106 protein-coding genes and 1 pseudogene (2 of these 107 cut by a window edge) are annotated in these 113,070 nt (G+C 59.2%); 37 read left to right on the top strand and 70 right to left on the bottom strand.

Translation table 11 applies throughout. The features are described 5' to 3' along the window. Positions 1-629, top strand: partial view of a CaiB/BaiF CoA transferase family protein gene (locus CLM58_RS01610; protein WP_233132957.1) — the 3' portion only. It extends 583 nt beyond the left edge of the window; the window shows 629 of its 1,212 coding nt (coding positions 584-1,212); the start codon falls outside the window, past its left edge; its stop codon occupies positions 627-629. A 14-nt stretch (positions 630-643) separates the two neighbouring features. Here CLM58_RS01610 and CLM58_RS01605 read toward each other — a convergent pair whose 3' ends face one another. Next, a complete protein-coding gene (locus tag CLM58_RS01605) occupies positions 644-1,543 on the bottom strand; it encodes a LysR family transcriptional regulator (RefSeq protein ID WP_095594162.1) in 900 nt (299 codons plus the stop codon). Between the two features lie 122 nt (positions 1,544-1,665). Between CLM58_RS01605 and CLM58_RS01600 the strand changes: the two genes are divergently transcribed. Together CLM58_RS01600 and ygiD are read left to right on the top strand one after the other, a co-directional pair. Further along, complete coding sequence (locus CLM58_RS01600) at positions 1,666-2,100, top strand: DoxX family protein (RefSeq protein WP_095594161.1); 435 nt, start codon at positions 1,666-1,668, stop codon at positions 2,098-2,100. A 54-nt stretch (positions 2,101-2,154) separates the two neighbouring features. Continuing rightward, a complete protein-coding gene (gene ygiD, locus CLM58_RS01595; RefSeq protein ID WP_095594160.1) occupies positions 2,155-2,976 on the top strand; it encodes a 4,5-DOPA-extradiol-dioxygenase in 822 nt (273 codons plus the stop codon). Between the two features lie 12 nt (positions 2,977-2,988). Here ygiD and CLM58_RS01590 read toward each other — a convergent pair whose 3' ends face one another. The 4 genes from CLM58_RS01590 to CLM58_RS01575 all read right to left on the bottom strand — a co-directional run bounded on the left by CLM58_RS01590 (position 2,989) and on the right by CLM58_RS01575 (position 8,443). Continuing rightward, positions 2,989-5,349: an aldehyde dehydrogenase family protein gene (locus CLM58_RS01590; protein ID WP_095594159.1), complete on the bottom strand. Its 2,361-nt coding sequence runs from the start codon at positions 5,347-5,349 to the stop codon at positions 2,989-2,991. 9 nt (positions 5,350-5,358) lie between these two features. Further along, positions 5,359-6,321: a deoxyribose-phosphate aldolase gene (gene deoC, locus CLM58_RS01585; RefSeq protein ID WP_095594158.1), complete on the bottom strand. Its 963-nt coding sequence runs from the start codon at positions 6,319-6,321 to the stop codon at positions 5,359-5,361. A gap of 156 nt (positions 6,322-6,477) precedes the next feature. Then, positions 6,478-6,858, bottom strand: a complete 381-nt coding sequence (locus CLM58_RS01580; protein WP_095594157.1) for an HIT domain-containing protein — start codon at positions 6,856-6,858, stop codon at positions 6,478-6,480. 7 nt (positions 6,859-6,865) lie between these two features. After that, positions 6,866-8,443: a DUF5928 domain-containing protein gene (locus tag CLM58_RS01575; protein ID WP_095594156.1), complete on the bottom strand. Its 1,578-nt coding sequence runs from the start codon at positions 8,441-8,443 to the stop codon at positions 6,866-6,868. 138 nt (positions 8,444-8,581) lie between these two features. Between CLM58_RS01575 and CLM58_RS01570 the strand changes: the two genes are divergently transcribed. From CLM58_RS01570 to CLM58_RS01560, 3 genes are all read left to right on the top strand, one after another. Continuing rightward, complete coding sequence (locus CLM58_RS01570; protein WP_095594155.1) at positions 8,582-9,400, top strand: sulfotransferase family protein; 819 nt, start codon at positions 8,582-8,584, stop codon at positions 9,398-9,400. Positions 9,401-9,411: 11 nt separating this feature from the next. Continuing rightward, the gene (locus tag CLM58_RS01565) at positions 9,412-10,224 is read left to right on the top strand and encodes a heme-dependent oxidative N-demethylase family protein (RefSeq protein WP_229666171.1); all 813 of its coding nucleotides are present in this window, start codon (positions 9,412-9,414) and stop codon (positions 10,222-10,224) included. A gap of 76 nt (positions 10,225-10,300) precedes the next feature. Beyond that, on the top strand, positions 10,301-10,723 hold the full coding sequence (locus CLM58_RS01560) for an OsmC family protein (RefSeq protein WP_095594154.1): 423 nt from the start codon (positions 10,301-10,303) through the stop codon (positions 10,721-10,723). A 3-nt stretch (positions 10,724-10,726) separates the two neighbouring features. On the opposite strand, the gene CLM58_RS01555 is transcribed toward CLM58_RS01560, so the two are convergent. Further along, on the bottom strand, positions 10,727-11,719 hold the full coding sequence (locus CLM58_RS01555) for an adenosine kinase (RefSeq protein ID WP_229666170.1): 993 nt from the start codon (positions 11,717-11,719) through the stop codon (positions 10,727-10,729). Further along, positions 11,716-12,360, bottom strand: coding sequence for an endonuclease III (nth, locus tag CLM58_RS01550; RefSeq protein ID WP_095594153.1), 645 nt, complete (start codon positions 12,358-12,360; stop codon positions 11,716-11,718). The genes CLM58_RS01555 and nth overlap by 4 nt, the downstream gene beginning before the upstream one ends. 113 nt (positions 12,361-12,473) lie before the next feature. Here nth and CLM58_RS01545 point away from each other — a divergent pair, with 113 nt between their 5' ends. The 4 genes from CLM58_RS01545 to CLM58_RS01530 all read left to right on the top strand — a co-directional run bounded on the left by CLM58_RS01545 (position 12,474) and on the right by CLM58_RS01530 (position 15,533). Beyond that, positions 12,474-13,325: a bifunctional helix-turn-helix domain-containing protein/methylated-DNA--[protein]-cysteine S-methyltransferase gene (locus CLM58_RS01545; RefSeq protein ID WP_095594152.1), complete on the top strand. Its 852-nt coding sequence runs from the start codon at positions 12,474-12,476 to the stop codon at positions 13,323-13,325. Between the two features lie 89 nt (positions 13,326-13,414). Beyond that, positions 13,415-14,077: an OmpA family protein gene (locus tag CLM58_RS01540; RefSeq protein WP_095594151.1), complete on the top strand. Its 663-nt coding sequence runs from the start codon at positions 13,415-13,417 to the stop codon at positions 14,075-14,077. Between the two features lie 91 nt (positions 14,078-14,168). Continuing rightward, positions 14,169-14,939 carry a FadR/GntR family transcriptional regulator gene (locus tag CLM58_RS01535; RefSeq protein ID WP_095594150.1) on the top strand — a complete coding sequence of 257 codons (771 nt, stop codon included), beginning with the start codon at positions 14,169-14,171 and terminating at the stop codon, positions 14,937-14,939. A gap of 141 nt (positions 14,940-15,080) precedes the next feature. Beyond that, positions 15,081-15,533 (top strand): hypothetical protein, encoded by a 453-nt coding sequence (locus tag CLM58_RS01530; protein ID WP_095594149.1) that lies wholly within the window; start codon positions 15,081-15,083, stop codon positions 15,531-15,533. 93 nt (positions 15,534-15,626) lie between these two features. On the opposite strand, the gene CLM58_RS01525 is transcribed toward CLM58_RS01530, so the two are convergent. Genes CLM58_RS01525 through CLM58_RS01505 form a run of 5 tightly spaced genes read right to left on the bottom strand, consistent with a single transcriptional unit; the run spans position 15,627 to position 21,998 of the window. Continuing rightward, a complete protein-coding gene (locus CLM58_RS01525; RefSeq protein WP_095594148.1) occupies positions 15,627-16,934 on the bottom strand; it encodes a DUF3131 domain-containing protein in 1,308 nt (435 codons plus the stop codon). A gap of 19 nt (positions 16,935-16,953) precedes the next feature. Then, positions 16,954-18,687: a glycosyltransferase family 2 protein gene (locus CLM58_RS01520; RefSeq protein WP_095594147.1), complete on the bottom strand. Its 1,734-nt coding sequence runs from the start codon at positions 18,685-18,687 to the stop codon at positions 16,954-16,956. 8 nt (positions 18,688-18,695) lie between these two features. Beyond that, a complete protein-coding gene (locus CLM58_RS01515; protein WP_095594146.1) occupies positions 18,696-19,481 on the bottom strand; it encodes a hypothetical protein in 786 nt (261 codons plus the stop codon). After that, a complete protein-coding gene (locus CLM58_RS01510) occupies positions 19,478-20,866 on the bottom strand; it encodes an STAS domain-containing protein (protein WP_095594145.1) in 1,389 nt (462 codons plus the stop codon). Before CLM58_RS01510 ends, CLM58_RS01515 begins: the two co-directional genes overlap by 4 nt. Continuing rightward, positions 20,856-21,998, bottom strand: a complete 1,143-nt coding sequence (locus CLM58_RS01505) for an acyltransferase (protein ID WP_095594144.1) — start codon at positions 21,996-21,998, stop codon at positions 20,856-20,858. Before CLM58_RS01505 ends, CLM58_RS01510 begins: the two co-directional genes overlap by 11 nt. 142 nt (positions 21,999-22,140) lie before the next feature. On the opposite strand from CLM58_RS01505, the gene CLM58_RS01500 reads away from it, so the two are divergent. Then, positions 22,141-22,734 (top strand): OmpA family protein, encoded by a 594-nt coding sequence (locus tag CLM58_RS01500; RefSeq protein WP_095594143.1) that lies wholly within the window; start codon positions 22,141-22,143, stop codon positions 22,732-22,734. A gap of 57 nt (positions 22,735-22,791) precedes the next feature. Here the strand turns inward: CLM58_RS01500 and CLM58_RS01495 are convergent, their stop codons facing one another. The 3 genes from CLM58_RS01495 to CLM58_RS01485 all read right to left on the bottom strand — a co-directional run bounded on the left by CLM58_RS01495 (position 22,792) and on the right by CLM58_RS01485 (position 24,039). After that, a complete protein-coding gene (locus tag CLM58_RS01495; RefSeq protein ID WP_095594142.1) occupies positions 22,792-22,959 on the bottom strand; it encodes a YdcH family protein in 168 nt (55 codons plus the stop codon). Between the two features lie 95 nt (positions 22,960-23,054). Continuing rightward, positions 23,055-23,828, bottom strand: coding sequence for a tRNA1(Val) (adenine(37)-N6)-methyltransferase (locus tag CLM58_RS01490; RefSeq protein WP_095594141.1), 774 nt, complete (start codon positions 23,826-23,828; stop codon positions 23,055-23,057). Next, complete coding sequence (locus CLM58_RS01485) at positions 23,821-24,039, bottom strand: putative signal transducing protein (protein WP_095594780.1); 219 nt, start codon at positions 24,037-24,039, stop codon at positions 23,821-23,823. Before CLM58_RS01485 ends, CLM58_RS01490 begins: the two co-directional genes overlap by 8 nt. A 56-nt stretch (positions 24,040-24,095) precedes the next feature. On the opposite strand from CLM58_RS01485, the gene CLM58_RS01480 reads away from it, so the two are divergent. Further along, entirely contained in the window at positions 24,096-25,097 is a 1,002-nt protein-coding gene (locus tag CLM58_RS01480; protein ID WP_095594140.1) for a polyprenyl synthetase family protein, read from the top strand. Here the strand turns inward: CLM58_RS01480 and CLM58_RS01475 are convergent. The 3 genes from CLM58_RS01475 to CLM58_RS01465 all read right to left on the bottom strand — a co-directional run bounded on the left by CLM58_RS01475 (position 25,090) and on the right by CLM58_RS01465 (position 29,468). After that, positions 25,090-26,001 (bottom strand): 4-(cytidine 5'-diphospho)-2-C-methyl-D-erythritol kinase, encoded by a 912-nt coding sequence (locus CLM58_RS01475; protein WP_095594139.1) that lies wholly within the window; start codon positions 25,999-26,001, stop codon positions 25,090-25,092. The two genes, CLM58_RS01480 and CLM58_RS01475, sit on opposite strands and share 8 nt — an antisense overlap. 12 nt (positions 26,002-26,013) lie before the next feature. Then, complete coding sequence (locus CLM58_RS01470) at positions 26,014-27,726, bottom strand: tetratricopeptide repeat protein (RefSeq protein ID WP_095594138.1); 1,713 nt, start codon at positions 27,724-27,726, stop codon at positions 26,014-26,016. Between the two features lie 95 nt (positions 27,727-27,821). Further along, positions 27,822-29,468, bottom strand: coding sequence for an electron transfer flavoprotein-ubiquinone oxidoreductase (locus CLM58_RS01465; protein WP_095594137.1), 1,647 nt, complete (start codon positions 29,466-29,468; stop codon positions 27,822-27,824). A gap of 235 nt (positions 29,469-29,703) precedes the next feature. Between CLM58_RS01465 and greA the strand changes: the two genes are divergently transcribed. From greA to CLM58_RS01445, 4 genes are read left to right on the top strand one after another with little or no spacing between them, the layout of a single operon-like run. Beyond that, positions 29,704-30,174, top strand: a complete 471-nt coding sequence (greA, locus tag CLM58_RS01460; protein WP_095594136.1) for a transcription elongation factor GreA — start codon at positions 29,704-29,706, stop codon at positions 30,172-30,174. Continuing rightward, a complete protein-coding gene (locus CLM58_RS01455) occupies positions 30,167-31,186 on the top strand; it encodes a hypothetical protein (RefSeq protein WP_229666169.1) in 1,020 nt (339 codons plus the stop codon). Before greA ends, CLM58_RS01455 begins: the two co-directional genes overlap by 8 nt. 4 nt (positions 31,187-31,190) lie before the next feature. Continuing rightward, entirely contained in the window at positions 31,191-31,904 is a 714-nt protein-coding gene (locus CLM58_RS01450; protein WP_095594135.1) for an AzlC family ABC transporter permease, read from the top strand. Beyond that, the gene (locus CLM58_RS01445; RefSeq protein ID WP_095594134.1) at positions 31,901-32,230 is read left to right on the top strand and encodes an AzlD domain-containing protein; all 330 of its coding nucleotides are present in this window, start codon (positions 31,901-31,903) and stop codon (positions 32,228-32,230) included. Before CLM58_RS01450 ends, CLM58_RS01445 begins: the two co-directional genes overlap by 4 nt. Before the next feature lie 9 nt (positions 32,231-32,239). Here the strand turns inward: CLM58_RS01445 and CLM58_RS01440 are convergent, their stop codons facing one another. The 5 genes from CLM58_RS01440 to CLM58_RS01420 form a co-directional block, all read right to left on the bottom strand. Further along, positions 32,240-32,845: a hypothetical protein gene (locus CLM58_RS01440; RefSeq protein WP_095594133.1), complete on the bottom strand. Its 606-nt coding sequence runs from the start codon at positions 32,843-32,845 to the stop codon at positions 32,240-32,242. A gap of 46 nt (positions 32,846-32,891) precedes the next feature. Continuing rightward, a complete protein-coding gene (locus CLM58_RS01435; RefSeq protein WP_095594132.1) occupies positions 32,892-33,026 on the bottom strand; it encodes an aa3-type cytochrome c oxidase subunit IV in 135 nt (44 codons plus the stop codon). 71 nt (positions 33,027-33,097) lie between these two features. Beyond that, positions 33,098-33,577 carry a DUF6173 family protein gene (locus CLM58_RS01430; protein WP_095594131.1) on the bottom strand — a complete coding sequence of 160 codons (480 nt, stop codon included), beginning with the start codon at positions 33,575-33,577 and terminating at the stop codon, positions 33,098-33,100. Then, positions 33,570-34,607: an MBL fold metallo-hydrolase gene (locus tag CLM58_RS01425; RefSeq protein WP_095594130.1), complete on the bottom strand. Its 1,038-nt coding sequence runs from the start codon at positions 34,605-34,607 to the stop codon at positions 33,570-33,572. The genes CLM58_RS01430 and CLM58_RS01425 overlap by 8 nt, the downstream gene beginning before the upstream one ends. 10 nt (positions 34,608-34,617) lie before the next feature. Then, positions 34,618-36,327 carry an acyl-CoA dehydrogenase gene (locus CLM58_RS01420; RefSeq protein WP_095594778.1) on the bottom strand — a complete coding sequence of 570 codons (1,710 nt, stop codon included), beginning with the start codon at positions 36,325-36,327 and terminating at the stop codon, positions 34,618-34,620. 127 nt (positions 36,328-36,454) lie between these two features. Here CLM58_RS01420 and CLM58_RS01415 point away from each other — a divergent pair, with 127 nt between their 5' ends. Further along, complete coding sequence (locus CLM58_RS01415; RefSeq protein WP_095594129.1) at positions 36,455-37,405, top strand: L-threonylcarbamoyladenylate synthase; 951 nt, start codon at positions 36,455-36,457, stop codon at positions 37,403-37,405. On the opposite strand, the gene CLM58_RS01410 is transcribed toward CLM58_RS01415, so the two are convergent. Beyond that, positions 37,402-37,956, bottom strand: a complete 555-nt coding sequence (locus CLM58_RS01410; protein WP_095594128.1) for a YqgE/AlgH family protein — start codon at positions 37,954-37,956, stop codon at positions 37,402-37,404. The genes CLM58_RS01415 and CLM58_RS01410 overlap by 4 nt on opposite strands. Before the next feature lie 115 nt (positions 37,957-38,071). Here CLM58_RS01410 and CLM58_RS01405 point away from each other — a divergent pair, with 115 nt between their 5' ends. Further along, positions 38,072-38,872, top strand: coding sequence for a protein-disulfide reductase DsbD domain-containing protein (locus tag CLM58_RS01405; protein WP_095594127.1), 801 nt, complete (start codon positions 38,072-38,074; stop codon positions 38,870-38,872). On the opposite strand, the gene CLM58_RS01400 is transcribed toward CLM58_RS01405, so the two are convergent. The 24 genes and pseudogenes from CLM58_RS01400 to tssA form a co-directional block, all read right to left on the bottom strand. Then, positions 38,869-42,252, bottom strand: a complete 3,384-nt coding sequence (locus CLM58_RS01400; protein ID WP_095594126.1) for an efflux RND transporter permease subunit — start codon at positions 42,250-42,252, stop codon at positions 38,869-38,871. The genes CLM58_RS01405 and CLM58_RS01400 overlap by 4 nt on opposite strands. Before the next feature lie 3 nt (positions 42,253-42,255). Further along, positions 42,256-43,713 carry an efflux RND transporter periplasmic adaptor subunit gene (locus tag CLM58_RS01395; RefSeq protein WP_095594125.1) on the bottom strand — a complete coding sequence of 486 codons (1,458 nt, stop codon included), beginning with the start codon at positions 43,711-43,713 and terminating at the stop codon, positions 42,256-42,258. Between the two features lie 117 nt (positions 43,714-43,830). Further along, the gene (locus CLM58_RS01390) at positions 43,831-44,547 is read right to left on the bottom strand and encodes a PP2C family protein-serine/threonine phosphatase (RefSeq protein ID WP_095594124.1); all 717 of its coding nucleotides are present in this window, start codon (positions 44,545-44,547) and stop codon (positions 43,831-43,833) included. After that, positions 44,544-45,221, bottom strand: a complete 678-nt coding sequence (gene tagF, locus CLM58_RS01385; protein ID WP_095594123.1) for a type VI secretion system-associated protein TagF — start codon at positions 45,219-45,221, stop codon at positions 44,544-44,546. The genes CLM58_RS01390 and tagF overlap by 4 nt, the downstream gene beginning before the upstream one ends. After that, entirely contained in the window at positions 45,221-48,784 is a 3,564-nt protein-coding gene (gene tssM, locus CLM58_RS01380; RefSeq protein ID WP_095594122.1) for a type VI secretion system membrane subunit TssM, read from the bottom strand. Before tssM ends, tagF begins: the two co-directional genes overlap by 1 nt. Continuing rightward, on the bottom strand, positions 48,781-50,184 hold the full coding sequence (tssL, locus tag CLM58_RS01375) for a type VI secretion system protein TssL, long form (protein ID WP_095594121.1): 1,404 nt from the start codon (positions 50,182-50,184) through the stop codon (positions 48,781-48,783). Before tssL ends, tssM begins: the two co-directional genes overlap by 4 nt. An 18-nt stretch (positions 50,185-50,202) precedes the next feature. Further along, positions 50,203-51,543 carry a type VI secretion system baseplate subunit TssK gene (gene tssK, locus CLM58_RS01370; protein WP_095594120.1) on the bottom strand — a complete coding sequence of 447 codons (1,341 nt, stop codon included), beginning with the start codon at positions 51,541-51,543 and terminating at the stop codon, positions 50,203-50,205. A gap of 51 nt (positions 51,544-51,594) precedes the next feature. Beyond that, entirely contained in the window at positions 51,595-53,019 is a 1,425-nt protein-coding gene (tagH, locus tag CLM58_RS01365) for a type VI secretion system-associated FHA domain protein TagH (protein ID WP_095594119.1), read from the bottom strand. A gap of 7 nt (positions 53,020-53,026) precedes the next feature. Beyond that, positions 53,027-53,302, bottom strand: a complete 276-nt coding sequence (locus tag CLM58_RS01360) for a PAAR domain-containing protein (RefSeq protein ID WP_229666210.1) — start codon at positions 53,300-53,302, stop codon at positions 53,027-53,029. Between the two features lie 26 nt (positions 53,303-53,328). After that, positions 53,329-53,940, bottom strand: coding sequence for a DUF6931 family protein (locus CLM58_RS01355; protein ID WP_095594117.1), 612 nt, complete (start codon positions 53,938-53,940; stop codon positions 53,329-53,331). A gap of 11 nt (positions 53,941-53,951) precedes the next feature. Next, a complete protein-coding gene (locus CLM58_RS01350; RefSeq protein WP_095594116.1) occupies positions 53,952-56,108 on the bottom strand; it encodes a type VI secretion system Vgr family protein in 2,157 nt (718 codons plus the stop codon). Between the two features lie 247 nt (positions 56,109-56,355). After that, positions 56,356-59,721: a type VI secretion system contractile sheath domain-containing protein gene (locus CLM58_RS17455; RefSeq protein WP_373286810.1), complete on the bottom strand. Its 3,366-nt coding sequence runs from the start codon at positions 59,719-59,721 to the stop codon at positions 56,356-56,358. A gap of 666 nt (positions 59,722-60,387) precedes the next feature. Next, positions 60,388-60,894 (bottom strand): annotated as a pseudogene (gene tssB, locus CLM58_RS17305) (type VI secretion system contractile sheath small subunit); the annotation flags it as partial. Next, complete coding sequence (locus CLM58_RS01340) at positions 60,887-61,750, bottom strand: ion transporter (protein WP_095594114.1); 864 nt, start codon at positions 61,748-61,750, stop codon at positions 60,887-60,889. The gene CLM58_RS01340 and the pseudogene tssB (CLM58_RS17305), both read right to left, overlap by 8 nt. A gap of 29 nt (positions 61,751-61,779) precedes the next feature. Then, complete coding sequence (locus CLM58_RS01335; RefSeq protein WP_095594113.1) at positions 61,780-62,874, bottom strand: hypothetical protein; 1,095 nt, start codon at positions 62,872-62,874, stop codon at positions 61,780-61,782. A 10-nt stretch (positions 62,875-62,884) separates the two neighbouring features. Continuing rightward, a complete protein-coding gene (tssH, locus tag CLM58_RS01330; protein WP_095594112.1) occupies positions 62,885-65,590 on the bottom strand; it encodes a type VI secretion system ATPase TssH in 2,706 nt (901 codons plus the stop codon). Positions 65,591-65,615: 25 nt separating this feature from the next. Beyond that, positions 65,616-66,659 carry a type VI secretion system baseplate subunit TssG gene (tssG, locus tag CLM58_RS01325; RefSeq protein WP_095594111.1) on the bottom strand — a complete coding sequence of 348 codons (1,044 nt, stop codon included), beginning with the start codon at positions 66,657-66,659 and terminating at the stop codon, positions 65,616-65,618. Next, positions 66,623-68,494, bottom strand: a complete 1,872-nt coding sequence (gene tssF, locus CLM58_RS01320; RefSeq protein ID WP_095594110.1) for a type VI secretion system baseplate subunit TssF — start codon at positions 68,492-68,494, stop codon at positions 66,623-66,625. Before tssF ends, tssG begins: the two co-directional genes overlap by 37 nt. Then, positions 68,495-68,992, bottom strand: a complete 498-nt coding sequence (gene tssE, locus CLM58_RS01315) for a type VI secretion system baseplate subunit TssE (RefSeq protein ID WP_095594109.1) — start codon at positions 68,990-68,992, stop codon at positions 68,495-68,497. After that, the gene (locus CLM58_RS01310; protein ID WP_095594108.1) at positions 68,985-69,791 is read right to left on the bottom strand and encodes a type VI secretion system accessory protein TagJ; all 807 of its coding nucleotides are present in this window, start codon (positions 69,789-69,791) and stop codon (positions 68,985-68,987) included. The genes tssE and CLM58_RS01310 overlap by 8 nt, the downstream gene beginning before the upstream one ends. A 71-nt stretch (positions 69,792-69,862) precedes the next feature. Beyond that, positions 69,863-70,351 carry an Hcp family type VI secretion system effector gene (locus CLM58_RS01305; RefSeq protein WP_095594777.1) on the bottom strand — a complete coding sequence of 163 codons (489 nt, stop codon included), beginning with the start codon at positions 70,349-70,351 and terminating at the stop codon, positions 69,863-69,865. A 77-nt stretch (positions 70,352-70,428) separates the two neighbouring features. Next, positions 70,429-71,925 carry a type VI secretion system contractile sheath large subunit gene (gene tssC, locus CLM58_RS01300; RefSeq protein ID WP_095594107.1) on the bottom strand — a complete coding sequence of 499 codons (1,497 nt, stop codon included), beginning with the start codon at positions 71,923-71,925 and terminating at the stop codon, positions 70,429-70,431. A 3-nt stretch (positions 71,926-71,928) separates the two neighbouring features. Beyond that, positions 71,929-72,441: a type VI secretion system contractile sheath small subunit gene (gene tssB, locus CLM58_RS01295; RefSeq protein WP_095594106.1), complete on the bottom strand. Its 513-nt coding sequence runs from the start codon at positions 72,439-72,441 to the stop codon at positions 71,929-71,931. A 56-nt stretch (positions 72,442-72,497) separates the two neighbouring features. After that, positions 72,498-73,526 carry a type VI secretion system protein TssA gene (gene tssA / locus CLM58_RS01290; RefSeq protein WP_095594105.1) on the bottom strand — a complete coding sequence of 343 codons (1,029 nt, stop codon included), beginning with the start codon at positions 73,524-73,526 and terminating at the stop codon, positions 72,498-72,500. Between the two features lie 411 nt (positions 73,527-73,937). Here tssA and nadA point away from each other — a divergent pair, with 411 nt between their 5' ends. Genes nadA through nadC form a run of 3 tightly spaced genes read left to right on the top strand, consistent with a single transcriptional unit; the run spans position 73,938 to position 77,441 of the window. Next, positions 73,938-75,023, top strand: coding sequence for a quinolinate synthase NadA (gene nadA, locus CLM58_RS01285; protein WP_373286809.1), 1,086 nt, complete (start codon positions 73,938-73,940; stop codon positions 75,021-75,023). Positions 75,024-75,077: 54 nt separating this feature from the next. After that, the gene (locus tag CLM58_RS01280; protein ID WP_229666208.1) at positions 75,078-76,592 is read left to right on the top strand and encodes an L-aspartate oxidase; all 1,515 of its coding nucleotides are present in this window, start codon (positions 75,078-75,080) and stop codon (positions 76,590-76,592) included. A 3-nt stretch (positions 76,593-76,595) separates the two neighbouring features. Further along, positions 76,596-77,441, top strand: a complete 846-nt coding sequence (gene nadC / locus CLM58_RS01275; protein ID WP_095594103.1) for a carboxylating nicotinate-nucleotide diphosphorylase — start codon at positions 76,596-76,598, stop codon at positions 77,439-77,441. Between the two features lie 5 nt (positions 77,442-77,446). On the opposite strand, the gene CLM58_RS01270 is transcribed toward nadC, so the two are convergent. The 4 genes from CLM58_RS01270 to mutL all read right to left on the bottom strand — a co-directional run bounded on the left by CLM58_RS01270 (position 77,447) and on the right by mutL (position 81,444). Next, positions 77,447-77,764 carry a DUF3775 domain-containing protein gene (locus tag CLM58_RS01270; RefSeq protein ID WP_095594102.1) on the bottom strand — a complete coding sequence of 106 codons (318 nt, stop codon included), beginning with the start codon at positions 77,762-77,764 and terminating at the stop codon, positions 77,447-77,449. A 169-nt stretch (positions 77,765-77,933) separates the two neighbouring features. Beyond that, on the bottom strand, positions 77,934-78,320 hold the full coding sequence (locus tag CLM58_RS01265; protein WP_095594101.1) for a nuclear transport factor 2 family protein: 387 nt from the start codon (positions 78,318-78,320) through the stop codon (positions 77,934-77,936). 119 nt (positions 78,321-78,439) lie between these two features. Continuing rightward, positions 78,440-79,597, bottom strand: a complete 1,158-nt coding sequence (locus tag CLM58_RS01260) for a DNA recombination protein RmuC (protein ID WP_095594100.1) — start codon at positions 79,595-79,597, stop codon at positions 78,440-78,442. Then, positions 79,594-81,444, bottom strand: coding sequence for a DNA mismatch repair endonuclease MutL (mutL, locus tag CLM58_RS01255; protein ID WP_095594099.1), 1,851 nt, complete (start codon positions 81,442-81,444; stop codon positions 79,594-79,596). The genes CLM58_RS01260 and mutL overlap by 4 nt, the downstream gene beginning before the upstream one ends. 160 nt (positions 81,445-81,604) lie before the next feature. On the opposite strand from mutL, the gene yghX reads away from it, so the two are divergent. Both yghX and CLM58_RS01245 read left to right on the top strand, forming a co-directional pair. Beyond that, on the top strand, positions 81,605-82,492 hold the full coding sequence (gene yghX / locus CLM58_RS01250; RefSeq protein WP_095594098.1) for a YghX family hydrolase: 888 nt from the start codon (positions 81,605-81,607) through the stop codon (positions 82,490-82,492). Positions 82,493-82,786: 294 nt separating this feature from the next. Next, on the top strand, positions 82,787-83,185 hold the full coding sequence (locus CLM58_RS01245) for a c-type cytochrome (RefSeq protein WP_229666167.1): 399 nt from the start codon (positions 82,787-82,789) through the stop codon (positions 83,183-83,185). Between the two features lie 68 nt (positions 83,186-83,253). On the opposite strand, the gene CLM58_RS01240 is transcribed toward CLM58_RS01245, so the two are convergent. From CLM58_RS01240 to CLM58_RS01210, 7 genes are all read right to left on the bottom strand, one after another. Beyond that, entirely contained in the window at positions 83,254-84,564 is a 1,311-nt protein-coding gene (locus CLM58_RS01240; protein ID WP_095594096.1) for a M16 family metallopeptidase, read from the bottom strand. Beyond that, positions 84,561-85,892, bottom strand: coding sequence for a M16 family metallopeptidase (locus CLM58_RS01235; protein ID WP_095594095.1), 1,332 nt, complete (start codon positions 85,890-85,892; stop codon positions 84,561-84,563). The genes CLM58_RS01240 and CLM58_RS01235 overlap by 4 nt, the downstream gene beginning before the upstream one ends. 85 nt (positions 85,893-85,977) lie before the next feature. Beyond that, the gene (locus tag CLM58_RS01230; RefSeq protein ID WP_095594094.1) at positions 85,978-86,532 is read right to left on the bottom strand and encodes a DUF3035 domain-containing protein; all 555 of its coding nucleotides are present in this window, start codon (positions 86,530-86,532) and stop codon (positions 85,978-85,980) included. A gap of 52 nt (positions 86,533-86,584) precedes the next feature. After that, entirely contained in the window at positions 86,585-87,055 is a 471-nt protein-coding gene (lspA, locus tag CLM58_RS01225; protein WP_095594093.1) for a signal peptidase II, read from the bottom strand. A gap of 4 nt (positions 87,056-87,059) precedes the next feature. After that, entirely contained in the window at positions 87,060-88,649 is a 1,590-nt protein-coding gene (gene purH / locus CLM58_RS01220; RefSeq protein ID WP_095594092.1) for a bifunctional phosphoribosylaminoimidazolecarboxamide formyltransferase/IMP cyclohydrolase, read from the bottom strand. Positions 88,650-88,670: 21 nt separating this feature from the next. Beyond that, positions 88,671-90,398: a heparinase II/III family protein gene (locus tag CLM58_RS01215; protein WP_143226493.1), complete on the bottom strand. Its 1,728-nt coding sequence runs from the start codon at positions 90,396-90,398 to the stop codon at positions 88,671-88,673. Positions 90,399-90,480: 82 nt separating this feature from the next. Then, positions 90,481-91,755, bottom strand: coding sequence for an RsmB/NOP family class I SAM-dependent RNA methyltransferase (locus CLM58_RS01210; protein WP_095594090.1), 1,275 nt, complete (start codon positions 91,753-91,755; stop codon positions 90,481-90,483). Positions 91,756-91,826: 71 nt separating this feature from the next. Here CLM58_RS01210 and CLM58_RS01205 point away from each other — a divergent pair, with 71 nt between their 5' ends. Together CLM58_RS01205 and CLM58_RS01200 are read left to right on the top strand one after the other, a co-directional pair. Then, positions 91,827-92,006 (top strand): DUF1674 domain-containing protein, encoded by a 180-nt coding sequence (locus CLM58_RS01205; RefSeq protein ID WP_095594089.1) that lies wholly within the window; start codon positions 91,827-91,829, stop codon positions 92,004-92,006. Positions 92,007-92,240: 234 nt separating this feature from the next. After that, positions 92,241-94,265 carry an Ig-like domain-containing protein gene (locus tag CLM58_RS01200; RefSeq protein WP_095594088.1) on the top strand — a complete coding sequence of 675 codons (2,025 nt, stop codon included), beginning with the start codon at positions 92,241-92,243 and terminating at the stop codon, positions 94,263-94,265. A 7-nt stretch (positions 94,266-94,272) separates the two neighbouring features. Here CLM58_RS01200 and CLM58_RS01195 read toward each other — a convergent pair whose 3' ends face one another. Beyond that, positions 94,273-94,614, bottom strand: coding sequence for a dihydrodipicolinate reductase (locus tag CLM58_RS01195; RefSeq protein WP_095594087.1), 342 nt, complete (start codon positions 94,612-94,614; stop codon positions 94,273-94,275). 142 nt (positions 94,615-94,756) lie between these two features. Continuing rightward, positions 94,757-95,566: a 4-hydroxy-tetrahydrodipicolinate reductase gene (gene dapB, locus CLM58_RS01190; protein ID WP_095594775.1), complete on the bottom strand. Its 810-nt coding sequence runs from the start codon at positions 95,564-95,566 to the stop codon at positions 94,757-94,759. Between the two features lie 81 nt (positions 95,567-95,647). Between dapB and rbfA the strand changes: the two genes are divergently transcribed. From rbfA to CLM58_RS01160, 6 genes are all read left to right on the top strand, one after another. After that, the gene (gene rbfA / locus CLM58_RS01185) at positions 95,648-96,058 is read left to right on the top strand and encodes a 30S ribosome-binding factor RbfA (RefSeq protein WP_095594086.1); all 411 of its coding nucleotides are present in this window, start codon (positions 95,648-95,650) and stop codon (positions 96,056-96,058) included. Continuing rightward, the gene (locus CLM58_RS01180) at positions 96,045-96,800 is read left to right on the top strand and encodes a phosphodiester glycosidase family protein (RefSeq protein ID WP_095594085.1); all 756 of its coding nucleotides are present in this window, start codon (positions 96,045-96,047) and stop codon (positions 96,798-96,800) included. The genes rbfA and CLM58_RS01180 overlap by 14 nt, the downstream gene beginning before the upstream one ends. A gap of 36 nt (positions 96,801-96,836) precedes the next feature. Then, positions 96,837-97,748: a tRNA pseudouridine(55) synthase TruB gene (truB, locus tag CLM58_RS01175; protein ID WP_095594084.1), complete on the top strand. Its 912-nt coding sequence runs from the start codon at positions 96,837-96,839 to the stop codon at positions 97,746-97,748. Positions 97,749-98,376: 628 nt separating this feature from the next. Further along, positions 98,377-98,904: a DUF1643 domain-containing protein gene (locus CLM58_RS01170; protein WP_095594083.1), complete on the top strand. Its 528-nt coding sequence runs from the start codon at positions 98,377-98,379 to the stop codon at positions 98,902-98,904. A gap of 85 nt (positions 98,905-98,989) precedes the next feature. Next, positions 98,990-99,916, top strand: coding sequence for a calcium-binding protein (locus CLM58_RS01165; protein WP_095594082.1), 927 nt, complete (start codon positions 98,990-98,992; stop codon positions 99,914-99,916). 50 nt (positions 99,917-99,966) lie between these two features. Beyond that, positions 99,967-100,266: a DUF5665 domain-containing protein gene (locus CLM58_RS01160; protein WP_095594081.1), complete on the top strand. Its 300-nt coding sequence runs from the start codon at positions 99,967-99,969 to the stop codon at positions 100,264-100,266. A gap of 374 nt (positions 100,267-100,640) precedes the next feature. On the opposite strand, the gene CLM58_RS01155 is transcribed toward CLM58_RS01160, so the two are convergent. Further along, the gene (locus CLM58_RS01155; protein ID WP_095594080.1) at positions 100,641-101,054 is read right to left on the bottom strand and encodes a hypothetical protein; all 414 of its coding nucleotides are present in this window, start codon (positions 101,052-101,054) and stop codon (positions 100,641-100,643) included. Beyond that, on the bottom strand, positions 101,051-101,317 hold the full coding sequence (locus CLM58_RS01150; protein WP_095594079.1) for a hypothetical protein: 267 nt from the start codon (positions 101,315-101,317) through the stop codon (positions 101,051-101,053). Before CLM58_RS01150 ends, CLM58_RS01155 begins: the two co-directional genes overlap by 4 nt. A 326-nt stretch (positions 101,318-101,643) precedes the next feature. Between CLM58_RS01150 and rpsO the strand changes: the two genes are divergently transcribed. Both rpsO and CLM58_RS01140 read left to right on the top strand, forming a co-directional pair. Next, on the top strand, positions 101,644-101,913 hold the full coding sequence (gene rpsO / locus CLM58_RS01145) for a 30S ribosomal protein S15 (protein ID WP_095594774.1): 270 nt from the start codon (positions 101,644-101,646) through the stop codon (positions 101,911-101,913). Positions 101,914-102,008: 95 nt separating this feature from the next. After that, positions 102,009-102,836 carry a class I SAM-dependent methyltransferase gene (locus CLM58_RS01140; protein ID WP_095594078.1) on the top strand — a complete coding sequence of 276 codons (828 nt, stop codon included), beginning with the start codon at positions 102,009-102,011 and terminating at the stop codon, positions 102,834-102,836. A 134-nt stretch (positions 102,837-102,970) separates the two neighbouring features. Here CLM58_RS01140 and CLM58_RS01135 read toward each other — a convergent pair whose 3' ends face one another. Together CLM58_RS01135 and CLM58_RS01130 are read right to left on the bottom strand one after the other, a co-directional pair. Beyond that, positions 102,971-103,303, bottom strand: a complete 333-nt coding sequence (locus CLM58_RS01135) for a YegP family protein (RefSeq protein ID WP_095594077.1) — start codon at positions 103,301-103,303, stop codon at positions 102,971-102,973. Positions 103,304-103,413: 110 nt separating this feature from the next. Beyond that, the gene (locus tag CLM58_RS01130; protein ID WP_095594076.1) at positions 103,414-104,520 is read right to left on the bottom strand and encodes a YncE family protein; all 1,107 of its coding nucleotides are present in this window, start codon (positions 104,518-104,520) and stop codon (positions 103,414-103,416) included. Between the two features lie 227 nt (positions 104,521-104,747). Here CLM58_RS01130 and pnp point away from each other — a divergent pair, with 227 nt between their 5' ends. Beyond that, positions 104,748-106,880, top strand: coding sequence for a polyribonucleotide nucleotidyltransferase (gene pnp / locus CLM58_RS01125; RefSeq protein WP_095594075.1), 2,133 nt, complete (start codon positions 104,748-104,750; stop codon positions 106,878-106,880). Positions 106,881-106,937: 57 nt separating this feature from the next. Here pnp and CLM58_RS01120 read toward each other — a convergent pair whose 3' ends face one another. The 3 genes from CLM58_RS01120 to CLM58_RS01110 all read right to left on the bottom strand — a co-directional run bounded on the left by CLM58_RS01120 (position 106,938) and on the right by CLM58_RS01110 (position 110,545). Next, a complete protein-coding gene (locus CLM58_RS01120; protein ID WP_095594074.1) occupies positions 106,938-109,235 on the bottom strand; it encodes a choice-of-anchor F family protein in 2,298 nt (765 codons plus the stop codon). Positions 109,236-109,411: 176 nt separating this feature from the next. Next, positions 109,412-110,059, bottom strand: a complete 648-nt coding sequence (locus CLM58_RS01115; RefSeq protein WP_095594073.1) for an RluA family pseudouridine synthase — start codon at positions 110,057-110,059, stop codon at positions 109,412-109,414. 9 nt (positions 110,060-110,068) lie between these two features. Further along, entirely contained in the window at positions 110,069-110,545 is a 477-nt protein-coding gene (locus tag CLM58_RS01110; protein WP_095594773.1) for a GAF domain-containing protein, read from the bottom strand. Between the two features lie 89 nt (positions 110,546-110,634). Between CLM58_RS01110 and CLM58_RS01105 the strand changes: the two genes are divergently transcribed. Together CLM58_RS01105 and CLM58_RS01100 are read left to right on the top strand one after the other, a co-directional pair. Further along, positions 110,635-110,979, top strand: a complete 345-nt coding sequence (locus tag CLM58_RS01105) for an STAS domain-containing protein (RefSeq protein WP_095594072.1) — start codon at positions 110,635-110,637, stop codon at positions 110,977-110,979. Between the two features lie 15 nt (positions 110,980-110,994). Beyond that, on the top strand, positions 110,995-111,486 hold the full coding sequence (locus tag CLM58_RS01100; RefSeq protein ID WP_095594071.1) for an ATP-binding protein: 492 nt from the start codon (positions 110,995-110,997) through the stop codon (positions 111,484-111,486). A gap of 6 nt (positions 111,487-111,492) precedes the next feature. Here CLM58_RS01100 and hspQ read toward each other — a convergent pair whose 3' ends face one another. Further along, positions 111,493-111,819 carry a heat shock protein HspQ gene (gene hspQ, locus CLM58_RS01095; RefSeq protein WP_095594070.1) on the bottom strand — a complete coding sequence of 109 codons (327 nt, stop codon included), beginning with the start codon at positions 111,817-111,819 and terminating at the stop codon, positions 111,493-111,495. A 232-nt stretch (positions 111,820-112,051) separates the two neighbouring features. On the opposite strand from hspQ, the gene CLM58_RS01090 reads away from it, so the two are divergent. Then, positions 112,052-112,630 carry a transglycosylase SLT domain-containing protein gene (locus tag CLM58_RS01090; RefSeq protein WP_095594069.1) on the top strand — a complete coding sequence of 193 codons (579 nt, stop codon included), beginning with the start codon at positions 112,052-112,054 and terminating at the stop codon, positions 112,628-112,630. Here the strand turns inward: CLM58_RS01090 and CLM58_RS01085 are convergent. Then, on the bottom strand, positions 112,627-113,070 hold the 3' portion of the coding sequence (locus CLM58_RS01085) for a LolA family protein (RefSeq protein WP_095594068.1). 165 nt of this gene lie beyond the right edge of the window; 444 of the gene's 609 nt are visible here — the last part of the coding sequence; its start codon lies off the right edge, out of view; its stop codon occupies positions 112,627-112,629. The two genes, CLM58_RS01090 and CLM58_RS01085, sit on opposite strands and share 4 nt — an antisense overlap.

Raw genomic sequence — 113,070 nt, 5'->3', positions numbered from 1 at the left:
CGTTGAACGCCAACCCGCGTGGCACCTTTCTGGATATCTCGATGACCGAGGCTGTGATCTCGACCATGGGTTGGGTGGTTTCGAACCACCTGATTGGTGGCGTGCCCCCGGCGGCCCACGGGAATGAAAACACCACCTCGGCCCCGTCAGGCACGTTCCAAACCGCCGATAACCCGATCAACATTGCGGCCAATCGTGATGAACAATGGCAGGCATTGGCGCGGCATCTGGGACGGGACGATCTGTTGGAACACCCGGATTACACCACCCGAGAGCATCGCAAACGCAATCGCCACGCCTTGCGGGACGAGCTGGAAAAGACGCTGAGATTGCGACCTGCCGCCGATTGGGTGGCAGAGCTGAACGCAATCAGTGTACCAACCGGTCCGGTTCTTGGGCTTCCAGAAGCTTTGGACGATCCTCAAATCGCAGGCCGGGGACTGATCGACACGATCCAGATGGGAGAGGAACAGCTTCGTCTCTCCGGCAGCCCGATTATCACCGACGGATCCCGGCCCAAGGCGAAAACCGCGCCACCGGCACTGGGCGCCGACAACACCTCTGTATGGTCCGAAATTGGCCTGACAGAACAAGAGATCGACAGCCTGACACAACAGGGGATCATCTAAGCGAAGGCTTCAGGTCAGAATTCAGCGGAACGGGCCCTGAAGTCTGTGACGGCAAAGTCGATCAAAGCACGCGTTTTGCGGGGCAGGTCATGGCCTTCCAGATATACCGCATTCACGCGGATGGTTTCGCTGGCGTAATCGGTCAGAAGTTCCGTCAGCCTGCCCGCGGCCAAGTGGTCCTGCAATGCAAACGCGGGCGAGAACACGACCCCGTGTCCGGCTACGGCCAGTTCGCTGGCGGCTCTTGCAGAGTTCACGCTGAACCGCCCCGACAGGCTGATCCGGTCTTCCTTGTCGTCCTTCCAGAAGGACAGCTTGCGCAGGTCCCGGCGATTGTTGTCGATAATCCCAGCATGTTTGGCCAAGTCGTTTGGGGTTACCGGTGCGCCGTGTTTGGCAAGGTAATCGGGGCTGGCCGCCACGACCGAACGCACCTCTCCAAGCTTACGGGATTTCAGGGACAAGACATCTGATCGGCCCAGTCGAAACGCGACGTCGATCCCGCCCGCAGCCAGATCGACATATCGGTCGTCCAATTGCAGATCGATGGTCAGATCTGGATGAGAGGCCGCAAACCGTCCCAACATGCCGGTGATATAAAGCTCACCAAAGGTAACGGGCGCCGACACGCGCAAAACGCCCGAGAACCCGCGGGATTCTTCCGTCATGTCGGCCAGAATGTCGTCGAGTGAATCCAACAGTGCGGGGGCCCTTGCCAAAAGGCTCTCTCCTGCCGGCGTCAGACCAACCTTGCGCGTGGTACGCTGAAACAGGCGCGTGCCAAGGCGAACCTCTAGCTCTCCGACGTATTTGGACGTCAGCCGGTTAGAGATGCCCAGTTGGCTGGCAGCTTCCGTGAAAGACCCGGTTTGCGCTGTGGCGACAAAGGCGCGAAGCCCGTCAATCAGATCCATGTGACGCTTCCATTAAGAACAATATGGCGAAAGTCATTCAATACCTTCGCCATTTTGTTCCGTCGTTGCAAGTCCTAGGTTCCTTGCAGAATAGGAACGACACCCGTTGATGGAGACGACAAATGACCGATCAAACGACTCATAATACCTCTGCTGATTACGCAGCGCTTGTTCTGCGCGTGACCAGTGGTTCGCTGATGATTGCCCACGGCCTGCTGAAGGTGAACGTGTTCACCATTGCTGGCACCGTTGGCTACTTTGAAAGCCTCGGCCTGCCGGGCCTCTTTGCATACCTGACCATTCTGGCCGAACTGGCTGGTGGCGCCGCGCTTATCCTTGGCGTTGCTGTTCGCCCTGTGGCCCTTGCACTGCTTCCGATTTTGATCGGAGCCACTTGGGTGCATGCAGGCAATGGCTGGCTGTTCTCGGCAGAGGGCGGTGGCTGGGAATTCCCACTTTTCTGGGTAGCGGCGCATGTTGCGATTGCCCTGTTGGGTCGTGGCGCGTTTGCCCTGAAGCTGCCGGTTCTTGACCGAACCCTTGGTCAATTCGCCTGAACCCTGCACACTGGGGTCGCCTAGGGCGGCCCCTTTTCTATTCGGAGACCTGCGATGAGCGTTACCCAATCCCTGCAGAATCTGCGTGACAGCCTGAACCCAAGCGCGCGCATGCCGTTGGTGTTTCTTGGCCATGGCAGCCCGATGAATGTCCTTGAAGACAATGCCTACAGCCGGGCCTGGACTGAACTTGGGCAGGCCTTGCCACGCCCCAAGGCGATCCTTGTGGTCTCCGCGCATTGGATGACCAAAGGTTCGACGCTGGTGGATGTCTCTGCCGCGCCGCGCACGATCCACGACTTCTATGGGTTCCCCCAGCCCTTGTACGAGATGACCTATCCTGCTCCCGGCGACCCAACGCTTGCCCGAGAAGTTGTGTCGCTGCTTGCCAGCCATCACGCCGAAGAGGACGAACAATGGGGTCTGGACCACGGCGCATGGGCAGTGCTGAAATACCTCTACCCCGAAGCTGATGTTCCGGTGTTCCAGCTGTCAATCGACATGACCAAGGACCTGGACTGGCATCTGGAGATTGGCAAGACGCTCTCGCAACTTCGCGATCGGGGTGTCCTGATCTTGGCGTCAGGCAACGTGGTGCATAATCTACGCGCGATGCAACCCGGCGGCACGCCGCACGATTTCGCGGTCGAGTTCGACCAGCTGTTCAAAAACCGTCTGGAAGAACGCGATTTCGCAGCCCTAACCGACCGTGCCGCACTTGGCAGCCTGTTGCGGATGGCCCATCCCACCGTGGACCACTATTTGCCGGCACTGACAGTGGCCGGTGCCTCGGATGCTCGTGACCAATTGACCTTCATGACAGACCAGATCGACCTTGGATCGGTCTCTATGCGGTCCTTCGTCTATCACAGCTAAAGCTCTGGGCGCCTACTCTCCGTAGGGCACCCAGATGTTTTTGACCTGCGTTGCCTTCTGCAAGAAGGCCCGCCCCTGACCATCCGGGCCGGTGAAGTCACGCAACCCGGCCACTTCGGCCCATGTCTGCTTCAGGTTTCCGGCGCTTTCAGCTTCGACCATCGCGCAGCCCTGTGGGGTGCCAAAGAACCACATGGCCGCCACGTCATCATGCGCGGCCAGTGTCTTGGCCAGCTCGTCGCGGGGACCGGTGACGATGTTGACGACCCCGGCAGGAACGTCTGACGTCTCCAGCACCTGATACAGGTCCGTGACAGACAAGGGATGGCTTTGCGAGGGGATCGCGACCACGGAATTGCCCATGGCAATGGCGGGCAGCACCAACGAGGCGAACCCAAGCAGCGGCAAGCGATCCGGGCAGGCAACCCCGACGACCCCGATAGGCTCGTGCATGGCAAGGGTGACATAGGACGACTGGGTTGAATGCACGGCCCCGTCGAACTTGTCCGCCTGCGCGGCGTACCAGAAGCAGCGGCGCAGGGTCAGGTCGACCTCTTGCTCTGCCTGTTCGGCTGGCATCTTGAAGCTGTGCAGCCGTTCGATGAATTCGGTGCGGCGGGCAGAAAGGTTCTCGGCCAGATAGTACAGAACCTGTGCCCGGTTGTGGCCGGTGGCCTTTCCCCAGCCCGATGCTTTATGCGCCGCTTCCACCGCGTTCCGGATGTCTTTGCGGCTGCCAAGTCCTGCCAGACCTTTGGCCCCGTGCGAGCCATGAACCGGGTAGACATAGCCGCTGTCAGGCCGCGCCTGTTTGCCACCGATATACATCTTGGCGGTACGGTCGATGGTGGTGGCCGACATCTGCGTTCCCGGCGCCGCCTCGGGCGCTTTGGCTTCGGGTTCGGGCTCGCCAAGCTGTTTCAGCGGTGATTTGAGGTAAGCCCCCATGCCTTCGCGCCCACCTTCGCGGCCAAAGCCGCTTTCGCGGTAGCCGCCAAAGCCGGCGGCGGCGTCGAACAGGTTCGTTGCGTTCACCCAGACGACGCCTGCCTGAACCTTGGCCGCGATATCCAGCGCAAGGTTCACATTCTCTGACCAGACCGACGCGGCCAGCCCATAGGCGGTGCTGTTGGCCAGTGCCACAGCGTCTTCCGGAGTGCGGAAGGTGGTCAGCGTCACGACAGGGCCAAAGACCTCTTCGGTGGCAAGGGTCGAGGCGGGCTCTACCCCTTCGGCGATGGTCGGCGGGAAGAAACAGCCCTCGGGCGCAGTGCCTTGGGTCAGCGTTGCGCCCTCTTCGACGCCTTTGCCCACAAGGTCGCGAATGCGGTCCAGCTGAACCGGATGCACAATCGCCCCCATGTCGATGGACTTGTCCAGCGGGTTGCCGACACGCAGTTTTTGCATGCGGGCTTTCAGTAATTCGGTGAAACGCGGTGCCACGGCCTCGGCCACCAAGATACGAGAGCCCGCGCAGCAAACCTGACCTTGGTTGAACCAGATGGCGTCCACCACGCCTTCGACGGCAGCGTCCAGATCGGCATCAGCGAAGACGATGAAGGGGGACTTTCCGCCCAGTTCCAGCGTCAGGGGAATGCCGCGTCCGGCGGTTTGCTTGCGGATCACGCGGCCCACTTCGGTAGAGCCCGTAAAGGCGACCTTGTCGATACCGGAATGGCCGACAAGCTCTGCCCCGGTTTCGCCGTCGCCGGTCAGGATATTTAAAACACCCTTCGGCAGGCCAACCTCTTGTGCGATTTTGCCAAAGGCCAGTGCGGTCATCGGCGTGTATTCTGCGGCTTTCAGAACAACAGTATTCCCCGCCGCCAGTGCCGGGGCCACTTTCCAAGCCAGCATCAACAGCGGGAAGTTCCACGGGATAATCTGCGCGCAGACCCCATGCGGTTGCTGGCCGGGAAATTCATCTTCCAGCAGCTCGGCCCACCCGGCGTGATGATAGAAATGACGGGCCACCAGCGGCACGTCGATATCCCGCGTCTCGCGGATCGGCTTGCCGTTGTCCAACGTCTCTAGCACGGCAAGGAAACGGGCGTGCTGCTGCACGTGGCGCGCAATCGCGTAAAGGTACTTGGCCCGTTCGTGGCCCGACAGCGCGGCCCAACCGGTTTGCGCGGCTCGTGCGGACTCGATCGCCGTCTTCACGGCCTCGGGGTCGCCTTGGCTGACCTTGGCAATGACCTTGCCAGTGGCCGGGCTTTCCACGTCGAACAGGTCCTCGGGTGCGGTAAAAGCCCCGTTGATGAAATGCCCGAAGCCTGCGCTGTTCTCAGCCAGCCAGCTTTCCACGACCCGGGCGTCCTCGGCCGCGGGCCCATAGTCCAGATTGTCCAGAATGTCGGATACAGACGGCATGATCGCTCCTTAAGCCAAAGCGTGGCGATGGGCGGCGGCATAGCGCCCGGTGACGTGATGTTCGAGCTGGCGTTCCACATCACCCAGCATCGACGAGGCCCCAAGCCTGAACAGGTCCGGTTGCAGCCAGCGGTTGCCCATTTCCTCTTTCATGAGGATCTGCCAGGCGATTGCGTCCTTGGCGGTCTTCATGCCGCCAGCGGGTTTGAAGCCCACCATGTGGCCCGTCGCATCGCCGTAGTCGCGCAGGGCGCGAACCATGGTCAGCGACACGGGCAGGGTCGCATTGACGCCTTCCTTGCCGGTCGAGGTCTTGATGAAATCAGAGCCCGCCTGCATGGCCACCATCGAGGCCGCGTAGACATTGCGCAGCGTTTGCAGGTCGCCGGTGGCGAGAATGGCCTTCAGATGCGCGTCGCCACAGGCCTCGCGCATGGCGGCGACCTCGTCATAGAGCGCCTGCCAGTTCTGGGTCAGCACGTGTTCGCGGGTGATGACGATGTCGATTTCGGTTGCGCCTTGGGCAACGGCCCAACGGATTTCCTCTAGCCGCAGGTTCAGGGGCATCAGCCCCGCCGGGAACCCCGTGGCAACAGAGGCGACAGGAATATTCGTCCCCTCCAGCGCCTTTACCGCGTGGGGAACCATCGTGGGATAGACGCAGACCGCGCCGGTATGCAGGCTGTCCAGACCAAGCCCGTCCAGAATATGCGAGGCAATCGGTTGGCGTGCTTTGGCGCACAGACGGCGAACCCGACCCGCAGTGTCGTCGCCAGCCAAAGTCGTCAGGTCAATGCAGCGGATCGCATTGACCAGCCATGCGGCCTGAAACTCTTTCTTCACCGTCCTGCGCGTGGTCAGCTGCGCCGCGCGACGCGCGGCTGCGGTGCGGTTGACCGGATGGCCTTCGAACATCGCTGTGTCCAAAGCCATGCCCGGATTTCGCGGAAAACTATTGTGCCCTGGGGCCATGTCATGTGCTCCTTCAACCGCGCCAGGATAATCGCGGTGCGACTCTCAGGTTACGCAAAACGCGTCAGGAGATCATGCACTAACTGCACGCCCTGCGCCACCTGCCGTGACGTTCTTGGACTTAGAATTGCTGCAGGGGCCGCGCCCCTTGGCGGATCAGGCCTTCTTTAGCATCGGGCCCAGATTGCGCCCTGCACAGATGTGGACATGCAAATGGAACACATCCTGGATCGCATCATTGCCCGCGTTGGCCAGCAGACGATACCCGTTTCCACCTTCACCCGGCTCCACGCCCAGCATTTTGCAGATCTTTCCGATCGCGCGCGTATAGTCGATGATCTCGGCGTCCGAGGCTTCGTTCGCAAAGTGGTCATAGTTCACATAGGCGCCCTTGGGGATCACCAGAACATGTTCGGGTGCTTGCGGTGCGATATCGCGAAAGGCCAGAGTGTGCTCTGTCTCTAGCACGGTAGAGTTTGGAATCTCTCCGCGCAGGATTTTCGCGAAAATATTCTGGTCGTCGTAGGAATAGGCCATGGGTCCCTCAGTCGGCATAAATGTGATCGGCACTCGCGATCTTTCGGGCGGTATCCTGCGGTAAGGTCAGGAAGGCAGCAAGCGCATTTGTGTTCTCTTCTGGCGAGACCCACTCGCGGATGCGATATGCGTTGGGAAAGTCGGCCTCTTTCAGGCGTTCGCTTTCATAAACCACGTCATAGCGGATGGTGGGCATCAGGCGGTCGATGGATTCATCGGGGGTCTTTGGTGCGATCAGCCCGACGCGACGCGCATGACCCATCAGGTATTCGTCGGTGAAGTTACACTCGATCTCCAAAAGGCGCGTGGTGCACCGGTCGGAATAGAAATCCTGAATCAGATCAAGGTTCTTTGGGTCCAGACAGATCAACAGACGGTCGGTGTCATAGTGATCCATCAGCATCCGCACCAAGGCGCGACGGTGGCGGGTACGCTTGGCAAGGGTCGACTCCACACCGCCCAGATCGGGCATCGCGGTGTCTTCTTCGTCAAACAGGTATTCGACCATCGGCAGGTTCATTTGCGGTGCGATCTGATGCAGCAACCGCTTGGCCACGTGCCATTTCTTGCAGGTCACGATCAGCAACTCGCGAGAGCGGCCAAGGCTGGATTCGGCCTCCCAGAACCGTTGCGCATAGCGCCGGCCGATCCGCCCACGTCCGGTCAGGAACGCGTGCATCCGCGGCCCCTCGTTCGAGATCGCGAACTGTGCCTCGTCGTCGGAATAAAGCGCACCAAGCTTGCCCTTCAGCTTTGTTGCCTCGGGCGAGATCTTGCGGGCAAACAGGCTGTCCTGCGCCATAAGCATCTCGTACTGGTCGTCATAGAAATTCACCGGCATGCCGTAGTCGGTGAACAGCAGAAAGGTCAGGGTCCGGCATTCGATCTGCGGCTCGGGGATCAGGTGCCAAACAAGGGTCTGGAAAAAGGTCTCGTCCGGGATCCAAGTAGTTTTGAAGAATTTCTTGATATCCGGCCGTTCGCGAACGAAGTCCAGCAAGGCCTCGACCGTGCGGCGGCGCAGGCACCACCACTGGCTGCCGATGCGCACGCGGATATCCTTGGGTACTTCGCGCGACAGGCCCAGACGGCGTTGCCATTCCAAAGACTGATAGAACAACCACTTCTGGCCGCGTTCGTTGAAGAAATGCCGGTAATGCAGCCGGTCTTCTTTCATGCCGGTCTTGATCCAGTCCGAAGAAAAGAAGTCATGCCCTTCGACAAAATCCTTGTCGTTCCGGTCTAGAAAATCGTGGATATAGACCGAGGATTTGATCGGCATGCAGTCGCCCGACAGCATGTAGAAATGCGTCGCATCATGGAACTTGGCTTCAGCAGCCTCTACCGCGTAAAGCGAGGCCTGCACCAGCGACCATTCCCCCCATCCGCAGCTGATCCGGCGGCGGGCGAAAACCACGTTCGGGTTGTCACCCAAAGCGGCCTGAATTGCCCTGAAGTCTTCTGCACGTGCACTGGAATCGAAATGGATCGCGATATAATCGCCTGTCGCCGTAAGCCGCTCTGCCTGAGCGATGATGGCTTTGGGGTCCTTGTGGCACAGCAAGATGTAGGCAATTTTCGCCATAAGGTGCGTCGGGCCTCATTTTTTCGCGTTTCAAATTGCTGCTTACGCGAACATGCGTTGATAAAACAGCCGTTTTTTGTTTCTTTACGCCACAACAGTTACGACAAATTCATATTGAGTGCATCAGGAGTAGGCTAAATGGGTTTCCCCGGAACTTGGATGACCGAGAGCGAAAGCGTCGTCTATCGCGTCGTTCCGAAATGTGCCTGCTCAACGATCGGACAGATCATGTACTACTCCGATCATGGAGAGTTCTTTGACGGGGACATTCATGACGCCAAGGGTGGCATGCACAAATGGGCCATCGAAGACAGCCAAAAGCTGATAGAGGCTAACGTTCAGGCGCATAAGTCCTATGCCTTCACCTGCGTTCGAAACCCCTACACCCGCATCCTGTCATCCTTCTTCGACAAGATTTGCGGCATTCAGCGTAACGGCAAGCGGTATCGTGGTAACCTTGTCCCGCTTTTGATCCAGAAATACGGGATCGAGGTCGGCGACCCTGATAACGGGTTCGAGTTCGACCAGATCCAGTCCTTCCGCCGCTTTCTGCTGTTTGCGCGCGACACCATCCGCTGGCGCAGGCCCATGGACCCGGACATTCACTGGTCGGCCATGTCGGGCCATGTTTCGACCTTCATCGTAAACGGTGGGCGTTACGACAACATCTTCTTCACCGAGAAGTTTAACGAAGGGATGCAAAGCGTCCTTGATGCGATCAAGACGCCCAAGCCCGTCGATCTGGCCTCTGTCCCGCGCTTCAACGAATCCGAAGGCCACGGCCCAAAGCGGGCGCATCCGGTCGAAGACTATTTCGACGACCTGTCGATGCACCTTGTGTGGGAGATGTATCACCGTGACTTCAAGCTGTTCCAATACGACTTTGAGAACCCAGGTAACAAGATGCCCTTGGGCGAGGTCGATCTGGACGAAGTGCACGCGAAACTCGGGGATTAGAAATAGGTCACGTGCCGCAATCTGAAGACATCTCTGCCCTGGCGCCAAGGCCGGACCGCTCTGCCTTGATCAACCAACCTTTGGCCACTGCACCGTGGGAGAAGCCGCGCTTCAGCTCGATCCCCGGCACCGAAGCCATTGGTCCCGATGACTGGCTGCACATCAGCGATACCTACGCCGGGCAGATGCAGGAAAGGTTGCATCTGATCCAAGCGAACAGGGATGCCGTTATCGGACAAACCGAAGAGGCCGGCCCCGCGATCGCAGAGCTGCTCGAGCGGGTGCTGGATATCTTGCGCACCAATCCACAATACCGGTTCCAAGGGGATTTCGTTACCTGCCCCGATGGCCGCGAGGTTCAGCTTGGCGATCCGCTGACCACTTTGGCGCAGCTGGTGCAGGAAGATCTCTGCCTGCTGGAAAGCCGCGGCGATGAATACCAGCTTGTCGCCGCCGTTCTTTGCTTTCCATCGGGTTGGACCCTTGCCGAGAAACTGGGTCGCTCCATGATCCGCATTCACGCGCCGGTTTCTGTCTATGACGAGATGGCCGCGAAACGGGTTGGCCGGCTGATGAACGGTGTTCAACCGGACCGGCCGATCATGCGGTGGAACGGGAATTTCAAATCGGACGCCGAGCTATTCACACCGGAAACCGAGGCCGATCACCACAGGCCGAGGCAAAAAGAGACACCGGAATATTTCAGGTCGGAACGCCAATGTCTGGTGCGCCTGCCAGAAACGCGGGCGATCCTGTTTTCGATCCACACCTATCAATGGCGGCTTGATGACTTGCCGGTGTCGCCGCCACAAACGCTGGATTGACGCATAAAATCTGGCTTCAATCCCCGTAAAAACCCCGTCATACAGGCTGAAATCCAATCTCTCAGAGGGTCAAACCATGAAAGCACGCATCAAATGGGCCGAGAACCGGACCTTCATCGGCACCTCAGGCACTGGCCACTCCATTGTGCTGGGCACCAAACATGGCGACAGCGATGCCACCCCGGGCCCGTCCCCGATGGAACTGGTGCTTCTGGGGACCGGCGGCTGCTCTGCCTATGACGTCGTGTCGATCCTAGAGAAAAGCCGTCAAAACATCGAAGACGTTCAGGTTGAAATGACCGCTGAGCGGGCCGAGACGGACCCCAAGGTTTTCGTGAAGGTCCATCTGCACTTCATCGTCATCGGTCGCGGTGTCGATCAAAAGCGGGTTGAGCGCGCGATTGCCCTGTCGGTAGACAAGTACTGCTCTGCCTCGGCGATGGTCGCTAAGTCCGCCGAGGTCACGCATGATTTCGAAGTCATTGAAGCGGGCGAGTAAGCCTTAGCTCAGTCCCTGCTCTGCAAAGACGACCTTCAGGGGGCGTTTGGGGCGGGGGCCAATGTGGCCGATCACCTCGGATGCCGCCGCGACACCCATCTTGCCGCTGGTTTCAAGGTCTTTGCCCGAAGCCAGACCATAGATGAAACCGGCGGCGAACTGGTCGCCTGCGCCGGTCGCGTCGACGGGTGTCGTCTCTTTCACCGGAACGTGGATCTCTTGGTCGTCGGCGCGGATTACCACCGGGTCGCCCGAGCGGGTGCAGACCACCAGCGGGCAGACCATGGCGACCTCTTGCATCGCAGTGGCCAGATCGTCGGTCTCGTAAAGCGATTTCCACTCATGTTCGTTACCGATGACGAAATCCATCTCGTCCTCAATCAGCTGCTTGAAGCTTTCGCGGTGACGATCCACGCAGAACGGGTCTGACAGGGACAGCCCCGCCTGACCACCGGCGTGACGGCAGGCTGCGGCTGCAGCGCGGAAGGCGGATTTTCCCTTGTCCTTGTCGAACAGGTACCCTTCCAAGAACAGGAACCGCGCCTCTTCCATGACCGCCGGGTCCACATCGTCGTCAGAGAACTCTGCGCCCGCCCCCAGATAGGTGTTCATCGAGCGTTCGCCATCGGGGCTGACAAAAATCATCGATCGCGACGTCGGGTTCGCGTCATCATCGGTCGGCGGGTTCGGGAAGGCGGTGCCTTCTTCGATCATCTGTTCTTCGTAGAACTGGCCCAGAGGGTCGTTCTTCACCCGGCCCACAAAGGCCGTCGACAGGCCAAGCGACCCGATACCAGCCAGCGTGTTCCCAACGGACCCACCCGGTGCCTGAACCCGGTTTTGCATGGCGGCGTACAACAGCTCTGCCCGCTCGCGTTCAACCAACTGCATGATGCCCTTGCTGATCCCCATATTGGCGAGGAACTGATCGTCAGATTGAGAGATCACGTCCACGATCGCATTGCCGATGCCGACGACGTCATATTTCTTGGTCACAGGGTCTTCTCCTCGAACGGGCACAGGTCCCGGATGATGCAATTGGTGCAGACGGGCTTGCGCGCCTTGCAGGTATAGCGGCCGTGCAGGATCAGCCAGTGATGGGCGTGCTGCTGAAACTCGGCCGGGATGTTGTCTTCGATGGCGCGTTCGACCGCGTCCACGTTTTTGCCGACGGCGATACCGGTGCGGTTGCCGACGCGGAAGATATGGGTGTCGACCGCTTGCGCGGGCTGTTTGAACCACATGTTCAGAACCACGTTGGCGGTCTTGCGGCCCACACCCGGCAGCGATTGCAGCGCCGCGCGGGACGAGGGCACTTCGCCATCGTATTCCTCGACCAGAATGCGGCTTAGCTTGATGACGTTCTTCGCCTTCTGGCGGAACAGTCCGATGGTCTTGATATGCTCGATCAGGCCTTCTTCGCCCAGATCCAGCATCTTCTGCGGCGTGTCCGCCACCTTGAACAGCTCTTTTGTCGCCTTGTTCACCCCTGCGTCCGTGGCCTGCGCCGACAGGGCGACAGCCACGACCAACGTATAGACGTTGACGTGATCCAGCTCTCCTTTCGGCTCGGGGTCGAGTTCGCGGAAGCGGGTAAAGATCTCGTGGATCTGGTGATATCCAAGCTGCTTGGCCATGGGCCGGATATGCACCGTCTGAACCAATGCGGCAAGCCCTCTGGCACGATTGCACAAGTTCCGGGTCGCTTACGCCACGGCCTTTGCTATCTTGATGGTGAAGAGAGGACCCAATGCCCAACGACCACAGCCCAGAATTCGGTTATCACTATGCCACCATGCGTCGCGCGATCGAACGGATTGATGGCGCCGACGCGCCTTTGTCGCTAGAGGATCTGGCCGCCGAGATGAACATGTCCCCGGCCCATTTCCAAAAGACCTTCACGGCATGGGTGGGTGTCTCGCCGAAACGGTTTCAGCAGTACCTGACCCTTGGCCACGCCAAATCGCTGCTGCGCGAGCGGTTCACCACTTTGGAAGCCGCCGATGCCGTTGGCCTGTCAGGCTCTGGCCGGTTGCACGACCTGTTCCTGCGTTGGGAAGCGATGAGCCCCGGCGACTATGCCAAGGGCGGCGCGGGTTTGACCATCCGCTACGGGTTCTTCGACAGCCCGTTCGGAGAGGCATTGGTGATGGCGACCGGCAAGGGCCTTTGCGGCTTGGCCTTTACAGCTGAATGCGGACGAGAGGCGGCAATGGAAGACATGACGGCGCGCTGGCCCGCGGCGACATTCACCGAAGACCCCTCATTGGACGCGCTGGCCGATGCGATTTTTACCTGTAGTGGCGAAGCGACGCTTCACCTGATCGGGCGCCCCCTTCAGATCAAGGTTTGGGAGGCATTGCTGTCGATCCCATCGGGGCAGGTTTCGACCTATTCCGAGATCGCACAAGCCATCGGGTCTCCTAAAGCTGTCCGTGCCGTGGGCACGGCTGTTGGCCAAAATCCGATCTGCTTCCTGATCCCTTGTCACCGCGCCCTGCGAAAATCAGGCGGTTTGGGGGGCTATCACTGGGGTTTGCCCGTCAAAAGGGCCATGTTGGCGTGGGAAGCCGCCCGTGCAGATGCGGGGAAAATTGCCTGATTGACCTCAGATATGAGGAGGCCTCTTAGCACGGTCAATCAAAACCCTTATATTAGGGTCAGACTGTTTAAGAGTAGAGAGAGGTCACCATGGCCCGTACTAAATCCCTGATCCTTCTAGCCACCGCTGGAACCATGGCGCTTGCCGCCTGTACCCCGGTCGAACAACCCACGGAAGACCCGAACCGCCGGACCAAGGAGGGCGCCATGATCGGTGCTGCCGCAGGTGCTGCGATTGGCATCCTGACAGGCGACAGCGCGAGCGAACGCCGCCGAGGCGCCGTATTGGGTGCTGCCGTTGGCGGGATCGCCGGTGCTGCGATCGGCAATAACCTGGACAAACAGGCAGCCGAGCTGAACCGCGATCTGTCCAACAATGTCGAGGTTATCAACACCGGCAAAGAGCTGATCGTCGTCATGCCGCAGGATATCCTGTTCGACTTCAACAGCGCCGCCCTGCGTCCGGAACTGCGTTCTGACCTTGCTGTTCTTGCCTCTAGCCTGAACGATTATCCTGACACCACTGTCGACGTGATCGGCCACACCGACAACATCGGTGACGCGGGCTATAACCAAGACCTGTCGGCACGCCGTGCCCAGTCGGTCACGCGCGTTCTGTCCGCTAACGGTGTTGCGCTTTACCGTTTGCGTGCCATCGGTCGCGGCGAATCCGAGCCCGTCGCCACCAACCAGACGGAAGCGGGCCGTGCCCAGAACCGTCGCGTCGAAATCATCATCCGACCGACCAAATAAGACACAGGCCGGGGCTGGTACTTTACCAGCCCCGCTTGCTCTGCGCGACTGCCGGTCATATGGTTTGACCAATTCAAAATGGGGACGCGCAATGCCCTTCGAGAAAATTCAACCAGAGAAGCTCTCGGCTGCTGTGGTGCGCCAGATTGAGCTTTTAATCCTTCGCGGCATTCTGCGTCCCGGCGAGCGTCTGCCTGCTGAGCGTGAGCTTTCCGACAAGCTGGGTGTCTCGCGCCCCTCTTTGCGTGAAGCCATTGCCGACCTGCAAGACCGGAACCTGCTGGAAACCCGCGCCGGTGCCGGGGTCTTTGTAACCGACCATCTGGGTTGGGGGTTTTCCGACGCTTTGGCCACGCTGTTTGCCCGCCATGACGAGGCCGTCTTCGATTATGTCGCCTTTCGTCGCGACATGGAGGGGCTTGCCGCCGAACGCGCAGCCGAGGCCGGATCTGACACAGATCTTGCTGTTGTTGCAGAGATCTATGCCAAGATGGAAGAGGCCCACTCCAAGCGGAACCCCGCGGATGAGGCTCGTCTGGACGCCGATTTCCACCTTGCGATAATCGAGGCCAGCCACAACGTGATCATGCTGCATATGATGCGAGCCATGTACCGGCTGCTGCGCGAAGGCGTGTTCTATAACCGCAAAATCCTGTTCCGCCAGCGTACGACCCGAGACCGGCTGCTAGAGCAGCACCGCGTGATTAACGACGCGCTTCAGGCTCGCGACGGCCCCGGGGCCCGCACCGCGGTCAAAGACCATCTGGATTTTGTCGAAAAGGCCCTGTCAGATCACCTTTTGGCCGAGCGGCACGAGGCGATCGCCAAGCAGCGGCTGGATCAGGAAAAAGAACGCGGTTAACGGCTGGTTTACCATCGCGCCGGTTTCAGTCCGGTTGGGATTGGCAATTGGTTAGTATCACAGCCAATCTTGCTTTTGGTTTGAACTTTGCGTCGCCGATTAGTCGCTCTTCTATTTTCACTTTTTACCGGAACGGCCGTTATGGCCGAGGATCTGTGGACGCATACCTGTGGGCCGGGCACATTTCCCTGCCGTGTTACGGCCGGGCCAATCGTCATTTGGCGGGACTATATGGGGCACCTTCAAGGGCAGTTACAGCACCCAGATACGGTTCGGGCCTTTCTGCGAAACGGCAACCAACGAAGAGCTTTGGGAGAAGGTCGGCATTTGGGTCTGACCGAGTTCCATCTGGCGCTTCTGGCCAGCCCCCGCGCGCGGATCGAGTTAGAATTCTCGGACAAAAAGATTCTGGTCCTGTCAGGGCCGTCACTCGTGCGCGCCATTCAGGCACTACCAGCACCCGACACGTCACCGATCCCCGGCCCATTGTCGAAATTCGCGGCCGAGGCCGACCAACGCATCGCTGCCCCGGGTTTTCTGGTGCCCTCCACCAAGCCGCAGGTAGAGTTCTCTATCCGCTCGCAGGGAGGGTAATCAATCTTTTCGGAAACTGGCCGTTAGCCAATGGCGTCAAAGAAACCGGGGATATCAGCGGGGATACTGTCTAAGGAACTTGGCTTCCGAGTGTCAGCTTTGCCATAGAGGCCCAAACGCAATGTTGTGAATCGCCTCCAGAACGATGGCATTCGTGTTCAGGCTGTAGGCCTCGTTCACAGCGCCGGAGGTTTCATAGATACCCGCAGGCCAGCCTTTTTCTGGATCCCCAAGGTCGTTGATATGGGTGCGTAAAAGCGCGGTGTATTCAGTCTGGTACAGCGCATCCCACGCAAAGATAGACTTCACGCTAAGCGTTCTAAGCTCGTCATAGCGTTTGCCGTTTTCATTTACGACGGCCCAGGCATCCCCGTTAGAGTGAACTGCGGAATACAGAAAATATGGGTCCTGATCGACGTGGTCCTCGGACACCATGGTCAGGGTGCCAGTCGCCAGATATCGCGCTTCTTGCGCCCGATATACGCGAGACGCCAGAAGCGCGGTCTCGCTGTCCAGACCAAGTTCTAGCCCTTGCAAGATGAACGGTTCACTCAAAATGGGCGTAATGGCCCGAAAGATGGAATGATCGCGCTTGTCGACGGGAACCTGCACCTCTAGCACGTCTTCCCATTTCAGCACCGGTCGCGCCGATATCACACCCAAAACATCTAGCCCCCAAAGCGCCGAGGCGCGCGCCGCATATTGTTCGTACCCGATCCGACCCTCTTGCGGATAGGTGACCTCATCCCCTTCTTTCAACGCACCGACCAACTGGCCGCCCTTGGTCATGGCGTCCAATTGCCAGCGTCCCAGCAGTTGTCGAATCTGCGGGCCGTACTTTGGTTCGATCCGTTCAACTGCACGCAAAGCAGAGAGAATGCGCGCAACGTCCAGTGCGGACCAGCCGATCCCGTCTTCCACCGCATTGTTCTGATAGTCCACCATGGCCAAAGTCTCTGTGTGATACACTTTGTTCGGCAGTTTCCCGTCAAAAAGTGGAAGCCGTTCGAACGTGTTCAGAAACTGTTCCAGTCTGAAGTCAAGTTCGGCGCGATTGATCAGGCCAATCCGATACGCGGACAGCATTGCCAGCACGTAAGAGCCCTGATCCCACAGCGTGGTAGACGGAAAGCCCGCCACAGAATCCACCAGACCGGTTTCAGGACGCGTGTTCGCCTGTATATAGGTCCAGGCGATCGTGGCCGCCGTTAGGTCGTCAGGGGTCAGGGCGCGTCTAGGCGCGACAGCCAGCTCTTCCTTCGCACTTTGAAGCGAGGCAAGTGTTTGTGCTTGAGACAGCAGTCGCCCACCCTGATCCAACCCCACAGAGGCACCGGCTGCGACAAGAAGACCCGTCATAAACACCAGACCCGAACGGCTTTCCGATAGTTTAAATGGCATCAGCTTTTACTCCTTCGGGCTAGGTGGCGCGGACGGCTTGCAGCTCGGCTTCGGGTGACCACCAGTAAAGGCGAACGACCATCCACACGGCGAAGGCATTCCAGCTGCACCAGAAGATATTCACGATCGTTTTGCTTGGGGTGTATCCGGGAAGCTCTAAAAGCGTTGCGATGATCCCGAACACCGCTGCGGCTGCCATGATCGCAAGAACTATGAAATTGGGGATAAGGCGCTTGGCGGCGCCTGCAAGCCCGGGCACCTTTGGTGTTGGCGGAAACCGAGGTTTGCGCCCCCGCAGAACCAACCACAACGCTTTCCACTGCAGAGGTAGGCAGCCAATCGTAACAAGCCGACCAGCGGTCGTATTATAGCCCTTGCAGCCAACCATGGTCGCGACTTCCGCCATGATCAGCGGTGGTAGCAGGTGCAGGAAGAAGTCCAGAGAGTACGCATTCACAGGCGCAACCCCTGTGAACAACGACAGGACCGGGGCCATCAGCAAGACCGACAGCCAGAGAATAGACAGGTAAGACCAGAACGTCGCCGCATAGTGCAACTTTGTCTTTAGCGGCATGCCCTTTCGCCACAGCGGGTTGGCGTTAAGCATGATGTCAAAAGTGCCACCTGCGTATTTCAGGCGTTGAGAGGTCCAGGCCTCGACCGACCATGGCGAAAGCATCCGTGCCTCGGCTTGTGGATGATAGACCGACTTCCAACCGGACTGGGGATCGCTATGCATCAGAATGGATGTGAAGATGTCTTCAGAGACATGAAAGCGAAATGGCTGCGCGGGGGTCGCGCGCAAGGAAGCTTTGGCCCTATCCTTCGTTTCAGGCAGAAACTTTTGATACGCGTCCATGTCCTTTCCAAGCTGCCGAAGGGCATCATGGAAAATCGCCTCTCTTCGGTGAATTGACCCCGCCCCGCAGCAAAACGATGCATGGTCCCGATTGCGACGACGCTGAATCACGTCGAAGAAGACATTCGGGTTGGCCATGAACGGGTCTTTAAGTTTGCTTCCCTTGGTTTCGCCCGGCACGTCGTAGAACCAATGAGGTGTCTGCACCCAAGCGACCTTGGGATCCCGGAAATACCCGAGTGTATTTTCAAGCATCGTGGGAAGAACCCGCGTATCCGCGTCAAGGATAACGACGAAATCCCCGTTCGTTTTGAAAAGGGCATTTCGCAGATTACCGGCTTTGAAGCCTATGTTGTTCTTTCGGGTCAGATATTCCACGCCATGGGATTGGGCCAACTGTGCGATCTCTGCCCGATTGCCGTCATCCAACAGGTATGTGTGAAGTTGCATATTGCGCGGAACCCGCAGCGTTTTCAGAGCCTGAATAGATGCCTCTAACAGAGCGGCGGATTCATCGCAGGTGGTCAGGAAAACATCTATATGGATCGGGCCGTCGCCCTCTAGCCCGGCGTCTTGTCGCGTTGCTGGCGGCTCTTTTCGCGGAGTATCGCCTTCCTTCCAGATGTCGAAGAAAAACAAGACAAGGCCAAGGAAGGCGAGGGTTTCGGCGCCGACTATGAGAACCGAGAAAGCCATGGCATCGGGATTGAGCGAACTTGTCCAGCGCCAGTGCAGGTACCATACGCCCAAGCCGATGCAGAGGCCTGCCAGCAAGTGCCACAAAGACTCTTGCCAGTCTTTCATGGCGGGAAAATGCGGAGGCATTCGATTGTCGAAGTGACGAAAATAGGTCTCTGTGGTGACCTTTGTCGCGGGATCTTTGGTTGTGTCCATACGCTAGGTTAGTTCCCATTTCCGGGCGCATTCGCCTCTTTGAAGTCTTCTAGAAATGCATCGGCCGCGCGCAGGATTGCATCATATTCGGTCAGCGTTTCCCCATGTTTGGGCTTCGTTGAAAAGGACCAGACCCCGACGGACAGCTTTGTCCTTAGATCACGGGACAACAAAGCGGTTTGGCTGAGGCTGGCGAAAACTGAAAACGTATATTCGCAGGTGCTGTCGTCATCGGAGAATGAGAAGAACAGGTTGAACTTCGGTTGGCCGGGCAGTCGAGCGGATTCATCCGGGCTAACCACAATCAAGCCGGCATCGCGAAACTTGCGCGTAAAGGCCTCGTGAAGGCGTTGGCCGAACACATTGCTTTCCCCCGGGGGCGGCTTCAGTTTCCGAAGGTCCAATCCGACCCCAACCAGCCCCCGAAGGGCGTCCAGCCTATCGGACAAAAGCTGTAATTCGGGGTTGGTTTCCAGATAGGCCACCGCTCCGTGTTGCTGGCAGACGTGCGGTGCATCCTTGGCCGGACCAAGGCGGCCGCGTTCATAGACGCCTTGGTCTTGTTGGAACAATTTTTGAAGTTGAGGGGTAACTTTGTCGGATAGAAGCGTTGCGCGATAGTCGCGGCTGAACACACAGGCCGCCCCTTTTGGGCAGCCTGTACCGCTAAGCCCTTCTTTCTCCCAAAGGATCCAGAAGCGATCCTCTACCTGTGGGAAGGATTGAGCGGTCGCAACTGCGGGCATTGCGGCGATAACGGCCGAGATCGCCAAGGCTTTGAAAGTAGACGTCATGCCAATTTCTCCTGTGGTTCTTGCAGGACGTCCAATTCTGGAATTTCATGAGGTATCGTCAGCAGATGGCGCGGCGCTGCCGGCGCAGATAGCGAGAGTTGACGGTCGTTCAGGACAAGCTTGCCATCCACCAGCGCGCCCGTTTCCAGCGTCTGATCTGAAAGTATGATTGAATTCCGCACAAGCGTTCTTGATGGGATTTTGACGCCAGCACCGATAACCACCGGGCCGATCAAACGGACATTGCGCGGCACTTCAGCGCCATCACCGATGAACACCGGGCCAGTGATCTTCGCCCGGGCAGAGACACGGCTGCCTGCCCCGTGCCAGATACCTGCTTCAGCGGCGGTGCCAAATGGCAAGACACCGTCAATCGGACTGGTCATCAAGCTGGTCAGAACGTGTTGATATGATGTGACGCTATTGACGTGCAGCAGGCGCGCGCCCGCGCGGTAGACCGCAACTTTGCGCTTCTTGCGACGGAGGAAGCAGGCAAGTTCCGACAATGATTGGCAGCCATCGGTAGGAAGATGGGGGATAAGTTCCGGACGGATCATAATCCCGCTTGGTTCCCACAGGTCCATGTCCTGATCCGAAGGCGCGCCATTGGTGCCTTCTTCGGTGACCATCACGCTAAGATCAGCCCGGCTGTCTTTGTGGTGTTCGACAAATGCGCCTAGATCAGCCGTGTTCAGTTGGTCACCCGGTAAGATCAGTAGATCGTCCTGTCCGGAAATCTGACTGTCCACAAGGTGGCGCAACAGCGATCCTAATTCTTCCGACGCAGCGCCCATTTCAGCGCCAAGCAAGAACTGTGATTGCCCGATCACCTGTTCACCAGACAAGTAAGAGGCCAGCCGCCGCGCATTTCGACCCGGTTTCAGATAGGTAATCGAGCAACCATAGTCTGCCAACCCATCCAGCACCCTGTGGATAAGGGGTTTGCCCAACACATCCAGCATCTCTGAGGGTCCGGCTTGGTCCAGAATGCCGCGAGATTGAGAACTGCAGAAGACCACGCAGCGCAGACCGCGCAAATGGCAGCGCTTGAATTGAGAGGAGCGAAGCGCATTTGGCAGGTCCTTATAGATCGGTAACCCCCGATAAAGGCCCAGTTGCTCTATCAGTCGCAGCAGCTTTTCAGGGGGGCTGCATATCCCGATTTCCTGATCACGGCGAAGGCTGACCAATTCAACCAGTGCGGCAAGCCCGCCCGCCGACACACGGCGCAAGCCCGACAGTTCCAAAATGATCCCGATTTTGCCTTGGCGTTGCATCACGTCGCAAAGCTCTTCCAGGCGCTCAAGGCTATTGGCATGCAATTCGCCCCCTGTTGCGTGGAATATGGCAATTCCATTGCCCTGGAATTTGACATCAAGCAGCATTCTGACGCTCCTGTTCGTTGGTGGAGACGCGGCGTAGTGTGGGAAGTGGGCCAAGGCCCACGACCCAGGCAAAGAGCACTGATCGCGAGAGCATAATGACCAGAAATGTCGTTGCTGGCAGGGCGAAACTCAGCTTTACCAAAACCTGCATTACCGGCGCCCATCCCACATCGCGCAACGCGACCTCTGCCAGATCCAGAAAGATCGGGTGGCACAGGTAAATCCCAAATGAATAGGGGGCGATCCGTGAGATAACGGCGGGCCAACGCCAGTGCCCGCAGCACATACAAAAAAGAAACAAGAGCGCAGGCATCAGGAAGTCGGCCCAGAACCCGGCGGTATAGGAATGTGGCCATGCCCCAAGTTGTACGGTTTTCCACGCACCCACGGATTTTACGAGGATCAGCAGCGTGGCTGCGAAGCCCAGTATCGGAAGCCATGCCTCTCGTTGCTTCGTGCTGGATTTTTCCAAAATACCAAGCGCGGCACCAGCGATCAGGCCGTAGCCCACATAGGTCAGGATTTTGACGGCGCGCACCAGATAAGGCAGCGCTTGCGTGTCTACGAAAGCAGACCACAGGAACCCATCCAACTCTCGCTTGACCAAGAGGCATACCAGAACGCCGAAGCCAATCGCGGGCCAGCGCCGCGCACATTTGAAAAGTGGGAAAAACAGCACCAATCCAAAGAGCGTTGGCAGGAAATGCATGTGGTATTTGATGTCACCCAGCACGAAAAACCCAACCCACTCCATCGGGTTGGAGAGTTGCCCTAGCAACGCCGGGGTATATCCAAAGGCATCCGCCTTGATCAGGTTGTATCCGGCGTAAAAAACGACCCAGAACGCAAAGGGCAGCAAAAGACGCCGCATCTGCTGGCGAACCGTCTGCCCATAACTGCGGGGGCGATGTTCCAATGCGAGTAGTAGAAGGAAGGCCGAAATGATCAGGAAAAGCTCTGTCCGGGCGGAATAGATGATGGTGCGAATGACGATCGGCCCGACCCTGTCGGCGGGCGGATAGTTGACCCACGGCTGCCCGTTGGGATCGGCGGTCGCATGCAGAACGACCATCGATACACCGGCGGTCAACCGCAGCGCATCCAGCCATACCATTCGTTGCGAAGTGTCCATCCATCTCTCCGATTCAGGGCATGGGCAGCATGCGAACGGAGTCCGAACAAAGCGTAAATCTTATAGAAAAATCAGATAGGTGCGCGTTCACTCTTTATTAGCGCCTGACGCCTATTCCGGGTGTCATGGAAGGAGAGTCACCATGATGCGACTGCGTCGATGCTTTGCTGTGTTCGGGGGTATGATCTGGGTGGCGACCCCGGTCCATGCGCAGGCCCTGACAGAGGCCGATTGTAAGGAAATTCTGGTTCAATACGGTGTCGTGGCGCCTGGGTGTTCCCCCGCGCCGGTTACTGTGGCCGCCGTTGTTTTACCGCCCAAACTGCCCGCGCCCGCCGCCAGTACTGCGGCATTCGCACCGCAACCCGCCGGGCCCCTTACGGATCGTCTGCGGGAAAGCCATATCTTTTTTTCTGAAGGTGGCGTGTCCCTGCGCGCAGAGGCTCAACTCCAGTTACAGAAACTGGCCCGTGTTTTGGAAACCGAACCTTTGGCTGACGCCTGTCTGAAATTGGTGGGCCATTCGGATTCGGTCGGGGCAGAGGCCGCCAACCTGATCCTGTCTCGTCAACGGGCACAGGCTGTTGGCCGCTATCTGGCGACCCATTTGCAAGACCCGGCACGCATCGAACAAATGGTCGGGCTTGGAGAGGGGCAGCCGCTTCCGGGGTTGGCGACCACCGCACGGGAAAACAGGCGTGTAGAAATACTGGCCCGGCAGTGCCCGGCCTCTTAAACTGCGTAGAAATAGCGTGAAAATGAAAAGCCCGAGGCGTTGCCTCGGGCTTTTGGGTTAAACGGTCTCTAGCCGTTCGATTTCGTCTTTAATCCGGAGCTTTTGTTTCTTGAGTTCAGCGATTGTGAGATCATCGGATCCTGGACTGCGCTGTACTCGTTCAACGCGCTCTGACAGGGATTGATGTTTCTTACGGAGTTCTTGCAAGTGTGAACTCAGGCTCATGGACCAACTCCTTTTCTATTTTGTGTAAGATAAGTCGATCACAGAATCTGAGTCGTGTCACGCTGCTGTTGCAAAATACCTAGGCGGAAAAGTGCTTAGGTTTTTAACGAACCTGTCGGCCAAGGGAATTCGCGGCCATTGCGCAAAACATCGGCGATTGCGGAAGCGTAATCATCTTTGTCTGTCAGATGGGTTTCGCCGTCGTGCAGGGTGACCGGCGGCAGCAAAGCAAAGGGCGCGCGCCCCCCCTTGATCGCGCGGATCAGAACCAGCTTGGCGCGCCGGCCCACGCGCGGGGCCAGCGGCAGGATTTCGACGCTGCCCAAGCGATCATCCATCGCGGCGAGCAGATCTGCCAGTCTTTCGGTCCGCAGGATCATTGTCAGATGACCGCGGGCGGCAAGGCGCCGGGTGGCCGCATCCACCCATTTCGACAGCGGGGTGGCCTCACCAAAGGCAGTTTCGCGGCCCGGGTCCTTGGCCGGATGGCTTTTGTTGCGATCAAAGTAGGGAGGGTTTGCAATTACGTGGTCAAAACTTTGCTGCCGAACCTCGGACGGAAGCTTGGCCAGATCGGCCTCAAACACAGCTAAAGGAAGGCTGTTTTCTTCGGCATTTCTGCGCGCCAACCCGCTGTATTCTGCCTGAAGTTCAATTCCGGTGATTTGCAGGTCTGGCACTCGCGCAGCAAGGCACAGGCTCGCCACGCCCACACCGCAGCCCAATTCCAAAACTCGCTGCCCCGGTTTGGCGGGGACGGCCGAGGCCAGAAAAACCGCGTCCACCCCGGCGCGGTAGCCGGTTTTGGGTTGCCAGACCTGAAGCCGTCCGCCCAGAAACTTGTCGCGTGTGAGCGTGTCGTCAGCCATTGTCTAATTGCACGTCATTGTCGCGCAAAACAGCGCTGGCGCGGAAGTGATCCTTGTCGCGCACCATGATCCGACGCGGCAATATGCCGATGCTGCCCTCAAGGACGCTCATGTGGACATCCATCGGGAAGCAGTCTATCTCTTCGCCGCGAAGAAGGGCGGTGACGAAGGCCACCAGGGTGGGGTCGTTTGTACGCAAAAGCTCTTTCATATTCATGGACATAAGGGCATCTACCCCGATTTGTCGAGCAAGGTGACGAGAGCGTGATGGGTCTGGACAGCGCAGCAATCAAACCGCACGAGCGGCTAGGCAAGTATCTGGCGTCGGATATGGCGGCAGTGAATGAGCTGATCCGGGACCGAATGGCCTCGAAACACGCGCCCCGCATCCCAGAGGTCACAGCCCATCTGGTCGAAGCCGGTGGCAAGCGCCTGCGCCCGATGCTGACCTTGGCATCCGCCCGTTTGTGCGGGTACGACGGGCCGTTTCACGTACATCTGGCTGCGACGGTCGAGTTCATTCACACCGCGACCCTGTTGCACGACGACGTTGTCGACGAAAGCGCGCAGCGTCGGGGGCGACCGACCGCTAACCTGTTGTGGGACAACAAATCTTCGGTTCTGGTGGGGGATTACCTGTTCTCGCGCTCGTTCCAGTTGATGGTCGAAACCGGGTCGATCCGGGTGCTGGATATTCTGGCCAATGCCTCTGCCACGATCGCCGAGGGCGAGGTTCTGCAACTGACCGCCGCACAGGATTTGGCGACCACCGAAGAGATCTATCTGCAAGTGGTGCGCGGCAAGACAGCGGCACTGTTTTCGGCAGCGACGCAGGTTGGCGGCGTGATTGCCAAGGTTGATCCGGCGGTTGAGCAGGCGCTTTATGACTATGGTGACGCGCTTGGGATTTGCTTCCAGATCGTGGACGACCTGCTGGACTATGGCGGAGATACGAAGGCGACGGGCAAGAATGTTGGCGATGATTTCCGCGAGCGTAAGCTGACCCTGCCCGTGATCAAAGCTGTTGCGCGCGCCGATGCGGCAGAGCGCGACTTCTGGAAGCGCACCATTGAGAAGGGCAAACAGGAAGACGGCGACCTAGAGCACGCCTTGGACCTGCTGGCCAAACATAACGCGATGGAAGATGCGCGGGCGGATGCGTTGGGATGGGCCGCGACGGCGAAAGCCGCGTTGGAAAACCTGCCCGAGCATGAGTTGCGCGAAATGCTACGCGATCTGGCAGATTACGTGGTCGCGCGGATCAGCTGACCTTCGGCAGAGAAAGCTCAAACTGATCGCCTAGGAACCCACCTGCGACCCACCAGTCGGGATGGTCGGTGTAAAGGCGTTCGGTCGCGGCGTAACAGCTGTCTTTGTTGGGGAAAATTCCGAAACATGTGGCGCCAGAGCCTGACATGCGGGCCAGCATGCAGTCTGGCTCTGCTTCCAGCGCGTTCAAGACCTTTCCGATTTCGGGGGCAAGCGCCAATGCGGGCTCTTGCAGATCGTTTCGTTGATCCGTCAGCCACGGAACGAAATCCTGAACGCCCTTAAAAGCGGGCAACGTTTCAGGCATCGGTGGGTTGGTTTTGCTTTTCAAAGCGCGGAACACGGCGGGCGTACTGACCTCGACGCGCGGGTTGATCAGGATTGCGGGGATCGGCCCGAGAGGCGAGATATACTCGATCTCATCGCCGATGCCGCTGACGCGAGCTGGCCGGTTAAGCAGGCACATGGGAATGTCTGCCCCCAAAGCCGCAAGCTTTTGACCTACCGCGTCGGCCAGTTCCGGATCATCCCAATCCTTCGCAAGGCCCCAGAAAACCATCAGGCCCCGCACAATCGCGGCAGCGTCTGCAGACCCCCCGCCAATGCCAGAGGCTGACGGCAGGTTCTTGGTCAGCGTAATCGCGGCCCCGCGATCGTCGGCAAACATTGCCGCCGCTTTCAGGACGAGGTTATCCATGTCGGCGGGCACACCTGCGCCTTCGGGGCCTTCGACGGTCAACGACAACGTGTTGCCGTGCGAGATGTCCAAGCGGTCATGTACGGGGGCAAAGGCCACCAGACTGTCCAGCAGGTGATAGCCATCGTCGCGCTGGCCGGTCACATGCAAGCTCAGGTTCACCTTCGCCGGAGCGAGAACCGAAACGGCGTTGGATCGGGATGCCATGGGGTCTTTGTCTTAGTCTTGCGCGACGGTCAGAGGATCAGCGCCTTCTTCTTCCAGCACTTTGTCGAGGCCAATCTCTAGTTTGCGGCGGATGCGGTCAGGACTAAGCTCGACCGGAACATCGTCGGGGTCGATGAAGGACAGGGCGCGTTTCCACTGGAATTCGGCCTCGATCTTGCGGCCAACGGCCCAAAGGACGTCACCTAGGTGGTCATTCACGATCGGATCGATCGGTTCCAGCTCGACCGCGCGCTCCATGTGGACAACGGCTTCGTCATAGCGGCCAAGGCGGTACAGGCCCCAGCCCAGACTGTCAGTGATATAGCCGTCATTCGGGCGTGACGCGACCGCCCGTTTGATCATATCCAGCGCCTCGTCCAGCTTTTCGCGCTTTTCGACCAGCGAGTAGCCAAGATAGTTCAGAACCTGCGGCTGGTCCGGGCGCAGCTCTAGCGCCTTGCGAAAATCAGCCTCTGCCATTGGCCAGCGACCTTCGCGTTCATGGGTCACTCCACGGGCATAATAGATGAACCAGTGGTCCTCATCGACCTCGTCGTAAAGGCCAAGCGCCGTGTCATAGGCCTTGGTCGCGGCATCATATGTTTCTTGCCGGCGCAACAGATCACCAAGATTGACATGAACGATGGGGATCATGCCGTGGGTTTTGGCCAGCTGGCTTAGGACCTCAATCGCGGCGTCGATCTTGTCCTGCTGTTCCAGGGCGCTGGCCCGTCCTAGTTCGGCCTGATAGAACAGCGGGCTTTCAGTTGGAACGCGGGAATAGGCCTGGCTGGCCAGATCGAGCTGTTCCAGCCCTTCCAGAAGGGTGGCCGTCATCAGCATCGCGTCGACGTGGCCCGGGCGCAGAAACTCTGCAAGCCGTGAATAGATCAGGGTATAGCTTTCAGCCGCCTCGCCATTCAGCGCCGAGGCTGTGGTATAGAACACCTCTGCAGCGCCGTCCTTGGGGTTGGTGATGGTCTCGAACGGCAGCGTTTCGCCAGCTTCCAGACGCTCGACAAGCGAGGTGAGGGCAGGGTCCAGCGTAGTGCCGAAGAGGTCGTTAATAACTGCGACGGCGTCGTTGTTGCGTTCCAGCTGGCTTAAGATTTCGACATGGGCCAACACCATGCGGCGGTCGCCATAAAGGGGCTGGTCACCGCCTGTGAAGATCGCGTCCGCGCCTTCGAAATCACCTACCAGCGCAAGGGCCAGTGCCCGGTGATAATCGGCAAACATCATAAAGCCGGTGTCTTCGCCGGTCTCTTCGAACGCGTCCAGCGCATCGGTGACCTGACCATTGCCGAAAAGGGCCCAAGCCCCCAGCATTCCGTCGACCAGTGGCCCGACAGACAACCCAGCTTCCTGATCAGCGAGGACAACATCAAAATCGCCGCGCTCTAGCTCGGCCGCGACAAGGATCATGCGCGATGCCTGACTGTCGGCGCCCAGATCGACGATGCGGCGGGCGATGGGTACCGCCCGTTCAACGCGGCCCAGACCCAGATAGGCCAGCATCGCGTTTTCCAGCAGCAGAACGTTTGACGGGTCAAGCGCCAGTGCGCGTGTGAAATACTGCGAGGCAGCTTCGAAATCGCTGTAGAACCCCGCGTGGCGCGCGGCCAGATAGGACCCTGATAGGCTATTTTGCGCAAAGACAGGGGAAGCGACGCCAATGGTGGCGCACAGGGCAAGGGCGATACGGCGAATGGTTTGGGTCGGCAAAACGGCTCTCCGGCGACTAACATATGAAAGGTAGTCACCCTTCGCCCCGAAGGCAATGAGGCCCCGCCAATTTGGGGGGCCTCATGTCGTAACTGTTACATGTTGGGATAGTTTGGCCCGTCACCGCCCTGTGGGGTGACCCAGTTGATATTCTGGCTGGGATCCTTGATGTCGCAGGTTTTACAGTGGACGCAGTTCTGGAAGTTGATCTGGAACTTGGGTCCAAAGTCACCCTCGATCACCTCGTACACACCGGCCGGGCAATAGCGCTGCGCGGGCTCGGCGAATTTCGACAGGTTGACCGAGATTGGAATCTCGGGGTCTTTCAGCTGCAGGTGGCAGGGCTGCTCTTCCTCGTGGTTGGTGAACGAGTAGGACACGTTGGTCAGACGGTCGAAGGACAGGGTGCCGTCGGGCTTGGGATAGTCGATCGGCTTGAAGCGCATCGCGCCCTTGGTTGCCGCGGCGTCCGTCTTGCCGTGGCTCAAGGTGCCCAAGGGGTTCTTGCCAAAGATGCTGGCCACCCACATGTCGAAGCCGCCGCCAACCAGCGAGGTCAGCATGCCGTATTTCGACCACAGCGGCTTTACGTTGCGCACCTTCTTCAGGTCCTTGGCGACCGGACCCGATTTCAAGGCCTTGTCATAGGTTCCCAGAAGGTCGCTTTCACGGCCTTCGCCAAGGGCTTTCACAACGGCCTCGGCCGCGTGCATGCCGGAATACATTGCGTTGTGGTTACCCTTGATCCGCGGCACGTTCACCAGACCGGCGGAACAGCCCAACAGCGCGCCACCAGGGAATTCGACCTGCGGGATCGACTGCCAGCCACCTTCGGAAATCGCACGGGCGCCATAGGCGACACGCTTGCCACCTTTCAGCAGCTCGGCAACCATCGGGTGGTGCTTGAAGCGTTGGAATTCCATGTATGGGAACAGGTAGGGGTTTTCATAGTTCAGGTGAACAACGAAGCCCACGTACACTTGGTTGTTGTCCAGGTGATAGATGAACGACCCGCCACCGGCGTTCGAGCCCAAGGGCCAGCCCATCGTGTGGGTCACGGTGCCTTCCTTGTGCTTCTCCGGGTCGATCTCCCAGATCTCTTTCATGCCGATGCCGAATTTCTGGGGATCGCTGTTCGCGCCCAGATCGTATTTCGCCATGACCTCTTTCGACAGAGAGCCGCGGACGCCTTCGCCCAGAAGCACGTATTTGCCGTAAAGGATCATGCCCGGCTCGTAGCCATCGCCGGGGGTGCCATCGGGGTTTTTGCCGAACTCACCGGCAACCACACCTTTGACCTCACCGTTCTCACCATAAACCAGTTCCGAGCAGGACATGCCCGGGAAAATCTCGACGCCCAGTTCTTCGGCCTGTTCGGCCATCCAGCGGCAGACATTACCCATCGAGACGATGTAGTTGCCGTGATTGTTCATCAGGGGCGGCATGGGGAAGTTCGGGATGCGCATCGCACCGCCCTTGCCAAGGACATAGAAGTTGTCCTTTTTCACCGGAACGGTGATCGGCGCGCCTTTGGCTTTCCAGTCGGGGATCAGCTTGTTCAGGGCGCAAGGGTCCAGAACTGCGCCGGACAGGATGTGGGCGCCAACTTCAGAGCCCTTTTCCAGCACTACGACGCTTAGGTCTTCGTTCAGCTGTTTCAGGCGGATCGCCGCAGACAGGCCCGCCGGACCCGCCCCCACGATCACAACATCGTATTCCATCGACTCGCGTTCGACCGTCATTTTGCGCGCCTCTTCCCTTACGTTAATCTTTGTGTCGAACGAGCGTTATCCTACGCACCCCCGCGTGGTCAATTGTGACGCTGCATCACAGCATGGGAATTCAGCTGGTTTAGCGATAACGGGTAATAATCTACCCCACCCCCTTGCATTCCTTTGGCCAGTCAGGTTGGTTGGTGCGACAAAGAGAATGACGGCGACAGATTTCAAATTCGCCACAAGACGTCCGAAGAGTACGATGGAAAAGATACCGATGACCCGCGCGGGCCATACCGCGCTTGATGCAGAATTGAAGCAGCTCAAAACCGAAGAGCGTCCCGCCATCATCAAGGCGATCGCCGATGCGCGCGAGCATGGTGACCTGTCGGAAAACGCCGAATATCATTCGGCGCGCGAAAAACAGAGCTTCATCGAAGGCCGCATCAAAGAGCTGGAGGGGATGATCTCTTTGGCGGATGTCATCGACCCGAAATCTCTGTCTGGTTCGATCAAGTTTGGCGCGACGGTGACCATCGTCGATGAAGAGACCGACGAAGAGAAGACCTATCAGATCGTGGGTGAGGCCGAGGCCGACATCGAACGCGGTCTGCTGAACATCAAATCTCCGCTTGCCCGTGCCCTGATCGGCAAGGACGAAGGCGACAGTGTAGAGGTCCGCACCCCCGGCGGTGTGAAAGACTACGAGGTTCTGAACATCGAATATGTCTGACGAGGCTGACACGACGGTCGATGACACCAAGGACGCCCCGTTCCGCATGGGGATCTTCGGAGACCATCCTGACCGTCGCATGTTTTCCGCAGCAGACCTGATCGCCCTGGTGCTCAGCGTGTTCTGGGCAGGGGTCTGCCTGCTGTTTTTCCTGATGGTCGGGTTCGAGGGCGAAGCGACGCCCCTGACCTATTTCCTGACAACCGTTGGTGTTGCCATGCCCATCGGCATGTTCTGGCTTGCGGCTTCGGCTGCCAATAGTGCGCAGCGTGTGCGCGAGGAATCTGACCGCATTCACGAAGCCATCGACGCGATCCGGCACGTTTATATCGAGCAACAGCAAGAACACACCAGCGCGGGCCTGCCCCCTGCCGTGGAAAAGCGTCTGGCCGAGATCGAGGCACTGGCCACCAATGCGCAGCGTTCGATCGCGTCCATGCCGCACCCAGATGCGGTCGCAGCCACCCCGGCACCGGCACAAGAACCGCAAGAGCCACAGCCGGAACTTGCGCTGGACGCACCAGTCGAGCCCGAACCAGTGGTGCTTGGGATCCCCGATATTATCCGGGCGTTGAACTTCCCCGAAGACGGCTCTGACAAGGCGGGTTTCAGCGCCATGCGTGCCGCCTATGAAGATCATCGCACCTCTGGGCTGATGCGGGCGGCACAGGATCTGCTGACCATGCTCAGCGAAGAGGGCATCTATATGGATGACCTGCGCCCCGACCGAACCCGGCCCGAGCTTTGGCGCCGCTTTGCAGAAGGGGAGCGTGGGGCTGCAATCGCCGGGCTTGGCGCCATTCGGGATCGTTCCAGCCTGTCACTGACCTCTGCCCGAATGCGGCAGGACACGGTGTTCCGTGACACTGCGCATCACTTTCTAAACAGGTTCGATCGGGTTTTGACCGAACTCGCACCGCAGGCCAGCGACGAAGAGTTGGTGCGCCTGTCGGATACCCGCACGGCACGCGCTTTCATGCTGCTCAGCCGGGTCAGCGGCACCTTTGGGTAGGCACATGTCAAAGCAAGGCAAGCGTAATCAGTTCTGGTCAGGGATGATCGACGGGTCTCCGTTCCTTTTGGTCCTCGTGCCCTTTGGGATGCTGTTCGGTGTTGTTGGGACAGAGGCGGGTCTGAACCTTGCCCAGGTGATGGGCTTTACCGCACTCGTCATCGCAGGCGCGGCCCAGTTCGCCACCGTTCAGTTGTTGGTGGATGATGCGCCAACGATCATCGCGATCCTGACCGGGTTGGCTGTAAATGTGCGCATGGCAATGTATTCGGCCTCTCTGGCCCCTTATCTGGGGAACGCGCCGCTTTGGAAGCGGGCGCTTGCCGGGTACCTGATGGTCGATCAGGTGTTCGCCTTAACCGTTCCGAAATACGAGGCCGAGCCTGAACTGACGATCAACCAGCGGTATCGCTATTACTTCGGTACCATGGTTTTGGTTGCCCCGGCTTGGTACGCGGCGACACTTTTTGGCGCGGTTCTGGGGCAGACGATTCCGCCCGAATATGCGCTGGATTTCGCCCTGCCGATTACCTTCCTCGCCTTAGTTGCACCTGCTCTGAAGACGCTGGCCCACGTGGCGGCGGCGGTGACCTCTGTCATCGTGGCGCTGGCCTTGGCGTCTTTGCCGTTCAACATCGGTCTGTTGATCGCTGCCTTTGCGGCGATGATCGTCGGAGCCCGGGTAGAGCTTGCTTTGCAAGGAAGGGCAGCGTCATGAGCCAAAGCAGCACGGAAATCTGGATGGCAATCGCGGCCCTTGGGCTGGGTACTTTCCTGTTACGCTTCTCGTTTCTAGGGATACTGGGCAAGCGGGAATTGCCAGACTGGGTCCTGCGGCACTTGCGGTATACGCCCGTGGCTGTTCTGCCGGGGTTGATCGCCCCGCTTGTTCTGTGGCCCGCCGCAACCGACGGCCAACCGGACCCTGCGCGCCTATTGGCGGCGGGCGTTACCCTGCTGATCGGTGTGCTGACCCATAACGCTGTCATCGCGATTTGCAGTGGTGCGGCAACGCTTTACTCGGCGCTGTATTTGCTGGGCTGACAGGTTCGCCTATAGCTGGTTCTGCGCTTCCAGCACCGACTGGTTATCATCGCTGTCATCGTCATAGATCACCCGGGTGCTGACCCCGGGCAGTTTGGCGAAACCTTCTTCCAGTTTGCCCGGATAGAACGTCTGAGGCAGCGAGGAAAACCCGGGCAGCTCTCTTAACACCTTGCTGGTCGCATTGGCGCAATGGGCCTTGGGGACCGCGCCGTAGTTCTGTACCAGAAGCAAAGCCTGCTCGGCCACATAGCGCGAGACTTTGATCGTCTGCAGTTCAGCACGAAAAGTCTCACGCGCGTGATAGTCAATGTAATAGGACCAGACCTGATCGGTGATGCCGTGATGCACATCATTGCGTTCGGGGGCGGCGCGGTGGTGCCAAGTGCCCGCCGGGTCAAAGACCACCCGCTCGCTGGCGTTGATCAAAAGCGCACTGTGGGCACCCTGATCTGATCTGTTGGAATAAATGGTGACCAAGGTGATAGAGCTTGGTCCGTCGTGGACATATGCGGCGCGGGCCACGTCTTGGTCGGGGGCCCATCTGGGTTCGGCCGTGCTGCAGGCGGCCAAAGCGGCCGACGCGCAAACTGCCAAAAGAACCCGACGCAACATTAGATGTCTGAAAAAGAAAAAGGCGGCCATCGGGCCGCCTGATTGCTTAGCTGTTTACCATGGCCATGAAGACCAGAACCAGCAGGATGATGACCGTGGCCCAGATGGTGAATTTGACGAAGCCCGCGAAGGTCTTCTCTTGTTCTTCGATGTTCATCGAGCCGGGTTTGAAATCGCCCATGTTACCTGTCCTTGTTTCCACAGTTTGAAACCCGTTACCTGATTTCGCAGGCGGTGTCACGTGTCAGATGGTCACGTGTCTTCGGATTCTGTCTCTTCGGCCAGATCGGCAGCTAGACGAAAGCCGATGCGGTTCGGCTCTTCCCGGCCGTTCTCTTTCGGCATGGCCTGAAGCATGACGTTCAGCTGGCTGACGTGCTGGATCATCTGTGACCGGGATCCATCTGGCTGCGTGCCGTAGAAGGTGATGATGTCGGGATCGAAATAGCCCATCCCCTCGATCCGCATGATGCCAACACTGCCGCCGGTGAAGCCCATGGCGACTTCTTCGTCGCTGTCCAGCTGCTCTTCAAAGTTCTGGATATAGAGGATCAGCCTTTGATAGGCCCATTCTGCAGGGCTTTTGGTCTCGACCGGCTTGCGTTTCACCGAATCCGGAAGAGGCTTTTGTTCAGAGCTTGCTGGCGCGTTGGGATCAGCATGGACCACATGCGCGCGGGGCAGTTGCGCGTCCTCGGCCAGTTCGGCGCTTGTCTTGATCTCATTATCCATCTTGTGGCTCCTTCAACTGCCAGAGCCAAGCGCCGTCTTCGCGCAGGGTCCGCGTCAGTTCACCTGCCTGATGCAGGTGATTTACGTGGGCCACTGCTTCGACAAGGGCAAGACCGTATTCTCCTGCGCTTATCTTGCGCTTGAAGAGCGGCAGAAAGCAATCACCCGCGGTGCCGGGTTCACGCAGATGTTGGCGAAGTCGATCCAGCGCACCGTGGTGATTCTCGATCAACTGGCGCAGGCGGGTGGGCAGACCAGTATAGGGCAGCTTGTGGCCGGGCAGAACCAGCTGGTCCTCCCGCACATGGGGTTTGAAGCTTTCACAGCTGTCCAGCCACTGGGCGACCGGGTCGGCCTCTGGCTCTGTCGCATAGACGCCAAGGTTCGAGGAAATAGAGGGCAGCAACTGGTCACCGGCGATCACAAGATTGTCGTCCTGCGACCAAAGCGTGACGTGGTCGGGGGCATGGCCATTGCCAAGCCGTACAGTCCAGTTGCGCTGACCGGCGCGGATGGTCTGGCCTTCTTGCACGCGACGAAACCCAAGCGGCATGGGGTCTACGCAGTCGGCATAGTTGAAAGGCCGCTCATTGGCCCGTTGGTTCAGGATATCGGGGTCCATCCCGGCCCGACGCCAAAAGGTCAGTTGTTCTTCGGTCGGGCGGTCTTGCTCATCCAGCAGCAACATCCGCGAGAACAACCACGCCGTACGGGTGGTCACAAGTTCAGCGCCATGGGCGGTCTGAAACCAACCCGCAAGCCCGACATGGTCAGGATGGTGATGCGTCACAAGAATTCGCCGGATCGGTCGACCCTGCAGGGGGCCGTCCAGAATCTTGCGCCAAATCGCCTTGGTCCCTCGTGAAGCAAATCCGCTGTCGATGATCGTCCAGCCGTCGCCATCGTCCAGCGCATAGACATTTACATGGTCCAACGCCATCGGCAGGGGAAGGCGCATCCACAACACGCCATCTGCCACTTCTACTGCTTCGCCCTCGGGCGGTATGTTTTCAAAAGGATACCGGATCATGACCGGCCTTTTAGACCGCCAGATCTTCGGGGGTAAGGGCCATTACATCATCATGACTGGCCCGAACCTGCGACAAAAGCGAAACATGCTCTGGCAGCATCCGCGCCATGTAGAATCGCGCCAGTTTGGTGCGCGGACCATTGCCGCCTTCGGCAACTGCTGCAGTCAGGTGGAAATGCCCGCCCAGAACGCGTGCAAAGGCGCGCAGATACGGCACCGCGACCGAGCCGCGCTCTGCCATCGACACAGAGACAAGGTACTCTGTGGTCTCGCGCAGTGTTTCTGTCGCCTGCCAAACGGCCTCGGCCATGATGGGGTTGCTGGCGCGTGCGGCTTCGGCCCCGGTCTCGATTTCTTCGAATATGCGATAAGCGGCCTCTCCGCCGTCCATCAGCTTGCGGCCCACAAGGTCAAGCGACTGGATGCCGTTGGTACCTTCGTAGATCGAGGTCACGCGAACGTCGCGCGCAAACTGTGCAGCGCCGGTTTCTTCGATGAAGCCCATGCCGCCGTGAACCTGAATGCCAAGCTGGGAAACCTCGTTCCCGATATCCGTTCCAAAGGCCTTGGCGATTGGGGTCAGCAGGGCGGCACGCGCCTTCCAGTCAGCGTCGTCGGTCGCGTTGCCCATATCGATGGCCACGGCACAAGCCAGCGCGATCGAGCGCGAGGCAAACACATCCGCCTTCATCGTCGCCAGCATCCGGCGCACATCGGCATGGTCAAAGATCATCCCGGTGTCACCGCCGGTTTTGCCCTGCTTGCGGTCCAGAGAGTAAGACAGCGCCTGCTGATACGCGGCCTCGGCCACGCCCACGCCTTGCACGCCCACACCTAGACGGGCGTTGTTCATCATGGTGAACATCGCAGCCATGCCGCCATGCTCTTCGCCGACCAGCCAGCCGGTGGCGTCGTTATATTCCATCACTGCAGTCGGGGATCCGTGCAGGCCAAGCTTATGCTCTAGGCTTACAACACCCAAAGAGTTGCGCTGTCCGGGCTCTCCGTTTTCATCGGGCAGGAATTTCGGCACGACGAACAGGCTGATGCCCTTGGTGCCCGGCACGCCATCGGGCAGGCGGGCCAGCACGAGGTGACAGATGTTCTTAGAGAAATCATTGTCGCCCCAAGTGATAAAGATCTTCTGGCCCGAGATCGCATAGGTCCCGTCGCCGTTGCGCTCTGCCTTGGCGGCCAGTGCACCAACGTCAGAGCCTGCGCCGGCTTCGGTCAGGTTCATGGTCCCGCACCACTCGCCCGAGATCAGCTTGGGGATATAGAGGTCCTTCAGCGCGTCGCTCGCGTGGTGTTCCAGCGCCTCGATCTGGCCCAGGGTCATCAGCGGGTTCAATGCCAGCGAAAGGCAGGCGCCGCTCATCATGTCGTTCATCGCTGTGGCAACCGTGGTGGGCAGGCCCATTCCGCTGTTGTCGGCATCCGCGGAAATACCCAGCCAGCCACCTTCGGCGATCTGTGCGAAGGCGTCAGCAAACCCGGGAGAGGTGCGGACCACGCCATTTTCAAGATAGGCCGGGTTCAGGTCACCATTGCGCTGAACCGGTGCCATCACTTCATCTGCGACTTTACCAGCTTCGGCCAGGATTGCGGTGACCATATCTTCGGTTGCTTCAGCGAATTTCTCAGTCTCTGCGACTTGGGAGAAGCCGACAACATTGTCGAAGATGAACTGGAAATCTGAAACAGGTGATTGATATGGCATGCGAGTCCCCCGATTGAACCTTGTGACCACAAGGTCGCGCGCGTAATAGTCTTTCATTGTCGCAAGGCACATTAGAACATTCCCTTACGGCAACAAGTGAAACGCCACGTCACAAGAACCGGGAAAAATGACCGATCACCTGACTGCCTCTGACACGGATATCGACCGCGCTGCCTCGCTCTTACGTGAGGGTAAGTTGGTCGCCTTTCCGACCGAGACCGTCTATGGGCTTGGCGCGGATGCGACCAACGATCAGGCTGTGGCGCAGATTTTCGCGGCCAAGGGACGACCGCATTTCAACCCGCTGATCGCCCATGTCGCAGATCTGGAAACTGCCTGGACTATTGCAGTTTTCGACGATCAGGCAGAGCGTTTGGCCAGCGCCTTCTGGCCCGGTCCTTTGACGTTGGTTCTGCCGCTGCGGGACGACGCCGGGATCGCGCCACTGGTCACCGCCGGGCTGGACACGATCGCGCTGCGCGTTCCCGACCTGCCGTTGGCGCAAGACCTTCTTCGGGCGGTCGGTGGTCCGGTCGCCGCCCCATCGGCAAACCCGTCGGGCAAGATCAGCCCGACCAGTGCCGAGCACGTGATCGAAGGCTTGTCCAGCAAGATTGCTGCGGTGCTTGATGGGGGGTCCTGCTCTGTCGGTTTGGAATCCACCATCGTCGGGTTTGAAGGTGGTCCGACCTTGCTGCGCCCCGGGGGGCTGCCAGCAGAAGCGATCGAGGCTTGCCTTGGTGCGCCGCTTCGGTCCCACACGATGGGTGCCGCCCCAACCGCACCGGGGCAGCTAAGCTCTCATTACGCACCCGGCGCAGCGGTGCGCCTGAACGTAAGCAAGCCGGAAGACACAGAGCTTTGGTTGGGCTTTGGCCCAGACTGTAAAGAGGCCACGCTGAACCTGTCCCCGTCTGGCGATCTGGTCGAAGCTGCGGCGAACCTGTTCGGATATCTCAGGAAGCTGGATTATCTTGCGACAGAAGGCCAGTCGATCGCAGTTGCGCCGATCCCGGCTCATGGGCTTGGAGTGGCCATCCTTGACCGCTTGACCCGCGCCGCGGCCCCGCGCCCCTAGGCGCGCCCGGCGTCAGCGGACAAGAGCCGCGCATCGACACCCATCGAGGCCAACGCCTGCGCCCATTTGTCCCCGTCTTCCTCGCCAAAGACCAGATCGGGACTGGCGTCGCAGGTCAGCCAACCGTTTGCCTGAATCTCATCTTCCAGCTGACCGGGCCCCCATCCGGCATAGCCAAGGGCCAGCAGGCTTTTCTTCGGACCCTGGCCATAGGCAAGGTCTTCCAAAATCGCGAGGGTCGCGGTCATGCCAAAGCTGTCATCCACATGCAGCGTTGCCGGGGGAACGTCGTAATCACCGGAATGCAGGACAAACCCCCGCGCATGATCCACAGGACCACCGAAATAGACGTGAATTCCATCGTCTTCGGATTGTCTGGGGATGCCAAGCTGCTCTAGCAGATCCTTGAAGGAAACCTGATCGGCGGGTTTGTTCACGATCAACCCCATCGCGCCGTCATCGGAATGTGCGCACATGAAGACCACGCTTTGGTCAAAGCGCGGATCGCCCATCCCGGGCATGGCAATCAAGAGTTTTCCGGTCAGATCCATATAAGGATATGGTGGGGGCACGAAGCACGTCGTGCAAGCCCATCCCAAGAAATAGTTACGAGACCGTCGCTTAAACGTGACTTCCACATCGCGCCAAACTGCCTATTTTGACCTCATGAGCAGACGCATATCGAAAATTTTGGGCCTGATGATGGCCTTGGTCCCGCTTGGGGCCGCGGCGCAAGACTTCAGCGAAGTCGCGCAGGTGGAATACCTGTCGGGCTGGACCACCAAGTCGGGCAGCCACATGGCGGCCCTGTCGATCACACTGGAACCGGGCTGGAAAACCTACTGGCGCAAACCCGGAGAGGCGGGCATTCCCCCGGTGTTCGACTGGGGTGGGTCGAAAAACCTGCAATCGGTCGCGCTGCATTGGCCCACACCAAAAGTGTTCAAGCAGGATATCTTCTATTCGGTTGGCTACGCAGAGCAGCTGATCCTGCCGATAGAGCTTTACCCCTCGCAGCCCGGAAAACCGGTATCAGTCAAAGGCTCGCTGCAAATCGGGGTTTGCAAGGATGTCTGCGTGCCGGTTGAGCTGGAGTTCACCCAAACGGGCGCTATCGACAATACACCCGCGATCCGCGCAGCTTTGGCGGATCAGCCGGTGAGCGGCAAGAAGGCCGGTATCGGGAAGGTCGTATGCCAGATTGCACCGATCTCGGACGGTTTGCAGATGACTCTTCGGATGAAGGCACCGCAGCTAGGTGGAAAGGACTATGTCATTGTTGAGCTGGCCGATCCCACCATCTGGGTGTCCGAGGCAAAGATGCAGCACGAGGGCGGTCAGATTGTTGCAACGGTCGACATGGTGCCTGCGAACGCGGCCCCGTTTTCGCTTAACCGATCCGATGTGCGCATTACGGTTTTGGGAGATAAGGCCGGGATTGATATTCAGGGTTGCAGCGGCAGCTAAGCAGCGCGCCGGCGTATCATCACCGCCCCAAGCACATAGGTGACCAGCGCTATAGCGGCTGCTCCTATCAGGAACAGCATCAGTGCGCCCGACAAGGGGCTGCCGGTTGCTGCCATAGGCAACAGCGTTAGCCAGAAATCGGGCAGGGTGCCGGTTACCAGAACCGCCCCCATCGTCGATGCCAAGACAGCCGCCATTGCCAGACCAGCCAATCCCACCGGAACCATCGCCCCTTTTGCGCGAAGCGCCCGACGGGCAGAGCGTACGTTCATCGCGACATCCTGCTGCGCCGCCAACAGTGCAGGCACGACCAAAAGCACCAGCACCATCCCAAACCCAAGACCATAGACCAGAGTAATCACCGTGGGCTTCAGGAACTGCGCTTGCGAGGACTTCTCGAACAGCAATGGGGCCAGCCCAAGAACCGTGGTGAGCGTGGTCAGCAGTACAGGGCGTAAACGGTCCGCGGCCCCGTCGATGATCGCGGGAATCAGCCCACGTTTCTCGGCGTATTCGTCGATGGTTGTGACCAGAACGATCGAGTCGTTGATGATGATACCGCTCATGCCGATCAGCCCAACGACGCTGAACATCGACAGTGGTACCTCCCACTGCGCGTGACCATAGATCGTGCCGACCAGCCCGAATGGCACGATGGCCAGAACCACCAAGGGTCGCGTCCAGCTAGAGAATATCCATGCCAGGGTAAGGTAAATCCCGATCATGCACAGGCCAAACCCGACCAGCGCGTCGTTCAGGAACCGGTTTTCCTGCTCGGCCAGACCTGCCAGTACCCACCTGACCGAATGATCGGATTCGATCTTGGGAAGGATCTCATTCTCCAGCGTGGCCATGATTTCTTCGGCACGGGCAGGATCGTCTTCCGAGATATCCCCCGTCACCGACACAACGCGCAGCCCGTTTTCACGCACCACGCGCGAGAAGCCGATCGAGCGCGAGACAGTCACGATATCGGCCAGTGGCAGGTACTCTCCGCTGGCAGAGCGCAGCATGACGCGGTCAAGAAAGTCGGCGCGCAATTCGCCTTCGGGCAATTGCACCTTGATCGAGGCAGAGCGACGTCCGACGGGATAGGTTGCGGCCTCGATCCCGTTCAAGCGGTTGCGCAACACGCGCGACAGGTCATCAACAGTGAAGCCCACTGCGGCACCCTGCGGTGTAAGCTCTAGCAGCAGTTCTTCCTTGTCATAGGCAAGGCTGTCTTCAACGGCAGAAACCTCGGGGAATTGCGCGACGGCGGTTTTCAACGCTTCGGCGGCATTCTTAAGAACCTGCGCCTCGGCCCCGTAGAACTCTACATCCAGCGAGTCCCCTCCAGGGCCAGAGCGCCAGCCGCGGAAGCTGACGACCTCGGCCAGCGGATGCTGGCGAACTTCGTCCTGAAGATCACCTAAGAACTGGAACGATGAGTAAGGGCGCAGGTCGGCATCGATCAACTCGATGGCAAGGCTGCCCAGAAGATCGGTGCTTTTGGTGTCCACACCGGAAAGGCCCCGGCCGGTATTCCCGCCAACCTCTGCCACAACATAGTCCAGCGGGTTGGTGCCATGCTCTGCCTCGTAGCGGTCGGCCACGGCATTGGCTGCGCGCTGCATCTCACGCATCATCTCCAGCGTATCGGCGCGGGTCGCGCCTTCGACCATCGCGAAGTTGCCAGAGATCGATCCGCGTTCCGGCGCGTTGAAGAACCGCCACTGCACATCGCCGCGCATGAAGACGGCCAGTTGCGAGACCAAAACCACGATCACCAGCGCCATCACCGGATAGCGCGCGACGATCACCCCTGCGATCAGGCGGCGGAAGATGTGACGACGGACCCAGTTGAACCCCTTGTTGACCGTCCGGGAGGGCCAGTCGTACCAATGTTCCTTCGCTGTATGGGTCAGGGCGTGGGACATGTGGTTGGGCAGGATCAGGAAGCATTCCACCAATGACGCCGTCAGAACGACGATCACGGTGAACGGGATGTCCTGAATCAGGTCGCCGAAGCGCCCGCTAATGGCAGTCAGCCCGAAGAAGGCGATGATGGTCGTGATCGTGGCCGAAAACACTGGTGCCGCCATGCGACGCGCGGCGTTTTCAGCGGCTTCTGTCGGGCTTTCCTTAAGTCGTCGGGCGCGGAAATCTGCATGTTCGCCCACGACAATCGCGTCATCCACGACGATCCCAAGTGTGATGATCAAGGCAAACAAAGAGATCATGTTGATCGTCAGCCCGGCCACATACATCAATGCAATCGTCGCCAGCATCGCCACAGGGATGCCTGCAGCGACCCAAAACGCGGTGCGGGCATTCAGGAACAGGAACAGCAGCGTCACCACCAGCGCCAGACCCGTCAGCCCGTTGCTGGTCAGGATGTTCAGGCGGCCACTGATCGCCTCGGCGCGGGTTCGGATCAGATCGATCGAGGTGCCCTGTGGCAGCGAAAGCTGCATCTCGTCTGCGACCTCTTGCACCTTCGCCTGAATGCGGATCGCATCACCCTGCGCTGACCGGTCTACCCGAACCGAAATTGCCGGGTTTTCTCCGACGAAATAGGCGCGGTCGCGGTCGACACCTTCGACCAGAACCCGTGCGACGTCGCCGACGAGCAGGTTCGATCCGTCCTCATTCGCGCGCAGAACGATGCCTTCGATCTGATCAGCGCTACGCTTTTCCTGACCGGTCCGGACACGGGCGTTCGCGCCGGTCACGTCACCGGCAGGGTCCGTGTCGACCTCTGCCGCGATGGCGCTGGCAATCTGGGCCATGGTCACATCGTGGCGGATCAACGAGGCAGACGGAACCTCGACAATGGTTTCGGGTGCGGCCACTCCGCGGATCGTGGTGCGGGCCACACCCACGGCAAACAACCGTTCCACGAATTCATCGGCAAACCGGCCCAACTGGTCGACCCCGACCGGGCCGGTGATCACCACGTCGGTGACCCGGTCGCGCCACGCCCCGCGCGAGACCTCGGGTTCTTCCGCGTCTTCGGGCAGATCGGTCACCGTATCCACGGCGGCCTGCACATCCTCGGCGGCGCGCGCCATGTCCCAATCCGGCTCGAATTCCAGGTGGATCGACGCGAACCCTTCGCGGGCTGTCGATGTCGCCTCTGCCACCCCTTCGACCGAAATCAGCGCCGGTTCCAACGGCTGGATGATCGCGGTGTCGATGTCTTCGGCCCCCGCACCGTTCCACGCAACCGAGACGGACACGTTGTCGATAATCACATCGGGGAAGAACTGCGCCCGCATCCGAGGAAGCGCAGCAAGCCCAAGCGCAATCAGGATGACAAGCAGCAGGTTCGCCGCCGTCCGATGGCGTGTGAAGTAAGACAGGAGGCCGCCAGCCCCGGAAGAGATGCGCCCGGACATGCCCTAGCCCCCAGTGCGGCGCTCTAGGCGCTCTATCATGGCGGCGGGAACCTGTTCCTTGGCAAGCTGTGCCAGAATACGGTCGCGCGCCTGTTGCGGCATGCGTTTGTTGTTTTCCACTGCGGCAATCAGCTTGGCACGGCGTTCTGGCGTCAGAGTGACCATCTCGGGTTCCTCGACCACCGGCGCGGCGCCCTTGCGCAGCGGGTTGATCTTGATGCCTGCGCCCAGAACAGGGGTGCGCTCGGCCACAATTTCGCGCCCTTCCAACGCGCTCGCGCGGACGATGACGTTGTCACCTTGTCTGCGCAGGACCCGGACTTCGGCCGTTTCAAGGCGGTCGTCTTCGCCCAGAACCAACACGGTCCCGGCCGCGTCTACCGCAGACGCAGGCAAGAGGGTTACGTTTGCCAGTTCTGGCTCTTTCACACGAACGGTCACGAAATCCCCGGGGCGGAAGCCCGGCGCATCCTCTAACCGCGCAAACAAAAGCCGTCCGGTCTGGCCCTCTGCCACAGCCGCGCTCTCGCGGGTGATCCGACCCGAGGCGGTCAGTTCAGCCCCCAGCACCTCTAGCGCGACGGTCACATCCGCATTCTGAAGCCGCCCATCACCGTCCAGCAGCCGCGCGTATTGCGCGGTAGAGACCCGGAAGGTCACTTCCAGCAGTTCGGGGTCGATCAGTTGCGCGACCTGTTCATTGGCCGTCACCAGACCACCGGCCACCAGAGACACATTGCTAAGCGCGCCGTCAAACGCCGCGTAAAGGGTGGTGTCCGCCAGATCACGTTCGGCCTCGGCAACCAGCAGGGATTGGCGCGACAGGGTGGCCCGCGCCAATTCCAGCTGTGTTTCACTATTGGCCAAAGCCCGACGCTCTGACAGCAGGGCAGAACGCGCTGCCGCCTCTGCCAACGCAGCGGTTTCGACAGCGGCATCCGTCCCGACGCCGCGCTGACGCAGATCCTGTTGACGCGCCAAAGCTTGGCTGCGCAGGTCCATCTGGGCCTCGGCCGCTGCAAGCTCGTCGCGGGCCAGTTCCAACCCACGTTCCGCGTCACGCAGTTCCGCCTGCGCATCGGCCTGATCGGCCAAGCTGCGATCCAGAGCGCTTTGGGCATCAGCAGGATCGACCTGCAGCAAAAGCGCACCGGCCTCTACCACGCCACCTTCTTCGAAATTCTCATGCAGGGTGACGACGGTCCCGCCCGTCTTGGTGCGCAAATCCAGCGTCCGGCGGCTACGTAGTTCGCCGTGAGTTTCCAGAACCGGGGTGATTTCTTGGGCTGTGACCGTCAGCACATTGGCCGAGAAGACACGCTCGCGAGCGCCGGGGCGGCGATTGTCTTCGGCCATCCGGTCTTGCAACGCGCCATAGAAATTCGAGCCGGCAAAGACCAAAAGCCCCACCGTCACCGCCAAAAGAAACAGGCCGACCAGACTGCGGCGCAGGAAACGCATGTGAATTCCTTTTTGATTCCAAGGGCAAAACACCCCTGCCATTTAAGATAGGGCCAAGGGTCCAAGCCGCCAAGCTTAAGGCTTATACGTCGAGCTTTCGGGTTTCCGTCACTTTTTTCAAAGAATATCGACGACGATGATCGAAATGTTATCCGCGCCACCGCCAGCAAGCGCGATTTGCATCAGCTTGTCGGTCACCGTTTCGATCGGCGTATTCGACAGCGCGTTTTTCAAAATGTCGAACGTAGCGTATTTCGTCAGCCCGTCAGAGCACAAAAGGAATCTGTCGCCGGACCGAAGCTCACCGCGCACCTTGTCCAGTTCCAGTTCACCACCAACGCCGACAGCGCGTGTGATGGCATTGGATTGGGGGTGATGCTCTGCCTCGTCCCATGTCATCTGGCCAGCTTCGACCAATGAGGCGACCACGGAGTGGTCTGTCGTCAGCATCTCGATTTGGCGATCCCGCAGTAGATAGGCGCGGCTGTCGCCTGCCCAGAAGATCATGAAATGCCCGTCCGAAATCATCAGCGAAACAACCGTTGCGCCAATCGTTCCGCCACCGCGGGCTGCGGCCTCTGCCTTGATGGCGTCGTGAGATCGGTGGATGGAATCCCGTAGCGCATGCATCCGTTCCGCAGGGCCAAGCCCGACCGGGATCATGGCTACCGTATCGGTGATCAGCTGACTGGCAAAATCCCCCGCCGCGTGACCCCCCATTCCGTCGCTGACAACCCAAAGTTTCTGCTCCGGCAAGGAAATCACCGAGTCTTCGTTGACCTTACGCTTTAGGCCAACATGGCTTTGGGCTGAGAAACGGAACTGGGTTGTCATGGAGATTGGGCCTCTTTCCAGATGGGGGAGGTCAGATCGAATAGAGCCACCTGTTCGGCACCTTGCGGCAGGCCCTCACATATCAGGCTGCGGCGACCTTCGTTCAGGACGGCGGTCCAGATGCTGGGCGCGTGATAGCGTTGATCGGCCAAGCCCACTGACAGAGGAGCGGCCAAATCGCCTTCTGATTGAGCTTCGGTCAGCGATAGTGTTACGCCCGTTGTTTGCAGGTTGGGAGCAGCGGCAGAGGTTGGTGCTTCAATCGACGCCAGCCGGTCGATCAATACATCGCGGGTCATGTCGTCCCCAAGCGCATCCAAGGCGATGTCTTCCAGCGCCTCGAATGTCGTTGTGGCAGTCAGGTGCGATTGCATGGCCGGGGCCGAGACCGGGCACATCAGTGTCAGTGGAAAACGCCGTCCGACCCGGTCGACCGAAGGCATCAGCACGCCGATCGCCGCCTCTTTGCCTGCCAGCCCGGCTGACAAGGAAAACCGCCAGATCGGCGCGCTCATATAGCTGTCGTCCCAAGTTGGCCCAAGCGCGCCTGCAGCGGCCAGCATGCCTTGCTGCAGCCATGCGTCCCACGACTGTACAAAGCCAGCAGGAGCATCAATGCGGAAGAAATCCCCGACCGAGGGCATCTTACCGAATGCGCCGACCTTTCCTGCCATCAGAACGACTTCGGGCAGCTGAACTTGGTCAGGGCGGGCAGGGCGAAGGGGTTAATCACGGATCCAGACTGTAGCTGGAAGATCGCGATCCGGCCCCCAACGTTGAAGATCACCCGCTTGCGGTCCGATACATTGGTGCGGCGCACCTCGGCCGCGTCCAGCAACCGGAACCATGCCCATGGCCCGTCCTTGCGCATCGTGCTTTCGCTGTTGCGTGACGAAGGTTCAAACGACACCTGTGCGAAACCCACGTTGCCCGGCCAAGTGACTGGCACCGGATTGGTGCTGCCCCCGCGATGCTTGAAGCCAACTTCCTGCCCGTCGATCTGCAACGAGACGGACTTGGCCTTGGGATCCAGCGCTTCAGGCGTAATCTGGAACGCGACAGCCGGGGCGGCACCATTGGCAAAGAACGCCTCTCGGATCTCTGCTGCATATTGCATCTGCTGGATCGAGGTCGGTGACAGGCCCAGATCAACCCCGTTTACCCGCTTCGACGTCCACGGACGCGATCGCGTGTCGAGGTTGCGGATCAGGTGTTGATTGACGAAACCGTCAATCAGGCCACCGGGAGAAAACAGCTTCTGGAAGTCTTGCATCGCCACATCAGCCCCGGCCGAGCGTTTGAACGGATAGCGGTTCGCCAGCGCCTGTTCACAGAAGGGCAGGATATTGGCCTGCCACGCGGCATTGATTGAAGACCGTGTGCCATCGGCGGCAATCCCCGAGGACCCGGTCGTGATCTGTGACGCCCACCGTTGCATCGGCCCTTGAACGCGTGAGGACATTTCCTGGAACTGCAGCAGGGCTGCACCTTGCTGACCGCCGGAAGAGGACCCGCTGAACGACATCTTATTCAGCTCTTGATAAACTTGCGTCAGCGCACCGATTAGCCCGTCCAGCTGCGAAGGTTGCTCTTCCGGGCGTTCCACCAACTGGTGCAGCCAGTCAAAGCGATCTGCGACATAGGCCCCGGGTGGTTTCGGTGGAGTGCCATCAGCCGTGGCGGTCGACTGAAGCGCTTCCATCAGGATCTGCCCTTGGATCGACAGGTTCGACCGTGCCTCAAGCGCGGCAACTGCGCCGACGCCGTCAGACAGAGCGCCAGTTCCAAGAAGGCTCCGATCCTCTGTCAGCTTGGTTTCGTTCGAGATCTCGGTCAGGATGTTCACGATGGGAGAGGTTGGCCCCGACAGTACATTTGTAACTTCGACCGCGTGGCTCAGGCTTTCCATCGGAACGATGTCGATATCCGCAAGGATCGCATCATAGCGCGAGATGTAATCGTTGTAATACAGGTCCAGCACGTCCCGGCTAAGCAGCGCCAGCGCCTGATCGGTCTGTTCCGCCTCGCCTCGCGGGCCCAGAACCCAGCTTTCGCGTTGGATACGTGTGGCGACGCCAAGCGCCTCGGACAGGAAGACATTGTTGAACCCGTCATAGGTGAAGATGCCCTCAATCCCTTCGTTCAGAGGTTTGCCAGAGGACCGCACCAAGACGCGGCTAACGGCAGGGCCGCCCGCGTCGGTCAAACGCCATTTCGGCAGGGCCGTTGCCTGTGCCGAGTTGATGATCCCGTTATAGACCCGTTGAGCCAAAGGCAGTTCAGACAGGATACCCTGCACCTGCTCGACCAGCGGGCCGTTCAGGGCGATTTCCTGCATGGGCATGTCTAGCATGGCGGTCATGTGGTCGGTCAGGTCCGAACGGAACTGCGCCCGCCCCGGTCCTGCAAAGGCCAGAGACCAATCCAGCTGCATCCATTCCATAACCAGATCGCGGTTCATCGGACCTTGCGAGCCCAGCATCAGGTAAACCTTCAGCGCCTCGTACAGCAGATCGGGATTGTTCATGTTGCCGCTGATCTGTTCTTCCAGACGAAGCAGAAGACGGGGCAGTAACCGCTGGTTCAGGGCCGCACGATAAGTCTGCGCGGCCTGCGTGCCGATGACCTCGCCCTGATAAAGCCCCCAGGTCAGTTTGCGTTCTGGGTCTGGATCGGACAGGGCCGGGTTGGCCGGCATATCGCGCAGGCTATTCAGTGCGGTGACAACAGGCACCAAGTCAGTGTCGCCAATCGGACTGGTGGGCAGGGTAACCGCGGCGGTCTGATAGGCTTCTACGCTTTCGGCGGCCTCGGCGATCATCGCCTCGTTGCCCAAATAGCTGCGCACCCAGATTGCGCCCATGCCGATGGCCGCAAGAATGGTCGCGGCAATGGCCGCCCGCTTGGTCCAGCGGTAGCGGCGTTCCACCTTGTCATCGGCCGAGACCAGTCCGGCTTCGTTGAAAATGACCTGTTCGAAAAGACGGGTCAGGAAATAGGACCGGCCAGACCCTTGCCCCGTACCAATCACCTGACGGCCAATGCCGAAAGTCCGGGCCATTCCCATCATCAGACGGTCGATCGGTGTGCCTTCCTGCGTGCCGGAAGTAAAATACACCCCGCGCAACATCTGTCGGTTCTGGTAGCGGTTGTCCTGAAACACCTCTTCCAAGAACTCTTTCGCCACCTGCCGGACCGAAGCCACTTGCGACGGGAAACCTGCGATCAGGGCGCGTCGCTGATGGTCGACCTCTTGCTGCATCCGCTCCAGTGACTGTGCGTTCAGCTGCGACAGAAGCATGCCGAATTCTTCGTCAAAATGGGCAACCGGCGACTGGTCGCCCTTGGTTGAATCCACGGGCAGGGTGAAACCCCAGACCTGTTCGCGGTCTTCTTTACCTAGATTGTCGTGGAATTCGGTGAAGCCTGCGATCAGGTCGGCCTTGGTGAACAGCACATAAACCGGGAAGCGGACACCAAGCTTTTCGCGCAACTCGTTCAGGCGCAGGCGAACCGCCTTGGCGTGGTTTTTCTGCGTGAGCTCGTCCTGCATGGACAGATCTGACAGGCTGATCGCAATCATCGCCCCGTTTATCGGCTGGCGTTTGCGATATTTCTTCAGCAGACCAAGAAAGCCCAGCCACGCGGCATTGTCCGCCTCGGCATCGCTTTCCTGAGTTGTATAGCGGCCTGCCGTGTCGATCAGGACGGCTTCATTCGTGAACCACCAGTCGCAGTTGCGAGTCCCGCCCACGCCGCCAATCGCGGTCTTACCCATTTCGTCAGCCAGGGGGAATTGCAGGCCAGAGTTTACGATAGCGGTCGTCTTACCCGCGCCCGGTGGGCCGATCATGACGTACCAAGGCAGTTCGTTCAGATGCTTGCGCCCGTTCTTCGATTTGCGCAGTTCCGCCATAGCGGTTTTTAACTTGCCACGCAGTTCTTTCACTTCATTGGCGATCATGTCGTCGCTGGTATCCACCGATTCAACGATCTCTTCGGTCATCGCCTTCTCACGCTTGCGACGGATCAGGAAGATCGTCAGCAGGATCGCCAGCGTGATGAACCACAGAACCCCAATCGCGATCCAACGGTTTGTCGCGCCATCAAACGGGCGCCACGTGTCCGAGCCGACAAAACTGCCAAAGAACCAGATCAGGCACGAGAAGATCGCGGCCATAAATATCAGGGCCGTGTAGATCGAGCGGAAGAGGGGAAGGATATAACGTCTAATCATGACTCGTTCTCCTGCACGAGCAGGATTTCAATTCGGCGGTTGCGCGCACGACCTTCGCGGGTGGCGTTGTCTGCAATCGGTTGCTTGTCGGCCCGACCCTCGGCGCTAAGGCGCGAGGGATCGTTCAGGTTCGCGGCAATCGAATTCATCACCGATTTCGCACGCGCCAGCGACAGGTGCATGTTGGACGGGAAACGAGACGAGCGTATCGGCACATTGTCCGAGTGGCCTGCAATAATCACAGGCCCTGGCTGGTCGTTCAGCGCAGTAGCGACGCGCTGGATCGGACCTTTGAATTTATCCTGAAGCTCGTCCGAGCCGGACCCGAACATGCCAGACCCCACCAGACGAATGGTCAGGGTGTTGCCCTGCTGGAAGACCTCGACCAGCCCTTCGTTGATCTCGGGCTGAAGGAAATTCGTCACGGTTTCGATTTGCGGCGGTGGCGGTGGTGGCGGCGGCGGGGGAGCCCGTCGCTGAAGTTCTGCCGGGGTGCCAGCGTCGATAACTGAGAGCTGGCCGATCAGGCGCTCGGTCGAGGTCGACAGCGCATAGCTGAGGCCGGTGAACTGCAGCGCAAGGATCGCCCCGGTCACGGCAATCGAAATCCAGACAATGCGCCAAGCTGACAATTTCCGGAAGGGTTTCATCACCCCTTCCCAGTTGGGCGACAGGTCGCGTTCCACGGGGCCGCGCTGTGCCCGGATGATCCGAGCCAGACCGTTGCGGATTTGCAGGTGTTTGTCCGCGCCACCCTGTTCCACGCGCAAGCGCCCCTCAAACCCAAGGGACAGGCACATGTACAGGAACTCCAGCATGTCGATGTTGTTCGCAGGCTCTTTTTCCAGCCGTGCCAGCAAGTCGTAGAAGCGGTCACCGCCCACGGTTTCACGGTGGAATGTGCCGACCATCGACTGAAGGCCCCAGCTAGATTGCCCGCCCCAAGGCGTGTTGAGCACCACGTCATCAAGGGTCGCGCAAAGCGCGTAGCGCGCGACCTTGACGGTCTGTGCGGGAATGCCTGCTTGAAGCGCACGATTTTCAAAACCGCGCACTTCGGCCACCACGTTCTTGCGCAAGGTGTCGGGGTCCATGTGCTGGGCGCGGTTGCGGATACGGCTGATCAGTGAAAACAGCGTGGTCGCGCAGGCGTTCAGACGATTCATGCCGGTCTGAGAGGCCTGCATGTCGCCTCCACCCGATGGCTGTCGCGTCGACGCCGGTGCCTGCTGTTGAGGAACGCCATATGCGTCACCTGCTGGTGTGGCCGGGTATTCTGGCGCAGGCATCGGTGCTGCCGCAGGTTGCTGCGGGGCCATACCGCGACGACCGCCCGGATTGGGGCGGATCACCGTTTTGTCGGTATCATCGGGTTCTGCAAACGGATCGTCACCATGCATGGGACTGTTCCTTCAAAATCAACTGTTCCGGATTGCCCAGAGTTCCATTTTCAGGCCGGGATATTCCCCCGACACGTGTACGGCGATGCCACCCGAGGTTGTCATCTTGCGCCAATAGGGGCTGTCGCCATCCATTTCAAAATATACGACCCCCGCGTGATACGGGATCTGGCGCGGGGCGACCGGCAAGGGTCTCAGTGTGATGCCCGGCAGCGCCGAGTTCACAAGCTGGCGAATTTCCTCGACCGGGCCGATCTTGCACTGACCGGCGAAATGACGGCGCACATCCTCGGCGGGGATATCGGCGTTGACGGCCAGCACAAAGCCCGCGTTGCCCAAAAGCTTGCGGTCGGCAATAACGCCCACGCTGATGCCGTACTTCCGTGGCTCGAGTGCGATGGAAATCGCAGTCTGCTCCAGCACCGAACTAAGATACTGGCGCAGGGCGCGGATCACCGGGGCGTAGGTCTCGGTCAGCTCATCATGTGCATAGGGCGGAAATTCGGGCGTCGCCTTGTCGTCGCTCATGAACGTCGCAAGCTCACCTGCGAGCGAGACACAGGCCTTGTAAACGGCCTCGGGATGGGCGTTCTCGATTTGCGCGAGATGCCGGAAGAGCGGCAGCGACTTGTTCACGCACATCAGCAACAGGAAGTCTTGAATCTCTGCCGCGCCCTTGCTGGGGCCGCTTTCAGACAGACGACCGGACAGGGCAGTCATACGGTGGGCCAGAAGCCCCTCCAGTTCATTCACAAACCCGGCCAGCGGCTGCGCGGCGCGGATGTCCAGACAGCTTGGGACAAAGCCACGATCAAGCACGATCTCTTTGTCGGGACGTACTTCGATCACTTTGGCGATCGGAATGGCCAGTTTGTCGGCCAGATCATCCACCGCCAATGCGAACTGCAAGCGCATCTTACCGACACCAATAGTGACCGGCTTTTGCTCTTTGCCCATCGTGTCGGTGATTTCCTGTTCAGACGGGCGCAGTCGGCTGGCTGACATTTCGGCGCCTGACATGTCGACCTCTGTCGCACCCTGACGACGTTGCGGAACGGTCAGGTAGACCACGCAATCCTTAATCGTGGTCGGCACCTCTAGCGCGGGCGGGTGGTCGTCGGTTTGCGGTACGCGGAACACAGTTCCGTCGTGGGTCAGACCCGAGGCGGACTTGATCGCAAACTGTCCGATCTTCAACGCTTCGTCGTCGATCTCTAACTCGTTCACTCCCCAGGCATAGGGGCTGATACGCCGCGCCAGACCGGCGACCAGCGCCTCTGTATAGCGGTCGGCCTGCTGAAAATGGTGGGGCTGTAGAAACAAACCCTCGGTCCAAAGCACCTTGCTGTCCCAGGACACGTAATACCCTCCTGCTGGCGCCTAACGGCGCTGATCGACCTTGTTGGCCGCTTATTTCAGTTTATCCAGTTGCTCTTTATACGCACGCGCAAATTCGCGGCTGAAGAGCTCGTGGAAATCGTTTTCTGCCTGATCCGAAATCTCGGCATACATCTTTTCGTAAACTTCCCAGTACCGGGCTTTCTTGCCTTTCAAGAGGCCGCCTAACCCGCCACCTGATTCCAGCTTTTCCTCCAAAGCTGCTGGATCAAGTTTGGACAGGACACCTTTCAGGGCGGCCTCCATCCCTGTGACCATCGCGACCTCATGCGCCTTGATGTCATTCAAGGCCTGTTCAGTCGCGGTTTCTGCACCAAGGTAGCCCTTGGTCGCGGGCTTCACCAATGCTTCGATCGCCTGTTCGGGACTGATCGAGAACTTCAGCGGGTTGTTTCCGCCTGCGCTGATCATGGTCTGCTCAATGCGGAATTCCGACTTGATCGAGGTGCGCGTCATAAGGATTTCGCGCAGGCCTGTGATCATAGCCTTCATCACCCGGCCCATGCGGGCCATCGTGGTTTGCAGGTCGTCGTCACTGATTGCGATCTCGTCATCCGAGACGGATTTGAGGAACGCCCTCGCCGCCGATTGGTCGCCGGACATCAGGGCTGGTGTGACCTCTGTCTTCTCGCTTTCCGCCAGGGGTTCGGCGGGCGGGGCCGGGGCTACTGGGGGTTCGGGGGTTGGCGCGGCGACAGGCGGAGCGGGAGTCGCAGGGGGCGGTGCGGGCGGATCTTCCGGCGTATCAGGGGCCAGAAGATCGTCCCAGTCGTCCGGGATCATGTTGCTCGACGCCCCGCCGGACGCGAAGGAATCCGTCACCGAAGGGTTATGATGCGGAGCACTGGCGCCTTGCCCATCATTTCCGTCTGCGGGTTTTTGAAAGAACGGGTCTTCCTCTTCCCCAACAGGCGGCAGAAGCTCGTTGATCGGATCGGTGTAATCCAGTTGCGAGGGTCCTTTTGGCCCCTCAGGAGCGCCCAGTAGATCGTCCAGAAAATCGCCTTCGGGTCCAGAGTCATCCAGCAAAGACATCGGATCCGGCGCGTTTTGCGCGACGCCGGGAGAGACCATATCCTGGCCTAGCGGATCCAGCATCTGCCCGCCCACATCGGCCAGTTCGTCTAAAATTTCGACCACCATTTCATAACCGCCAACGCTGAGGATGTCGCCGTTGTTCAGGGGGGTCGGGGTCTTGCCCAAGGGGATCTTGGAATAGTTCAGGAATGTCCCGTTGGTCGACAGGTCGACGATCATGACATTGCCGTTGTGATCCTCGATCACAAAGTGGTTCTTTGACAGTGTTCGGTCAGGGTCGGGCAGAACAAGATCGTTGGTGGGACCGCGGCCTACGGTCAGGCTACCGCCCCTCATCTTCAGCGGGCGGGCATCGCCGGGGACAAGCCCCGTAGACTGGAATTTCAGCGTTACTGGCATACGACGTTTAACCGCCCGTCAGGACGGTGAATTCTCCTTTAATAATGAACCCACCACAAGCACAGTTATCCATCAAGCGCGCAGCTGGCAATTTGCCAATCAACACAGTTCCGGAACCCTTGATGATAGGATGTGGCGGTGCGGCTGTAGCCAGGTCTGTCATTCTGGCCGCAGGCAACTTGCCGACAAGAACGGTCACCTCGCAAGGTGGAAGAATTGGCGCAGGTGCACCCGGCGGAGGTAAGGGCGGGCCGGGTGTCGCGGGCAGCAAACACCCGTGCATGTCTGTGACTCTGGCCTGTGGAAACGTCATGCGTTTTCGTCCTTCTGTTCAGAGGAAGGCTCTACCCGGCCATTGCCTCCGCGCGCGATGTCCAGCGCCCGGTCGATCAAAAGCTGGCCATGCTCTTCAAATCTATCAGACAATTCGCCCAAGGCTACCACGTTCATTGCGAATGCCGCCACTTCCGCGGCGCCAGCTGGGGCCGGATGTTGCGCAAGATCGCCAGTACCCAAAGTCCCATCGGAATAAAGTACGCTGATGGCACAGTTGACCGTGTCGTCATCCACGTCGGCAAGGTCGATGGTGGCCCGGGCTGCATCACGGCTTTCATCCGAAGGTTTGAACACCCAGGCCTCGGCCGCCACCAGCGGGGGTGGGTCATTTTCGGACTTTGGCCCGATATAGTCCCGTGCCGCCAAACAGGCCCACCAAACGCGTTCCCGAGCGGGCAGCATGATCGACAGAAGCCGCAGCATATCGATCATCGCGCCCTGAGATTCCAGCTCGGCCAGCACAACGTCCGGGGCCGCGCTGGCCGGCGCCTTGATTGGCGTCGCAAGTCGGGTGTTGGCATTTGCCAGAAGTCGCGCCGCTGGTTCGCGGGGGACTTTGGTCAGGTTTGCAAATCGTTCGCTCATCACCCGACCCCTTAGTTGATCATCGTCAGGCTGCCCTTCAGGGTCAGCATGCCGTCAGCTTTAACAGTGGTCAGCGGGCTCTTCATTTCTGCCATGGCGTCGCCCTGGATCTTGACCATCGGCCCCTTGATCGTGATGCCAGACGGGTCGATCTTTATCGACGAGCCGCCGACCTTCAGCTCGATCTTCTGGGCGGCTGTCATCTCGATTTTGCCAGCACTTACATTGACCGTCATGTTCCCGGTCTTGACTGTGGTGGCATCGTTTCCGGTGATTGTTTTGGTGTGCTTACCTTCGATCGTCTGGGTTTTGTCCTTCTTGATTTCGATGGTCTGACTGCCAGTCTCGATGGAAAAGGTCTGGTCCCCTTTACCAATTGTTGTTGTCTGGTTGCCTTCTTCAATCAAAAGAGTCTGGTTACCTTTGTTGATCGTGTAGGTCTCATCCCCCTTTTCAACCGTAAACGTATGGCTCCCTTCTAGCAGGGTTTCAGTTTTGTGATTGTGGATTGTCTGGGTGAGATTGCCCTCAGCCTTCTTTTCAAGACCGATTGTGATGTCGGCATTATTCTTGATGATGCCCAAATAATCTTTCTCGGCCTGAAAGCGGACAAGCTCTTCGTCTTTCTTGTCCTCGAACATCAACTCGTTGAAACCACCGCCCCCCTTGGAGCTGTTGGTCTTGATCCCAGACTGGGTTTGGTTGGCTGGCAACGTGTAGGGTGGCATCGTGTCCTTGTTGTACAGCATCCCGGTACAGATAGGTCGATCCGGGTTGCCATCTTCGAATTGGATCACAACCTCTTGCCCGATGCGCGGTATGTGGATCATGCCCCAGTTCTTGCCAGACCACGGGGTAACCACCCGCACCCAGCATGAAGACTTGTCGTTCTTCTTGCCGTCGCGATCCCAGTGGAATTGAACTTTGATACGACCGTGTTCGTCAGTGTGGATCTCTTCACCTGACGGGCCGACAACCAACGCTGTCTGCAGGCCCGGAATCTCTGGCCACGGAATTGTGCGTTCGTTGCGGAACGGGTTGGTCTTCAGAACGGCTCCGAAAGTGCAGTTGTAAACATCCCCCGCCATCTCTTCCGGGAAGGGGTCAGGGCCCAGATCAAGGTCTCTGCGCTTTGAATCTTGCTTGTAGTCCGATTCCGTCTGCAAGTAGTGCACGGCCTCAGAGATCAGGTATTCCTTGTTATAGGCACTCGCTTCGTGATCGGTTAGTTTGAAGGTCTGCCCGGTCGCGATCCGCGGCACGTTGCCGGCCCCGCGGTATTGCATGGCCTCGGTATCCTTGGCGTCCTGTCGGGCCTGGGCAAATTTCGTGCCCATACCAGTATCGGCAGCATCCCCCTTGCGATAGCGACCGGGCACGTCATAGGCCTCATAGGATTTGTGTTTATGCTTGGCTGTCGTTCCCTCCTGAGCTTTGACCTCAAGCTTCGCCTTAGGGGTGACAAATTGATAGTCGTCCAAAGAGATTTTGCCCGTTCGCACGGCGCGTTGTTGCGTGAACTCAGCGATATATTCACCAGTCACACTGTCACTTCTTGGACGATACTCGATGTCAGCGCCACCTTCGACCGGCGTCATGCTGCTGCCATCGTCCATGATGACCATTTTCGCCTTTGAGTCCTTGTAGTTGAACCAATAGGTCATGCCCTCTTCTTGCATAAGGCGGCTGATGAAATCGAAGTCGGTCTCGTTGTACTGAACGCAATAATTCCGTTTGTTCGTGATGGCATTCGCGCGCCATTCGTAGTCACTGAAACCGTGATCACCGAAGACTTCAGTAATAATTTCTTTGGTGGTTTTTTCCTGAAAGATGCGGTTGTCACGCACCTGAGTCAGGAACCATGGCCACGGACGCACTTCAGCAACCAGCTGCATGTACCCATCAAAAAGCCCAAGGTTTTCGACAGATACGCAATGGCCACTAAATTTGCGCTCGATCTCCGAGGTCGTGTCGAGGTGCAGCGTCATGGTCTGCCCCAACAGATCTTCAATATCGACCTTGGTGTCGGAGGATTGGAACTCGATCCGGATATCGGTCAGCGTTCCAAGCTTCTCTTTCACGATGGCCCTTCGGACCTGCAGTTTTTTGACAGAGTAGCTTCCGGACATCCAGAAGATGACCTTGTCATGCTCTTTGCTTTCTACCATGGTTCATCCTTTCGCGCGTTGGTGACCCTGTCACCCCGCGAGCTTGATGGCCGAACGGGCGGCAATTGCCCCTGCACCGTAATTGGTGCGCCGGGCCCAGCCCGGTTCGGCCCGCAGACACCGGCGCCATCGAAATGAACGGCGATTGCCCGGTCCTGCGTGGGTTCATCAAAATGTTCTGCGCAGAAGAATATGCGCGACCTCCGGTAATAGGAGGATAAATTGGTACCGGCGGGCAGGTGTCCCATTAGAGGCCCTCCAGCAAAGCGGCCAGTTCTGCGTCCATATCATCATCGTCCGCATCATCAGCGTCATCATCGTCCCCGAAGCCGGCGAGCAGATCATCCAGATCTCCCAAATCGCCATCGTCATCCGAACCAAGGTCCAGATCATCAAGGTCGAGATCCTCTGCAGCCTCGTCAGCCGCAGCAGGTTTCGGTTTGGGTGGCGAGGGCGGGGGCGGTTCCACCCCGGTCCACGGCCCAAGAATTTCTGACCCGCCAAGCGACTGGAACGAGGCAAGGCGCACCTCGTCCCGACCCTTCATCGACACGACGGGCATATAACCCCGCACCATGACCTTCTCGGTGGTCTCCAACGTCAGGTTGCGCTCGGTACAGGGCAGTTGCACCTGATCGCCGAAGCGATCGGTGACAAAGTGATAGGGCATCTCGCCCATCGACATGATCTTGCCAAGCTGCATCGCCTTGCCGTGGGTCTTGAACGACTTGGCAAGAAGGATCGCGATCAGAACAACGGGATTCGCCCAAAGCATTCCCGACAGGCCTTCCTGAGGGGTAAACTCTTCGAAGTCGAATTCGTAGATCGGCTCTGTCTTCTGGCCATAAGGGCGGCGCAGCAGGAACCGGGGGCTGACGACGCCCAGATGTCCGGCTTCTGGCATGCCGCGCAGGGTGTCCCAGGCCTCGGCCACCAGCGGGTGACGGTCTTCTTTGGCGGTGTCCAGAAAGGCAGGGGTAATCGCGCTGAAGAAGGGCGCGTCCAAATGGGCAGCCACCCGGCCAATCCGGCCAAGGATTTCTGCGTGTGGCGGCGTTTCCTCGAACGTGTACATGCCGATCAGGGCCGAGAAACCGCCGCGCCCGTTTTCCTCGTCCAGCGGGTCTTCGGTCAGTAGGCGCATTACGCCGCTCTCAGTCAGGTCGGTGGCGGTTGCTAGATCGGCGGCGATTTCCTCGGCCGAAATGTCATATAGCACCACGTCCAGCGTATCGTCGGTTTCGATATTGCGCGCGATCATATCAAGCGATCGCCACTGTGCCTCAATCGACTGGAATTCGGGGTGATGCAACACCAGCCGCATAGCGGAGGACAAGGCCTCGTCCACGGCCCCCTGCATCGCCATCTGGTCTGCTGACGGGATCGCCTTGATGTGGGGCCCGACGACACGGGCAATCAGATCATCCACGGGCGAGGCTTCTTGGGCGCGCGGTTTTGTGTCCCCGATCAGTGTCTGGAAATCACTAAGGCGCAGGTCGGCTGGCACGGCATTTCCGCCGGACCGAGATTTGGGTGGTTTCACCTTCTGCCCAAAGGTTTCACCCCACTCGGTCAATTGCTTTGCGGCATTCGCCGCCGTCGCTCCGCTGGTCAGTTGGCTTTTCAACGAATTCAGTGCGTCGAACAACTCGACCTTCTCATACAGTTCGTCGGGATGTAGGTCGTCCAGCTCTTTCAGCGTGACCTCGATCCCCGCTTCGTCCTTGCCGATGGGCAGAACCAGCGTGGTCGCAAAGCTTTCGATCACGTCCTCGACCGTATCCACGTCCAGCATCACACCTTTTCGTGCGGCCAGTGCATCCCCGGTCTCGATCAACCCGCGCGCCGAACGGCCCGAGAAATCACCCATCAGCGCGATCCTGAACCGTTTCCGGTTCAGCTTGGCTGCATCAGGCCGGTCAGCACTAAGTGTCCCGAAGGCAAACTCGGGCTCATCGGTCATCGTGGCTTTTCCGGTCTCGCTCATATCCGCCTCGGCTGCGTCGCTCGGGTCATCGCCGTCCAGATCCGCAAGCAGTGCGTCCAGATCTCCGTCGTCATCTGCTTCGTCGTCGTCATCGCCCAACGAGGCTAATAGTGCATCAAGATCATCACCATCCTCCTCGGCCGGCTCTTCCTCTGGCTCTTCGTCCAGAAGATCGTCAAGAAGATCATCGACTTCGTCCATATCCTCATCGTCGTCCGACGCGTCACCCACAAGGTCCCCCAGAAGGTCATCCAGATCGCTGTCTTCTTCTTCCTGATCTTCGGCGTCTTCTTCACCCATCGCCAGAAGTTCCGAAAGATCCGGGTCATCCTCGGCCGAAAGGTCTGCCAGCAGATCATCAAGCGGATCATCTTCGGCCTCTGCTTCTGCAGGGGCTTCAAGACTGGCGAGGATGTTGTCAGTCGCGTCCTCGGCTGCGGGATCGTCCAGATCGCTGGCGCCAAGATCAGCCAGCAGGTCATCCAGCCCGTCGTCCTCAGACGCAGTCTCTGCGTCGTCGGTCAGATCAGCGAGGATATCGCCCAAATCATCTTCTTCCGGTTCCGCCACATCGACGGCTCCGAGGTCGGCTAAGATGTCATCTACCCCGTCCTCTGGCGTGTCTTCCGACGCCTCCTGTGTCAGGTCGGCAAGGATATCGTCCAGACCGTCGTCATCCTGCTCAGCCTCAAGTTCTGTCGCGCCCAGGTCCGACAGGATGTCATCCAGCCCATCGTCTGCCTCGGCCGCTTCGGGCGCAGATTCAGCCAGTCCCGCCAAAGCGTCTTCGACAGAAGAATCTTCCTCGTCGTTGGGTAGGTCCGAGGCTAATAAGTCATCGAGAATGTCACCCGTTTCGTCCGCCGCCTCTTCGTCGGTCGGCGCCGCGTCCGCCAAGTCGCCCAGAGCATCATCCAGTGCGGTGTCTTCAGTGTCCTCCTCTAGATCGAGATCGGCCAGTCCCGCAAGGATATCGTCGGCGTCATCTTCTTCTGCAGTCTCTTCCGGGACCGCGTCCGCCAGCCCTGCAAGGATGTCATCTGCATCATCTTCGGCTTCCTCTTCGATACCAAGATCTGCAAGCCCGGCGAGAATGTCGTCGGAATTGTCGTCAATCTCTTCCTCGGGGGCTGCTTCTGCCAATCCTGCAAGTGCATCGTCGAGCGCGGTGTCTTCCACTACCGGAATTTCTGGCGCGTCAGCCGCAAGATCGCTCAGAACATCTGCAGCGGTATCGACGTCTTCCGCGGTATCAGGGGCGGCTTCGGCGAGCTCAGAGAGAATATCTTCAGCGGAGTCTTCCGCTGCTACCTCTTCTGGAGCAGCATCCGCTAGACCCGACAGGGCGTCATCGACACTGGTATCCTCGATTTCTTCCTCAAAACCGGCTTCAGCCAGTTCCGCCAAAACATCTGTTGTGGTGTTGTCCTCTGGAACCTCTTGCGGGGCGTCCGCCGACAAATCAGCAAGGATATCTGCAGAGGTATCGGTTTCGGGGGTGTCTTCTGGCGCAGCTTCGGAAAGGCCCGCCAGCGCATCCTCGACCGCCGTATCCGGTTCGGCGTCTTCTGGCGCGATATCCGCAAGTTCGGCCAGAATGTCACCGGCTTCGTCCTGTTCATCCACCTCTTCCGGTGCAGCGTCGGCCAAGGCACCAAGTGCATCGTCAACACTGGTATCATGGGTGTCCTCAACCGGGGCAGTCTCGGCCAAGCCCGCCAGAACATCAGACGTCGTGTCATCTGCGGCCTCTTCGTGCGGGGCATCAAGAGCGAGATCGGCAAGCACATCGGCAGCGGTGTCTGCCTCTGGAATGTCGTCGGGGGCGGCTTCGGCGAGGCCAGCCAGAGCGTCTTCGACCGCCGTATCCGGGTCCTCATCGTCGGGAGCTTGTTCGGCCAGGCCTGCAAGAACACCCGCGGCCTTATCTTCTTCGATGGACTCTTCTGGGGCGCTTTCAGCCAAACCGGCTAGAACATCCCCTGCTGTATCTTCCGCAACATTCTCCTCTGGGGCCGTTGCTGCGAGGTCAGCCAAGACGTCTGCTGCTGCGTCTTGTTCTGGAGTGTCTTCCGGCGCGTCCGCGGCCAGCTCGGCCAAAATATCCCCAGCCGTGTCTTTTTCGGGGACATCCTGAGGCGTTGTCTCGGCAAGCCCTGCTAAGACATCCGCCGCCTCGTCTGCTACGGGTTCGTCGTCTGGGGCCTTGGCGGCAAGATCGGACAACACATCGCCGGTGGTGTCCTTTTCCTCTTCCGCGACCGGGGCGGCGTCGCGCAGGCTGTCGAGGGCGGCATCACTGGTGTCTGCTGGTGCGGCAACCCCGCCCACGATGGCCGCTAGCGCAGCTTTGTCGTTCAAAATCTTTTCGATCAGATCCTCGGCCCCGGCCTTGCCGTCCATGTAGGCCATGAGGTTCTGCAACTGTGTTCGCGCCTCCAGAAGTGGGCGCAGGGGCTCGACCTTGGCCGCAATGGCCGCGGGCGAGAAATCCTTCATGCTTTCAAAGGTGATATCGACGGGCATGTTGCCTTCGCCGGTCAGCGTATTGGGAACGCTGAAGGCCACGCGCGGCGCCATTGCCTTCATTCGGCTGTCGAAATTATCGACGTCGATCTCAAGAAAGTCGCGGTCACTGACCGAAGGCTGTTTGACTTTGGACTTGCCTGCCAGATCGCTCATCACGCCCATGACGAATGGCAACTGTACCTTCTTCTCGGCCCCGTAGACCTCAACATCATATTCGATCTGGACGCGAGGGGCGCGGTTGCGCGCGATGAACTTCTGAGAGTCAGACATCACCACCGCCTTTCAAAGAAGCGATCTCAGACCTCAGGCTGCGGATCTCGTCACGCAGTTCAAGAACGTGTTCATCGACAATATCTGTTTCGCTTCGCACCAGTTCCTGAAGCTTTGCCATTTCAGCCTCTGCCTCTTCTTCCACTGCTGATTGCATGGTGGTGACAAGCAGGCCGATGAACAGGTTCAGGACCGAGAATGCTGTGATGATGATGAACGGCACAAAGAACAACCACGCCATCGGGTGTTCATCCATCACCGGGCGCACGATGCCCATAGACCAGCTTTCCAGTGTCATGATCTGGAACAGCGAATACAGCGACGCGCCAAGCGTGCCGAACCATTCTGGGAAAGTTCCACCGTACATCAGCGTGGCCATGACGGCGAAGACATAGAAAACGATCGATATCATTACGATTACGGCACCCATGCCAGGCAGCGCATCAAGAAGCGCCTGAACCACCGCGCGCATTTGCGGGATCACCGAGAGCAGGCGCAAAGCCCGAATAACGCGCAGGCCCCGCAACGCCGATAGGCCCGCGCCCTGAGGCAATAGTCCGACGCCAACCACGAAGAAGTCGAATACGTTCCACGCGCTAGAGAAGAAGCGCAACCCGTAGCCATAGAACTTTAGCAATAGCTCTATGACGAAAATGGTCAGAACGATGTCATCCAAAAACGTGATTAGCCCGCCAGCCGAAGCCATAACAGAATTAGATGTGGACAGTCCCAGCATCACAGCATTGAAAATGATGATCGTCAGAATTGTATTCCGAACTATCGCAGTTTCGACGAAATCGCGCACCTGATCCCGCTTCGTGGGTTGAGATTCGGATTCTGGGGTTTCTGTGTCCATTTTCTTTTCCTGGCTCGCTCTTTACCTCGTCAGACTGCGGATACTGCCTTGTCTGCAAGGTCGGCCACCTGATCCAACGCGTCGAGAATCTTGCCGGTTGTGTCTTTCACTTGCTTAGGCGTGGCCTTGTCAGCCTTTTGAATCGCGGCACGCGCAGCTTTCAGCTGAGCCATAACCTCGGATGGTTGCGAGCCGATGCCCGTGGCCAGCTTTTCCAACTCAGATCGGGCGGATTCGATCTTTTTCTTTGCTTCGGCGATCTTCTTGTTGTTCTTTTCAGAGCCTAGCTTTTCTTCCATCTCGGCAATATTGCCTTGGGCAGTCGCGATCTTCAGTTTCAGCGATTGATAGACCGACTCTGCGGCCTCCATCGTCTTGTAGGCTTTTTCGATCGCAGCCACGGCGTCGTCGATATCAGCATTGGCCTTGTCTGAGACCTTATTCCACTGTTTCACATATTCGGCGACATCCTTGATCGCGCCGACCCCGGTAGAAATGCCCTTGATGACCAGCGCGGTCAGCGCCGCAACACCCGCCGCAGTGGCAACCGCAGCCCCAACCGGGCCAAGTGCGACTGCTGCCAGAACAATGGCCGCGACCACCACGACAAACTTTACTGTAGCCCAGGCAAAAGCGCCGTGCTTTTTCTTTAGAGCACCACCCGCGTTGCCAAGTTTCTTGATAACGGCGTCATGGGCTTTCTTGGATAAAGACGGCAGTAGCTCTTCGAATTTCTTCTGGATATCTTTCTGGGCGTCTTTGACCCAGGTCGATTGTGCGGCTTCGATCTTTTTTTTGGCCTCTTCCAACTGCTTGGCAGAGGGGACGACCTTCTTGAACTTTTTCTCGACCGCCGCTTCGGCCGCCATGATCTTTTTCTCGACGCCGTTGATCTTGTCCTGAGCGAACTTTTCCCAGGCTTTGATCGTCTTCTTGTAGTGGCTCCAGAACTCTTGGCCGACAAGCGCGAAGTATTTGTCGAGCGTTCCCTTATCGACGCCCTTCAGACCCTTGTTGTTCCAGGAGTAGGCGATATCCCCATCCATCTTGATGTACTTTTTCGTGCTCTCAAGACGATAGAGCTCTTTGATTGTGTAGCCGTCGGCACTTGGGGAAAACTGCATCGTCTATTCCTCACTCAAAGCTATAGGTGAATTGACCGCCGGTCACATCTATGGCGACCTTCTCGACCTCTTTGCCTTCCATCATCCGACGGAGGAATTCGTTCGAGATATCGGGCAGCATCGTATTGGTGACAATAGCGTCGATCATGCGGCCACCACTGTCGAGTTCCTGACACCGCTCGACAATTGTATCGACAACGGCATCGGAATATTCGAAGGGCACGTTGTGTGTGCTTTCGACGCGCTTCTTGATCCGGCCCAATTGCAGCTTGGTGATCTCGGCGATCATGTAGGGCGACAGTGGGTAATACGGGATCGTGACCATCCGGCCCAACAGCGCGGGCGGGAAGACCTTCAGCAATGGTTCGCGCAGCGCCTTGGCCAGACCCTCGGGATCAGGCAGAAGTTCGGGGTCGGAGCACATATCCATCACCAGTTCGGAACCTGCGTTCGTGGTCAGCAAGATTAGCGTGTTCTTGAAGTCGATCACACGGCCCTCGCCGTCTTCCATGACGCCTTTGTCGAAGACCTGAAAGAAGATCTCGTGCACGTCTGGGTGGGCCTTTTCGACCTCGTCCAGCAGCACCACCGAATACGGCTTGCGGCGCACGGCTTCGGTCAGAACACCACCCTCGCCATAACCCACATAGCCCGGAGGCGCCCCTTTCAGCGAGCTGACGGTATGGGCCTCTTGGTATTCCGACATGTTGATGGTGATTACGTTCTGCTCACCACCATACATGACCTCTGCGAGTGCCAGCGCGGTTTCCGTCTTACCAACGCCCGAGGTACCGGCCAGCATGAAGACACCGATGGGCTTGTTGGGGTTGTCCAGACCCGCGCGGCTGGTCTGAATGCGCTTGGCGATCATCTTCATCGCGTGGTCTTGGCCGATCACGCGTTTGGCCAGATGTTCTTCCAGAGACAGGATGGTTTCCAGCTCGTCCTTGACCATGCGGCCAACCGGGATGCCGGTCCAGTCGCCAACGACCGAGGCCACGGCCTGATGGTCCACAATCGGCAGGATCAGCGGGCTGTCACCTTGCAGCGTGGTCAGTTCATCGTTCTTGGCCTTCAGTTCATCCATCAGCTTGGCGCGATCTTCGTCCGACAGCGGGCTGTCAGTTTCTTCGCCCTCGGCTGGGGCTTCATCCACAGGCGCACCGCCTTCACGCAGCTTGGATCGCAGATCCAGAATGGACTCAACAACGGCCTTTTCGGCATCCCACCGTTCGGTCAGGCCTTTCAGACGTTCTTCTTCCGCCTCTTTCGCCGCAGTCACCGCTTCGCGGCGGTCGGTCACATCGTAACCGGCGGTTTCATCACGGCCGATGATTTCCAGCTCTGTGGTCAGGGCTTCGATCCGGCGCTGGCTGTCGTCGACTTCGGCCGGCACGGCATGCTGGCTGACGGCCACGCGGGCACAGGCAGTGTCCAGCAGGCTGACCGATTTGTCCGGCAGCTGACGCGCCGGGATATACCGGGCCGACAGGCTGACGGCGGCTTCAATGCCTTCGTCCAGCACCTGCACACGATGGTGTTTTTCCAGCATAGAGGCGATGCCGCGCATCATCAGGACGGCTTTCGGGATATCCGGTTCATCCACCTGCACCACTTGGAAGCGGCGGGTCAGCGCGGGGTCTTTTTCGATGTATTTCTTGTATTCGGCCCATGTGGTCGCACCGATGGTCCGCAGCGTGCCGCGCGCCAGCGCTGGCTTCAGCAGGTTCGCCGCGTCGCCCGTACCAGCCGCACCGCCAGCACCCACCAGCGTATGGGTTTCGTCTACGAACATCACGATGGGATCGGGGCTGGCCTGAACCTCATCAATCACCTGACGCAGGCGGTTTTCAAATTCACCCTTCATCGAGGCCCCGGCCTGCAGCAGACCCACGTCCAGCATCATCAGGCGTACGTCTTTCAGGGCAGGCGGCACGTCGCCTCGCGCAATGCGCAAAGCAAAACCTTCGACCACGGCGGTCTTACCCACGCCCGCTTCACCGGTCAGGATCGGATTGTTTTGGCGGCGGCGCATCAGCACGTCGACGATCTGGCGAATTTCCTCATCGCGACCTACGATCGGGTCGATCTCACCGTTCCGCGCCTGCTCGGTCATATCAGTGCAGAATTGTTCCAGCGCCTCGCCTTTGCCCATGGCGCCCGGAGACATCGCGCCAGAGGCTTCACCGGGCTCAGCCCCTCCACCGACCTGAGTACCATCCTGCGCGGACAGAGTTGCTTCGGGCGAGCCATCGGTGGCTTCATCAAAGCTGTCGGCTAGATCATCGGGCCCGATGCTGCCCAGCTCGGGCGACATGGTTTTCAACACATTCCGCAGCGCAGGCGTTTTCAGCATACCCAACAGCAGGTGACCCGTGCGCACATGGCTCGAGGAGTAGAGAAGTGAGCCCCAGACCCAGCCCCGCTCCATCGCGTCCATCAGGTGATCCGACAGGTCCGATACGGCCGAGGCGCCACGGGGCAGCGCATCCAGTGCGCGGGTCAGTTCGGCGGCGATTTTGCCGGGGTCCAGATCATAGTGCTGAATGATGCGATGCAGGTCGCTATCCTGCCCATTAAGGATCTGGTGCATCCAGTGGGACACCTCGACATACGGGTTCCCGCGCATCTTGCAGAAGACGGTCGCGCCTTCGACGGCTTTGTACCCCAGAGCGTTTAGCTTGCCGAATAAGGCAACACGGCTGATCTCTGTCATAATCTACTTCTCCCTCTTGGGCTGTTCACAGCCGCATCATTCCTATCTGCGCGTTTGGATATAGGTACAGGTCCTCGGCATCCGGGCGCTCTTCATCAAAATCTTTTCGTAATTCGGTCCAACTGGTCTGACCCAGGCGGGTGGTTCCCCCAAGGCTGGCGCGCGGCACGTCTTCGCCGCGTAGGATCAGGTTCACATCCCAATCCAGACTATCGCCCACATAGTTGCGGACCAAGGCACGCAGCCGATCCAACGACTCGCCCCCTGGCAGCATGCGTTCGTAATCCTTGATTGGCAGAGGGCCTATCCTGATCCGAAACTTCGACGACCGCGACCAAACCTTTTCCCCGATCGAGGTCGCCTGACCCAGCCCCGCACGCTGGCCCAATTGCCAACGGTCATCGGGTTCAAGATCCAGCCATGTACCGACGAATTGTTCAATTTTCACAGGCACATTGAAGAAGGCGGTGATCAACGATTCCAGCCCCTCGGCAGACCGAGAGCCCGCAGACATGTGCCCGGCGAAATGGCGTTTCGCCAGATCGGGCATCTCGTCGCGCGCGTGGAAGTTTTCTCCGTGATAGCCCGCCAGCGCAGCGACGCGGCGCTCGACCGGGTCGTCGCCGCGATCGAAGCTTGGCGCAGGCTGACCGGCGGCCCAAGCGCGGTAAAACAGGCTCATCAACCGGTGGGTCAGCATATTCGCGAAAGCCACGAATGTGCCATCGCGATGGTTGCGCTGACGGTCGCGGGCGTATTCGGTCAGGTGCAAGGGCAGAGGTCCTTGCGGACCAAAAAAGCCAAAGAACCGATTGGTCAGGCGCGCGGGGGCATCTTTCGACCCGGGCTTGAAATCCGCGATGGTCGAAGGTGGGAAGGCAAGTTCGGCCTCTTGGCCCAAGCGCACGCGGTCTTCGCGCGGGCGGCGGCTTTCACCAAGGCGCGGCGCATCCGGGTTCGCGGCTTCGATCACGCGCAGGGCGTGGAAGATATGATGCTCTTGCGGCGCCTCCTGCAGGCGCGCGAGATGCTTCAGATGAGCTGGGCGAGGCCCGCCTCCGGTCTCCATCTCTTAATTTCTCCACGCCTGTCGGTCGTCAGAACCGTTTCGGTAAATGAATTCAGTGTCACGTATTTGCGGAAGAACCGCTCTAGTACGGCGCCAAGCAGATAGACGCTGGTGCCTTCAAAGAAACTTTCGTCGAAACCAAGCTTGATCTCGAGCCCGCGCACTGCGGTCGACAGCACCTCATCGCTCATCCGCCGTACGATCGGGCGGCTGGACACAGATCGGATGCCTTCAAGCTGTTTCTCGATCACCCGGTCGCCAAGCGGGGCATAAATGCCCACTAGCTCGCGTAGCGCCTCGGCGCCCGCGTCTTCGCCGGTGATCGACAGATAATTCAGGCTGAGGTGGCTGATCAGCCGCCAGGCCGTGTCGCCCTGAGCCAGCGTCGGATGCGGGCGGGTGGGCGTGACCGGGGTGCGGATCGTTTTGACCGGACCACCCTCGGGCAAGTGAAATACATCATCCTCGCCTGCGGTCAAAAGCATCGGCAGATCGCGGTTTGTGCACAGCGCCTGCACAGCTAGCTGATCGATGTCAGAGCCATAGGGCGCTTGATCGCGGTCTACCAGCGTCACATAGGCTTCGGACCCCAGATAAGATGTGCGAACCCCGCGCAGACGTTCCTTTTCGCTGCGTGTCCGCATTCGGCGGCGGAGCGTGTAATAAGCCGGGTGCATCTCACCAGCGGCTGTGAAGTCGGTGGCAGAATAGAATGGACGAAATAGCACGTCGTCTTCGCCATCGCCGCTGATGCCGGTCACACTGATCAGCGAGTAGATCTCGTAATCAAGCGAGGCGGTGCGGCTTGGGATGATGTGCTGTTCTGTATCACGGGCCGAGATATGGACACGGTCGCATCGGCGCGGGAACAGGTTCACCGCAGGTACGGCATTCAGTGTGAAAGCGTCCTTGGTGATACCCGGCGCAATCTCCTTATTGCCGTCCTTCAGCAGGATATAGATGTCAACATCCTGCCCCTCGGACCGCTTAAGTGCAGGGGCCAAGCCTTGCAGTTCCACGAACAGGAACCGCTCTGGCATTGCGAAATATTCCTGCAGCAGGCGGTATCCGTCGAAGGACCGGCGCGGGGTGGGCAGCAGAGCCTCGTCGGGCTCAAACCCTTTGGCCGCCAGCGCGCCGTCTTCCAGAAATTCGGTCCAGTCCGCTCGGCGGTCGGTGGAGCGTCCGGTCAGGCCTACAGCTTCGGTACACAAAAGTTCGTGCAACTGCCAAGAGTTGCCGCCCTCGGGGTCGACGAACAAGGTCAGCTTGTCCAGGCCAAGATCGCGGATCGGTTCGCCATCGGTACGGTGTAGGCGAATACGGATGCCCGCACGGGCGGGGGTGTCTCGGGTGACGCCTGCTGCCACCAGTCCGCCGCGCCCGTCGATATATTCCACCTCGGAAATCTCGACCGGCCACATGGTCATGTCGGCGGCCGTACGGAATTCGCAAGGGGTGGTTTCACCCTCTAACAAGCGACTGCGCAGGATGGTCTGGCGCGGCAAGACAAAGCCATCCGCCAGCGCGGCGTTTTCCACGTCCGGGTCGAATTGAGCGATCATCATGGACGGCGTCGGCGCCAGATACTGCGGATAGACAATTTCCAGCAGGTTTGAGCTGAAGGCAGGGAACTGAAGCTCTAGTTCCAGCTGGACGCGGGCAGACAGGAACGCCGCACCTTCCAACAAGCGCTCGACATAGGGATCAAGAACCTCGATCCCTTCCATTCCCAGACGCGAGGCAATCTTGGGATAGGCGGCGGCAAACTCTGCCCCCATGTCGCGCATGAAGGCGAGCTCATTTTCGTAATGTTTTAGAAGCCGCGTATCCATCTATCGGCTCCTTTCCAGCGAAACTTCGCCACTGGTCAGATCGACATTGCTCCGCAGATACAATTCCAATGGCACCGGCTGCGCCCACATATCGGCGCGAATGTCGAAGCTGATCGTCATTTCCCCGGACTCTTCCTCTGTCCGTAGCTCCACATCGGCAGAGCCTGGAACGATACGCGGTTCATGCTGTTCGATCGCGCGCCGGATCGAGCGCCGGATCTTCTCGGCCCGCTCGGTGGTTGAATATTCACCCGATACCTCGGCCACGCCAAAGTTCAGGACAGAGCTCACCACGTTTGGCAGGGCCTCGCGGTCAATCATGCTTTCGATATTGTTGGTGTTCAAAAGCCAGGACAGATCGCGCTGAATGATGTCGCGCAGGCGCACGATGTCGATCACGCGCGAGTCGCGGTGTTCTTTTAGCTGCGTCGGTTCATCGTCGGTGAGACGATCCAGCAGCGAAGGCTGCAAGCGTTCTTCAAGCAGCTTGTCAGCCATCGGTGCCCTCGACAGCGTTGATCTTGAGACTGCGCAGGTCCATCAGGGCATAATCGGCCTTATCAGTGGTTAGAAGACGTTGGCCAAGACCAACGTAGGTATCAGAGCCCCCGTCGATCCACTGTGTCGCGCGCGCCAGCTTGGCCGCGTCATCACCCTGTTCGGTGGTTGCCGCATAGCGCGTGGGGACCAGAGCCACGATCTCGCCGCCGTTTGGCAGGGTCAGAGTGCCAGCGGTCCAGACCGCATCGCGTAGATCGGTGGGCTCTTCGATTTCCAGCGAAGAAATTTTGTTGAACGGCAGCCAGAAATATTTGCCGTTCACGATCACTTCCAGAACTGGGCCAAGACGCATGTCCGCGTCTGCAATCCATTCAAAGGCCTCGCCGTTGATAGTGCCAGAGGTGGTCGGTGCTTGCTCAAAAGCCTTTTCGCGCAGCTCTGCCGCCTCAGCCACTTTGCCCTGACCAAACTGCTTCTGCGCCTCGATCAACAGGCCAAGCCATTCTTGCGGCTCGCCAAAGACCAGTGGTTCTTTTTCACCAGCGAAGACCTTTTCGCGATAGACCTCACAGATGATCGCCTCGCGATAGGTCTTTGCCATCATCTCGGCTGTTGGGTCCATCTCGGCGCTGACTTTCAGCTGGTTGATGGCGCGCTTCCAGTCGCCCAGAACGCACAGCAGCTGAAAAAGAAAAACGCGAAGGCTGGGGTTTGCAGGATCTGCCCGTACCTTGTCTTGCAATGTGGCCAGCGTGGCTGCCAGGTCGCCTGATTTGAGATGTTCTTCCGGCGTCATGCGGCCTACCCCCAGTTAATGCAAAACAAAAAGACCCCCGGCCGGCGGACCGGCCGAGGGCATGAATAAACTTAGCTGACGTCGCCGGTTTGAACGTTCCATTTGAAGGTGTTCTCGGTCTTCAGCTTCGCGGTCTTCTGGTCGGTCGACTTGTACTCGTGCTCGATGGCGATGTAGGCGAGCGCCCAGTTTTCCTCCGGAATGCCGTCTTCCGAACCCGATACTTCGTACTTGTCGATGATCACGTCTTTCAGCTTCCAGATCGAATAAGCTTCCAGACCCGCCGAGGCGCTTTCACCCGAACGGCACATGTGCAGGATGATTTCCGGGCGGACGGTGCCGTTCGCAACCGAGGTCGCGATCTTGTTCGACGCGATGCCCATTTCAGAAGTCACTTCGACCTTGTTGAAGTTCGAGTTGGCGTGACCACGCTGGGTCGACCCCAGATCGGTCATTTCGACGGCACGCTCCAAACCCCAAGACAAAGACTTAAGCACGATCCACTTGATGTGGTTCTTCTCGGTCGCGTCGCCGGGGATGTCAGAGATTTGACAAAACATGGTTGCCATAAGATTTTCCTTTCAAGGTGTTTCGTTGTTTGAGTGTCAAAGATTTGATGCTGAAATGTTTTTGCTGCTTAGGACCCTTTCTCCGAAGGCAGTTTCGAGACAAGGCGAAGCGAAACCGACAGTCCTTCCAGCTGGTAATGCGGACGTAGGAAAAATTTCGAAGAGTAATAGCCGGGGTTGCCCTCGACATCTTCGACAACAACCTCCGCCGATGCCAAAGGCTTACGAGCTTTCTCGGCCTCCGACGAAATGTCCGCGTTAAAGTCGACGTAGTTGTTGATCCAGTCTTGCAGCCAGGCTTCCATATCTGTGCGGCTTTTGAACGAGCCGACCTTATCGCGGACCATGCACTTCAGGTAATGCGCGAAGCGGCAGGTTGCGAAGAGGTATGGCAGGCGGGCTGCGAGATTTGCGTTTGCGGTGGCATCAGGGTCATCATATTCCGCAGGCTTGTGCAGCGACTGTGCCCCGATAAAGGCCGCCAGATCCGAATTCTTGCGGTGGATCAGTGGCATCATACCGTTCTTGGCCAGTTCGGCCTCGCGACGGTCCGAGATCGCGATCTCGGTCGGACATTTCTGGTCCACGCCACCATCGTCGGTCGGGAAGGTGTGCGAGGGCAAGTTCTGCACCACACCACCACTTTCCACACCGCGAATACGCGAGCACCAGCCGAACTCTTTGAACGAGCGGTTGATGTTCACAGCCATACCGTAGGCCGCGTTCACCCAGCCGTATTTGCTGTGATCTGAACCGTCGGTGTCCTCTTCAAAAGCGAACTCTTCGATCGGATCGGTTTTTGAACCATAGGGCAGGCGGCCAAGGAAGCGCGGCATTGCCAGACCGACGTACTTGGAATCTTCGCTTTCACGAAGCGAGCGCCACGAGGCATATTCCGGGGTCTGGAAGATCTTGGTCAGGTCACGCGGGTTGGCAAGCTCCGACCAGCTGTCCATCTGGAACAGGGTTGGCTTGGCACCGGTGATCAGCGGAGCATGCGCGGCCGCTGCGATCTTGGACATTTCGCCCAGAAGTTCGACGTCGGGCGGCGAATGGTCGAAGTGATAGTCAGCAACCAGCGTACCGTAAGGCTCGCCACCGAACTGACCGAATTCTTCTTCGTAAAGCTTCTTAAAGATCGGCGACTGGTCCCAGGCGGTGCCTTTGAACTTGCGCAGGGTCTTGTGCATATCCTTCTTCGAGATGTTCATGACCCGGATCTTCAGCATCTCGTCGGTTTCGGTGTTGTTGACGAGGTAATGCAGGCCGCGCCACGCGCTTTCCATTTGCTGGAACTCTTCGTGGTGCAGGATCAGGTTGACCTGTTCGGTCAGCTTCTTGTCGATGGTGGCAACGATGCTTTCGATCGACTTGAGCGCATCGTCTGAGATCAGCGCCGTGTTCGACAGCGCCTGTTCGGCCAGCGTTTTTACCGCGTTTTCCACTGCGGTTTTCGCCTGATCCGACTTGGGACGGAATTCTTTCTGCAGCAGGTCCGCGAATTCGCTGGAACCAAACGCTGTGGCTTCTGCGCCACCTGCGGCCTGGGCTTCTTGTTCAGCCATGATTTACTCCTCGCCTTCGTCTGCTTTCGGGGCCGGTTGCGCGGCCAGAGTTTTCAGCAGGGTCGGGTCCTGCATGATGCGGCTGATGAGGTCTTCGGCACCGGTTTTACCGTCCATGTAGGTCATCAGGTTCGACAGTTGCGTGCGCGCGTCCAGAAGCTCTTTCAGCGGCTCGACTTTCGCGGCGATCGCAGCGGGCGAAAAGTCGTCCATGCTTTCAAAGGTGATGTCGACGGCCATGTTGCCTTCGCCGGTCAGCGTGTTGGGTACGGTAAAGGCGGCGCGGGGCGCCATCGACTTCATGCGCTCGTCGAAGTTGTCGACGTCAATCTCAAGGAATTTGCGGTCTGCAACGGCGGGCTGCTCGACCTCGGACTTACCAGCCAGATCGCTCATTACGCCCATGACGAAGGGAAGTTGCACCTTCTTTTCGGCGCCATAAAGCTCGACATCATATTCGATCTGAACGCGGGGCGCGCGGTTCCGCGCTATGAATTTCTGTGAACTGCCAGACATGGAGTGCTCCTTAGTTCTTCAAAAGCAAAGCGCCGCAATGAAAGCGGCGCCGGTGTTTAATATTCGTCGTCTTCAATGCCGCCGATCAGATTCACGTTGTCCACGCCTTGGGGGGCCATGTCTTTCATGATCGTCAGGAAGTCTGCATTAACCAGGCGCTTGGCCCGTTGCAGCATCAGCGGAACCGGACTCGACGGCTCGTTTCGTTCGTAATAACTGATGATCCGGTCGATGGCGTTGGACACATCGGTCGGAGAGTTGATCGCACCCGGTGCGCTGACCGGTGCGGGACCTCCACCACCGACCGCCGCCGGTGCTGCGTCACCTTCTGCCGTTTCCTCGGCAGGGGCTTCGCCGCCGGTGTATTCCGCCAGACGCTTGGCAAGGGAGTTGAGAGTTTTAATCGTTGGATCAAGTTCGGGGCCCTGACCGGGCGTTTTTTCTGAAAAGACCGCGTCGATCGCGCGGACATCCGCCAGTGCAGTACTGATCGCCTCGGCAAAGCCCGCCAGAACATCGTCGTCGGTATCCTGAAAAGCTGCGTTGACAGAGGCCGTGTCCGGTACATTCTCGGCACCCTCGGGAACCGAAATGGTGCCATCGGCCATCTCAATCTGGCGCAGGGAAAGGCGACCAAAGGCGCGGCTGTCGGTCAGGGCGGTACGGCGCAACGCCTTAATCATGCGGTCGCCGTCAGCCAGACCCTGAACGGCGTTGATCCGCATCGTCGGATCATTGTCGTCGTCTTCGTCAAGTTCAGGGTGGCAGGTGCCCCAATAGTCTTCCAGACAGCCGCGAATATAGGTGGTAACCTCGGCGAATTCTTTCAGACCCTTGGTCATTAAAACCGCTTCAGCCAGAAACACGGCGGCGCGTAAGTCGTGGCTGCGGCCCAACACGCCCATCGCCTTTTCGATCACTTCGGAATAGTTCGGATCTTCGGCAGCGCGGATCTCGTCACCAACCTGGGTTTCTTCGCCCGGTTGCGCCGCAAGTTCCATTTCGGTGAATTCTGGATCGTATTCAAGATTCTCGCCGCTTGGCTCATCATCGCCATGCGACTGCAGAAGCGCAGAAACGTCCATCTTACCTCCTTTGGATCGTGCCGAAGGCTTAAGCCTCTCTTTGATCCGTTTAACCGTCGGTCCCGGTTACTATCCCCTTGCTGTCAAAAACGATCGTGGTGGACCGACATACAACTTAATGCCTCACATTCAGCGTGATGATTTACGTCAAGTCAATGCGTATGCCTGAAATCATGCCCCCTAACGGCTATAAATCGAGCGTTTTCAACAATTTTGCGGCAGCAGTCGAAACTTTTCAATAAAACCGCAAACCTAAATATTGGTTGCGTAAAATTTGGCTGGGAACAAGCGAGGATCGATTAAGGGGGTATTTTTCCTGCGGCTACTGTCAGCTTCCCGACAGGTCTTTGTGGGGACTGTCCGACGGTATTTCCCGGTGGATTCAACTGGAAACTCCCTATGTTCCAATGTATGGAAACCACCGCGGACAAATCGGAGGACCCGTCCTTGCTTGACCTAGTCTCTATTCGCGCCTCTCTGGCGGAACACTATGATCTGGCCCCTTCGGTCGAACTGGCTGAACAGATGCGGGATATTTATGACCGCATGGACCGCGTCGTGCCCGAACCCGACTGGGCGATCTATGCGCCCTATGTGGCTGCGATCAACAAGCTCAAGAAAGAGAAGAACGCGGTCATTCTGGCGCATAACTACATGACGCCCGAGATCTATCACGGCGTGGCGGACTTTGTGGGCGACAGCCTGCAACTGGCCATCAAGGCAACCGAGGTCGAGGAAGACGTCATCGTTCAGTGCGGCGTGCACTTCATGGCCGAAACCTCGAAGATCCTGAACCCGTCGAAAACGGTTTTGATCCCTGACATGGAAGCTGGCTGTTCACTGGCAGAAAGCATCACCGCCGAAGGTGTGGAAGAGATGCGCGCCAAGTACCCGGGCGCTCCGGTCGTGTCCTATGTGAACACCACTGCCGAGGTGAAAGCCGCCTCAGACATCTGCTGCACCTCGTCCAACGCGCTGCAAATCGTCAATGCGATGGAAAGCGACACGGTCATCATGACCCCGGACCAGTACCTGGCCCAGAACGTCGCCAACGAAAGCCACAAGAAAGTGGTTTTCTGGGAAGGGTCGTGCATCGTGCACGAGCTTTACACCGCGGCCGATCTGCGCGCCTACCGCGAGATGCACCCGGATACCAAGATCATCGCCCACCCGGAATGTACTCCGGACGTGGTTGCTGAATCCGATTTCACCGGCTCGACCAGCGGCATCATTGACTGGGTCCATAGCCACAAGCCGAAAGAGGCGATGCTGGTAACCGAATGTTCGATGGCGTCGAACATCGCTGACGAGCTGCCCGAGGTCGAATTCGCCAAACCTTGTAACATGTGTCCTTACATGAAGAAGATCACGCTGGAGAAAATCCTGTGGTCGCTGCACACCATGACCGAGGAGGTCGAAGTGGACGCTGACGTGGCCGTGAAAGCCAAGCAGGCGGTGGAAGCGATGATCGACCTGTCCAAGAAGCTGGGGATTTAACCTCTCTTGACCAACCGGGTGAGCACAGATCGCATCGTGATCGTCGGTGCTGGAATGGGCGCGCTTTATGCTGCGCTTGAACTTGCGCCGCGTCCGGTCTTGATGATCTCGCCCGAGGAACTGGGGATGGGCGCAAGCTCTGCCTGGGCGCAGGGCGGTGTGGCCGCTGCGATGGATGAGGCCGACAGCCCCGAAGCACATGCACGTGATACCGTGATCGCTGGCGCTGGCACGGTTGATGCAAAGATCGCGGCGCAGGTCACGCAGAACGCGCGCGACTTTATCCTTGATCTGACCGAACTGGGCACGCCCTTTGATCGCGACAAAGACGGCGGTTATGTCATGAGCCGCGAAGCCGCCCACAGTGCGGCCCGTGTTGTGCGCGTTCAAGGGGACCAGGCTGGCAAGCAGATCATGGAGACGCTGATCGAGGCTGCCCGAGCCTTGCCGTCGGTTCAAGTGCTCGAGGGTGCTTTGGCCACAGGTCTGGAAACAAAGGGGAATTCGGTCACTGGCGTGTGGATTGAAAGCGCTGCGAAACCCTCTGCGCCTGTGTTGATCGAATGTCCTGCTGTCCTGTTGGCGGGGGGTGGATCTGGGGGGCTTTACGCCCATACCACCAATCCGCCCCGCATTCGTGGACAGGTGATTGGCCTTGCCGCCCGAGCGGGTGCTGTGATCGGCGACCCTGAATTCGTGCAGTTCCACCCAACCGCCATCGACATGGGCGAAGACCCAATGCCACTGGCAACAGAGGCTCTGCGCGGCGAAGGGGCGACGCTGATCAATAAGGACGGCGAGCGGTTCATGCTGGCCGAACACAAAGACGCCGAACTGGCCCCGCGCGACATCGTGGCCCGCGCGATCTTTAAGCAAACGCAGGCGGGCAACCGGCCCATGCTGGACACCCGAGACGTGCTTGGCGCCGAGGTCCTGACCCGTTTCCCTGCCGTGGCAGAGGCCTGCGCCCGCGCTGACATCGACCCGGTTTCCAACCCGATCCCGGTCGCCGTTGCCGCGCATTACCATATGGGCGGCATTGACACGGCCTCTGACGGCTGCGCCTCGCTGGACAATCTGTGGGTCTGTGGCGAAGCGTCTTCGACCGGTCTTCATGGCGCAAACCGGTTGGCCTCGAACGGGTTGTTGGAAGCATTGGTTTTCGCCCGGACTTGTGCCGAAGGCATCGCCAAGGCGATCCCCGAGAACAATGACACAGCAGAGGTCTTGATCACTTTCACGGACGGTGGGACCGCCGTGGATGAGGCCGCCGTGGCCGAGCTGCGCGACGTCATGACCGCCCATGTCGGCGTGCGCCGCAATGCAGACGGGTTGAAAACGGCGCTCAAAACCATCGCGCGGTTGGAAGCGGAACAAGCCCATTGCCCCACATTCCGCAACATGGCCGCGACGGCCACACTGATTGCGGCAGCTGCCCTGAAACGTACTGAATCCCGTGGCGGACATCATCGCGATGACTTCCCGGAAAGTGACCCAAACCAAGCAGAGCGCACTCGGATCACCTTGGCCGAGGCAACTGCAATTCGCGACGAGATTTCAAAGGCTTAACCTATGACCAATGCTTTGCCAGACCTGATTTTGGAACCCATGGTCCGCAACGCGCTGGCCGAAGATCTGGGCACCTATGGTGATGTGACGACCCGTACGGTGGTCCCACATGACACCACTTACAACGCCTGTATCAACGCTCGCGAACCGGGTGTGGTCTCTGGCATGCAGGTGGCTGAAATTGCCTTTCGTCTGGTGGACCCGACCCTGAAGATTGTGACGGCGCGGCCTGATGGCAGCGTCTGTAAGCCGGGTGATCTGTTGATGTCGATTGAGGGGCATGCAAGTTCCATTCTGATGGCCGAACGCGTTGCGCTGAACTTCGCGGGTCGCTTGTCGGGCATTGCCACCAAGACCGCGGGATTCGTCGCCGAAACCAAGGGCACCAATACCCGTGTGACCTGCACTCGAAAGACGACACCGGGCCTGAGAATCGTTGAAAAACAAGCGGTTATTCATGGTGGCGGCTACAATCACCGGTTCAGCCTGTCCGATGCCATCCTGATCAAGGACAACCACATCGCGGCCGCTGGCGGCGTGCGGCAGGTGCTGGAAGCGGCCAAGGCGAACGCGTCTCACATGATGCGGATTGAACTGGAGGTCGACACGCTGGATCAGCTGGCCGAAGCGCTGGAAGTGGGTGGCGCGGATGTCGTCCTGCTGGACAACATGGACACGCCAACCCTGACCAAAGCCGTGAAGATGGTCGACGGGCGCATGGTGACCGAAGCGTCCGGCAACATGAAGCTGGACCGCATCGCCGAAGTCTGCACCACGGGCGTCGATTACATCAGCAGCGGGGCGCTGACCCATTCGGCCCAAACACTGGATTTGGGCCTAGACTTCTGATTTTCCTAAAGAAAATCTTCCTCTTCGTCGGTCGGGTCGATCCCCATCTTCTCTAGACCGTTTTCCAGATAATCCGCGAAAAGCGGCATATTCATCAGGTATTCTTCGGTCGGGACGGTCGCTTCTTCGGCGGCTGTCCGGATGGCGTCGGCCCATTCTTCGGGCTCGAATGTTTCACGTCCAATCCATGTCAGGGCCACGAGGTTCAGCTTCTCATCGTCGTTGAGATTGGCGATGAACTCGTGCAGTTCGGCCTTGCCGATATGCTTTTCTCGGGCCTGAAAGATGATGTGGACGACCTTTCGGGGGCTAATTTCCATCATTGGTCTGACTCCTGTCGCGCGTTAATTCTATCCGAAATTACGGCGCAAGGCGACGGGTGGCATTGATTTAGAACAAGTTACCAGAACCGCCAAAGTTTAAAGACTTCATGGAAGTTTCCGGGACCACCAAATCGGAAAGTTTAAACATTTCCGCCCGCCAAATTGCCCGTCAGGCATACTTGTCGCCGACGTCCTCGCGGACCGGGTGGGTGTCATAGAAGATCGACAGCCCGGCGAATTTTCCGCTGGTCCCGAACTTGAAGTAGTCGACGCCCTCAAAGACGATCTTGTCGCCGCTTTTCAGGGTCCAGTCATATTCGAAATGCGCCGCTGCGCTGTCGCCGTTTTCGCCCAGAAGTACGTCGAACACGGTCAGCTTGCTGGCTGCCGAAGCATCACCAAGCCGACCAAAGAAATCCGCCGCGGGCAGGGTGCCCAGAAAGGGGGACATGACCGTCGCGTCAGGGTCGAACATCGCGATGATCCCGTCGATGTCCGAGGCGGTCAGCAAGTCGAAATAACGTCTGACGAAAGCTGTCTGGTCTGCTGGGGTCATCGGGCGTCCTTGGGCTGAGGTTTCAAGACTCCCAACCAAGTGCAAATCCCGGTGATCCGCAAGGGCCACCCGTTAAAATTCGGCTTCCGAAAAGACCTGCGCCCGATGTCGCCTGATCCCTAGTCGCGTTGGAGGCGGATGATCCCCTCGTCCGTTTCCGGCGCGAGTTCTTCAAAGTCAAAATTGTCCAACCGCTTGGCGCGGCGACCGGCCTTTTCGGCGGAAATCTTGATTTCCGAAATGTCCTTGGAGGCTTGGTGGAAATGCCGATCAAGGTTTTCGACCCGCGTGCCAAGGCGGTCCACATCCGCGTAAAGCAACGCCAGTTCTTTGCGGATCGCGCCGGCCTGTTCGCGCATGCGGGCGTCTTTCAGGATCGCGCGCATCGTGTTCAGCGTGGCCATGCAGGTGGTGGGCGAAACGATCCAGACGCGGGCCTCGAACCCGGCTTTCACAAGGTCGGGGAACTTGGCGTGCAGCTCTGCATAGATGGCCTCGGACGGCAGGAACATCAGCGCACCATCGGCGGTTTCGCCCTCGATGATGTATTTCTCGTTGATGTCTTTGACGTGCTTGCGGACGGCAGTTTTGAACAGCTGGACCGCCGTTCTTAATTCGGCGTCTGTCTGGGCGGTGACCATCGCCTCGTAGGGTTCCAGCGGGAATTTGCTGTCCACCACGATCGGGCCGGGCGGGTTCGGCAGGTGGATCAAACAGTCGGCCCGCTTGCCGTTCGACAGGGTCGCCTGCCATGTGAAACTGTCAGATGGCAGCGCCTTGGTCACGATGTCTTTCAGTTGGATTTCCCCGAAGGCGCCGCGGGTCTGTTTGTTCGACAGGATGTCCTGCAGCGACAGCACGTCGCCGGACAGCTTGGTGATGTTCTCCTGCGCCTTGTCGATAGCGGTCAGCCGTTGCTGCAACTCCCCAAGCGAATGCGCAGTGCGACGGGCAGAGCCGGCTAGGTTCTCGTTCATCTGATGCGTCACGTCCTGAAGGCGCTGTTCCATCAGTTGCAGCATGTTGGTCTGGGCGGCGGCCTGGGCCTCGGACACGTGGGTCAGCCCGCCTGCTAGTTGTTGCTGGCCGTCGGACAGGGATTCGACGCGTTTGCCCAACTGATCCATCTGGTAGATCAGCGGCTCTGCCAGATCGGCGGATTTGCCCGCGCGTTTGACAGTCATCACCAGCAGGATCAGCACCAGCAGGGTCACAGCGATCACGCCAAGGACCAGCGGGTCATTCAGGTTCAGGGTGGTTTCGCCGATCTGGATCATGTGCGTCCGAATAGCCGTTCGATATCTGTCAGTTTCAGTTCCACATAGGTGGGGCGCCCGTGGTTGCATTGGCCGGAATGGGGTGTGGATTCCATTTCGCGCAAGAGGGCGTTCATCTCTTCGGCGCGCATCCAGCGGCCCGAGCGGATAGAGCCGTGGCAGGCGACGCGGCTGAGGATCGCCTCGATCTTTTCCTGCACCAGTTGGCTGTCGCCAATATCGTGCAGCTCGTCCACCACGTCGCGCAACATGGCGCTGGCGTTGACCTCGCCCAGAATGGCGGGGGTTTCGCGGACGGCGATGGCCCCGGCACCAAAGGGTTCGATCGTAAGGCCAAAGCGCGACAGGGTGTCGGCCTGGGCCAGCAGGATCGCGGCATCGCCCTCGGACAGCTCGACAATCTCGGGGATCAGCAGGGCCTGCGCCGCGACGCCGTTTTCAGCCATCTGGCGTTTGAGCTTTTCATAGACCAGACGTTCGTGGGCGGCGTGCTGGTCGACAATGACGATGCCGTCGCCGGTCTGGGCGATGATGTAGTTCTCGTGCACCTGCGCGCGGGCGGCCCCAAGGGGTTGGTCGGCGGGCTCTTCGACGTCGGGCTCGATCACCGGCTCGACCCGGGCAGAGGGGACAGACGCCTCGGCGAACCCTTCGGGTTCGGGCATCTGCATCGGGGCCTGTGCGGTGTAGGCCGTGCGCATCGCGCCTAGGCTGGGGCGGTCCATCTGATAGACGCGCGGCCCGGTCGGCTCTGGTCGCATGGCGCCAAGGGTGGCCCCGGCGACGGTGGTCGAGGCGCGGTGGCCCGCGTCGGCAAGCGCGTGGCGCAGGGCCGAGACGATCAAGCCGCGCACAAGGCCGGGTTCGCGGAAGCGGACCTCGGATTTGGCGGGGTGGACGTTGACGTCAACCAGGTGCGGATCGCAGTCGATGAACAGGGCTGCGGCCGGGTGGCGGTCGCGCGACAGGAAGTCGGCATAGGCGCCGCGCAGAGCGCCATAAAGCAGCTTGTCGCGGACGGGGCGGCCGTTGACGAACAGGTACTGCGCCAGCGCCGAGCCGCGCGAATAGGTCGGCAGGGCGGCGTATCCGGTCAGGTGAAAGCCTTCGCGCTCGGCGTCGATTTTTAGCGAATTGTCGGCGAAGTCATTGCCAAGGATACGCGCCAAGCGCCCGTGCAGCGCGTCAAACAGGTCACCGCTTTCAGGGTCGGCGCGGAAGGTTACGCGGCCCTCACCGCCGCCCGACACATCGCGCAGGGTGAAGCCCACGAAAGGTTCGGCCATGGCAAGGCGCTTGACGACATCGGTGATGGCTTGGGTCTCGGCCCGGTCAGAGCGCAGGAACTTCAATCGCGCGGGCGTGGCGTAGAACAGATCGCGCAGCTCGACCACGGTGCCTTGGGACAGGGCGGTGGGTTTGACGGGTTGGGTCAGGCCCCCCGCGACGGCGATCTGCGCGCCCTCGGCCCCGGCGCGGGACCGGATGGTCAGACGGCCCACCGCGCCAAGCGAGGGCAGGGCTTCTCCGCGGAAGCCAAAGCTGTGGATGTCCAGCAAGTCCGACCCGTCGATCTTCGAGGTCGCATGGCGCGACAGGGCCAGTGGCAGTTGTTCGGCCGCGATGCCGTGGCCGTCATCTGTCACGCGGATCAGGGTCTTGCCGCCATCGGCATAAGCGACCTCGATCCTGCGGGCATTGGCGTCCAGCGCATTCTCGACCAGCTCTTTCACCGCCGAGGCCGGACGTTCGACCACCTCACCCGCCGCAATGCGGTTGATCGCGGCATCGTCCAACTGGCGAATTTGCGGTAAATCCGGGCTTATATTGGGGGTCGGAGAGTTCATGCCACTAGTTGTAGCATGAAGCGTTACGATTCTTCCAATGGGTTTTGTGGTCAATTTCGTCGGCGGAAAATGGATGATGATCTGGAAATCAAGAAAATTGACTCGACGGAATCAGAGGCCTGGCCCCAGACTTTCCCCCATTAGATAGGGAGAAATTAATATGAATCGAATGACGGCCAAAGACTTCGATCAGGAACTTCTGGATCTTTATGATTTTTACGCCCACGGGAAGATCACCAAGCGCGAGTTTCTGGACCGCGCGGGCAAGTTTGCCGTCGGTGGGGTGACGGCGATCGCGCTTTTGAACATGCTCAGCCCGAATTACGCGATGGCTCAGCAGGTGTCCTTTAACGACCCTGATATTGTCGCCGATTACATCATGTACCCTTCGCCCAACGGCACTGGCGATGTGCGGGGGTATCTGGTGCGTCCATCGAACACCGAAGGGCCATTGCCCGCCGTGCTGGTTATCCACGAAAACCGGGGGCTGAACCCCTATATCGAGGACGTCGCCCGCCGTCTGGCCAAGGCCGGGTTCATGGCGTTGGCGCCCGATGGGCTGACCTCGGTCGGGGGGTATCCGGGCAATGACGCCGATGGCCGAGAGTTGCAGCGAACCGTCGACCGGACAGAGCTGATGAACGACTTCTTTGCCGGGTTCGAACACCTGCTGGGCCGCGACGACAGCACCGGCAAGGTGGGGGCCGTGGGCTTTTGCTATGGCGGGGGTGTGGTCGGCGCGATCTCTGTCGCCTACCCAGAGCTATCGGCGGGTGTCCCGTTCTATGGCCGCCAGCCGTCGTCCGGCGATGTGCCGAAGATACAGGCGCCGTTACTAGTCCAGATGGGAGAGCTGGACGAACGCATCAACGCGGGCTGGCCCGAGTTCGAAGCCGCGCTGAAGGCGAACAACAAGACCTACGAGGCCTATATCTATGAAGGGGCCAACCACGGGTTCCACAACGACAGCACCCCGCGCTACGACGAGGCACAGGCCGCGCTTGCATGGGAGAGGACCGTGGGCTGGTTCAACAAATACCTGACCTGACGATCCTCATAGGCTGACCCGGATACCGAAGGCGCTTTTCGAAAAGGATGCGGTTTAGATCCGGGGGAAGCATCAACCGCAGGTCCGGATAAGGGTGTAGGATGGGTGATTTTCATCCATCTTTGGTCGTGGTGGATGATGGGTGCAGAGTACCTTTCCTACGCTTGCCGACATATTGAAACCATTGGCCCCGCTGGGTGGGCGGTGGTCTCATTGATCCAAGTCATTGCACGGAAAATCGGCAGGAATACCATTTTTGCCAATTCATATGCTTTTCAGGAGGAGGACTTAGCTATGAATAAGGTAGTAATGGGCTTTGCGGCTGCCCTTGGACTGACTGCGTCGCTTGCCACTGCGGAAGACGCCGCCGGGCGGCAGGAATACATGATTGCTTGTGCTGGTTGCCACGGTGAATCCGCCAAGGGTGATGGGCCACTGGCCGGATTGTTGGACATTCAAACACCTGACCTGACGACCCTTTCTGCGACGAAGGGCAACGGCAGCTTCCCGTTTGAATATACCATTTGGATGATCGACGGGCGCAACATTATCCGGGCGCATGGGCAAGAGATGCCGGTCTGGGGCGATCGTTTTCAGGCATCCGCAACTAGTCAGCGGGGCGAGACCGCAGATATGGTCGCACGAGGGCGCATCCTGTCGCTTGTCTATTATCTGGAGTCGATCCAGCAGTAAGGCGTAACACCGGGAATCTGAGGTTTATTTAGATTAGAAGCGCATCGGTCGGTGACCGGTCCGATACGCTAATTCGCCACCTCCAGCCCCTCGGGTTGCCCCACCACCACGAAGTGTAGTTCGTCTGGCAGAAGGATGCGTTTGGCGACGCGTTTGATGTCTTCGACCGTGACGGCGTTCACTTTGTCGTTGCGGGTGTCGATATAGTCGGTGCCCAGACCTTGGTACTGCATGCCGACCATGATGCCAGCGATGTTGGCGTTGCCGTCAAAGCGCAGGGGGTAGGCGCCGGTGAGGTAGGTTTTGACGGCCGTTAGTTCTTCCTCTGACAGGCCCTCTTCGGCCATGCGGCGCCATTCGGCGCGGATGACGTCCATCGCCTCGGCCACGCGGTTGTTCGAGGACGCCACCTGTCCCATCACCAGTGCGCCGAGCAGGCGCGGGGCGAGGTAGGAGTAGACACCATAGGTCAGGCCGCGTTTCTCGCGCACTTCTTCCATCAGACGAGAGCTGTAGCCGCCGCCACCAAGGACTTCGGACAGGACGAACGCTGGGAAGAAGTCGGGGTCGTGGCGGGCGATGCCTTCGTGGCCGAAGATCGCGACCGACTGGGGCGAGGCGAAGTCGGTGACGGTGGTGCCGCCCGACAGCAGGTAGGTGGCCGTTTCGGCCTGAGGCGCGCCATTGGCGGGCAGGTCGCCAAGCAGGCGGTCCAGAAGGGCGCCCAGTTCCTCGGCGGTGATGTCACCGACGGCAGAGACATAGACCCGGTCCAGCGCCATGGTGGCGGCCTTGGCGGCGATCAGGTCGTCGCGGGTGATCGTGGCGACGCTGTCTTCGGTGCCGTCCATGGAGGACCCATAGGGGTGGTCACCATAGGCGAGCGTCATGAAGGTTTGCGCGGCGATGGTGTTGGGGTCTTTGTAGTCAGAGCGGATCGAGGCCAGCACCTGCTGGCGGACCCGTTCGATCGCGTCTTCGTCAAAGCGCGGGGCGATCAGCGCGTCGCGCAGAAGCTCGACCGCTTCGTCGCGGTTTTCGGTCAGGAAGCGGGCAGAGACCGACAGGCTGTCGGTGCTGGCGCTGAAGCCATAGGTCGCGGCCAGCGCGTCGCGGTCGCGGGCAAAGGCGCGGGCGTCACGGTCGGCGGCGCCCTCTTCCAGCAGTCCCATCATCAGGTTTGTGGCCCCGCGCTTGTCGGCGGGATCAAGGCTGGCACCGCCCTTGAAGCGGATTTCAAGCGCGGTGAAGGGGATGTCATGGGCCTCGACCAGCCAGGCGTCGATGCCGCCGGGCGAGGTGATTTCCTTGATATCCAGCGCGCGGGCCGGGGCGGTCAGGGTGAGGGCGGTGAGCAGGCCAAGCAGAAGGCGGATCATTGGGTCGGCTCCTCTTCCTTCATCAGATAGCCGGTGACGGCGCGGCGTTTGTCGAACAGGTTGCGGGCCGCGTCCATGATGTCGTCGGGGGTGACGGCTTGCAGGACTTCGGGCCAGCTTTGGACGTCTTCGACCGAGAAGCCAGAGGCCAGTGCCGCGCCATAGCGGCGGGCCAGCCCCTGCACGCTGTCGCGGGCATAGATTTCACTGGCGCGGAGCTGCATCTTGAGGCTTTCGAACTTTTCCATGTCGACGCCGGTTTCAAGGAACTCGGCGATGACGTCATCCATGGCGGCTTCGGCTTCAGGCAGGGTGACGCCGGGCGAGGGGACCACCAGCAGGCCGAAAGTCGTGTCGTCGACAGACATGCCGCGGTAGAAGGCGGTGGAGTAGACGGCGATCTGGGTGTCGAATTGCAGGCGTTCGCCCATCAGCGAGGTCGCGCCGCTGCCGCCCAGAAGGTCCGCCAGATAGGTCAGCGCAGCGGCCTCTGACTGATTGCCGGGGTCGCGTTCGGGGGCAAGGTAGCTGCGGATCACATAGGGTTGCGCCACGCGTGTGTCATAGAAGGTCAGGCGGCGTTCCGCCAAGTGCGGCGGCTCGGCCGGGCGGATGCGCGGTGGCAGATCGCTGGGCTCCAGCGGGCCATAGTGGGTTTCGGCCAGCGTGCGGACCTCTTCAGGGTCGACGTCGCCTGCGACCACCAGAATGGCGTTATTGGGCGCATAGTAGGTACGGTAGAAGGACAGGGCGTCGCCCAGATCCAGTGTCTCGATCTCATGCCGCCAGCCGATGATCGGGATGGCGTAGGGGTGGTTCATGTATTGCGCGGCGTTGCGCTGTTCGCCAAAGAGTGAGCCGGGGTCGCTGTCGGTGCGTTCGTTGCGCTCTTCCAGAACCACGTCGCGTTCGGTCACGACCTGATCTTCGGTCAGGATAAGGCCGGTCATGCGGTCGGCTTCCAGCTTCATCATCAGTTCCAGCCGGTCGGCGGCGATGCGCTGGAAATAGCCGGTATAATCCAGCGAGGTGAAGGCGTTGTCAGAGCCTCCGTTCAGCTCGATCATCTGGTCGAATTCTTCACCGGAATACTTTTCGGTCCCTTTGAACATCAGGTGTTCGAACAGGTGCGCGATGCCGGATTTGCCGGTGGGTTCATCGGCGGCGCCAACGCGGTACCAGACCATGTGGACGACGACGGGCGCGCGGTGATCTTCGATCACGACGACATCCATGCCGTTATCAAGCGTGAATGTGGTTACAGGTTCCGCCCTTGCAGGCAGGGCGGCCATCAACAAGCCAGCGAACACCAGACCCAGTCGCATCATTGCCGTCTCCTATTCGGTCCATTCGGCAATAAGCTACGTCCTGCGGAGGCAGGATCAAGAGAATAAACGGGGATGTGATCAGGGCTTATTCAGTAACCAGCGATTCTTCGGGCGGCGCGGCCGGAGTGCGGACGCCAAGGCGACGCCAACGTTCAAGCTCGCGGTGCTGGTCCAGCGACTGCGGCTGGTAGGCCTTGTAATAGACGTTCACGTTCAGCGCGCGTTCCAGGATGCGGCCTTTGTTGTCGCGGCGGAATTCAAGATCTTCGGCGGCCAACAGCGGGCGGATGTCCTGCGCGACACCGAAGCGGGTCGCATGGTTCACCAACCCGGCATCGCCGCGCGAGATGCCCGTGCCACGCTGAATGCGCGACGGGTTGCCGCCAAGCGAGGCAATGGCATTGGCGTTCGGGTTGACGTCAACACGGTTGGTGCCGCCCGGAGTGGGTGTGGGCAGCGTGGCATAGTCTTGGGGCTGTTCCAGCGGTTTTGTCGGCAGAATCTGGAATTCGTCCGGGCTGCCAGAGCTTTTGATGTTCAGAAGTTGGGGCGGTTCCTTGTCGCTGCGATCCCGCGAGCAACCCGCCACGGCCATCACCGCGATCATCCCCAGAATTACCAAACCTCGTGCAGACCGCATGGCTGTCCCTCTTACTCACTCTGGCCTTGTTTAGCGCAAGCTTTGCCCCGCGTCACGTGCTCTTGTTGTTCCCGGTGAACAGCACCAGCCCGAAGGCGCCCATGAAGATGGTGATATCGGCCACGTTGAAGGAAAACGGGTTATACAGCCCGCAGCAGGACATGTTCAGGAAATCGGCAACCGCGCCATAGATCACGCGGTCTACGGCATTGCCAAGCGCCCCGCCCACCAGAAGACCCGCCGACAGCTGGCCGAGTGGGGAAAACGCCTCTTTCCGGGCCCACCACAGAATCGCACCGCTGATCGTGATGGCCATTATGGTCAGGCCCCAACGGGTCAGGTCCCCGTCACCCGCGCCGATTCCAAAGTTCACGCCCCGGTTCCAGACCATGCGCAGGTTCAGGAACGGCGGGGCCACGTCCAGCACCAGCAGCTCGCGCAGGTTCAGGTGGATGACGACCAAATACTTGGTCGCCTGATCCAGCAGGAACGTCAGAACTGCGGTGAGGCCGATCAGACGCATGGGCTTAGTGACGGAAGTGGCGCATGCCGGTGAAGACCATCGCCAGACCGGCCTCGTTGGCCGCGTCGATGACCTCTTGGTCACGCATCGAGCCGCCGGGCTGGATCACGCAGGTCGCGCCCGCAGCGGCGGCTTCCAGCAGACCGTCGGGGAAGGGGAAGAACGCATCCGACGCAACAGCAGAACCAATGGTCAGCGGCTGGGGCAGGCCCAGAGCTTCGGCCATGCGTTCGGCTTTCTTGGCGGCGATCAGGGCCGAGTCCACGCGGCTCATCTGGCCCGCGCCGACGCCGACGGTGGCGCCGTCTTTGACGTAGACGATGGCGTTGGATTTGACGTGTTTGCCAACCTTCCACGCAAACAGCAGGTCGCGCATCTGTTCCGGGGTCGGGGCCTTCTCGGTGACGACCTTCAGATCATCCATGCCGATGAAGCCGTTGTCCTTGTTCTGCACCAGCAGGCCACCGGCCACTTGGCGCACGGTCTGGCCGCCGGTCATGACGTCGGGCAGGGCCTCGGTCGTCAGCAGGCGCAGGTTCTTCTTGGCGGCGAAGATTTCCTTGGCTTCGTCCGAGGCACCGGGTGCGATGACGACTTCGGTGAAGATGCCAGTGATCTCGCGTGCGGTTTCGGCATCCAGAGGCTGGTTCAGGGCCACGATGCCCCCGAAGGCCGAGGTCTGGTCGCAGTTGAATGCAGCTTTGTAGGCTTCCAGCAGGGTCGCGCCCTTGGCAACGCCACAGGGGTTGGCGTGTTTGATGATTGCACAGGCTGCGCCGTCTTCGGGGGCGAACTCGGCAACCAGTTCAAAGGCCGCGTCGGTGTCGTTGATGTTGTTGTAGGACAGTTCTTTGCCCTGATGCTGAACGGCGGTGGCAACACCCGGACGGTTCGAGCCGTCGGTGTAGAAGGCCGCGTCCTGATGCGGGTTCTCGCCATAACGCAGGGTCTGCTTGATGGTGCCGGCGAAGGCGCGGCGGCGCGGGGCGGTCTCGCCAATGGCGTCGGCCATCCAGCTGCTGACGGCGGTGTCATAGGCAGCGGTGCGGGCATAGGCGATCTGCGACAGGCGCTGGCGGAAGGCGTAAGAGGTCTGGCCGTCGTTGGCCTCTAGCTCGGCCAGCAGGGCGTCATAGTCTTCGACGTCGACCACAACGTTGACGAACTTGTGGTTCTTTGACGCCGCACGGATCATGGCCGGGCCACCGATGTCGATATTCTCGATGCAGGTGTCATAGTCGGCGCCTTTGGCGACGGTCTCTTCGAACGGGTAAAGGTTCACCACCAGCAGGTCGATCGCGCCAATGCCGTGTTCGTCCATCGCGGCGACATGGGTGTCATTGTCGCGCAGCGCCAGCAGGCCGCCGTGAACCATCGGGTGCAGGGTTTTGACCCGGCCGTCCATCATTTCCGGGAAGCCGGTCACGTCGGCGACGTCTTTGACGTCCAGACCTGCCTCGCGCAGCGCCTTGGCGGTGCCGCCGGTCGACAGCAGTTCCACGCCACGTGCGGCCAATGCCTGTCCCAGTTCAATCAACCCGGTTTTATCGGAAACGGAAAGCAAAGCGCGCTTCAGCGGCACGAGATCGGTCATCGGTCAGTCCTGTAAATGCAGTCAGTCGTTGGTCGAGGCCCCGTCCTGAACGAGGTCGCGGATGCCTTGCGGGGTTTCGTCGTCTTTTGCAAGGCTCCAATTGACCTGAACCGCGTCTTTCAGCAGTCGACCCTTCAAAATAAGCTGTTTCGCGGGAATTGGTCGCAGGTCTCCGCCGTCCAGATAGGTGCTGGGATCGACCGACAGGTTGCGGTGGCCGTCGTGGCGGAAGACCCAGTTTTCCCCGCTGGCCAGCGCCAAAGTGACCACGCGCCCGTCAGAGCCGGGGATCACTTCGACATCGGGGTGCAGGTGGAAATGGATGGAAAACGGCATGCCGTGCAGCCCGTCAGAGGTCTCGGTCAGCTTTTGGCGATCAGAGTCGGTGACGGCGGCCAGCGTATCCTGCCCCGCCAGAACCCGGCCATTGCTGGAAAGCGCCAGTTGGCGCGAGTGGATCAGCCCATAGCGCCTACGATAGGCGTCGTGCCAGCATTCGACGCCTTTGCCGATCTCGGATTCGACCACATCGGCCCAGACCTGCCGGGGGCCGTTCTGAAGCGGTGGCAGGGTCTTCTGGCCGCGCCGGGTCGGGGTGAAGTCGCCTTGGCTGTGACCGTTCACGACCAGCGTCGAATGGGCGGCCGTTTCGCGCCCGACCTGCTGCCAGTCTGCCCCCATGCTGCGGCCCGATCCGCAACTGACGATGATCGGGCGACGGCCCGAGGTCAGTTCGAACGCGAGGGCCGAAGCATGGGCCAGATGCGCGTGTTCAGGGGGCGGTGGCGCGGCGCAATCCACCATCAGGGTCGAGCGCAGCGCGGCAAGGCGCGCGATACCCATCGACAGGGGGTTGGGGTCAAGCTTGCGGACCCCTGATTGGGCAAGCGCAAAATCCAGCCAGCCCTCGGGGCCGCGGCCACCACCGTGAAACCGCGCAAGGGACCCATCGGCATGGCGCAGGCTGCGCAGGACCGGGGCGATGCGCACGATCGCCTCTGTCACGCCGACACCGGGGGCGCGGTGGACCTCGGCCAGAACATGTTCGATCCAGATCAGCAGGCAGAGGATGTGCAGCAGTTCTTCGGGGTTGCGGGTGGGGATGCGGCCACGGTCATCGACCCAGCTTTGGGCCTCTGCGTCCAACGCCCGAAGTGCGGGTTCGACATGGCGGTTCAGGCCCTCAAGGCAAAGTCCGGCGAACAGCAGGCCAGCCAAAGCCTCGAACCGCGACAGGCCATGGGCCGTGCGCCCCCAGTCCAGATGCAGCTGATTGGCTTGGCGCCCCATGCTGTTGATCAGCTTCGAGACCTGCGTGTCGTCCATCCCGTCGATCAGGAATTCCGAGTGCAACAGCATCCGCAAGAGGCGCCGCCCGGTCAGATCGACCTGACCTGCGGTGGCGCCATAGCGGCTGACCCAGGTCAGAACCCAGTCCTGCGCCTTTTGGCGGGCCATCAAGGTGCCATCGGCGGCAAGGTGGTCCAGCCAGTCAAAGCCCTGCACCGCATCAGACAGCGCATCGCTTTGGGCGGGCAGGTCGAAGATGCCTGTTTCGGGGGCCTCGATCCGGAAGCCGCTGAAGTCGTAGATGCCATTGGCAAGGTCCCGGCCATGGCCCGGATCACCAATGGAATAGGGTTGGGGATGAAAGTTGAAACGGCCCGTCGGGCGCGGCAGGCCGCCGATCAGCGCCCGAAGGCGCAGGCCCAAAGTGGCCAGCCATGTTTGCCTGCCTTGCCCAGTCACGCCCGTTCGCCCGCCTGCCTTGTTTTACCCCTGTTGGGGGCAGCATAGGCGGCGCGGCGCGCGCTGTCACCGTTTCAGTGGATCAGGCCTTCCGCAGCTGGACCATGAAGAATCCGTCCATGCCGCCCTGTTCGGCCCAATAGTCGGGACGGGTGCGCAGCCCGCCACCTTCCGCCCGCCAGTCCTCGGGGACGCCAGTGGGCAGGGTGTCGTCGATTTGCAGGGTCGGGTGACGCTCTAGCGCGTCACGCAGCGGGAACTCTCCCTCTTCGCGCAGCAAAGAGCAGGTACAGAACACCAGCCGCCCGCCGGGTTTCAGCAGTTGCAGGGCCCGGTCGATCATTTCGGCCTGTAGGCCAAAGAGCGGTTTGATATCCGCGCCGGACTTGGCAAAGGGCAGGTCCGGGTGGCGGCGGATGGTGCCTGTGGCCGAACAGGGTGCGTCCAGCAGGATCGCATCGAACAGGGAACTTGGCACCCATTCCAGCGCATCGGCCACGACGGTTTTGGCCTCTAGCTGGGTGCGGATCAGGTTCTGTCTGACCCGCTGCATCCGGTGGTCCGAGATATCCAGCGCCGTCACCTTGGCCCCGGCCGCGGCCAGTTGCATGGTTTTGCCGCCCGGAGCGGCGCACAGATCCAGAATGGCCTCTCCCTTCTGTGGATTCAGCAGTTTCACGGGCAAGGCTGCGGCGGCGTCCTGCACCCACCAAGCGCCTTCGTTGTAGCCGGGCAGGTTCGAGACCTGCTTGGCGTCTTTCAGGCGCACGCTGCCGGTGGGCAGGGGCGTGCCGCCGACCATCTCGGCCAGTTTGGCGGTATCGCCATCGCGGGGTGTCAGGTCCAGAGGGGCGGGCGGTTCCTGCCCGGCCTCAATCGCCAGCGTGGTGGCGCGGCCGTATTGGCCCTCGACCCGGCCACGCAGCCAGCCGGCCATGCGTTGCGGGGGAAGTTCGTCCCATTCGCCCTGCATCTCGGCGGCCCGGCGCAGGACCGCGTTGACCAGACCCGCCATGGGCCGTGTCTGCGGGTCGGCCTTGATCATCTCGACCGCGGTGTTGACCACGCCATGGGCTGCCGCGCCGCCGGTCATCAGGTCGACCACGGCAAGGCGCAGAAGGTTGCGGACCTCTGCTGGGGGGTGCTTGCGCATCAGCGGCTTCAGCAGGGCATCGACACGACCCGCATAGCGCAGGGTGCCAAGCGCCAGACGCTGGGCGCGAGCCTGTTCCGGCGGGGTCAGGCCGTTCAATGGGCTGTCTTTGCCCTGAAGCTCTGACAGCAGGAAGTGCTCTTCGGTGATGGCATTCACCAGCGTCCATGCAGCGCCGCGCGCCTTGTCGATATCCTTGGCCATGGGCCCGTCCTTACTTGCAGCTTGTGATCAGGGGCGTATATCAAGTGGGACCCACCCACAAGGAGCGGCCCATGTCTGACGATATCAAGAAAGACCTGCCCGAGGCAGCCAAGCGCGCCCTGGCCGAAGCCGAAGAGCGCCGCAAGAAGGCCAAAGAGCTGGAACTGCCAACAGAGCTGGGCGGCCGCGAGGGCCCCGAACCCGTGCGCTATGGCGATTGGGAAAAGAAGGGTATCGCGATCGATTTCTAATCGCAATGTTTTGGGGTGGCGCCCCCGTCGTTGCTGGGCGGTTGGCTGCGCTAACCCCATTGAATCTGATACAATTTTACGCACCGAGACTCATCGTTGCCGATTTTGGCGCAATGAACGACTTGTGATTGCAAAACTCTGAAAATTAAGGAAGTCTCGGGGCGAGATATTTTAGAGACCGGGCCACCCGATGGCCCTGCATTTTTGACAATTGATTTTAGAGCGGAGTTTTTCATGGCGCGCGGCAAAAAAGGTGGCAAACCCTCTGATGGTGGTGGTGACGGCGGCGGAACGGATCCGGTCGTTGATCTGACCGTAATTGGCACGTCCGGGTCAGACCGTCTTGGCGGTGGCGCGGGAAATGACACGTTCACCGGGCTGGAAGGCGACGACAAGATCAATGGCGGCGACGGATTCGATACCGCGGTTTATCGCGGCAGTATCCATGATTTCAGTTGGAGCTTTGATCGCAAGAACAACGCCATTGTCACCGACCTGAACTCTGCAGACGGAAACGAGGGCCGGGATACGCTGACCAAGGTCGAAGCGATTCAGTTCGATGATTACACCTATCTTCTGTACGACGATAACCCGGCCTATTTCTATCAGGCGCCGGTGTCGACCACGGTGGACACGCCCGTCTATGTCACGATCGAATATTACGATCTGGATGACCGGTCGGTCTATGCAAGTTTCACCTTCAACCCCAACACGCAGGGCTGGATCACCAATATCGAACATATCGTCGAAGACGTGGCCAGCGGGCGCAAGCGCACCTCGACCTTCGAGTTTGACCCGACCACGGTCGACCGCAGCTATTTGGCGGAAGGCGAGGTTGAGGTCGTAACCTTCGACATCAATCTTGGTGTGGCCGTGGCCGACGGGATTGATCCGAAGATGGAAATTCAGGTGATCGGGCTGAACGACGCCCCGACCATGCTGGATGATGCAGAGATTCAGGTAACCGAAGACGCTGGTGCGGTGCAGTTCGATCTGGCCACGCTTGGGCAGGATGTGGACAGCGATGATGACGGGTCCAGCCTGTCTTATGCGATTGTCTCGGCACCTGATGGGGTGGCGGTGTCCTTGGACGGAACGGTGGTGACTGTTGATCCCGGTGCGGGCTTCCAGCTGATGAACTCCGGCGAAACGCTGGAACTGACCCTGCAGGTACAGGCCATGGACCAGCACGGCGCCGTATCAGAGGTTCAGGATGTCATTATCGTGGTGAATGGAGCGGATGACCCGGTGCCGACCTATCTGGATGCCAATGGCCGCGTGGATTACGGGCTGCTGGGCCTTGATCCCTCGACCGCGCCGGTTCTGCCTGAACTGAACGGCCTGACCAACGACCCAAGCTATCCGGATATCGTAGCCTTTACCGATGGCGATGATGCCAAGATCATCAACACTCATTACATCGAAGGGTTCAGCTGGAACGACTTCTGGTACTCGGGGTTTGAAAACCCCAACTACGATGACCTTGCCTTCTATACGGGGCTGGGCAACGACAAGCTGGTGTTCCTGTTCGATGACGCGACCGGCCATATGGAGATCGTGGATATCGCTATGGGCGCGGGCGAGGATGTTCTGGTCATCGACAGCGACACGACGGGTGGCGCGACGATCTCTGGCCTGAATGTCGACATGGGCGATGACAACGATCAGCTGTTCGTCGAGATGGACGGGCCGGGCGTTCTGCAATTCGGCCTGAGCGAGTTCAACATGGGGGAAGGTAATGACCTTATGCAGGTCAAGATCACCAACCCCACGCCTGACGGGTATGGCGCTTTGGGCGCACTGATCTCGACCGACATCTGGATGGGCGATGGGAATGATACGTTGCTGATCGATCTGCGCGTGGACAACCCGATTTTGTGGGATGAGATGGGGCTGGATATCGACACGGGCCATGGCAATGACCATGTCGAAATCACGACCGGCCCGGGCGAGGCGCTGGATGGCACTGGAATCGATGGCGAAATCGACCTGGGCACGGGCGACGATTACCTGTTGCTGGACCTGGATGCAGACGCGTCAGCGCAGTCCTTTTTTGTGCAGGGCGGCTGGCCGTATCACCTTGGCCCGGAAGGCGGCTACGACATTGTCGAACTGGCCGATGGGGATCTGTCCGATTACTCGCTGACTGCTGGAAGTACAAACAGCTACACGCTGACCTATGGCAACCAGACGGTTCATTTCAGCAACGTGGAGGAAATTCTGTTGGATGGAGAGAACCTGATCGGCCTGTTGGCATAGATCCGGGTCAGTCGATCTTCAAAGTGGCGGTCTCTCCGGTGCCGCGGTCCGATTGAAAGCGGATCCGGTTGCCTTTGCTGTTGACCTCTTGGCAGTTGAACTCGATCGGGTCGCCGCCAAGGTCCATCGTGCGGCAGAAATAGCCGTCTTGCCATTGCCAGTCGCCGGTGACGTCATAGCCAAAAGCCCGACCTTTGATCGATCCGTCGGCCCCGACGCGAAGGCGCACGCCAAGCGCCTTTAGCTGGCTGCCTTGAACAAGTTGCAGGAAGTCGTCCCGCGTTGTGACGCGGTCAAAAGCCAGAGCCGGGCTGGCGGACAGGATGAAGACTATGGCGATCCAACGCATGGGAACCTCGCGGGGTCATATACCCCGACTACGCTTCCAAGCCCGGATTGGATCACTTTTTCGGAATCAACGCACCGACTTGGCGTGACCCGCGTCGGTAAGCGGCCGCGTCAATCGGCAAAGGCCGGAACGCGCAGGGCGGTTACAGCCCCAGCACATCCACCATGTCATATTCACCCGGGCTTTTGTCTTGTCCCCAAAGTGCCGCGCGCAGCGCGCCATTGGCAAAGACCGAACGGTCAGAGGCCACGTGGCGCAAGGTAATGCGTTCACCCGGGCCAGCAAACAGGACGTCATGCTCGCCGATGATGTCGCCGCCACGTATGGCGTGGAAGCCGATGTGGCCGCGGGTACGGGCGCCGGTGATGCCGTCGCGGCCGCGGTCGGCGACCTCGTTCAGGTCAACGCCCAGACCATCGGCGGCGGCTTGGCCCAGCATCAGGGCGGTGCCGGAGGGCGCGTCGACCTTGTGGTGGTGATGGGCCTCGATCACCTCGATGTCATAGTCCATGCCCAAGGCTTCGGCGACTTTCTTGGTCAGAGTGGTCAGCAGGTTGACCCCAAGGCTCATATTGCCTGCGCGGATGATGACCGCGTGGCGGGCGGCAGGGCCAAGCTTGGCGATCTCGTCCTCGGACATGCCGGTGGTGCCGATGACATGCACGGCACGGGCCTGCGCGGCCAAGGCGGCGAATTCAACGGTGGCGGCGGGCGCGGTAAAGTCGATCACCGCCTGCGCCTTGGCGAAGGCTTCGACCGCATCGTCTGTGATGGGTACGCCTGCGTGGCCTGCGCCAGCAACTTCGCCTGCGTCGCGGCCGATCCAGTCATGACCGGGACGTTCCAGCGCGCCGACCAGACGGGCCTTGTCGCTGGCCATCACGGTTTTGATCAGCATCTGGCCCATACGGCCCGAGGCCCCTGTAATCACGATACCCGGCAGGTCGGTCATGTCGCTCTCCACTTCTTTCTCGGAGGTATAGCCGCCAGCCCCGCCCTTGGCAAAGCGAAGCTGATCGCTTAGATGCGCCTTATGGCGAAAAACAAATTTCATGACGGGCCCGGCCCGTCGCAGCGGCAGCTGCGGGTAGGCGAACTGATCCGGCGCACCTTGTCGGACGTTCTGATGCGGGGCGACGTGCACGATCCAGAGCTGAACCGGATGTCGATCACGGTTGGCGAGGTTCGGACCTCTCCCGACCTTAAGATCGCGACGGCCTTTGTCCTGCCTTTGGGCGGCAAGGGGGCGGAAGAGGCTTTGGTCGCGTTGCGCCGGAACAAGGGCGAGTTGCGGCGCATGGTCGGCAAGGCCTGCTCGCTGAAATACGCACCTGACCTACGCTTCGTTCTGGATGAGACCTTCGACCAGATGGACGAGACGCGCCGTCTCTTGTCACAAGAGAACGTGGTCCGCGATACAGAGGACAGGGATGATCCGGCTTAAGGCCGTTTTCCTGTTCTTACTGGCCTTGGCCACCCCGGCCGGGGCCGCAACTTGTGAGAAGCTGCGCTTCGACGAGACCCCTTTCACCGTTTGCACTGTTGATCCGGCGGCAGAAGAGCTGCGGCTGTTCCTGCGCGACAAGGACGGTCGGGTGCTGGGCAGTTTCTCGCGGGTGAAACAAGCGCTCGAGGCCGAGGGTCTGACCCTTGGCGTTGCCATGAACGCGGGCATGTATCACAGCGACCGCAGCCCGGTGGGTCTGTATGTCGAAGATGGCGTGCAAGAGATGCGGCTGGTGACTTCGGCCGGTCCGGGGAACTTTGGGATGCTTCCCAACGGGGTGTTGTGCCTGAACGAAGGCCGCGCTGATGTGATCGAGGCCCGCGCCTTCCGCGATGATGGGCAGACCTGCCGCTATGCGACGCAGTCGGGGCCGATGCTGGTGATTGACGGGGCGCTGCATCCGCGATTTCTGGAAGACAGCTCGACCCAATTCATCCGAAACGGGGTTGGCGTGGATGCTAAGGGGCTTGTCTATCTGGCGATTTCTGACGCGCCGGTGCGGTTCCACCTGTTCGGGCGGCTGTTTCGGGATCACCTGAAGACGCCCAATGCGCTGTTTCTGGATGGGAAGGTGTCCAAGCTATACGCGCCGGACCTTGGCCGGTCGGGCTTTGGCCTGCCAATGGGGCCGATCCTTGGCACCGTTCAGCCGCTTGACGAACCGGCGGCGGCACAGTAGCACCGCGCGCCTGCACAGTATCGAAGGGGAACGCCCGTGGGACGCAGCCGCAAGGGACGCGACATTTCAGGTTGGATGGTGGTGGATAAGCCCGCCGGGATCAGCTCGAACGCCGTGGTGAACAAGGTGCGCTGGGCGCTGTCGGCCAAAAAGGCCGGACACGCGGGCACATTGGACCCCGAGGCAACTGGCGTGCTGGCCGTTGCCGTGGGTGAGGCCACGAAAACCGTGCCCTTCGTGACCGACGCGTTGAAAGCCTATCGCTTTACCGTCCGTCTGGGCCAAGCCACCAATACCGACGATCAAGAGGGCGAAGTGATCGCCGAAAGCGACGCGCGCCCGACGGATGAAGACATCCGTGCGGCCCTGCCGCAGTTCGAGGGCGATATCATGCAGGTCCCGCCCAAGTTCTCGGCCGTGAAGATTGATGGCGAGCGCGCTTATAAGCTGGCCCGCGATGACGAAGATTTCGAGATCGCCGCGCGTCCGCTGTACGTGGAAAGCCTGATCATGGTGGACCGCGAAGACGCCGACCATGTCACGCTGGAAATGGTCTGCGGCAAGGGCGGCTATGTCCGTGCCATTGCCCGCGATCTGGGCGAGGCGCTGGGCTGTCTGGGTCACGTGCGCGAATTGCGCCGGGTCTGGTCCGGGCCGTTCGAGGCCGAAAACGGCATCACCATGGAGCAGATCGAAGAGCTGGCCAAAGATCCGGCGCTGGATGACTATCTTCAGCCGCTAGAGATCGGTCTGGCTGACCTGCCAGAATTGCGCACCACCCCCGATGGTGCGGCCCGCATGCGCAACGGCAACGCCGGGATCGTGATCACCTCGGATGCGGAATACGGGGACGAGGCCTGGGCCTCGTTGAACGGACAGGCCGTCGCGGTTGGCGTCTATAAAGCGGGCGAGCTGCACCCCAACCGGGTTTTCCTGCATTCCAAATAAAGAAACCCGCATCGGGTGATGCGGGTTTCTACGCGAGAGAGTGGCTTTTTGTTCTGTGCCCTGAAGCACGTGATGGGTAACGGAACAGCCGTCGCGGTTTTGGAGGGTTATTGAGCGAGAAGCAGAACACGCTGGTTAGTGGTCAAGGAAGACTGGGTTTCCAAGAGGTCGGTTCCGCAGCGAAACAGACGTTCCATCTGATCCTCGCATACTGTGGGCAACTTTCCATGTGACGTCACTGGTAGATCAGCGCCGGCACCTTCGGAAGTGCTGTGGTTGAGTAGATTTTCAAGTGGCTTTGCCATTTTAGTTCCCAATTAAATTTTGCGTACAGACCTTAGGTTGAGTGAGTGGTGGTCCGAACAGGGACAAGTTTAGCCGCCTAAATTCGCCACAAACCACCCCCAAATGGGACAGGAAAACCTATCCCTTTGAGAAAAATATTATTTAACAGATGGTTGCGTGAAAAAATCTTAGTGAGAAACTTAGGTTTTTGCCATAACCGGAAGGACATGCCCGAAAGTACAAGTGTCAACTCGTGGACAGAAGGCAGATTTTCCCCTTTTTGAGTCCAAAAAACCGAATCACAGCACCATGCCAACCACCGGCTTGCCACGAATTGAACACAATGACTGATCATTTGACCCGAACCCATGTCGAGGGCGTTAACCATTCCGAGGCGGTGTACTCGCCTTGTGAGAGATATCGCTATTCCCTGACCCGGACTTGGTCTCCTTCTGGGCGAAAGCTTCTGTTCGTGATGCTGAACCCCTCGACCGCGGACGAGCTGCGCAATGACCCCACGGTTGAGCGTTGCGAACGGCGGGCGCGGCAGATGGGGTTCGGGGCGATGCGCGTGGTCAACATCTTCGCATTTCGCGCAACACAGCCCCAAGATCTAAGAAAAGCGGCCCATCCCGAGGGGCCATTGAACGATGCCTGCCTTCTGGAAGGTGCCCAATGGGCGGACCAGATTCTTTGCGCTTGGGGGGTGCATGGCGAGCATTTGGATCAGGGCCCAAAAGTCGCCGAAAGGTTGCGAGCCGCCGGTCATGTCCTGACTCATATCGGGCTGACCAAAGAGGGGCATCCAAGGCACCCGCTGTATGTCTCTTACAAGGTCACGCCGATGCCTTGGGACGTGCCCTCACGTTAACTTTAATGCGCTTATTCCCTCTGCGCTCTGCGCAATCCGCGCCTAGCATGGTCATCTACCACGCTAACGGCAAAGGACGTTTCAGATGCTGGGACTGGCCGGACTACTCAGCTTGCTTGCGGTGGGTGCCGCGATAGAGCTGACCCCTGATAAAGACGAACCCACAGAAGACAATGACACCTTAGAGGGCGGCGATGGGCCGGATCTGCTGGATGCGCTGGCAGGGGATGATCTTGTCCATGGTGGCGCAGGCAATGACACACTTCTGGGTGGTAAAGGGGACGATTGGCTGAACGGGGCCGAGGGCGATGACCTGCTGTTCGGCGGTCTGGACGCAGATGACTTGCTGGGGGATCTGGGCGTCGATGTGATCTTTGGCGGCGAAGGTGACGACTATCTCGCGGGGCAGGCCGAGGATGACCAGCTTTGGGGTGACGAGGGCGACGACACGCTGATTGGCGGGCCGGGTGACGATCTTGTACTGGGTGGCGACGGTGATGACGCGATGATGGGCGGTCTGGACGATGACACTTTGGTCGGTGGCGACGGGCAGGACATTGTGAACGGCAATGACGGTGACGATGTCCTGACCGGGTTCAAGACGACCGACGAGGGTTTGGAAGACGACAACACCAAGGACTATCTGAACGGCGGCGACGGGGCGGATTTGATCCTTGTCGGGTCGGGCGATATCGCCTCGGGTGGCGAGGGTGAAGATGGCTTTGTTCTAGGTGACTGGCTGCTGGATGGAGAGGAAATTCCCGATCTGAAGGATTTCGACCCAGAGTCCGATCGCCTGTTCATCGTCTATGATGATGACGAACACCCGGACCCGGAATTGTCCTTGGATATGTCTCAGGACCAGCCTGATGCCGCGACCCTGCTGCTGGATGGCTTGCCGCTGGCCGATATCGACAGCCTGCAAAGCCTCGCCGAGGCCAAGATCACGCTCTTGGCCCAAAGCGACTATAGCAACTACATGGATGCTGCGGCCAAAGCGCACTTGGTCTGATCCCGGCGCTGGCCTAAGGTTCGGTCAAGACCCCAAGCCGGACCCGGACCATGCCAGACCAACCTGACGAAAACCCAGACCTGACCCAGGACCTTCGTGCGCTGCAAGAAGAAGTGCAGCTTCTGAACCAGCACCGTTATCTGCGGATCATGAATTCGACCCCGCGGATGCTGTGGTTTTCTTTCCTGCGGGGATTGGCGACCGGATTGGGTACTGTGGTGGGCGCGACCTTCTTGGTGTCGGTGATGCTGTACTTCCTGTCCCAGATCGAACTGATCCCAATCATCGGTGACTGGGCCAAGCAGATCGCGGCCGAGATTCAGGGTCCGATCACACCCGGTGAAGAGTAAATCCGTTCGGTTTCGGAAGCAGGCAGCATCTGGGATTTGCTGTCCTTTTCGACTATGAAGTCGGTGTAGTCTTGATCGTCGGTCAGACAGCGACGATCCCTGAGATACTCGCCCAGCTTGGGATCAGCCCGTACCTGTAATTGGATCAATGCCGATTCGACAATCTATTTATAGATTCGGCGAAGAAACCTCGACAGAAATTAACGGACTGGCCAAAGGGCCAAGCTAAGAATTCGCAAGTGGTCATTAGAAACAAGTTCGAAAGCTTCGAGCCGCGGGTATTGAGCGCAGATAGTTCGAGACAAGGTCATCATGCAGTCCACACGATTTCAGAAGAATTAGGAATATAAAATCCTCTGGGGCACCATCGCGTGTTAAGCTTCATGCTTGGCATAATCGGGTTCCGCTTTACGGCGCCATTGCACGTATTCCTCTATCTCTTCTCGGAGTGCGGCGTAGATGAAACCAAGAATGGCGACATCTCCAGCTACAGAAATTGCGGGCACTGTTGCAATTGTAACCCCGGTGTAGGCTGCGATGATCAAAAATCCTACGGCTGTATAAGCGGCCGACGGTTCGGGTAGCAGATACTCGCCTCGAATATGGCTGCTCATTAAATCCAATACTATTTTGGCCCTCTCAAGCTCTGTCTCAGGCTCAGGTTCAGTTGGCACCAGCTTGTCCACTTCAGTTCGGACGCGCTCTTCTGCTTCTAGAAACGCCGGGCCAAGGTTATGCCCGATGCTTGCAACCTGCTCTTTCAGTTCTTCAAGTCGTTCTTTGGTCATGAAGCATCTCCTTCAGCCCGATCCGTTTTGATCCTTTGAGAGCCTTCGATTTTTGCAACTCTCTCAAGCAACTCCTTGTCTGGTTTACTGGCAATCCAAATCAAAACCAGGACTCCTATGAGAGGCAAAAAGCAAAGAATAGCATATCCGGCAGGCAGACCTTTCCGTTTGGTCATCGGCCAAGCCAAAGCTAGTAAAGCCAGACCGGTAACTATCAACGGGATAAACTGTGTGATGGTGCCCGCGCTGTTTCCCGGTTCCATCTGCCTCTCCTGATCAGAGTAAGATTTCGTCTAAATACTGTCTGCCTGTCTAGGCGAGGTTGCATTGATTTCGATCAAGTCAATACTTGGGACCAAAAAGGTCCACTGCAGTGAATTTGTAAGAAACTTGTGACAGGTCTGCCAAGGGGAGATCAACTTGCCCGCTCACGAGCCAACTAGGTATTGGATTGGGCTCGCCCCTTCCCAAACCTGAAAAAATCCCCTATACGCGCGCATCTGCCGGGCGAATCCCGGTGGATTTCTCCAAGGGCCTTGCTGGACGACATCCCGGCCTGTGCCATCAACCCTTAACCAAGGAGACCCCGATGTCGATTACAGTTGAAGAAAAGAACCGCCTGATCAAGGAATTCGCCACCAAAGAAGGCGACACCGGTTCGCCGGAAGTACAGGTTGCTATCCTGACCTCGCGCATCAACACCCTGACCGAGCACTTCAAAAGCCACAAGAAAGACAACCACTCTCGTCGTGGTCTGCTGAAGATGGTTGCTCAGCGTCGTAAGCTGCTGGACTACACCAAGGCAAAAGATGTGGCCCGTTACCAGGACCTGATCAAACGTCTGGGCATCCGCCGCTAAGAAATTCGGTCCGTCTGGATCATCAAACGCCCGCTCATTCGAGCGGGCGTTTTTTGTTGATTTCCTGTATACTGGAAGGCAGGAGGGCCTTTTGGATGGATTTGGACGACGAAGACGCCAAGGCGTTCGTCGCGTTCGAGCATGCCGGTTGGGAAAATGTGGCAGAGCGCTATCACCGTCACTGGGGTGGTTTAACCCAACAATCGGCTGAGGCTTTGCTGGACGCGACGGGTGTTTCTGAAGGCGCGCGTGTTTTGGACGTTGCGACCGGTGCCGGATATGTCGCCGCGGCCGCGGCCAAGCGTGGGGCGCAGGTGACGGGTTTGGACTTTTCCGCCCAGCAGGTGGCGCTTGCGATGCGCAGTTGTCCAGAGGTTGCTTTCATCAAGGGCAGTGCAGCGGAGTTGCCTTTCCCGAAGGCAACCTTCGATGCCGTCGTTATGGGGTTCGGAATGTTGCACATGCCAGATGCGCAGGCCGTCGTGCACGAGGCCTTTCGCGTCTTGAAGCCCGGCGGGCGCTATGGCTTTACAGTTTGGGCGGACCCGAAACCGGGAGAGGGATTTGGGATTGTGATGCCTGTGCTATCCCAGCAAGGTGACCCGAATCCGGACCTGCCACCAGCTCCGCCGTATTTCCGGTTTGCTGACCCGGTTGAGGTGAGTAACGTCCTTGGGGCTGCAGGGTTCACGGCAATCCAGACAAAAACGGTGCCCCAGTTTTTGCGTCTAAGCGATCCGAATGATCTGTATCAGGCGTTCCTGAAAGGTGCTGTGCGGGCAAGCGCAATGTTGCGCGCTCAGCCAGAGGATCGATTGGAAAGCATTCGGCATGCCATACGAAAAGAAGTTGAGAAACTTCGCGACGGAAAGGAATTCTTGGTTCCAATGCCTGCTTCGCTGTCTTCCGGCTTGAAACCTTAAGGTTATCCCAACCCCAAAAGCCTGACCGATATCTTCTTGCCAACGGGATTGCGAAGAGATTCTAGGCCATTGGGTCTTAGATCGGCGGCGCGCTAAAAGGAGCACCCGCCATTTGGCGAGTGCTTTGGGTATAATCAGGTCAGGTCTTCAACCTTGGCGTCTGGAGCGTTTTTCTTCACCGACTCGATGCCGTTGTCGCGGGCGGACTCGCTGGAGTAGGATTCCGAGGTTCCAATCACCTGGCCGTTGGTGGCTTTCAGGTTGAACATCGGTTTGCCCGACTTGGTTTCCTTGCGTTCATAGCGGGCATCCGTGGGTGCGTTTTTCATCACCGAGGCGACGCCATTTTCGCAGCTGGCTTTGCGCTTGTATCCTTCGCTGGCCAGAATGATCTCGCCATTCCCGGCCTTCAGGCGGAAGCGGAACTCGCCACCTTTGTCTTTATACACTTCGAATTTGCCAGCCATTCCTCGCTCCTCACAATTGGACTAATTCTCAGGATCAGCTTTGAAGAATTAAAGCGCATTTTCAACGAAATTCTTAAAAAGTCCGCTGGCCGGGAGGGTTTGCCGCAAAGTCAGGTTGCCGCAGCTGCCGCTGGCGTTTCAGGCAAGTCATCGGAGGCGGCGGGTTCGGTTTTGTCCGTTTCCAGCCTTTGTAGCAATTTTGGCACGTCGAAAGCGGCAAAGCCCTGATGCTCGCTGGTGACGACAAGGAAGGCGCCAGAGGGGTGGATGTCGATCCCTTTGGGTCCGCCTTCCTGATCGTTGTATCGACCGGCTGCGAAGGTTTCCTTGTCCATGATCCGGAACGAGGCGGTGGGCGTTCGATCGCCGTCCCATTTGGCCGTGTCGTCCCGCCAGTAATGGATCAAAGGCGCACCCGCATCAGCGGCCATCAGGCGCCGCCCTTTGTCGAAGAACCGCAAGCCGTGAGGATAGGCCATCCCCAGAAGGCGGCCCACAGGATGAGCGTTCGGTCGCAGGTCGTCATAGTGGGAATAAAGCCGGATGGCGTTTTCATTATGGTTTGAAATCGCGACGCGTGCCGTTTCCGGGCAGATCGAAACACCATCGGGAATTTCCATCCCGCGCTGTAAGGCAATCCGCCCACCGAACGGCAGATGCAGATCCCCAAGGCGCAGGAAGCGCGGGCTGGCGACGGTGTTACGATAGTTGAGGCAGGTCAGTAGTTCATAGGTAAACCGACCTTTCCGCGTGACCGCGACAGAGCCTGGTGTTTTCAACTTGTGCTTCATCCAGATCCGCTTGCGGCGCATAAGCATCTTGGCTGGAACGGTCCGACCATCAAAGGGGACCTGCGGCAGCTTCAGGATAATCAGGCGGCCATCCCGGTTGGCCACGGCAATCGTGGTTTCGTCGATGAAGTCGATCCCATGCGGTCTGGACAGCCGCGGATGGGTCAGGGTCAGCTTGCCCTCGATCCGGACGACAAGATTACCTGCGACATGTTGTTGAGAGATTTCGAACAACAGGATTGTGTCGGTCAAGAACCCGGCGACGGCGATCACCTTGCCATTTGGAGAGAACCGGCAGTCTTCTGTCCGTTTCAGGTTCACAGCTTCCGAAGACAGCCCGTCCGCCAATTCGATTCTTGCCGCAGAAGACAACCCGTCCACGGCCGCTGACAGTGACTGTGCTCCTGCCTCGATGATCTCGATCATATCCACCAAAACCCCACTTCCCGAAGGCAGGCTATGTTTCAGGATTTATTCGTGCAAGTGATCCTCTCTTTTCTGCAGGGATTTTTTGCTGTATGTGCCCCCCATCTGAGACGTAGCGCGATGGACCCCGGCGCTCGAAAGTAAGGATAGTGGGGTCGGCGGCAATGGGGCCGCCATGACAACGGAGGACCCGGAGGGCCGGGAGAGCCTCCTTTCAGGATAAACAGATGTTTAACGAAGTGAAAAAATCGATGCAGTGGGGCGAAGAGACGCTCACACTGGAAACCGGCAAGGTTGCACGTCAGGCCGACGGCACAGTGATTGCGACGCTGGGCGAAACCAGCGTTATGGCCAACGTGACTTTTGCCAAGGCACCGAAGCCGGGTCAGGACTTCTTCCCGCTGACGGTCCACTACCAAGAGAAATACTATGCTGCCGGTAAAGTACCCGGCGGTTTCTTCAAGCGCGAAGCGCGCCCGACCGAAAAAGAAACCCTGACCGCGCGTCTGATCGACCGTCCGATCCGCCCGCTGTTCGTCCCTGGCTTCAAGCACGAAGTTCTGGTGATGTGCACCGTGCTGTCGCACGACCTGGTCAACGACCCCGACGTTGTTGCGATGATCGCAGCCTCGGCCGCGCTGACCATTTCGGGCGCACCGTTCATGGGCCCGATCGCCTGTGCACGTGTTGGTTTCGTGGATGGTGAATACATCCTGAACCCCGAAGTCGACGATATGGACCAGCTGCGCACCAAGCCGGACCAGCGTCTGGACCTGGTTGTTGCGGGTACCAAAGACGCCGTGATGATGGTGGAATCGGAAGCCTACGAACTGACCGAAGCCGAAATGCTGGGCGCCGTGACTTTTGCGCACGAACAGATCCAGCCGGTTATCGACCTGATCATCGATCTGGCAGAAGAGTCGGCGAAAGAGCCGTTCGAATTCACCCCGCCGGATTACAGCGAGCTGTTCGACGTCGTGAAAGCGGCTGGCGAAGAGAAGATGAAAGCGGCCTACGCGATCACCGACAAGCAAGAGCGCGTTGCCGCTGTTGCCGCCGTCAAGGAAGAGCTGATCGCTGGTCTGACCGAGGAACAGCAGGAAGATGCGAACCTTGGCTCGGCCCTGAAGAAGCTGGAATCCACCGTGCTGCGCAGCTCGGTTGTGAAAGAAGGCAAGCGGATCGACGGTCGTGCGCTGGATGAAATCCGCCCGATCGTTTGCGAAACCAAGCTGCTGCCGCGGACCCACGGTTCGGCCCTGTTCACCCGTGGTGAAACCCAAGGTCTGGTTGTGACCACTCTGGGCACCGGCGACGACGAGCAGATCATCGACGCCCTGCACGGCAACTATCGCTCGAACTTCCTGCTGCATTATAACTTCCCTCCCTATTCGGTTGGTGAAGTTGGCCGCGTAGGTTCGCCCGGTCGTCGTGAGATTGGCCACGGTAAACTGGCATGGCGCGCACTGCAGGCTGTTCTGCCGGCGGCAACCGACTTCCCCTACACCGTCCGCGTTGTTTCCGAGATCACCGAATCCAACGGTTCGTCCTCGATGGCGTCGGTCTGTGGTGGTTCGCTGTCCATGATGGACGCAGGCGTTCCGCTGAAAGCACCGGTTGCAGGCGTTGCGATGGGTCTGGTTCTGGAAGAAGACGGTTCCTACGCGGTTCTGTCCGACATTCTGGGTGACGAAGACCACCTGGGCGACATGGACTTCAAAGTCGCAGGTACCGAAAACGGCATCACCTCGCTGCAGATGGACATCAAGGTTGCGGGCATCACGCCCGAGATCATGGAAAAAGCCCTGGCCCAAGCCAAGGCAGGCCGTCTGCACATCCTGGGTGAGATGAGCAAAGCTCTGACCGAAGCATCCGAGTTCTCGGTCCACGCGCCGCGCATCGAAACCATGACCGTACCGACCGACAAGATCCGTGAAGTGATCGGCTCGGGCGGTAAAGTGATCCGTGAGATCGTTGAAGTTTCGGGTGCCAAGGTCGACATCAACGACGACGGTGTCATCAAGATCGCCTCGCCGAACGGTGAAGCTATCCAGAAGGCCTATGACATGATCCACGCGATCGTGGCAGAGCCGGAAGAAGGCGTGATCTACAAAGGTAAGGTCGTGAAGATCGTCGACTTCGGCGCCTTCGTGAACTTCTTCGGCAAGCGGGACGGCCTTGTGCACGTCAGCCAGATCGAAAACCGCCGCCTGAACCACCCGTCCGACGTTCTGAAAGAAGGTCAGGAAGTCTTCGTGAAGCTTCTGGGCTTTGACGATCGAGGCAAGGTTCGTCTGGCCATGAAGATGGTCGATCAGGCAACTGGCGAAGAGATCCAGAAAGAAGAGAAAGCCGACTAATAAGTCGACCAGCTTCCAGAAATTCAGAAGGGCCCAAATGGGCCCTTCTTTTTTGTTTTAGAACTGCCAGGAAACAAAGACTTTGCCCTGATGGTCCTTGTAGCCGTCTCCCGCGAAGCCACCGCGATACTCGGCGCCGATGACTGTGCTGCCGCGCCCGCTTTTGTTGCGGTTCAGGGTGACACCTATTCCGACGTCGACCCATTCGCTGTCGCTGCCGTCGGAGGGCAGGGACATGGTTGGCAGGTTAGAGCCATCAAACGCAGCGTTGACACTGAAGTCACCGCCCGAACGGGTTGCGAGTGCGGCATGACCGTAGGCCTGCATCGACCAGCCGTTGGACATTTGATGCGTGTTGGTTTCACCGCGCAGGCCAATCCGACCGATAAAGAGATCGCTGTCGTAATCTTCTACGGCGAGATTATAAATCCCGGCGCCGGTCTCGGTGTAACCGTCTACGCCCAAGTTGTAATATTCGACCGAAGCCATGGGCCCGACCAGACCCCAGGACACAGGCATCAGATACTCTGCGTCCAAGGCAGCGAAGATCATGTCACCCTTGGTCGAGCCGGTAGCGGTCTCATCGACCGAGCCAAAGGCAATGTGTCTTGTCGTGTCAAAGGACAGGTTTTGCAGCCCGAGAACCGCCTGGATGGCCGCGTTCTGGGACGCTTGGTAACGGGCGAAACCAGCGACAGAGAAGCCGTCGGCATCAACTGAACCAAGCCCATCGTCGATGTCCGCCTCACCATTGTGCAGGCCAAAGATAACACCGGCGCTTAGGCTTTGGGTCACGTTGGTTTCAAACCCACCGACAAAGCTAGCGCGGTCGGCATCATATCCGGCACTGTTCAGTGTCGCATCCTGTTCCGCGACACCGCCGCCAATCGAAACAAAACCTGTTGTCGTTTCGGACATGGTCCAAGACCCGGTTCCTTTGGTGGAAACGGTTGCGCCATCGTTTGATGCCTTGGCTTGCGACAACGCAAACAGAACGTCCGAACCAAAGGAAAAGGCAAGGCCCGGTGCTGCTCCTGCAAAGCTGTGGCCAAGGCTATCAAGCGCCTCTTGTTGTTCTTCTTCGGTTCCCAGCGCCAGCACATCGTCGATGACACCCAGATAGGCTTCATCCACGTTTAGATAGGGGACATTTGCGGCATCCAGCGTCCCGGCGACTGTGAACTGCAACGGTGTTTCGCTGGCCTCGACAATCGGTGCGAATGTCGGAACGATACGCAGGGTGAATTCGCCCAACGCGATGTCGCCCGTGTCGATGTTGAAGTTCAGGTTGAGGTTCGAAAGGTCTTCAATCGGCCCTTCGGTGAAGATTTCGTCGGAGTCCATCAGCGCGACGATATCAAGTGGAATCTCTGCGCCATCTGCATAGCCCAGATCCAGCTCATCTACGCCCAAGGCACCAGCCAGATCGCTCAGGCGAATGCCAAGGTCCTCGGAGCCGTCGGGGGCAAGAGCACCCCAAACCCAACCGCCTGCACCGCTATCTGCACGGTTATCATACCAAGCGATAAGTGCGTCTTCGTCGGTGGTGTCCAGAACGTTTTCGTCCCAGAACATCCCGTTCGGGATCATGGTTCGGGCGAGAAGAGCATCGCCAAAGCTGGCCAGATGCACGTCATTCGCCAGATTTTCGGCAAGCAACGTGGTCAGGTCTTCGTTCGAGGTAAAGACCATCCCGGCACGTTCGTCGTCGAAGAAGCCGATGTACCCTTCGGCTCCGCCATCGCCAAACAGCCCACCGGGTAGAAAGACCCGCTGCAGGGGGGCTTGTCCGTCAGTGGCCCCGTCCAGAAACGGCCATTCGGCCGCATTCTCGCCTACCAAATCAATAATCTGGTCAAAGAGAACGGCGGCCTCCGGGCTGGCCGGATCCATTAGGACAAAATCTTCCCCGGTCCCGGTTCCCAGCAGAAGCTCGGCCGCGATGATCCGCGCGCCTGTCGTGTTCGACATTTTGCCGAAGTTGAAGTACTCGGTCACGCCTGCGCTATTGGTCGTTTCGAAGGTCAGATCCAATGGCTCGGTGCCAGTGAGAAACAGCTTGTACCGATTGCCCGCGCCGGGGCCCTCTGCGCACCCGGCACCAATCACCGACGCCCTCAGGCAGTTTTCAACACCGCTTGGCGAGAACCCATTGCCGACAAAGTCGTCGTTGTTCGGGTCGCCGGTGATCGCATTGATTCCGGGATCCACCACGTTCTCATCTTCATCAAGAAGGACGAACCCATCACCGGTAACGTTGGTTAAGCCATCGATCGTTCCGGCGTTTAGCGATGTCGTTAGCAGACTTGTCGCAAGGATCGACAAGCCCGCAGTCAATTTGGCTCCGGTATTCATTAATAGTCCTTCCCTAAAATCGATTTCGGAAGGACATTAAAATTCGACCTATGCGAGATGCTTTGATCGAAATCAATTTTTTGAATATGTATGGATTCTGCAAGGAACCAAGGCTCTTTAACGCCTAAAAGAGACCGTAGATTGGCCCTGCTTCGGAAAGAGGAAATTGCGTGTTTTCAGAAGGGGCTGGGTGCCGTGACAGTCATCCCTTTTCCACTTTCAGGATGATTTACACGCAGGCTTTCCGCGTGCAGCATCAACCGCGGGGCGTCGCGCGCAGGGCCTTCTGCGTAGAACGGATCGCCAAGGATAGGGTGACCGATTTCGCGCATGTGGACTCGCAGTTGGTGGCTGCGGCCTGTGCGCGGGTAAAGACGAATGCGTGTGGCATTGTCTTCGTAACGCAGAACGCGCCAGTCCGTGACGGCGGGCTTTCCGGTTTCGAAATCCACCTTCTGTAGCGGCCGGTTTGGCCAGTCGACTATCAACGGCAAATCAACGGTGCCGGTCTTTTCTTCGACCTTGCCCCAGACCCGCGCGACATAGGTTTTACGTGCTTTGCGTGTCTCGAACTGTTTGCCCAGATGGCGTTGTGCATGGGGGCTGAGGGCGAAGACCATGACGCCCGAGGTGTCCCGGTCCAGCCGGTGGACCAGTAGCGCTTCGGGGAAGGCGGCTTGTATGCGGGTCAGCAGGCAATCGGCCAGATGTTCACCGCGCCCGGGCACCGACAGAAGGCCGGTCGGCTTGTCCACGAACAAAAGTTCGTGGTCCTGATGCAGGATCGACAGCGGTGTGTCGGGCGGGTTGTACTCGGCGCTCATATCGGGCGGTTAGCTCATCGCCTGTGCGGGCTCAACCCCTGCGAAGACCTTGGCCAGGATGTCCGTCAGGGCGACGCTGTCCTCTTCGTCAAATGCGTCAGGCTGGTCACTGTCGATGTCCAGCACGCCGATCAGCTCTCCGGTGCGGCCCCAAACCGGCAGAACGATCTCGGATCGGGTCGAGCTGGCGCAGGCGATATGGCCGGGAAAGGCATCGACATCGGGGACAAGCTGGACCTCGCCGGTCCGGGCCGCAGCCCCGCAGACACCGCGCGAGAACGGAATGACCAGACAGCCGTGGCCGCCCTGATAGGGGCCGATCTTCAAGGTTTCGTTGCCAACGTTTCGGTAGAACCCGGTCCAGTCGAAGCGGTCATCGGCATGGTGCAGTTCGCAAACCACGGTGGCCATCAGCGCGACTTCGTCGGTTTCACCCTCTGTCAGGGCCGCGATTGATCGGGAAATATCGGAATAGTTTATGCGCATGGCGATTTCTTTCACCCAAGAAGTTGCTTGGATACCTTTCGGTAAGATTTGCTGATTAGCGTTTTTCATGGATTTGACAGGAGGTCATTATGAATCTTACGAAACGCCGCGAGGGCGATGCAATTGTCATTGAGGCAAGCGATACCCGTATCGATGCGGCGGTGGCCATCCAATTCAAGGACAAGATGAAAGAGCTGACCAGCGAACCGGCAGAGCGCGTGATTTTGGATCTGCAGATGGTCGAATTTCTGGACAGCAGCGGTCTTGGGGCTGTCGTCGCCGCGATGAAGCTGTTGGGCTCGGCCCGCAAGTTGGAACTGGCCGGGCTGACCCCGACGGTGGCCAAGGTGTTTCGCCTGACCCGCATGGACAGTGTCTTCCTGATCCATCCCAGCGTCGATGAGGCACTGGGCACTGGCGCCAACGCCGCCTGACCGGAGCGTTTGCGCATGGAAACCGAAGACTTGTTGGATTTAACGATCCACAGCGATCTGCGGGGGGTTCGTCATGGGCTGGACCGTGTGAATACGGTTTTGGTTGCAAATGGATATGATGCCGACCTGCGTGGGTCAGTTCAGATTCTTCTGGCAGAGGTGATGAACAACATCGTCAAACATGCCTACGGTGAAGGCGGTCAGGGCATGATCAAAGTGTTGGTGACGGTGTGCGAGCCAAGTTTACAGTTTCGGATTACCGACACAGGGGTGCCCCTGCCTGATTTCGCTGCTCGCCCGAAAGACTATGATCTAATCAACACCCCTGTTGAGCACCTGCCGGAAGGGGGATTTGGCTGGAACTTGATCAGCCAGATTGCGACCAACCTCGATTATTGCCGCGAGGACGATCAAAACATCCTGACGTTCGAGATCAGGCTGTCTCAGCATGGTCAGGGTTTAAGCTTGGATGAACGGGCCAACTTACAGCCCCAACCGGGTGGCTGACCGGTATCAGTTCAGCGCGAATTGCAGCGGGTAAGACCCGTCCTCAAACTCGCCGAACATGCCGTCGACGTCGGGGTGGCCAACAGGCTCGCCCGTGTCATCAAGAAGCAGGTTCTGCTCGGACACATACGCCACGTAGTAGCTTTGATCGTTTTCGGCCAACAGGTGGTAGAAGGGTTGATCCTTACGCGGACGGCTGCCTTCGGGAATCGACTCGTACCATTCGTCGGTGTTCTCGAACTCTGGATCGACATCGAAAATCACACCGCGAAACGGGTGCTTGCGATGCCGCACCACCTGTCCCAGATGAAATTTTGCCCGTGTCTTCAACATAAGTCCTGCGCCAAAGCGCCCCGTGCTGGAATCCGCCCGCGCCCCATGCGCGGACAGTAAGTTTCTTTCCCTATCTTTAAGCGCAGGATTTGACCAGAGCGGAACGTCACGCCTACCTGAATTCCCTAGCTGATCACGCAAAAGAGTACAGACCCTGGCAACTTTGCCTTTCTCTTATGCTCTGTTTTCCCTTATCCTGAGGAAAAGAACCAAAATCATAAGGCGAGGATTGATGAGCAGACTTCTTCGCATCGGACTTGTGGTCCTGTTAGCGTCGTGCGGTGGCGGAGGCGAAGGCCCCCCACGCAATCTGGACAATGCCTGTAGCATCGTCCGGGAGAAACCCAATTACCTTTCCGCTTTTGAGCGGACAGAGCGTCGATGGGGCGTTCCGATGCATGTCCAGATGGCAACGATCTATCAGGAAAGCAAATTCGACGCTGATGCGCGCACCCCGTATCGGTGGGCAATTGGCGTGATCCCCATGGGGCGGCAAAGTTCCGCCTTTGGTTATAGCCAAGCGCTGGACGGAACCTGGGATGAATATCGCAAGCAGACGGGCAACAGGGGCGCGCGCCGCGACAGAATTCGCGATGCGACCGATTTCATGGGCTGGTACATGAACGAAAGCCTGCGCCGCAACAACATCTCGCTTAGCGATGCCCGCAACCAGTATCTCGCCTATCACGAAGGCCAGACGGGCTATGCCCGGGGTACGTACCGTAACAAAAGCTGGCTGATGCGCGTGTCGTCAGAGGTTGGCCAGCGGGCGCAGGTCTATCAGAGCCAACTGGCCAGCTGCCGCGTCTAGTTCGCGCGCATACGGTCTTCGATCTCGAAGGGAATGTTGAATTTGAAACTGGAGATGTCCCCTCCGGTTTCAAATTTTTCCAATGCGACCGTGGTCTCGCCGCCCACATCATCAACGATCACCCATTTGGTTAGGGTCACAGGGGCTGGTGCAAAGTGCAGCCGGATCGACCCGTATTCGGGGTGCTCGGGGTCTTGCGCGACGATGACGGTTTCGCCCTGATATTCCTGATGGGCGACGACCATGTTTTCGGCGTTCAAGTTCACACTACGCTTCAGGATTAGATTCAGGGGCGTGCGCTTCAGCGGGTATTCGCTTGGCGGCTGGTTCGACTTGTTGTCAAACACCGCAACGGTCCCGCCGCCGGCCATCACCAGCGCATCATTGGGCGGGTCGTATTCGAACCGCGCCCGGCCCGGGCGCTGCAGATAGAACCGCCC

Origin of the sequence: Actibacterium pelagium (assembly GCF_002285415.1) — a bacterium.
In the GTDB taxonomy this organism is placed as follows: domain Bacteria; phylum Pseudomonadota; class Alphaproteobacteria; order Rhodobacterales; family Rhodobacteraceae; genus Actibacterium_B; species Actibacterium_B pelagium.
Note: the sequence above shows the minus strand (reverse complement) of the source record. Positions and strands in the feature narration are given on the sequence as shown.

Excerpts from the sequence above, each read along its gene's own strand:
- CLM58_RS01605 (WP_095594162.1), bottom strand. The coding sequence starts at position 1,543 with ATGGATCTGATTGACGGGCTTCGCGCCTTTGTCGCCACAGCGCAAACC.
- CLM58_RS01600 (WP_095594161.1), top strand. The coding sequence starts at position 1,666 with ATGACCGATCAAACGACTCATAATACCTCTGCTGATTACGCAGCGCTT.
- ygiD (WP_095594160.1), top strand. The coding sequence starts at position 2,155 with ATGAGCGTTACCCAATCCCTGCAGAATCTGCGTGACAGCCTGAACCCA.
- CLM58_RS01590 (WP_095594159.1), bottom strand. The coding sequence starts at position 5,349 with ATGCCGTCTGTATCCGACATTCTGGACAATCTGGACTATGGGCCCGCG.
- deoC (WP_095594158.1), bottom strand. The coding sequence starts at position 6,321 with ATGGCCCCAGGGCACAATAGTTTTCCGCGAAATCCGGGCATGGCTTTG.
- CLM58_RS01580 (WP_095594157.1), bottom strand. The coding sequence starts at position 6,858 with ATGGCCTATTCCTACGACGACCAGAATATTTTCGCGAAAATCCTGCGC.
- CLM58_RS01575 (WP_095594156.1), bottom strand. The coding sequence starts at position 8,443 with ATGGCGAAAATTGCCTACATCTTGCTGTGCCACAAGGACCCCAAAGCC.
- CLM58_RS01570 (WP_095594155.1), top strand. The coding sequence starts at position 8,582 with ATGGGTTTCCCCGGAACTTGGATGACCGAGAGCGAAAGCGTCGTCTAT.
- CLM58_RS01560 (WP_095594154.1), top strand. The coding sequence starts at position 10,301 with ATGAAAGCACGCATCAAATGGGCCGAGAACCGGACCTTCATCGGCACC.
- nth (WP_095594153.1), bottom strand. The coding sequence starts at position 12,360 with ATGGCCAAGCAGCTTGGATATCACCAGATCCACGAGATCTTTACCCGC.
- CLM58_RS01545 (WP_095594152.1), top strand. The coding sequence starts at position 12,474 with ATGCCCAACGACCACAGCCCAGAATTCGGTTATCACTATGCCACCATG.
- CLM58_RS01540 (WP_095594151.1), top strand. The coding sequence starts at position 13,415 with ATGGCCCGTACTAAATCCCTGATCCTTCTAGCCACCGCTGGAACCATG.
- CLM58_RS01535 (WP_095594150.1), top strand. The coding sequence starts at position 14,169 with ATGCCCTTCGAGAAAATTCAACCAGAGAAGCTCTCGGCTGCTGTGGTG.
- CLM58_RS01530 (WP_095594149.1), top strand. The coding sequence starts at position 15,081 with ATGGCCGAGGATCTGTGGACGCATACCTGTGGGCCGGGCACATTTCCC.
- CLM58_RS01525 (WP_095594148.1), bottom strand. The coding sequence starts at position 16,934 with ATGCCATTTAAACTATCGGAAAGCCGTTCGGGTCTGGTGTTTATGACG.
- CLM58_RS01520 (WP_095594147.1), bottom strand. The coding sequence starts at position 18,687 with ATGGACACAACCAAAGATCCCGCGACAAAGGTCACCACAGAGACCTAT.
- CLM58_RS01515 (WP_095594146.1), bottom strand. The coding sequence starts at position 19,481 with ATGACGTCTACTTTCAAAGCCTTGGCGATCTCGGCCGTTATCGCCGCA.
- CLM58_RS01510 (WP_095594145.1), bottom strand. The coding sequence starts at position 20,866 with ATGCTGCTTGATGTCAAATTCCAGGGCAATGGAATTGCCATATTCCAC.
- CLM58_RS01505 (WP_095594144.1), bottom strand. The coding sequence starts at position 21,998 with ATGGACACTTCGCAACGAATGGTATGGCTGGATGCGCTGCGGTTGACC.
- CLM58_RS01500 (WP_095594143.1), top strand. The coding sequence starts at position 22,141 with ATGATGCGACTGCGTCGATGCTTTGCTGTGTTCGGGGGTATGATCTGG.
- CLM58_RS01495 (WP_095594142.1), bottom strand. The coding sequence starts at position 22,959 with ATGAGCCTGAGTTCACACTTGCAAGAACTCCGTAAGAAACATCAATCC.
- CLM58_RS01490 (WP_095594141.1), bottom strand. The coding sequence starts at position 23,828 with ATGGCTGACGACACGCTCACACGCGACAAGTTTCTGGGCGGACGGCTT.
- CLM58_RS01485 (WP_095594780.1), bottom strand. The coding sequence starts at position 24,039 with ATGAAAGAGCTTTTGCGTACAAACGACCCCACCCTGGTGGCCTTCGTC.
- CLM58_RS01480 (WP_095594140.1), top strand. The coding sequence starts at position 24,096 with ATGGGTCTGGACAGCGCAGCAATCAAACCGCACGAGCGGCTAGGCAAG.
- CLM58_RS01475 (WP_095594139.1), bottom strand. The coding sequence starts at position 26,001 with ATGGCATCCCGATCCAACGCCGTTTCGGTTCTCGCTCCGGCGAAGGTG.
- CLM58_RS01465 (WP_095594137.1), bottom strand. The coding sequence starts at position 29,468 with ATGACGGTCGAACGCGAGTCGATGGAATACGATGTTGTGATCGTGGGG.
- greA (WP_095594136.1), top strand. The coding sequence starts at position 29,704 with ATGGAAAAGATACCGATGACCCGCGCGGGCCATACCGCGCTTGATGCA.
- CLM58_RS01455 (WP_229666169.1), top strand. The coding sequence starts at position 30,167 with ATGTCTGACGAGGCTGACACGACGGTCGATGACACCAAGGACGCCCCG.
- CLM58_RS01450 (WP_095594135.1), top strand. The coding sequence starts at position 31,191 with ATGTCAAAGCAAGGCAAGCGTAATCAGTTCTGGTCAGGGATGATCGAC.
- CLM58_RS01445 (WP_095594134.1), top strand. The coding sequence starts at position 31,901 with ATGAGCCAAAGCAGCACGGAAATCTGGATGGCAATCGCGGCCCTTGGG.
- CLM58_RS01440 (WP_095594133.1), bottom strand. The coding sequence starts at position 32,845 with ATGTTGCGTCGGGTTCTTTTGGCAGTTTGCGCGTCGGCCGCTTTGGCC.
- CLM58_RS01435 (WP_095594132.1), bottom strand. The coding sequence starts at position 33,026 with ATGGGCGATTTCAAACCCGGCTCGATGAACATCGAAGAACAAGAGAAG.
- CLM58_RS01430 (WP_095594131.1), bottom strand. The coding sequence starts at position 33,577 with ATGGATAATGAGATCAAGACAAGCGCCGAACTGGCCGAGGACGCGCAA.
- CLM58_RS01425 (WP_095594130.1), bottom strand. The coding sequence starts at position 34,607 with ATGATCCGGTATCCTTTTGAAAACATACCGCCCGAGGGCGAAGCAGTA.
- CLM58_RS01420 (WP_095594778.1), bottom strand. The coding sequence starts at position 36,327 with ATGCCATATCAATCACCTGTTTCAGATTTCCAGTTCATCTTCGACAAT.
- CLM58_RS01415 (WP_095594129.1), top strand. The coding sequence starts at position 36,455 with ATGACCGATCACCTGACTGCCTCTGACACGGATATCGACCGCGCTGCC.
- CLM58_RS01410 (WP_095594128.1), bottom strand. The coding sequence starts at position 37,956 with ATGGATCTGACCGGAAAACTCTTGATTGCCATGCCCGGGATGGGCGAT.
- CLM58_RS01405 (WP_095594127.1), top strand. The coding sequence starts at position 38,072 with ATGAGCAGACGCATATCGAAAATTTTGGGCCTGATGATGGCCTTGGTC.
- CLM58_RS01400 (WP_095594126.1), bottom strand. The coding sequence starts at position 42,252 with ATGTCCGGGCGCATCTCTTCCGGGGCTGGCGGCCTCCTGTCTTACTTC.
- CLM58_RS01395 (WP_095594125.1), bottom strand. The coding sequence starts at position 43,713 with ATGCGTTTCCTGCGCCGCAGTCTGGTCGGCCTGTTTCTTTTGGCGGTG.
- CLM58_RS01390 (WP_095594124.1), bottom strand. The coding sequence starts at position 44,547 with ATGACAACCCAGTTCCGTTTCTCAGCCCAAAGCCATGTTGGCCTAAAG.
- tagF (WP_095594123.1), bottom strand. The coding sequence starts at position 45,221 with ATGGCAGGAAAGGTCGGCGCATTCGGTAAGATGCCCTCGGTCGGGGAT.
- tssM (WP_095594122.1), bottom strand. The coding sequence starts at position 48,784 with ATGATTAGACGTTATATCCTTCCCCTCTTCCGCTCGATCTACACGGCC.
- tssL (WP_095594121.1), bottom strand. The coding sequence starts at position 50,184 with ATGCATGGTGACGATCCGTTTGCAGAACCCGATGATACCGACAAAACG.
- tagH (WP_095594119.1), bottom strand. The coding sequence starts at position 53,019 with ATGCCAGTAACGCTGAAATTCCAGTCTACGGGGCTTGTCCCCGGCGAT.
- CLM58_RS01360 (WP_229666210.1), bottom strand. The coding sequence starts at position 53,302 with ATGCACGGGTGTTTGCTGCCCGCGACACCCGGCCCGCCCTTACCTCCG.
- CLM58_RS01355 (WP_095594117.1), bottom strand. The coding sequence starts at position 53,940 with ATGAGCGAACGATTTGCAAACCTGACCAAAGTCCCCCGCGAACCAGCG.
- CLM58_RS01350 (WP_095594116.1), bottom strand. The coding sequence starts at position 56,108 with ATGGTAGAAAGCAAAGAGCATGACAAGGTCATCTTCTGGATGTCCGGA.
- CLM58_RS01340 (WP_095594114.1), bottom strand. The coding sequence starts at position 61,750 with ATGGACACAGAAACCCCAGAATCCGAATCTCAACCCACGAAGCGGGAT.
- CLM58_RS01335 (WP_095594113.1), bottom strand. The coding sequence starts at position 62,874 with ATGCAGTTTTCCCCAAGTGCCGACGGCTACACAATCAAAGAGCTCTAT.
- tssH (WP_095594112.1), bottom strand. The coding sequence starts at position 65,590 with ATGACAGAGATCAGCCGTGTTGCCTTATTCGGCAAGCTAAACGCTCTG.
- tssG (WP_095594111.1), bottom strand. The coding sequence starts at position 66,659 with ATGGAGACCGGAGGCGGGCCTCGCCCAGCTCATCTGAAGCATCTCGCG.
- tssF (WP_095594110.1), bottom strand. The coding sequence starts at position 68,494 with ATGGATACGCGGCTTCTAAAACATTACGAAAATGAGCTCGCCTTCATG.
- tssE (WP_095594109.1), bottom strand. The coding sequence starts at position 68,992 with ATGGCTGACAAGCTGCTTGAAGAACGCTTGCAGCCTTCGCTGCTGGAT.
- CLM58_RS01310 (WP_095594108.1), bottom strand. The coding sequence starts at position 69,791 with ATGACGCCGGAAGAACATCTCAAATCAGGCGACCTGGCAGCCACGCTG.
- CLM58_RS01305 (WP_095594777.1), bottom strand. The coding sequence starts at position 70,351 with ATGTTTTGTCAAATCTCTGACATCCCCGGCGACGCGACCGAGAAGAAC.
- tssC (WP_095594107.1), bottom strand. The coding sequence starts at position 71,925 with ATGGCTGAACAAGAAGCCCAGGCCGCAGGTGGCGCAGAAGCCACAGCG.
- tssB (WP_095594106.1), bottom strand. The coding sequence starts at position 72,441 with ATGTCTGGCAGTTCACAGAAATTCATAGCGCGGAACCGCGCGCCCCGC.
- tssA (WP_095594105.1), bottom strand. The coding sequence starts at position 73,526 with ATGGACGTTTCTGCGCTTCTGCAGTCGCATGGCGATGATGAGCCAAGC.
- nadA (WP_373286809.1), top strand. The coding sequence starts at position 73,938 with ATGGAAACCACCGCGGACAAATCGGAGGACCCGTCCTTGCTTGACCTA.
- CLM58_RS01280 (WP_229666208.1), top strand. The coding sequence starts at position 75,078 with ATGGGCGCGCTTTATGCTGCGCTTGAACTTGCGCCGCGTCCGGTCTTG.
- nadC (WP_095594103.1), top strand. The coding sequence starts at position 76,596 with ATGACCAATGCTTTGCCAGACCTGATTTTGGAACCCATGGTCCGCAAC.
- CLM58_RS01270 (WP_095594102.1), bottom strand. The coding sequence starts at position 77,764 with ATGATGGAAATTAGCCCCCGAAAGGTCGTCCACATCATCTTTCAGGCC.
- CLM58_RS01265 (WP_095594101.1), bottom strand. The coding sequence starts at position 78,320 with ATGACCCCAGCAGACCAGACAGCTTTCGTCAGACGTTATTTCGACTTG.
- CLM58_RS01260 (WP_095594100.1), bottom strand. The coding sequence starts at position 79,597 with ATGATCCAGATCGGCGAAACCACCCTGAACCTGAATGACCCGCTGGTC.
- mutL (WP_095594099.1), bottom strand. The coding sequence starts at position 81,444 with ATGAACTCTCCGACCCCCAATATAAGCCCGGATTTACCGCAAATTCGC.
- yghX (WP_095594098.1), top strand. The coding sequence starts at position 81,605 with ATGAATCGAATGACGGCCAAAGACTTCGATCAGGAACTTCTGGATCTT.
- CLM58_RS01245 (WP_229666167.1), top strand. The coding sequence starts at position 82,787 with ATGAATAAGGTAGTAATGGGCTTTGCGGCTGCCCTTGGACTGACTGCG.
- CLM58_RS01240 (WP_095594096.1), bottom strand. The coding sequence starts at position 84,564 with ATGATCCGCCTTCTGCTTGGCCTGCTCACCGCCCTCACCCTGACCGCC.
- CLM58_RS01235 (WP_095594095.1), bottom strand. The coding sequence starts at position 85,892 with ATGATGCGACTGGGTCTGGTGTTCGCTGGCTTGTTGATGGCCGCCCTG.
- CLM58_RS01230 (WP_095594094.1), bottom strand. The coding sequence starts at position 86,532 with ATGCGGTCTGCACGAGGTTTGGTAATTCTGGGGATGATCGCGGTGATG.
- lspA (WP_095594093.1), bottom strand. The coding sequence starts at position 87,055 with ATGCGTCTGATCGGCCTCACCGCAGTTCTGACGTTCCTGCTGGATCAG.
- purH (WP_095594092.1), bottom strand. The coding sequence starts at position 88,649 with ATGACCGATCTCGTGCCGCTGAAGCGCGCTTTGCTTTCCGTTTCCGAT.
- CLM58_RS01210 (WP_095594090.1), bottom strand. The coding sequence starts at position 91,755 with ATGGCCAAGGATATCGACAAGGCGCGCGGCGCTGCATGGACGCTGGTG.
- CLM58_RS01205 (WP_095594089.1), top strand. The coding sequence starts at position 91,827 with ATGTCTGACGATATCAAGAAAGACCTGCCCGAGGCAGCCAAGCGCGCC.
- CLM58_RS01200 (WP_095594088.1), top strand. The coding sequence starts at position 92,241 with ATGGCGCGCGGCAAAAAAGGTGGCAAACCCTCTGATGGTGGTGGTGAC.
- CLM58_RS01195 (WP_095594087.1), bottom strand. The coding sequence starts at position 94,614 with ATGCGTTGGATCGCCATAGTCTTCATCCTGTCCGCCAGCCCGGCTCTG.
- dapB (WP_095594775.1), bottom strand. The coding sequence starts at position 95,566 with ATGACCGACCTGCCGGGTATCGTGATTACAGGGGCCTCGGGCCGTATG.
- rbfA (WP_095594086.1), top strand. The coding sequence starts at position 95,648 with ATGGCGAAAAACAAATTTCATGACGGGCCCGGCCCGTCGCAGCGGCAG.
- CLM58_RS01180 (WP_095594085.1), top strand. The coding sequence starts at position 96,045 with ATGATCCGGCTTAAGGCCGTTTTCCTGTTCTTACTGGCCTTGGCCACC.
- CLM58_RS01170 (WP_095594083.1), top strand. The coding sequence starts at position 98,377 with ATGACTGATCATTTGACCCGAACCCATGTCGAGGGCGTTAACCATTCC.
- CLM58_RS01165 (WP_095594082.1), top strand. The coding sequence starts at position 98,990 with ATGCTGGGACTGGCCGGACTACTCAGCTTGCTTGCGGTGGGTGCCGCG.
- CLM58_RS01160 (WP_095594081.1), top strand. The coding sequence starts at position 99,967 with ATGCCAGACCAACCTGACGAAAACCCAGACCTGACCCAGGACCTTCGT.
- CLM58_RS01155 (WP_095594080.1), bottom strand. The coding sequence starts at position 101,054 with ATGACCAAAGAACGACTTGAAGAACTGAAAGAGCAGGTTGCAAGCATC.
- CLM58_RS01150 (WP_095594079.1), bottom strand. The coding sequence starts at position 101,317 with ATGGAACCGGGAAACAGCGCGGGCACCATCACACAGTTTATCCCGTTG.
- rpsO (WP_095594774.1), top strand. The coding sequence starts at position 101,644 with ATGTCGATTACAGTTGAAGAAAAGAACCGCCTGATCAAGGAATTCGCC.
- CLM58_RS01140 (WP_095594078.1), top strand. The coding sequence starts at position 102,009 with ATGGATTTGGACGACGAAGACGCCAAGGCGTTCGTCGCGTTCGAGCAT.
- CLM58_RS01135 (WP_095594077.1), bottom strand. The coding sequence starts at position 103,303 with ATGGCTGGCAAATTCGAAGTGTATAAAGACAAAGGTGGCGAGTTCCGC.
- CLM58_RS01130 (WP_095594076.1), bottom strand. The coding sequence starts at position 104,520 with ATGATCGAGATCATCGAGGCAGGAGCACAGTCACTGTCAGCGGCCGTG.
- pnp (WP_095594075.1), top strand. The coding sequence starts at position 104,748 with ATGTTTAACGAAGTGAAAAAATCGATGCAGTGGGGCGAAGAGACGCTC.
- CLM58_RS01120 (WP_095594074.1), bottom strand. The coding sequence starts at position 109,235 with ATGAATACCGGAGCCAAATTGACTGCGGGCTTGTCGATCCTTGCGACA.
- CLM58_RS01115 (WP_095594073.1), bottom strand. The coding sequence starts at position 110,059 with ATGAGCGCCGAGTACAACCCGCCCGACACACCGCTGTCGATCCTGCAT.
- CLM58_RS01110 (WP_095594773.1), bottom strand. The coding sequence starts at position 110,545 with ATGCGCATAAACTATTCCGATATTTCCCGATCAATCGCGGCCCTGACA.
- CLM58_RS01105 (WP_095594072.1), top strand. The coding sequence starts at position 110,635 with ATGAATCTTACGAAACGCCGCGAGGGCGATGCAATTGTCATTGAGGCA.
- CLM58_RS01100 (WP_095594071.1), top strand. The coding sequence starts at position 110,995 with ATGGAAACCGAAGACTTGTTGGATTTAACGATCCACAGCGATCTGCGG.
- hspQ (WP_095594070.1), bottom strand. The coding sequence starts at position 111,819 with ATGTTGAAGACACGGGCAAAATTTCATCTGGGACAGGTGGTGCGGCAT.
- CLM58_RS01090 (WP_095594069.1), top strand. The coding sequence starts at position 112,052 with ATGAGCAGACTTCTTCGCATCGGACTTGTGGTCCTGTTAGCGTCGTGC.